Source organism: Streptomyces sp. NPDC060064 (assembly GCF_042736455.1).
Taxonomy (GTDB): domain Bacteria; phylum Actinomycetota; class Actinomycetes; order Streptomycetales; family Streptomycetaceae; genus Streptomyces.
Window position 1 is genome coordinate 157,829 of sequence record NZ_JBHWWF010000007.1, and the last position, 104,566, is coordinate 262,394.

Consider the following 104,566-nt stretch of genomic DNA (forward strand, 5'->3'; position numbering starts at 1 on the left):
CTCCCGTCGCCGTCTCGCCGGGTGCCTGCGGGGGGGGGGCGGGCCCGCCCGGCCCCGCGCCCGCCCCCCCCACCACGGGGTAAGGGCCGTAGTGGTTGATGCAACTGACCGACCGGACAGTCCATGCAACAATGCTCCGGCAGCCGCTACCCGTCGGTAACGTAGCCGCCCGCCCCCGCCATGCCCTGCCCTGCCCAGCCGTCCGCGAAGGCACACCGCGATGTCGTACTACCCTCCGCCGCCCTCATATCCCGAGCAGCCAGGACAACCTCACCACTCCTGGCAGGCGCCGCCCCCGCCCCCCGTGCCGCCGGCCGATCCCCGCCGCGAGATACGCGCGCTGAGCGCCGCGTACCAGCGCCTGCGCCGTGTGGCGAGCCTGACCGCCCTCGGGTACTTCGTGCTGTTCCTCCTGCTCTCCGCATATCTGCCGGGGCTGATGACCACCAAGATCACCGGTGGTCTCACCATCGCCCTCATGCTCGGCCTGATCCAGCTGCCGGTGACCCTCATAGCCGTCGCCGCGTACGAGAAGTCCGCGCGCCGCCGGGTCGACCCGCTCGCCGAAGCCGTACGTCTCCAGGCCGACCCGACCACCGAGGGAGCACGCCGATGAGCGGATTCGGCTCCGAGGCCCAGACCATGTCCTTCGTCGCGTTCATCGCGGTGACCACAGTGACCCTGCTGCTGTGCGTGATGACCGGGCCCGACCGCGAAGACCTGGACGAGTTCTACACCGGCTTCCGCTCCCTGACCCCCATGCAGAGCGGACTCGCCATCGCCGGCGACTACATATCCGCCGCGAGCGTGCTGGGCACCATCGGCGTCATCTCGCTGGTCGGCCAGGACGGACTTGTCCTCGCCCTCAGCACCGCGCTCTCCCTGGTGCTGCTGATGTTCCTGCTGGCCGAGCCCCTGCGTAACGCGGGCCGGTTCACCATGGGCGACGTACTCACCCGCCGCGCCCCGAGTCCCGCCGTCCGCATCACCGCATGCCTCGTCACGCTCACCGCACTCTTCCCGTTGCTGATCTTCCAGTTGGCGGGCGCCGGCGATCTGCTGGCCTTCGTCCTCGGCATGGACTCTGCCGGATTCAAGACCGTCTCCATCGTGATTCTCGGCCTGCTGATGATCATCTACGCGGCCATCGGCGGTATGAAGGGCACCGCCTTCATCCAGATCGTCAAGACCGTGGTGCTGTTCGCCGCGGCCATCGCGATCGCCTCGCTCATCCTGCACCGCTTCGACTTCAGCATCCCCTCGCTGCTGGACGCCGCGGCACGCGGAAGCGGTGCGGGCGATGCCTATCTCACACCAGCGCTTCAGTTCGGCGGCGACGGACTCGACATGATCAGTGCCCAGCTGACCGTCGTCCTCGGCGCGGCGTGCCTGCCGCACATCACGATGCGTATGTTCAGCTCCCGCAGCGCACCCGCCGTGCGGCGCTCCATGTCCTGGGCCGTCTCCACCGTGGTCATCATGTGTGTGCTCAGTGCCGTGATCGGCTTCGGAGCCGCCGCGATCGTCGGCCGCCAGCAGATCACGGCCGCCGATCCGCAGGGCAAGACCTCGATCCTGCTGGTCAGTCAGGCGATCATGGGCACCGAGGTGTCCACCTTCGAGACCCTGCTGTTCACCGCGATGGCCACCGCGATCTTCCTGACGCTGCTGGCCTCCGTCGCCGGCATCACGCTCGCCTGTGCCAACACGCTGGCCCACGACCTCATCACACACGGTCTGCGAGGCAAGCAGGTACTGCGCGACAGCACCGAGATGACGATCGCCCGCACGACTGCCGCGGCAGTCGGTCTTGCCGCGATCTTCTTCGCGGCCGGGTCCCGGCACGTGAATCTGCAGGCGATGGTCACCCTTTCCTTCTGCATCGGCGCCTCGGCGGTCGCACCCGCCCTCGTCTACAGCCTCTTCTGGCGGCAGTACAACCGCACCGGGCTACTGAGCACCCTCATAGGCGGCGCGCTGAGCGTCCTGATTCTCATCACCGGCACCACGCTCGTCTCCGGGTCCCCCCAAGCCATCTTCCCGGACGACGACTTCACCTGGTTCCCGTACACCACCACGGGCCTCGTCTCCATCCCTGTCGGATTCCTCGCCGGCTGGCTCGGCACCGTGCTCACCCGCAACAGAACGAGGGTCGGCGGCCTGCCGGAGTACGACTACGACGCGGTCGAGGCTTCCATCCTGGCCGACGCCGCACCGCCCCGTGGATGATCACTGGTGACCGCGCGACAGCGTCGCGCGCCCAAGAATCGGAGTCGTACCCATGGCACGCACTTTCACCGTTTCGGACAGCATCGTCATCGACGCCGACCCGTCGACGATCTATGCCCAGGTCAGCAACCCTGCGCTGATGGGCCGCTGGAGTCCCGAGAACCGCGGCGCGGCGGTGCGCGACGGCCGTGAGCAGGCGTACGTGGGCATGGTCTTCGACGGTTACAACAAGCGAGGAGCCCTTCGCTGGACGACGCGGTGCACGGTGACCGCGGCGGATCCGGGTGAGCGGTTCGCCTTCCGGGTGCACGCCATAGGCAAGCGCCGGCCGGTGATGCCCGGCCGGATCGCCACCTGGGAGTACCGCTTCGAGGCGTTCGACGGCGGGACCCGGGTGACCGAGACCTGGACCGACGACCGGCGGTCCTGGCCCGACTTCCTGGCCCACGCGTTCGACAAGGCCGCGACCCGCGGGCATACGTTCGCCGACTTCCAGCGCCGGAACATCCGGACCACGTTGCGCAATCTCAAGACGGCGATGGAGCCGACGGCCGCCTGACCGACGTCTGCGCCCTCGTCCGGCAAGGGCGAGGGCTCGACCTCAGCCGGTGGAAAGCCCGGCCGCGGAGCTCGCCAGCGCGTCCAGCACCGGTCGGATCAGCGGGTGCAGCTCCGCTCCGCGGCGTACGGCGGCGAACACCCGGCGGGTCGCGGCCGGGCCCGCCACCGGTCGTACGACCGTGTCCTTGAGCTCCATCCCGCGCAGCGCCGATCGCGGCACCAGCGCCACGCCTGCGCCGGCTCCGGCCAGCGCGACAACGGCGCGGAAGTCGTCCGAGGAGTGCACCAGACGGGGCTGGAATCCGGCGAGTTCGCAGGCGAGCAGCACCATGTCGTGGCAGGGATTGCCGGGGTACGGACCGATCCAGTCGCTGTCCGCGAGCTCGGCGAGCTCCACCCGCTCGCCCGCGCCGAGAGGGTGGTCGGCGCGCAGGACGGCGTCGAAAGGCTCCGCATACAGCGGTACGCGTGCCAGCCGCCGATCGCCCTCGCCGGGTGCGCCCCGATACTCGACCGCGACGGCCAGATCCGCCTCGCCGTCGAGCACCAGCGGCAGGCTCTCGTCGCCCTCGGCGTCCCGTACCCGTACCCGGATGTCCGGATGGTCCGCGGCGAGGCGCCCTATGGCCGGGGCGACGACCTCGGCGATGCCCGTGGCGAACGCGGCGACGGTGACCTCACCGGCCGCGCCGCCCGCGTAGGCCGCGAGCTCCGCCTCGGCCCGCTCCAGCTGCGCGAGCACGGCATGGGTGTGGGCCAGCAGGATCTCTCCCGCGGCCGTCAGCCGTACGCCCTTGCCGCTGCGGATCAGCAGGGCATGGCCGGTCTCCTGCTCGAGCGCGTTGAGCTGCTGGGAGACGGCCGAGGGGGTGAGGTACAGCGCGGAAGCCGCGGCGGTCACCGTTCGGTGGTCCGCCACGGCCCGCAGGATACGCAGCCGCCGGGGGTCGATCACCCCGCCATTTTGCCAGCCTCGGTCAGCCCTTCAGCGCCTGGCGTGCGTCGATGAATGCGGCGACGGCCCGCTCCACGTCCTCGGTGGAGTGCGCGGCGGAGAGCTGGACCCGGATCCGGGCCTGACCCATCGGGACGACGGGGTAGGAGAAGCCGATGACGTACACGCCGCGCTCCAGCAGGAGTTCGGCCATCCGGCCGGCCTCTGCGGCGTCGCCGATCATGACGGGGGCGATGGCGTGGTCCCCGGGCAGGATGTCGAAGCCCGCCTCGGTCATCTTCGTACGGAAGAGGGCCGTGTTCGCGTTCAGCCGCTCGCGCAGATCACCGGCGGACTCCAGCAGGTCGAGGACCTTGAGGGAGGCGGCGGCGATCACCGGGGCGAGGGAGTTGGAGAAGAGGTACGGGCGGGAGCGCTGGCGCAGCAGGGCGACGATCTCGGCGCGGGCGGCGACATAGCCGCCGGAGGCGCCGCCGAGCGCCTTGCCGAGGGTGCCGGTGATGATGTCGACGCGGTCCATGACGCCGTGCAGCTCGGGGGTGCCGCGGCCGCCGGGGCCGACGAAGCCGACGGCGTGCGAGTCGTCGACCATGACCATGGCGTCGTAGCGGTCGGCGAGGTCGCAGATCTCGGCGAGCGGAGCCACATAGCCGTCCATGGAGAAGACACCGTCGGTGACGATGAGGCGGCGGCGGGCGTCCTGAGTCTGCTTGAGCTGCTGCTCCAGGTCGGCGAGGTCTCGGTTGGCGTAGCGGTGGCGGCGGGCCTTGGACAGCCGGATGCCGTCGATGATGCTGGCGTGGTTGAGGGCGTCGGAGATCACCGCGTCCTCGGGGCCGAGGACGGTCTCGAAGACACCGCCGTTGGCGTCGAAGCAGGAGGAGTAGAGGATCGTGTCCTCCTGGCCGAGGAACGCCGACAGGCGCGCCTCGAGCTCCTTGTGGACGTCCTGGGTGCCGCAGATGAAGCGGACGGAGGCCATGCCGTAGCCCCAGCGGTCCAGCGCTTCCTTGGCGGCGGCGACGACCTCGGGGTGGTCGGCGAGGCCGAGGTAGTTGTTGGCGCAGAAGTTGAGTACGTCACCGGAAGCGACGGACACGGAGGCGCTCTGCGGCGTGCCGATGACGCGCTCGGGCTTGTAGAGACCGGCGGCGCGGATCTCGTCGAGGGTGGTACGGAGATCGTCGCGGACGGACGCGTACATGGTGGGGCTCCTTACGAAAAAGCTCGGACGAGAGGCTCAGACGGTCCAGTCGAGGATGATCTTGCCGCTGCGGGCGGTGGCAGCCTCGTCGAAGGCTGCGTCGAAGTCCTGGTAGCCGTAACTGCCGGTGATCACCGGGCTGAGGTCGAGTCCGCTCTCGAGCAGCACGGTCATCGCGTACCAGGTCTCGAACATCTCACGGCCGTAGATCCCCTTGATCGTGATCATCGAGGTGACGATCTTCGACCAGTCGACGGCGAACTCCTGCGCGGGCAGGCCCAGCATGGCGATACGTCCGCCGTGGGTCATGTTGTCGACCATGTCCCGCATGGCTTCCGGGCGGCCGGACATCTCCAGGCCGATGTCGAAGCCCTCCTTGAGTCCGAGCTGCCGCTGTGCCTCGGCGATATCGCTCTGGGCGACGTTCAGCGCGAGGGTGGCACCGGCCTTGCGGGCCAGCTGGAGCCGGGACTCGCTCACATCGGTGATCACGACATTGCGCGCGCCGGCATGCCGGGCGACGGCGGCGGCCATGATCCCGATCGGTCCCGCGCCGGTGATCAGTACGTCCTCGCCGACCAGCGGGAAGGAGAGCGCGGTGTGCACGGCGTTCCCGAACGGGTCGAAGATCGCGGCGATGTCCAGGTCGACCGTCGTCCGGTGCACCCACACATTGGAGGCGGGCAGCGCGACGTACTCGGCGAAGGCGCCGTCGCGGCCGACGCCGAGGCCGATGGTGCTACGGCAGAGATGGCGGCGGCCGGCGAGACAGTTGCGGCACTTGCCGCACACCAGATGCCCCTCGCCGCTCACCACGTCGCCGACCGCGATGTCCTCGACGTCCGCGCCGACACGGGCGACTTCGCCCACGAACTCGTGGCCGAGAACGCGGGGCGTGGTGACGGCCTGCTGGGCCCAGCCGTCCCAGGACCTGATGTGCAGGTCGGTGCCGCAGATCCCGGTGCGCAGCACCTTGATCAGCACATCGCCTGCGCCGGTCTCCGGCTCCGGCACGTCCATGAGCCACAGCCCGGGCTCGGCATGCTGCTTGACAAGTGCCTTCATCGGGGCGGCTCCAGGCATCGTGGTGGGGCTGACCGGAGGCAGTGCCGACGGCACCGGTCAGTGGACCTGCACCAATGTGCCCAGCTGTGACTGCAGAGTCCATCGAGGATTTCTTAAGCGGGCCAACAGCAGAGCTTCATGCAGGTCGGCCGGGTGAGAGCAACACGGTGTACGGCGAACGGGGACCGCACAGTGCAAGGCTTCCCGGAACTCCGGCTCCGCCCATTGGATCAGCTCCGGGTCTCGGTCGCACCTCATCGGGCGGCCGGCACGTGCTGCTCAGCCGTGCCGGCAGCGGTTACTCGCGCGGGGATCTGCTCCCCGCCTGGTCCTGACCTGCGGCCCCTGGCCTTGGCCTGGCCCCGGGAATTCGGCGGCACGCTTCCACGCGTATCGAAATGCTTGCGAACGGACCTGCGGTTCGCGATGCTCAAGCTCGTTCACCAACGGAAGGACAGGAACAACTTGGTGAAGAGGACCACGGCGGTGGCTTCGGTCGCCGTTGGCGCAGTCGCTGCCGGCTGCTGAAGACCGGGGCGGCATCCGTCCGGGCGGCCCTGGGGCTGCCGGGCGACGAGCGTGGCGTTCTGCCGGTTTCCGCGGAGTGCTGATCGGGGGCCGCGGCACGGCGGATCGCCGCTGATCCGGCGGGGCCTCTCGCACATCCGGGTGCTGCCATCGGGCATCCCGCGAGAGGCCCCGCCAGGTGCATTCGGGCGGGGCGAAACCGAGCTCCTTGCGGAACGGTCGGGCACATTGCCGCCGAGGATCTTGCGGATGGTGTCCTCGGGCAGACCGCGCCGGTGCAGTGCCTCGGTGCGACGTGCGTCAGTCGATTCCGCGGGCGCTCCGGGCATGGTCTGCCGTGCCGCCCGGCTGACGTGCAACGCGCGCGTCGAGGAGGTCGGGAAGGTGAGCCCTGGACGTTCCGCTCCTGTGCTCGGCCAGGGTTTTGAGCTGCTCACGCAGCTTCTGGTTCTCGGTGTACAGATCGGCGAGTGCCCTGACCTTCGTACGCACCACCCATGGATCGACGGGCTTGACCAGGAAGTCGGAGACGCCGAGGTTGTAGGCACGGGCGGCCAGTTCGTCGTCCCTGCCCAGTCCGGTCATCAGCACGACGGGCAGATTCCTGGTGTGATCCAGTCGTTTGAGATAGGAGAGCACTTCCAGGCCGTCCATCCGCGGCATGACGACGTCGAGGATGACCACTGCGATGCCGCCGCGCAGGACGTTCTTCAGCGCTTCGTCCCCACTGTGTGCCCGTACCACCGGACGCCCCACAGGGCGTAACAGGCTCTCTATCGCGAAGAGGTTGTCCTCGCGGTCGTCCACCACAAGGATCTTCAAGACACAGCCCGCATCCCTAGACCTCCCTCGTCAGGCGGCCACATCAGCGTACGCCGCACGTGCGGCGAGGGCGGCCCCGTCCGTGTCCTTCGGCTCCCGCGGGGCTTCGGGGGTAGAGGCAGTATGAAGCCTCGGGCAGTGCGAAGCACCCGGCGTGGACGGGCTCTTGTTGTCCGGCGCTCCCGAACCGGGCTCTCTGGCGCCGTCAGGCCACGGTGCTCGCCTTCCTGAACAGCAGGCGCGTCAACAGACCGCCACGGTAAGGATTCCGGCGCACCGGCAGTAGTCGCCCGCCCCTCGGGACGGTCCCGGAGACCGTCCGGGGCTCGGCCCTGGGGACAGGGCGTGGCGCGGGGCGGACCTCTCGCGCCTCCCGAAGCGCCTCGGCCAGGCTCACCCGATGCCAGAGAATCTCATCCGGATGGTCCGCCAGGAGCAGCCGCTCCACTACTTCGCGCCCGGCGGGCGAATCCAGGCGCCCGGGGGCGAGTTCGGGCCGGAGCACGCGCAGATGTGAGCGTTCGTAGGGATCGGTCGCCACCTCGGACACCGCGACCGGGTCGAGCACGGAGGCGATCGCCGCCGCGCGCTCCCACGGATCCGCAGTCCTGCGCAGCAGCAGCCCAAGACTCCGCCCCCGCCAGTTGCGTGCGCGCCGGTCCTCACCCGCGTCCAGTACGGCTCGAAGCGCCGGCGGGGTTCTGCCGCTGAGGAGGCCGGGATGGGCGAGGGCGAACTGGCAGACCTCTTCGGCCAGATAGAGCCAGACGACCGCGCGATAGCGGTTCAGATAGAACCGGACCGGGGTGAAGTGGCCAGTGCGGGCGAGCCGGGCGAAGCGCGCCGGGCTGATCGAGATGAGCCGTGCGCCTTCCACCGTGCCGACGGTCCGCACCCGCTCCCGCAGGGTGCCCGGGAATCCTTCCTTCCCGCGCAGCCGGTCGATCTCCTGCTGCTCGACCCTCGGCGGACCGCCGCTCTCGCCGGCTGTGGTGCGAATGTGCCCGAGCTGGACCGCGAGATCGAACTCGCCCCGCTTAAGATCCAGTTCCTGAGAGGCCCGGCCCAGCGCCAGACTGCGCGTTGCTGCTTGCTTCACCGTCATGACGGTCTCCCCCGTGAGGTGTGAATACTCTCGGTGACGACCGTAGCCCGAACCAAGCACATTCCGCCCGGCCTGTGGATAACTGCGGACCGGGCGCCGCCGAGCAGGGTTCCTCCAGGTCAGCGGGGGTCGCCACCTGGCTGCCTGGCGGCAACGCCCAGATGCTCGCCGACCCGGTTGACCATCAGCGTCATCTCGTACGCGACCAGGCCGACGTCGGCGTCGGCGGAGCTGAGTACACACAGGCAACTTCCGTCGCCCGCCGCGGTGACGAAGAGCAGCGCTTCGTCGAACTCGACCATGGTCTGGCGTGCCTTGCCGGCCCGGAAGTGGCGTCCGGAACCCCGGGCGAGGGAGTGCAGACCGGAGGAGACCGCGGCGAGGTGTTCCGCGTCTTCCCGCGCCAGTCCCGTGCTCGCCCCCGTCACCAGGCCGTCGTTGGACAGCACGAGTGCGTGCCGTATGTGTTCGATCCTGTTGGTCAGGTCGTCCAGCAGCCAGTCAAGTCCCTTGTCCAACGCCATGTTGGTCCTCCCCGCTCATACGTTCCCCGTGCCCCGTTGTTGTCCGTAAGCCTTTCGTACGAGGGGCGGCACGGCAAGGTGCGGCTAGCCGACCGAATCCAGCAGCCGGGCCGTATGCATCCGCCCCGCGTACTCGACGAGTCGTACGAGCACCTCCTTTCCCGAGTCCCGGTCGCGCGCATCGCACAGCACGACAGGAGTCCCTCGTTCCAGGTCGAGAGCGCGTGAGACTTCGTGCGCGCCGTACGTGCGTGCGCCGGCGAAGCAGTTGACCGCGACGACGAAGGGAATCCGGCGGTGTTCGAAGTAATCGACAGCGGGGAAGCAGTCCACGAGGCGCCGGGTGTCGGCGAGGACGACTGCTCCCAGCGCCCCCTGGGAAAGCTCGTCCCACAGGAACCAGAAACGGTCCTGCCCCGGAGTCCCGAACAGGTAGAGGGACAGACCCGAGCGAATGGTGATGCGTCCAAAATCCATGGCGACGGTCGTGGTGGTCTTCTTGTCGACTCCCCCGGTGTCGTCGACCGTGCTGCCCGCCTGGCTCAGCTGTTCCTCCGTACGCAGAGGCCGTATCTCACTGACCGAGCCGACCAGAGTGGTCTTGCCGACGCCGAAGCCACCGGCGACGAGTATTTTCAGCGCGAGGTCGGTCGACTCCCCGCCAGTATTTTCAGAGCTCTCGGAAGCCATGTCATTTCTCTCAAGAGTGAGCCCAAGATATCCGGCCCGCCTATGAAACTGGCAGGTCAGAACGGTCTTTGAGGTCTCGGTCAGCTGATTCTCGGCGTTGGTCCATGCCAGTACGCAGACAGCATGGCAAGCGCGGCCCTGTCCCGAGGGAAGGGATCGCTATTAGAGCGTTGTGACTGATACGGGTCCAGTCGATGCCCGAACCAGCGCGCAATTCGATCCTGTCCCGGCGGGGCACGGGTGGATATTCGCTGGCGGGCGCGGGCGCCGCTGGTGAGGATCGGGGCATGCCCACATTCCTGGTGACCGATCGTCTGGCGCTTCGCCCGTTCAGCGAGGCCGATGTGGACCATCTGCTCGACCTCGACAACGATCCTGAGGTCATGCGTTTCATCAACGGAGGCCGGCCGACGACGCGGGAAGCGGTCCGTGCCGAGTCCCTGCCCCGCTTTCTCCGTCACTATCCGTGTATCGACAACCGCGCGTTCTGGGCGGCCGAGGAGCGGACCACGAAGGAGTTTCTGGGCTGGTTCGTCTTCCGGCCGCTGGACGACCACAGCAGTGCGGTGGTCGAACTGGGCTACCGGCTCGGCAGGGCCGCATGGGGCCGCGGCCATGCCACGGAAGGCTCGCGCGCGCTGATCCATAAGGGCTTCTCCGAACTCGGCGTGGAACGGGTGGTCGCGAACACGATGACGGCCAACGCCCGTTCGCGCCGCGTGATGGAGAAGGCGGGTCTCACCTACGTCCGGACCTTCTTCGAGGAGTGGCCCGACATCATCGAAGGCTCCGAGCTCGGCGATGTCGAGTACGAGCTGACCAGGGCCGACTGGCAGCTGAGCACGAGGTCTTGAGCGGCTCGAGGCTGGATCGGCTTCATGGGGTCAGCGGGTTCGGCGGCGGGGGCGCCCTACAGAGCCCGCAGGCCTGCGATCACCTCCCTGAGGACCTTCTCGTCGGGCAGCTGCGTCGGCGGCACGGGACGGCTGACCCTGATATAGCCCGCTTCGAGCAGATCACCGAGGAGAACGCGTACGACACCGACCGGGAGGTCCGCGTCGGCAGCGAGTTCCGCGACGGACTGCGTCTCGCAGCGGCAGAGGGTGAGCAGCGCGCGGTGTTCGGGCCCGAGGAGGGACTCCTCCGCCGAGCCGGGGGCATCGGCGGCGATGTCGACGAGGGCGATCAGGTCGAACCGTACGTTGCTGGGACCCGGCTTGGTCCGCCCGCCGGTCATCGCGTACGGGCGGACGAGCGGGCCTGCGTCGGCGTCGTACCACTGACTGCCACACATATCGGCCATGTCGGTCACGTCGTTCACGCCGTCACATCGCGGTGATGCGCGGCGGGGTGCGCAGATGCTCGCCGACGCGTTTGACGAGGCGGGCCATCTCATAGGCGATCAGGCCGATGTCGGCGACGACAGAGGTGAGCACGGCGAGGCAGGAGCCGTCTCCCGCGGCCGCCACGAAGAGGAAGCCGTCGTCCATCTCGACCATCGTCTGGCGTACGCCGCCGGCGTGGAAATGTCGCCCCGCGCCCTTGGCCAGGCTGTGGAATCCGGAGGCGACGGCGGCCAGGTGCTCGGCATCCTCGCGGGTCAGCGCCGTCGACGCGCCGACCGGCAGGCCGTCGTTGGACAGCACGACCGCGTGGCGGACTTCGCCGACTCGCAGTACGAGGTCGTCCAGCAGCCAGTCGAGGTCGCCGAGAGTTTGGCGGGCTGGGGCTGACTCGTGCTCGGTCATGCTTCGTCTCCTTCGCTGCCGGGGGCGGCCGTGCCGGGGGCGGCGCCGCCGCCCCGGGTCCAGCCGTTGCGGTACGCCGTCATGCGGTCCCGTACCTGTTCGGGGGTGCGTTCCGGGCTGTTGTCGGCGCCCGCGAGATCAACCGGCTCCTCGGCCTTGGGCTCCTCGCGCAGTTGCGGGACGAGGTGCGCCTGCCTGACCCTGCGCGGCAGTTCGCCGTCCGCGGTCTGCGGCGGGGCGCCGCGCAGGCGCAGCGCGGTGACGCCGGGCGGGACGGGGGTCACGGTCTGCGCTTCGAGCACCGGTCGTGGCACCGGTCGTGGCACCGGGGCCGGGACTGGTGCGCCGTTGGTGCGCGGGGCGGGCTCGGTCGGCGCGGCCGCGGGTTTCCCGTCGCCGGGGCCCGGGTCGCCGCGGGTGCCCGGCGGGGCCGGGAGGGCGCTCTGCAGCAGCGAGGTCGGCAGCAGCACCACCGCGGTGGTGCCGCCGTACGGCGAGGTGCGCAGCTGGACCTTGATCTCGCGGCGGAAGGCGAGCCGGCTGACGACGAAGAGGCCGAGCCGGTCACTGTCGAAGAGGTCGAGTGCTTCGGACTCCGCCAGTCTGCGGTTGGCCTCGGCGAGAACGTCCTTGCCCATGCCGAGGCCGCGGTCCTCGACCTCGAGGGCGTAGCCGTTGCCGACGGGCTCACCGCTGATGCGCACCTTGGTGTGCGGCGGGGAGAACTGTGCGGCGTTCTCGACGAGTTCGGCCAGCAGATGGGTGACGTCGGCGACGGCGGTTCCGGCAATGGCGGTCTCGGGCAGTTGCCGCACCTCCACGCGCGCGTAGTCCTCGATTTCTGAGACGGCGGCCCGTACGACGCTGGTCAACGGGACGGGCGTGCGCCAGGCTCGCCCCGGCGCCGCGCCGGACAGGATGATCAGGCTTTCGGCGTGCCGCCGCATACGGGTGGTGAGATGGTCGAGGCGGAAGAGGTCGCCGAGTTCGTTCGGATCGTCGGCGCGGCGCTCCATGGTGTCGAGCAGGGTGAGCTGGCGGTGGACCAGGATCTGGCTGCGGCGCGCGAGGTTGACGAAGACTCCCGAGATGCTGCCGGCGAGTTCGGCGCGTTCGACGGCGGCGCTCAGCGCGGCCCGGTGGACGGTTCCGAGTGCCTCGCCGACCTGGCCGATCTCGTCCTCGGCGGGGCGTCCCGGCGGGGCTTCGGCCTGGATGTCGATCTCCTCGCCGGTGCGCAGCCGGCGCATGGCGTGGGGCAGTTTGTGCCGGGCGATCTCGAGTGCGGTGTTACGCAGGCTGATCAGTTCTACGACGAGGGCACGGCCGATGCGTACGGAGATGACCAAGGAGGCGACGACGGCGGCGAGTCCGAGGAGCACGGCAGCTCCGGCCGGGGTGAGGATTCCGTTCGCCACCGGGTCGGACCGGTCTGCTGCAGCGCGGCGGGCGTCCGTCTCGATGGCGCGCAGCCCGTCACCGACGGCCGCATGGGCCTTGTCCCAGGCTTCGGCCGGGACGACATGTGCCGCCTTGTGGCCTGCGGGCGCGGCGAGCACCTTGTCCTCGGCCGCCTGAAGCTGCCGGTAGGGGCTCTGCTGAGTGAGTTCTCGCCAGGCGGCGCGCTCGGGGCCGCGCAGATCGGTGACGGCCGATTCGGCGAGGCTCCGGCGGGTCCAGACGGCTCCGGTGAACAGCCGCTGACGCTCCACACCGAGGGACTTGGTGAGCTGCGCGGACGTGAGCAGAGCGTCCTCCCGGGCGAACATCTCGCCGGCCCGGGCGAACTCCAGGAGGACGCGGGCGTCGGAGCCGGGCCCGGTGTCCTGGATGCCGGTGAGTGCGCCGGAGACGCTGAAAGCGGCGGTGACGGCGGCGGTGTACTGCTCGTAGGTCGCGCTCCAGGTGGCCTTGCGGTCGAGGACGGCGGTGCGCAGGGTGCGCACTTTCTCGGCGCGGGTGACAAATTGGTCGAGGCGTCCCGCGACGGCGGCCGGCATGTCGCCGCCGGCGGCGACCGTGTGCTCGCCGTCGAGGAACAGCCCCTTCATGGCGTCGTCGGTGCGCCGGGCCTCCTGCTGGAGTGCGGCCGCACGCTCGTCGGACGGTGCCGCCACCTGGCGTACCGCTGCGCGCCGTTCGGCTTGCAGAGCCGCGACGGCGGCGGCGACGGGTTCGCGGACCTGGGTGTCGACGCGCTGCAGCTGGCGCAGTCGCGACACGTCCTGGGCGGTGGTGACGGTGGCGAATCCCCAGAGCGCGAGCAGCGAGACGACGGGCACCATCAGCAGAGAGATGATCTTCGCGCGTACGGTTCCGGGGCGCAGCAGCCATCGACCGCCGGTGTCGGCCGGGGGCGGGGGTGCGTCGGTCCGTAGCACCTGTCCGGTGTGTTCGACGGCGGGCGGCCCGGCATGTGCGCGTCGTCCGCGGGCTGCCGCCGCGGATGCGGGCGGCAGTGGGGGCGGGGGCGTGTTGGTGTCGGCGCCCGAAGTCCTGCGGGGTGTGCGCATGGCCTCCTCGTTCCGGGTACGGGGCTGGGGGGTGCGGCGGCAGCCGGGCCGGCTAGGCGGTGGCGGTCGTGGTGGTGGTCGGGGGACCGTTGGTGCTTGAGGGTTCGGCCGCAGGGGCGGGGGCGGATGCGGGGGCGGATGCGGGGTCGGTGGCGGGGTCGGTGGCGGGGTCGGATGTGGTCGGCCGCCCGGCCGAGGTATAGGCGGCGTGCTCGCGTGCTGTCGGGGAGAGCGCGACGAAGGCGGCGGTGACGAAGAGGTACGACCCGAGGCCGACGGCGAGGGGGAAGATGAACTGCATCGCCGCGGCCCCGGGCAGTTCGCCACCGGAAGGGGCGACCCGCACGCTGACCGCGAGCATTCCGGTGTAGTGCATGCTGCTGACCGCCGCTCCCATGACGAGCGAGGCGACGGCGACCGCGACCGGTGACTTGATGTTGAGCGCCGCCCACAGGGCCGCGGTCGCGGCGACCACGGCGATGACGACGGAGAGCGCGACGAGCAGCGGGTCGTAGTGGACCGAGCCGTGCAGCCGCAGGGCGGCCATGCCCAGGTAGTGCATGCTGGCCACGCCGAGCCCCGTGGTGAGCCCGCCGATCAGCAGTGCTGTGACGCGGTCACGCCCGAAACCGACGCAGAAGACGCCGGCGCCGACGACGAGCATGGCGACGAGCAGGCTGAGGATGGTCAGCGGCACGTTGTAGTGGATGTCGGTGCCGGTGACGGCGAAACCGAGCATCGCGACGAAGTGCATCGTCCAGATACCGGTGCCGATCGCGGACGCGGCTGTGATGAGCCAGTTGCGGCGGGAGCGGCCGCTCGTGCCGAGCGCGCGCACGGTGCAGCGCAGCCCGAGGGCGGCGCCGATGACGGCCATCGCGTACGACAGCACGGGGGTCAGCAAACCGAATGCGGCGTGGTCCAGGTGTCCCATGGCTCATGGACGCTAGACCCGGAGGGGGCGCGCGCTGGGGGCGCGTTTCGAAAGCTGATGGAATATGACAGAGAGATGTTTCTGAACGATCGTGCCGCGCTCGAACATGTGCACCGCCGGTCGCCCAGGCGCTGAGGGATCATGTCCTCATGGCCGACGACCACACACATGTGCAGGAGTTCTTCAGCGCCCGCGCCGCCGACTGGGACGCGCACTTCCCCGACGACGGTCCGGCTTACACCGCCGCCGTCGCCGAGCTGGGGCTGTGTCCCGGCGACGCCGTGCTCGACGCAGGCTGCGGCACCGGCCGCGCCCTGGCTCCCCTGCGGTCCGCCGTGGGAGCGCAGGGCACAGTGCTCGGGGCCGATCTGACACCCGCGATGCTGGAGGCAGCGGTACGCGCGGGGCGCCGGAGCAGCGGACTGCTGCTGCTCGCCGATGTGGCCCGGCTGCCGCTGCGCGACGAGTCGCTCGACGCCGTGTTTGCTGCGGGCCTCATCGCCCACCTTCCACAACCGGACGTGAATCTGCGGGAGTTGGCGCGGGTCGTGCGACCGGGCGGCAGGCTCGCACTGTTCCACCCCATCGGCAGGGCGGCCCTCGCTGCCCGCCAGGGCCGGCAGATCACCGAGGATGATCTGCGCGCCGAGCCCAGTCTCCGTCCGCTGCTGGCCGGTTCGGGCTGGCGGATGACCTCGTACGTGGACGAGGACGCCCGCTTCCTGGCCCTGGCGGTCCGTCAGGACTGAACCGTCAGAGCTGAACCGTCAGGACTGAGCCGTCAGGACTGAGCCGTCAGGACTGAGCCGTCGGCTACCGCTCGTACGAACGCCGCCGGATTGTCGAACATGACGTTGTGACCGGCGTCCGGGACGGTCAGCACTCGTACTCCACAGGCCACCAGCTCTTCGTGACCAGGGAGTTCACCGCTGCGCGCGCCCTGCAGGTATGTGCGGTCCACCGGCAGCTCCATGAGCATGCGGCGCATCATGGGGCGCGTACCGCTCATCAGTCCTGCCGCACTGCGGTACAGGCCGAGCGGGTCCGCCAGGCGCATGGTCGCCGACCAGACAGGACCGACCCGCTCGAGTACGCGCGCGAAGCCGCCACCGTGGACGAACTCCTCCTCGCTGTATGTGGCGATTCCGCTGCTGCCCGCCGTCACCGGCGGGTTCGGGTCGAGGTCGCCCTCCGTGACCACCAGCCGAGCCACCAGATCCGGGCGACGGTACGCGAGCACGATGGCGACAGCACCGCCCATGCTGTGCCCGACGAGCTCCGCGCCGCGCACACCTGCCGCGTCGAGTGCGGCGGCGAGCGCGGCCGCGTGGTCCTCCAGCGTGTAGCCGAAGTCCGCGGGCCGGTCGCTGAGACCGTGTCCGGGCAGATCGACGAAGAGCGAGCGGCGGCCGGCCAGTGCCGGGTGGGCGGCGATATGCGTGTAGTACGCCGACGAAGCCGCGCCGAGCCCGTGCACAAATACCCTCGGCGGCCCCTCGCCCGCCGCCTCCGTCCAGCGAATGAGGCTGCCCTGCGCGTCGAATCGGGCCTGTCGCACTGTCGATCTCCCCTGCTCGTCGATGCCGTGCTCTCCGTCTGTTCCGCGTGCAGCATACCTCGGTGTCGATGTATTGCGCTATCGATGTACACCGCTCTTGCGGCAGAATGCAGGCATGCTCGAACTCGCCATCCTCGGTTTTCTCTGTGACGCCCCGCTCCACGGCTATGAACTGCGCAAACGCATCACCGCACTGACCGGGCATGTGCGGCCGGTCGCCGAGAGCACGCTGTATCCCGCGATCAAACGGCTCGAGAAGTCAGGTCTGCTCGCGCGCGAGACCCAGCCCGGATCGGTCGCCGCGCCCCGCCATGTCCTGAGCCTCACCGCCGACGGGCGGCGTGAGCTGCGGCGTCGGCTCGCAGAGCCCGCGCAGAGCGAAATCACCGACGAGAACCGGTGGTTCACCCTGCTCGCATTCCTGCGGCATCTCGAGGACACCGAGGCGCAGGCGACGGTACTGCGGCGGCGGCTGGCGTTTCTGGAGGAGCCGGCCAGCTTCTTCTACGAGGGTGAACGTCCCCTGCGTGCGGAGGAGTTGGACGATCCCTTCCGCCGCGGCATACTCACGATCGCCCGCGCCACCAGTGAGGCGGAGCTGAAGTGGTTGCGGACCACGATCCGCTCCCTTGCCCAGGGGCGCTGACGCCGGGCGCGCAGCACACGCCGTTCCCCTTTCGGTCGCCGCAGGTCCAACTTCGCGCAGGGATGCAAGACTTGAAAGATCGGCGGCAGCCGCCGCCCTGGAGGAAGGTGGTCCGGGTGTTCAGCAGACTCCGCAGGCTCCGCAAGTTCCTCGCGTACCGCCCGGACGAAGCACCGGTCGCACGACCTCCGGTGCGGCAGCACAACATATTCGAGGCCGCGGCAGTCTATGTGTCCGGGTGCGCGGACGACGATCAGGAGCAGATCGACGAGGCGGTGACCTGGGTGTCCCCGGAGGCGCTCTCCTTCGGCGTCAGCGAACTGGCCTGCCGCGCGGTCATCGCCCTCGCCCGCGAGCGGGACGAGTCTCCGCAGACCGTGGCGCGTAGTCTCCTCGGCCTGCCCGCCGCCTGACATCGGAACCGGACAGGTCGTAGCGGGCGAGGCCTCAGCCGGGCTCAGCCCCGTACGCTCGGCATGGGCGAGCCGTTCCTTGACCTCGCGCAGGGTCCGCGGCCGGTAGCCGGGGCCGCAGCAGCGGCCCTGCCGGAAGCACAGGCCCGCGCCGAGCACGGCCGACAGCGCACGCCGGCCCGCTACGTCCCGGCGGCGCGGCGCGGCGAGAGCGGAGCCCGCGTTCAGCAACGGGCCGCCGCACCGCGGGCAGAGATCGGTGTGGCCTTGAGGTAGTCGGGTGCCTTCTTGAAGGAAGCCCGGCAGGGCAGGCAGATGAAGTGGGACGTGGATCCGGCCATGGGGCGATGCTGGGACCCCGGTGCGGAACAGGCCGAACCATTTTCGTGCCGTGGACTCTCGACGTCCGGGTTACCCACTGGTTAAGGTGCGCCGACGAACGATCGGATGGGGAGGGTGCTGTGGCCGGGACGGACGATGCCGTCGACGAGGACGCGCTCTATGTGCTGACCGCGGTGCTGCTGACGCCGGCGCAGTTCCCGAGCGTGCTCGGCGACGACTTCCCGGCGGCGTGCGCGGTGCTGGGGCTCGAGCCGTACGCCGAGGGGTACGGGCTCGTGCTCGGCCAGGACTGCGAGGGCGCCCGGTGGACGGTCGTGGTCGACGATGTGTCGCTCGTCGCGGTCGCGATCGCCTCCTGGGACTGCGGCATGGAGTACGACCTGTCGCCCGGCGAACGCACGGTGGTCGCCGCGCTGCCCGGCTGGCCGCTGGCTGTCGCGGTCGCCGCGCCGGGCGTGCCCGCGCCGCACGATCCGGCGCCCGAGGAAGGCGACCGGCCGCCACTGGCGCCGCCCGACACCGACTCCTGGGGGCCGGCGCAGCGGCGGCTCGGGGCGGACGAGATCGCGCTCCAGTGGGCGGAGTGGCGGCAACAGATCGGCGACGACGAAGCGTTCGGCAGACAGCACACCTCGGACGTGTCGGACACATCGGACACCTCGAAGACGTCTGACGCTCCCGCGACCGAGCCGAAGGAGACCCATGAGGGTGTGCGGCGGGCGCTGAAGGAAGCCCACGCCTATGTGGAATCGGCCCCGCCGGCCGGGCGGGTCCGCTCCAGCTTCGCCCCGGGCGGGGCGCGGACGCTGCGCGCCGACGGCCCTGGCTGGTCCATGGTCGCCAGGACCGACGACATCGCGTTCGTTCTGCTGGACGAGGAGCCGCGCGAGGTGCTGCCGGTGGGCCGCGGACCCCAGCTGCCGGGACTGCTGGAGTCGCTCGACAAGATCGCCGTACGCCCGGCCTGAGCCCCGGCGATCAGGATCAGGGATCAGCGATCAGCGAAGGAACGCGAGCCCCTTCCCCGTCTATGTGAGCGTCATACTCACAGCAGCTCGATCGAGCGGGCAGTCGATTTACTTGTCTACGGGGAGGACGCGGCGTGCCGGACAGTGCAGTGGAGCGACAGGACGGGCTGGTCGAATGCCGAGCGATCGGCAGGGTGGTCGGCGGCCGCAGCGCGGTGGAGGACGACGACTGGGGGCTGCAGAGCGCGGTGATCCGGCTCGACAGCGCGCAGTTCGGGCCCGAAGCGCTGTTCGGTCTCGAGGCGTTCTCACATCTGGAGGTCGTGTACCACTTCGACCGGGTCGCTCCGGGGAAGATCCAGACGGGCGCCCGTCATCCGCGGGGCAATACGGACTGGCCGCTGGTGGGGATCTTCGCGCAGCGCGGGAAGAACCGGCCCAACCGGCTGGGGGTTTCGCGCTGCCGGCTGGTGAAGGTCGACGGTCTGGAGGTCTCTGTGACGGGGCTGGACGCGGTGGACGGCACGCCGGTCCTCGATATCAAGCCGTATATGGCGGAGTTCGGCCCGATCGGCGAGACGATGCAGCCGCAGTGGTCGGTGGAGCTGATGCGCGACTACTACTGACAGGCCGCACGAGCTGATGGAGACAGCGCGCCGCCCGCGGATGTACCAGTCGATCGAGCTCTAGACCCGTTCGAGCGGCCGGTGCGGTCCGTCGGGCAGCTCGACGGCTATCGTGTCTCCGGGCTTGACCACTCCGCCCGCCCTGACGATGCTCATGATCCCGGCCTTGTGCACGATGTCACCCGCTTCGTCGCGGCCGACGACCTGCTTGAGCAGGCCGTCCTGGAAGGTGTCGATCTGCAGACACGGATTGCGCAGGCCGGTGACCTCCACAACCGCTTCCTCGCCGAGCCGCAGCACCGTGCCGGTGGGCAGCGCGAGAAGATCGATGCCGCTGGTGGTGATGTTCTCGCCGAGGTCACCGGGGCCGACCTCGAAACCGGCCGCCCGCACCTCCTCGAAGAGCTCCTGGTGGATGAGGTGGACCTGGCGCAGATTCGGCTGAGTGGGGTCCTGCGCGATCCGGAAGCGATGCTTGACCGTCACCCCCGCGTGGACGTCCCCCTCCACCCCCAGCCCGGCCAGCAACGTGATGCTGTCGCGGTTCGGCTTGGTGAAGGAGTACTCGCCGTTGCTGCTGACCTTCGTGACTTCTGCGCTCATCGAGCGAAGCCCCCCTCTTCCGTGCCGGTGATCGTTTCCGACCCTATACCGGCACGGTGAGGGAGCCTCGGGTCAGCGTCCGATCTCCTTGCGGGAGATACGGCGGAGCCTGCGGCGCTGGCTGGGGTCGAGCGTCAGATACGCCACCGCGGGCACACCCAGCACCACCAGCAGCGACAGCCAGAATCCGATCAACGGCCACAGGAGCAGGCCTACGGCCACTCCCCCTATCACGATCTTTGTACGTGTCGACATCTCGACGCCTCCTTCGCGGCCGTGGCCGCTCCTGCCGTGAGAACGCGCGCACACGCTCCACGGTTCCACTATGCGTCGGCGCGCAGCGGTTCGCCGACCTCATGCATGTGAGTCAGTGCCTGCCGGTACGAGTCGATGAGACCGGTCTCGGTGTACGCGACGCCGAGCGAGCGGCAGTGGGCGCGCACCAGCGGCTGGGCGAGCCGCAGGTGGGGGCGGGGCATGCTCGGGAAGAGGTGGTGCTCGATCTGGTAGTTCAGGCCGCCGAGGAACCAGTCCGTCACCGGCCCGCCACGGATGTTGCGGGAGGTGAGGACCTGGCGGCGCAGATGGCCCCAGCGCTGATCACTCTCCTCGTCGGGCATCTCCATCCCCTTGTGGTTCGGCGCGAAAGCCATGCCGAGATGGAGGCCGAGCAGCATCTGGTGGATGAGCGCGAAGACGACGGCGTGGCCCAGGGACATGGTGGTCAGCAGCAAGGTGACATACGCGGCGGCATGGGCGAGAAGCAGCAGGCCCTCGACGGCGCGCTCGCGGATGGTCTGGCGGGCGCCCGCCTCCTTGGACAGGACGGCCCGGAATCCGTAGACCTTGAGGGCGATGCCTTCGAGGGTGGTGAGCGGGAAGAACAGCCAGGCCTGGTGGCGGGTGAGCCGGCCTCGGAATCCGGCGCGGCCCTTGGCCTGCTTCTGCGTGAAAACCAGGATGTCGGCCGCGACATCCGGGTCCTTCTCGATGTGGTTGGGGTTGGCGTGGTGCCGGTTGTGCTTGTCGTTCCACCATTCCTGGCTCATGCCGAGGAGCAGATTGGCGTGGAGGAACTGGATGATCCGGCTCTTGCGGCGGTCGCCGGTGATCTGGGCGTGTCCGGCGTCATGGCCGAAGAAGGCGGTACGGGCGGACAGGACGCCCAGCAGCGGCGCGAGCAGCAGCACCCACCAGGAGCCACCGAGCAGGGCCATGCCGGCGATCACGGCGGTGAGGCCGAGGAGATTCACCGTGATGCCGCGGACGTACCAGCCGGTGCGGCGCTCCAGGAGAGCCTGCTCCTTGACGGTCCGCAGGAGCGGCGCGAATTCGCTCCCGGCGCTGCGACCCGCGCCGGCGCCGGAGGTGGACGGCGCGGATGCGGGGGCCACAAGGGTGGCGGTGGCCTCGGGCATGACGGTCTCCGGTCTGTTGGGCCGTGAGCTGGCTGCGCTCACTGTGCTGGCCTGAGAAAACGTACGGACCAGTGCCCCTTGACGACCATGGCGCCACCACCCGGACACAGTTGGGGCCAGCCTGTGGCGAGAGGTGGTGCTGGCTGCACCACGGCTCCGCATGTGTGAGCCAGGTCACCGTCTTGTCGCATCCGTCCCCGGCTCCGAGTGGAGTACTCTCGGCGGCTCCGGTCCGCAGTAGTCAAATTTGAGGAATGCGTCATCGCTGTGCACAGGCTCCCCGCGGCAACGCTCTCTCCGACCACCGAACCCGAAGAACCCGAACCCGAACGCGACCTCGACCTCGACCTCGACGAACTCATCCGCTGCTGTGCGGTCTTCGTGCCCGGGAACCCGGCCCGCGCCGGCCGCATCGCCTTCTGGCGTCCCGACGGCGACGGACTCCCGGCCGCGCCCGGTCCCGTCGAGCCGCTCACCGTGGTCGCGGACGACGCCCGCCCGCATGCCGTATCCGCGCTGCTGCTGCCCGTACGGGTCGCGCTGCCGGTCCTGACCAGGGCCCGCGCCTCGGCGAACGCCTCGCCGGCGACGGCCTTCTGGGGCGCGGCGACCATCCTCGCCCTCCAACTCGCCGCACGGGGGCTGCTGTTGCCGGGGCTCACCGCCACCGATCACGACGCCTGGCGGCTCGGGCCGCTGACGCCCCAGGACCTGGAGCGGGTCCGTACGCTCGCGGCCTCGATGCCGCCCGCCGCGCACTGCGTGCCGCTGGACGAGGCAGCCGATCCCCTGCTGCTGCCGGAGCCGGAGCGACTGCTGCGCGCGTTCCTCGACGCGGTCGCTGACGGTCTGCCGCGCACGCCGGCGGCCGCGATCGCGGCAGGCGGTCCGGCCTTCGCGGCGCACGAGCCGCAGCACCTCCCCGACCAGCGTGCCTGGGCGGCGGACGTCGCCGCGGGCCATGACGCGGGTGTACGGCTCTCCCTGCGCATCGAGCTGCCGGGTCTTGCGCAGGCGGACGCGGAGGGCGCGGGACCCGGCTTCCGTGCCGTCCTGCAGATGCACCGCGTCAGCGATCCGACGCTCGTCGCCGACGCCGCCGAGGTATGGGCCGGGGCAGCCCGCCCGGATGCGGCGTTCGGGCCGCGCGCCCGGATGGACGCCCTGCTCGCGCTGCGTCGCGCCGCCCGCGCCTGGACGCCGCTCACTCCCCTGCTCCATGCCGCCGTGCCGGACGCGATCGAGCTCGCCGACGAGGAGGTCACCGAACTGCTCGGCGAGGCGGCCACGGCGCTGGCGGCGACCGGCGTCCAGGTGCACTGGCCGAAGGAGATGGCGCGCAAGCTCACCGCACGCGCCGTGATCGGCCCGCCCGATGAGCCCGGACCGGGACAGGAGGACAGACCAGGACAGGAGGACGGAAAGGCTCCGCAGAAGGACGATTCCGGGCTGCCGTCCTTTCTGTCCGCGGACGCGCTACTTGCCTTCAACTGGTGGTTCGCGCTGGGCGATCAGCAGCTCACCCGGGCGGAACTGGACCGGCTCGCCGAAGCGAACCGCCCCGTCGTCCGCCTGCGCGACCAGTGGGTGCTCATCGATCCGGAGCAGGCCCGGCGCGCCCGCGAGAGCCAGGACCGCAAGCTGGCTCCGGTCGACGCGCTCGGCGCCGTACTGACCGGCACGACCGAGGTCGACGGCCGCCGCATCGACGTACAGGCGTCCGGATGGCTGGCGCGGCTGCGCGACCGGCTCGCCGATCCCGAGGGCGGACAGCAGGAGATCGGACAGCCCGCGGCGCTCGCCGCGACCCTGCGCGACTACCAGCTGCGCGGCCTCAACTGGCTGAACCGTATGACCTCGCTCGGCCTCGGCGGCTGTCTCGCCGACGACATGGGACTCGGCAAGACGATCACGCTCATCTCGCTGCATCTGCACCGGCAGACCGACACATCGGCAGCGGGCCCCACGCTCGTCGTCTGCCCGACGTCCCTGATGGGCAACTGGCAGCGCGAGATCGAGAGATTCGCGCCCGGCACACCCGTACGCCGCTTCCACGGCGCCTCGCGCGGTCTCGACGCCCTGGCGGACGGGGAGTTCGTGCTCACCACATACGGCACGATGCGGCTGGACGCCGAGAAACTCGGCCAGGTGTCCTGGGGCATGGTCGTCGCCGACGAGGCGCAGCATGTCAAGAATCCGTACTCCGCCACCGCCAGGCAACTGCGCACCATCGGTGCGAAGGCACGCGTCGCGCTCAGCGGCACGCCGGTGGAGAACAACCTGTCCGAGCTGTGGGCGATCCTCGACTGGACGACGCCTGGGCTGCTCGGGAAGCTCGGCACCTTCCGCACGCGCTATGCGCAGGCGGTGGAGGGCGGCAGCGATCCGGCCGCGGCCCGGCGACTGGCCGCGCTGGTACGGCCGTTCCTGCTGCGCCGGCGCAAGTCCGACCCGGGTATCGCGCCCGAGCTTCCACCCAAGACCGAGACCGACCGGGCCGTGTCACTGACCAAGGAACAGACCGGTCTGTACGAGGCGGTCGTACGGGAGACCCTCGCCGCGATCTCGGAGGCCGGTGGCATGGAACGGCGCGGTCTGGTGGTGAAGCTGCTCACCGCGCTCAAGCAGATCTGCAACCACCCGGCGCAGTATTTGAAGGAGCAGAGCCTCAAGGAGGCGCCGCCGCGGATCGCCGGCCGCTCCGGCAAGGTGGAGCTGTTGGACGAACTCCTCGACACCATCCTGGCCGAGGACGCGAGCGTGCTGGTTTTCACCCAGTACGTGCAGATGGCGCGGCTGCTCGAGCAGCATCTGGCGGCACGCGGCGTACGCACGCAGTTCCTGCACGGAGGCACGCCGATCGCCGAGCGCGAGGCGATGGTGAACCGCTTCCAGGACGGTGAAGTGCCCGTCTTCCTGCTGTCGTTGAAGGCAGCGGGCACCGGGCTGAACCTCACCCGGGCCGAACATGTCGTGCACTACGACCGCTGGTGGAACCCCGCCGTCGAGGCGCAGGCCACCGACCGTGCCCACCGCATCGGTCAGCACCGTCCCGTGCAGGTCCACCGGCTGATCGCGGAGGGCACCATCGAGGACCGGATCGCCGACATGCTGGCGCGCAAGCGGGAGTTGGCGGACGCGGTCCTCGGCTCCGGGGAGGCCGCCCTGACGGAACTGACCGACGCCGAGCTGGCGGATCTGGTGGAGCTGCGAGGGGGCGGCCGATGAGCGGCAGGGACGAGATGGAGCGCACGTTCGACGCGCTGCCGCCGGCGCACGGCCAGGGTTTCGCACAGACCTGGTGGGGCCGGGCGTGGCTCAAAGCACTGGAGGACACGGCGCTCGACGGCGCGCAGCTGAAGAAGGGCCGCAGGCACGCGCGTGAGGGTGCGGTCGGTGCGGTGTCGGTACGTCCCGGGCGGATCACCGCCGTCGTACGGGACCGGGACGGCACCGCGCAGCGCAGCGATGTGCTGCTGCAGGAGCTGAGCGAGGAGGAGTGGGACCGCTTCCTGAACATGGCGGTCGACCGGGCGGGGCATATCGCCGCGCTGCTCGACCGGGAGATGCCGCCGCATCTGGTGGAGGACGCGGCGGCCGCCGGCGTCGAACTGCTTCCCGGCATCGGCGACCTGGAGCCCGAGTGCAGCTGTGAGGCATGGGACCACTGCCCGCACACGGCGGCCCTCTGCTACCAGCTGGCGCGGCTCCTTGACCAGGATCCGTTCGTGCTGCTGCTGATGCGGGGGCGCGGGGAGCGTCGTCTCCTCGACGAGCTACAGATACGGAGTGTGGCGCGGGCGGCCGGGGCGGAGCCGGAGCAGGAGGCCGACCAGGCACGGGCGCCCGAGGGTGTGCGGGCCGACGAGGCATTCGCGGCGCGGGACATCCTGCCGCCGCTGCCGGCTCCTCCGCCGCTGCCCGACGAGCCCGGGCAGCCGCCCACGCTGGACACGGAGACCGCTCCGGCGTCCGGTATCGAGGCCTCGGCGCTGGAGTTCCTGGCCTCGGATGCGGCGGCGCGGGCGCACCGGCTGCTGTCGGAGGCTCTCTCACCCGGTCATGAACAGCAGCCGTTGAAAGTGGAGTTGACACTGGATCAGGACGCGGTACGACTGTCCGCCGCTGCGCCGGGACCGGCGGTCGCGGGACGTCTCGCCGCGGGCACCGACCGGCAGCGTGCCGAGCTGGACCTGGCCGTGCGCGCCTGGCGGTACGGCGGTGCGGCCGCCCTCTCGGTGCTCGAGGAGGAGTGGACGCCGGAGGCGGAGGTGCTGGCACGGGCGCGGACACAGCTCTCCGACGCCTGGGAGGAGGCGGAACGGCCGCAGTTGCGGGCGGGCGGCTCGGGCCGCTGGACGGTGGTGGGGGCGGAGGCGCAGTTGCGCGTGGGCCGTGACGGCCGCTGGTGGCCGTACCGCAAGGAGCGCGGCCGCTGGGCCCCGGCCGGTCCCGCGGACCACGATCCGGCGGCGGCGCTGGCGGAGGTGCTGGGCGAGACGGGCTGAACGAGCCGTGTCGCACGCGTGTTGACAGTGCGCCAGGCGGTGTTCATCCGGCCGTCTCATCGCGTTCGGGAGGAGCGCCCAGCCTGGCCACTGTCACATGATCTGTTGGCCAGGAGGCCCGATGTCCCCGCACGCGCGCCAGCAGCGCACCGTTCGCCGTTCCTTCGCCATGGGGCTGCCGATCGCTCTGCTCGCGGCGATCGCCGTGGCGGGCACCGCCACGGGCGTGCCGGGTCATGACGGCAGCGAGCAGCGGGCTCCGCGCGTGGTGGCGACAGCGACTCTCGGGGACATCCCGCTGGGGCGGTTCAGCAACGCACTGCTGCCCGGCACGGTCGCCGACGACCGCGGCGTCGACCTCGGCGGGATCGGCAGCGACCTCTACCCGGCAGGCCGCAAGGGCGAGTTCTGGACGGTGACCGACCGCGGGCCCAACGGCCAGATCAAGGTGGACGGCAAGAAGCGCCGCACCTTCCCCGTCCCCGGGTTCGATCCGGCGATCGTGAAGGTGCGGGTGTCCGGGGACCAGGTGCAGGTGATCACGGCGATCCCGGTCACCACGCCGTCCGGCAAGCCGGTCACCGGGCTGTCGAACCAGGCCTCGCGCGACGAGGCCCCGTACACGTACGACGCGAAGACCCCGCTCTCGTACGACCCCAATGGCCTCGACACCGAGGGCATCGTGCGTGCCGCGGACGGCAGCTTCTGGCTCGCCGACGAGTACGGCCCGTCCCTCGTGCATGTCTCCGCCCGCGGCAGGGTTCTGGCGCGGTACGTGCCCGAGGGGCTGAAGCTGATGGGCGCCGGCTATCCGGTCGTGGAGGCTCTGCCCGGCATTCTGCTCCGGCGCAAGACCAACCGCGGCTTCGAGGGACTGACCCAACTCCCGGGCGGGGACCTGGTGCTGGCGGTGCAGAGCCCGCTGTCCGTGCCGGACGCGCATGCGGGCGAAGCGGCGCGCAACGCGCGGCTGCTGCGATTCTCGCCGAGGAAGCGCGCGGTGACGGCGGAGTACGCCTACCGCTTCGACGCGGTGGACGTGGTCGACCCGAGCGAGGACGACACCTCGGAGCTCAAGATCTCCTCGGTGGTGGCGATCGGCCGCGACAGCCTCCTTGTGCAGGAGCGCACCGACAAGACGTCCCGGCTGCACCGGGTCACCCTGCCACGCGGAGGCGGCATCCTGGGCGGTGCGTGGGACAACTCGGCGACCTCCCCGTCGTACGAGCAGCTCGAGGACCCCTCGGCGGCGGGCGTGCCCGTGCTCCGCAAGCGCCTGGTCGTCGACTTCGGCAAGGTCGCGGGCGTGCCCGGCAAGGTCGAGGGCATCGCGCTGGTGGGCCGCGACACGCTCGCGCTCATCAACGACAACGATTTCGGGATGACCGACGGGCCCGAGGCCTTCGACGCGCGGGGGCGCCTGGTGGACAGTGGCATCGAGACGACGGTGACGTACGTCCGGCTGCCGCGGCCGCTGCGCGGCTGACCACCTGCCCGGCATCGACCATCAACTGCCGTTCATATCAACGGCGGTTGATGCGGCCATTCTCCGTCAACTGGGGCCACGGCCCGTACCTCGCGAGGTTACTTTCCACAGCAGTACGGCGATGGCGCCCGCGGCCGCCGTCGCCGCTTCCCTTCCTGGCGGGCGCTTGGACCTGGTGCAGTGGCCGGCCCGCGGCTACGGGCTGTCCCGGCCCGACGCGTACCAGCTGATCACACAGGCGGGCGAGGCTCCGGCCGCCCATGCCCGCGACACCAACTACCCCTGTGTCACCGAGATCCACAAAGAGTGGCTGCCGGCGGGAGATCCTCATGGCGGCCTCCACCGTCATCTGCGGGAGGTCGCCGCCTTACTGCCCCGCCATTGAAACCCCCCACCAGGAGAGTCCCGTGAACCGCAGAGGACTGCTCCGGGGCGCCGCCGCCGCGGCCGCCACCGGTGTACTGCTGCCCGCCGCCCGCGCACATGCCGCAGCCAGGGCCGACACCGACTATCCGCCGGCCCGCTGGGCACCGGCCTCGACCGCCAACTGCACAGCGTCCGACCGACCTTCGGAGTATCCCGTCGAGTATGTGGTCATCCATGTCACCCAGTTGGGTTTCACCGACACCCTCAGGGTCTTCCAGAACCCGGCGAAGCGGGTCTCCGCGCACTATGTGGTCCGCTCCGCGGACGGCTGTGTCGCGCAGTGTGTAGGGGAGAGCGACGTCGCCTGGCACGCCGGCAACTGGGACTACAACACCCGCAGCGTCGGCATCGAGCACGAGGGCTGGGTGGACCGGCCGAAGTACTTCACGCGAGCGATGTACGAGCAGTCGGCGGTGCTCACCGCCTCGGTCTGCGATCGCCACGGGATCCCCAAGGACCGGGCGCACATCATCGGCCACTGCGAGGTGCCGGGCGCCACGCACACCGATCCCGGTCCGCTGTGGGACTGGGCGCGCTACATCCAGCTGGTCAACTACGTCTGATGCGGGGACGCTTGTCGGTCCTCGCGGATGGGGTCACGATGGGCGCGGGAGGCCGAGTTGAGCGACGCATGGGTGGCCCTGGAGTCCGGCGCAGATCCGACGGAGCGGCTCGCCGCGCTCAGCCGGGCGTACGACGCGTATCTGACGGCGGGCCGGGTCGAGCGGCCGGTGCGTTCCGTGGTGGCCGAGTCCTGGCGGCGTTCGGCCCGCGCGCATGTCAGCCCGGAGGGTACGGCCGGAGTCGAGCTGGACGCCGACGATCTGGGGGCGTACCGCGAGAGCCATCCGCTGGCGCGGGTGATGCCGCTGGTCCGGGAGCTGATGGGCGCGTACGCGAGGGACGGCGAACATCTGGTCGCGGTCTGCGACGCGCAGGGCCGGCTGCTGTGGGTCGAAGGGCCTTCGGCCACCCGCCGGATGGCGGGCCGGATGAACTTCGTGCCGGGCGCCCGCTGGGCCGAGGCGGTCGCCGGGACGAACGCCCCGGGCACGTCGATCACGGTGGACCGGCCCGTCCAGGTCTTCGCCGCCGAGCACTTCCGACGGCCGGTGCAGGCCTGGACGTGTGCCGCGGCCCCCATCCACGACCCGGCCACCGGGCGGGTGCTGGGCGCGGTGGACATCACCGGCGGCGACCGGCTGGCGCATCCGCACAGTCTGGCGTTCGTCGGGGCCGTGGCGCGGGCCGCCGAGTCGCAGCTTGCGCTGCTTGCCCCGCCGCCCGCGGCCGACCGTATGCGGCTTTCGGCACTGGGACGGGACGAGGCACTGCTGGTGGCGGGCGGGCGCAAGGTGCGGCTGAGCCGCCGGCACAGCGAGATCCTGGTGGTGCTGGCCCGGCGCCCGGAAGGTATCGGCGGCGACGAGCTGCTGGTGGAGCTGTACGAGGACGAGTCGGTCACCCCGGTCACGCTGCGGGCCGAGCTCTCCCGGCTGCGCGGCCTGCTGGGTCCTGAGCTGCTGCGCTCGCGCCCGTACCGGCTGGCCGTGCCGGTCGACGCGGACTTCGGCACTGTGGCGCGCCGGCTGGCCTCGGGGGCGGTGACCGGGGCGCTGAGCGCCTACGCGGGTCCCCTCCTGCCCGCCTCGCAGGCTCCCGCGGTGGCACGGCTGCGGCGCCGTCTGGAGGACCAGCTGCGGGCGGCACTGATCGCCCGCGGCGATCCGGGGCTGCTGGCGGACTGGGCGTACAGCCCGTGGGGTGAGAATGACCTCGCGGTATGGCGGGCGCTTGCCTCCGTACTGCCGGTACGGCAGCGTCCGTCAGCGCTCGCGCGCGTACAAGAACTCGACGGCTGGCAGGGCTCCTGACCGTTGCCTCACGGCACAACCCGGCCGACTTTCGAACACACGGACAGTGACCATTCCGTTCCCCCCTTTCACCACCGGATGAAGGCTTCGACATTTCACCACCGGATGACGGCTCCCGCACTGCGATCACGGTCCGATCTCCTTAGTGTCATGTGGTGGAGCAGTGTCATGTGGTGGAGCGCCACAGGGCATGACCCGGCCGGGCCCCTGTCCGGCGCCCGTCCATCCGAACCGGAGGGAGCCCCCCATGCCGGAGCTGTTCATCGGCGGTAAGTGGACCACCGCGGTCGACGGGCAGGTTCGTGACATCCGCTGCCCCGCGGACGGCACCCTCGTCGCGACCGTCGACGAGGCGGGGCCGAAAGACGCCGCGGCGGCGATCGCCGCGGCCCGTGACGCCTTCGACCGCGGACCGTGGCCCGGCACTCCGGCCGCGGAGCGCGGCCGGCTGCTGCTGCGCGTCGCCGATCTCCTGCAACGCGACAAGGACGCACTCGCCCGCGCCGAATCCCTGGACACCGGGAAGCGGCTCGTGGAGAGCGAGTACGACATGGACGACATCACGAACTGCTTCCGCTACTTCGGCAATCTGACGGCCGCGGGCGGCACCGACCGGATTGTCGAGACCGGCAACCCCGAAGCGGACAGCAGAGTGGTGCACGAACCGGTCGGCGTGTGCGCACTGATCACTCCATGGAACTACCCGCTGCTGCAGACCTCCTGGAAGGTCGCCCCGGCGCTCGGCGCGGGCAACACCTTCGTGCTCAAGCCCAGCGAGCTGACCCCGCACACCGCCATCATCCTGATGCGGTTGCTGGCCGAGGCCGGGCTGCCGGACGGGGTCGCCAACCTGGTTCTGGGCGCGGGGCCCGCCGTGGGCGCGCCACTCAGTGAGGATCCGCGGGTCGACCTGGTGTCGTTCACCGGCGGTCTTGTCACCGGCCGCCGCATCATGGCGGCCGCCGCCCCCACCGTGAAGAAGATCGCGCTGGAACTGGGCGGCAAGAACCCGAACATCGTCTTCGCCGACGCCGACTTCGACGCGGCGGTCGACTACGCCCTGATGGCGGTTTTCCTGCACTCCGGCCAGGTCTGCTCGGCCGGGGCGCGACTGCTGGTCGAGGACGAGCTGCACGACAGGTTCGTCGACACGGTGGTCGCCAAGGCCCAGGAGATCCGGCTCGGTGGCCCGTTCGACGAGAACGCCCGCACCGGGCCGCTGATCTCCGCCGAGCACCGCAAGAAGGTCGAGGCGTATGTCGCGGCAGGACTGGCCGAGGGCGCGGTGCTGCGCTGCGGCGGGGCGCGGCCCAAGGATCCCGCGCTGCGGGACGGCTACTACTATCTGCCGACCGTGCTGGACGAGTGCGCGCCGGGCATGTCCGTGGTGCGCGAGGAGTCGTTCGGCCCGGTACTCACCGTCGAACGGTTCCGCGACGAGGAGGAGGCGGTCGCGCTCGCCAACGACACGGTCTACGGGCTGGCCGGAGCGGTCTGGTCGCAGGACGTCGACCGGTCGCACCGGGTGGCCTCGCGGTTGCGCGCCGGAACCGTATGGATCAACGACTTCCATCCGTATGTGCCCCAGGCGGAGTGGGGCGGTATGAAGCAGTCCGGTGTCGGCCGCGAACTGGGTCCGACGGGACTGGCCGAATACCGGGAGGCGAAGCACGTCTGGCGCAACCTCGCGCCGCGTCCGCAGAGGTGGTTCGAATGAGTACGGAGTCCGGCGGCGGGCCGGACCCTGTCGGCCCGGCCGGCGCCGCCAGGACGCAGAGCCAGCACGATGACGACGCGCTCGGCGAGCTCGGCTACCGCCCGGAGCTGAAGCGCACCCTCGGCAACTTCCACACCTTCGCCGCCGGGATCAGCTACATCTCCATCCTGACCGGCACCTTCCAGCTGTTCTACTTCGGTGTCGCCTTCGGCGGCCCCGCGTACTGGTGGTCCTGGCCGATGGTCTTCGTCGGCCAGCTGATGGTGGCCCTGTGCTTCTGCGAGCTCGCCGCCCGCTACCCGGTGGCCGGGTCCGTCTACAACTGGGCCAAGAGCATGGGCGGTCCGCACATCGGCTGGCTCGGTGGCTGGATGATGATGACGGCCACCATGGTGACGCTCTCCGCGGTGGTCCTCGCCTACCAGATCACACTGCCGCGCATCGACGACTGGTTCCAGTTCGTGGGTGACGGCAGCGGCAAGACCGACGCGGCCGCCAACGCCGTTCTCCTCGGCACGGTGCTCATCCTCTTCTCCACCCTGGTGAACGCCTTCGGCGTCAAACTCATGGCGACCATCAACTCGGCGGGCGTGTTCATCGAGCTGATCGCCGCCGTCGCCCTGATCATCCTTCTCGCGGCACACATCACCCGTGGCCCCAGCACCGTCCTGACCGAGACCTACGGACTCGGCAGCGGCCAGCCCCTCGGTTACTTCGGCGCGTTCCTGACCGCCTCGCTGGCCTCCGCGTATGTGATGTACGGCTTCGACACGGCGTCGTCGCTCGGCGAGGAGTCGCACGATCCGAGCCGCAACGCGCCCCGCGCCATCCTGCGGGCCCTCATCGCGTCCTTCATCATCGGCGGGCTGATCCTGCTCTTCGCCCTGATGGCCGTGCCGAACCTGTTCGCGAAGCAGCTCTCCACGGAAGGTCTGCAGTACGTCGTGCTGGTGACGCTCGGCTCCACGATCGGCGAGATCGTGCTGTGGTGCGTGGTCGTCGCGATCACGGTCTGCACACTTGCCGTGCAGGCCGCGGGCATCCGGCTGATGTTCGCGATGGCCCGGGACAACAACCTGCCGGCGGGTTCGATGCTCGCGCGGGTCAGCCCACGCTTCAAGACACCGGTGGTGCCCGCCGTGGTGATCGGTGTGGTGGGTGTTTTCATCCTGGTCATCAACATCAACCAGCCACAGATCTTCTCGGTGATCACCAGCATCGCCATCATCATGATCTACGTGGCCTATCTGCTGGTCACCACCCCGATGCTGATCCGGCGTCTGCGCGGCAAGTGGCAGCCCGTCGAAGGCAAGTTCTCACTCGGCAAGCTCGGGCTGCCCGTCAACATCCTCGCGGTGCTGTGGGGCGCGGCCATGTCGCTCAACCTCGCCTGGCCGCGCGCCGAGGTCTACAACGCGACCGGACCGCAGCACTGGTATCTGCGCTGGGGCGCGTTCCTCTTCGTCGGCGTGGTCGCCCTCGGCGGCTTCGCCTACTACTGGTTCGTCCAGCGGCACCGTACGGGCGTGCTCGCCGAGCACCGCGCCGTGCTCGCGGACGAACCGCCGACCGCCGCCAACTCCTGACTCCTGACTCCCCCGATCCTGGAGACTCCCTCGGTCCTTGTGTCCCACCGATCCTGGAGATGCGATGCCTGCAGACAGCCCCCTCCACGAGTTCGACTATGTGGTGGTCGGCGGCGGCACGGCCGGCGCTGTCATCGCCGCGCGACTGACCGAGGACCCGGACGTCAGCGTCTGTGTACTGGAGGCCGGTCCGTCGGACGTCGGCGACGACAGCATCCTCCGGCTCGACCGGTGGATGGCTCTGCTGGACTCCTGTTACGACTGGGACTACCCGGTGGAGCCGCAGGAGAACGGCAACAGCTTTCTGCGGCACGCCCGCGCCAAGGTGCTCGGTGGCTGCTCCTCGCACAACTCCTGCATCGCCTTCTGGGCGCCGGCCGAGGACCTCGACGAGTGGGGTTCGATGGGCTGTACGGGCTGGAGCGCCAAGGACTGCTTCCCGCTCTACCAGCGCCTGGAGACCAACGACGCACCCGGGGAGCACCACGGCCGCTCGGGCCCGGTCATCATCCGTACCGTCCCGCCGAACGACCCGTGCGGAACGGCACTGCTGGCCGCCTGCGCGGCTGCGGACATCCCCACGACCCCGTTCAACACCGGCGTCACGGTGATGCGCGGCGCACACTGGTTCCAGATCAACTGCCGTCCCGACGGCGTCCGTTCGTCCGCGTCGGTGTCATATCTGCACCCCGTCCTCGGTAAGCGGCCGAACCTGGAGGTGCGTACCGATGTGCAGGCCAAGCGGCTGGTGTTCAACGGGGATCGGCGCTGCACCGGCGTGGAGTATCTGGAGCCCGACACGATTCACAGCGGCGCCGTCACGGCGCGCCGCGAAGTGATCGTCTCCTGCGGGGCCATCGACTCGCCGAAGCTGCTGATGCTCTCGGGTATCGGACCGGCGGACCATCTGTGGGACTGCGGAGTTGACGTGCGGGTGGACTCGCCCGGCGTCGGCTCGCGTCTGCAGGACCATCCGGAGGGCGTGATCATGTGGGAGGCGAAGCAGCCCATGGTCACCTCCTCCACGCAGTGGTGGGAGATCGGCATCCTCGCGGACACCGAACCAGGCCTGGACCGCCCGGACCTGATGTTCCACTACGGTTCGGTGCCGTTCGACCTGAACACCTACCGGCGCGGATACCCGACGTCCGACAACGCCTTCTGTCTCACCCCGAACGTCACCCGGGCCCGGTCCATGGGTACGGTGCGGCTGCGCACCCGCGACTTCCGGGACAAGCCGAAGGTCGACCCGCGGTACTTCACGCACGAGCACGACATCCGGGTCATGACATACGGTCTGCGGCTCGCCCGTCAGATCGTCTCGAAGGCGCCGATGGCGGAGTGGGCGGGCACCGAGCTCGCTCCGGGCCCTGCGCTGCAGTCCGACGAGGAGCTGTTCAGCTATATCCGCGAGACGCACAACACCGTCTACCACCCGGCGGGGACTGTGCGGATGGGCGCGGCGGACGACGCCGACTCGCCGCTCGATCCGCAACTGCGGGTCAAGGGCGTCAGCGGGCTGCGGGTGGCCGACGCGTCCGTGATGCCGTTCCTGCCCACGGTCAATCCGTGCATCACCACGATGATGATCGGCGAGAAGTGCGCCGACATGATCAAGGCGACCTGACACCAGACTGACCCGTCGGTCCGAGCCCTCCGTCCGAACCCTGGGTCTGATCCTCGGTCCGGTCCTCGGTCCGGTCCTCGGTCCGGTCCTTCGGTCCGATCCGCAACCTGCTTGCAACGTACGGGCTCCTAGCCTCGCGGCGAGCGCCGTCCAAAGGCGGGCGGCACCCTCACCGGGAGGCCATGGAGATGACCCGATACGCAGCGCCGGGCAGCGACGGCGCGATCGTCTCGTACCAGTCCCGCTACGACCACTGGATCGGCGGCGAGTACGTCCCACCGGCCGGCGGCCAGTACTTCGAGAACCCGAGCCCGGTCAACGGCCGTCCCTTCACCGAGGTCGCCCGCGGCACCGCCGAGGACGTCGAACGCGCCCTCGACGCGGCGCACGCGGCAGCGCCCGGCTGGGGCCGCACCTCGGCGGGCGACCGCGCCACGATCCTGCTGCGGATCGCCGACCGGATGGAGTCCCATCTGGAGGAGCTGGCGGTCGCCGAGAGCTGGGAGAACGGCAAACCGGTACGGGAGACCCTGGCCGCGGACATCCCGCTCGCCATCGACCACTTCCGCTACTTCGCGGGGGCTCTGCGCGCCCAGGAGGGCTCGCTGAGCGAGGTCGACGACGACACCATCGCGTACCACTTCCATGAGCCGCTCGGCGTCGTGGGACAGATCATTCCGTGGAACTTCCCGATCCTGATGGCGACCTGGAAGTTGGCGCCCGCGCTGGCGGCGGGCAACGCGGTGGTACTGAAGCCGGCCGAGCAGACCCCGGCCTCCATCCACTTCTGGCTGAGCCTGGTCGCCGATCTACTGCCGCCGGGCGTCCTCAATATCGTCAACGGCTTCGGCGTGGAAGCCGGCAAGCCGCTCGCCTCCAGCCCGCGCGTCGCGAAGATCGCGTTCACCGGCGAGACCACGACGGGGCGGCTGATCATGCAGTACGCCTCCGAGAACATCAAGCCGGTCACGCTGGAACTCGGCGGCAAGTCGCCGAACATCTTCTTCGACGACGTATGGGCGGCGGACGACGACTTCCGCGACAAGGCGCTCGAGGGCTTCACCATGTTCGCCCTCAACCAGGGCGAGGTGTGCACGTGTCCGTCGCGTGCGCTGATCCAGCGCGGGCACTACAGCGAATTCCTGGAGGCGGGCATCGCCCGCACCGAGAAGATCGTGCCCGGCCACCCGCTGGACACCGACACGATGATCGGCGCTCAGGCCTCCAACGACCAGCTCCAGAAGATCCTTTCGTATCTGGACATCGGTCAGCAGGAAGGCGCGAAGATCCTGACGGGTGGTCAACGCATCGAGTACGACGGCGAGTTGGCGGGCGGTTACTACGTGCAGCCGACGATCTTCGAGGGTGACAACCGTATGCGGGTCTTCCAGGAGGAGATCTTCGGCCCGGTTGTCGCTGTCACGTCCTTCTCGGACTTCGACGACGCGATCAAAACGGCGAACGACACGCTGTACGGGCTCGGCGCGGGGGTGTGGACCCGGGACATCAACACCGCCTACCGGGCGGGGCGCGCCATCCAGGCGGGCCGGGTCTGGACGAACTGCTACCACGCCTATCCGGCGCACGCGGCGTTCGGCGGCTACAAGCAGTCGGGGATCGGCCGCGAGAACCACAGGATGATGCTGGACCACTACCAGCAGACGAAGAACCTTCTCGTGTCGTACTCCCCGAAGAAGCTGGGGTTCTTCTAGACACCGAGGAAGGGCGCCTGAACAGGTGTTTTACCTGTCAGGCGCCCTTCGTGGCGCGCATCTGAGCCGTGGGACGAAATGCGAAGTAACTCCCGATGTCCCCCACCGCTATGCCACCTCTGACCAGCTGTTCCGGGGCATTTCCCGGCCAAGGCCCGGCTCATCTGTCCTGCGCGCTGCCGTCCTGCCCCTCTCACCGCCGCATCGACTCCTCTATCAAGTTGTTGGCATGGTTCCGTGCCTCGGCCAGGAACTTGGCGTAGTAGCGGAAGAGGACCTGGATGCTCTGTCCGGCCCGGCGCGCACACTCCGCGGGGTCGACACCCGAGGCAAGTCAGAACGAGATTCCTGCGTGGCGCAGGTCGTAAGGACGTTTCGTCCCCAGCAGCTGCGCGCGGCGTGCGAGGCCGCCTCCACCTGATCGGGGGGCGGGTCCACGGCCCGTATGCCATGGGGCAGCCGGGAACGGACGGAGATCCGGCCGCGTCCGGGGCGTCGTCACATGCGCGATTTCGGGCGGGATGAGTCCGCCCGCAGGAACGGCAGGGTGAGGTCCACGAACGCCTGCGGGTCCGCCTCGTGGATCAGATGCCCCACGGGTACCACGGAGAGCCGGCCGCGAGGAATACGGGAGGCCAGCTCGGCCACCCCGTCCTGCGCCACGTGGCTCTGCGGCCCGCCGGCCACGACGAGGGTCTCGGCGGTGACCTCGTCGAGCCAGCCGAGCCACGCCGGATCAGGAGTATCGATCTGCGCTTTGACGGCCACGACCATCTCCCAGTCGAAATTCAGCTCGCCCTCCGGCCGGGTCAGAGAGGTGCGCTCCCGGGGCCGGGGCAGCGGAACGTCCTCCAGTACGAGCCGGTCCACGCGCTGCGGATGCTCCTGGGCGAGCAAGTAGGCGACTATCCCGCCCATGGAGTGGCCGATCAGATCCACCGTCGCCAGTCCGAGCGCGTCCAGGGAGCCGAGGACGTCGTCCCGCATGAGCTCCAGCGAGTAGGCCCCCGGCCAGTCGCTCCGGCCGTGTCCTCGGAGGTTGAGGGCATGGACCCGCCAGTCGCGGGCGAAGGCGGGCGTCACGGTGTCCCAGTCCGTTGAATCCTTGCCGAGCGCGTGCAGCAGGACCAGCGGCCGAGCCTCCGGCGGACCGGAGACCTGACAGGCCAGCCGGATCCCTCCGACGTGCAGGGTGTGGTGATCGACCATGTCCGCACGCTATCCAGGGATCGCCCGGAGAGAAACGGCGTTCACTGACGGCCGAACCACCGCGGGGGGCGGTTCGGCCGTCGGACGACGGCGCCTGATGGTGCGTCAGCGACCGGTCCGGACGCCCGGTTCAGGCCCGGCCCGGGCACCGGCTCATGCGGCGTTCGTGTCGTTCGTGAGCGCCTCGGCCGTGATGCGGCGGACCGGTCCGCCGGGGAAGGCGAAGTCGTACGACAGTGCCTGGACCGCCTGCCGCACCACCTCGATCATGGACTGGTGATCGTCGCAGGTGCCCCAGATGACATCGAGCGGATACGTCATGACGCCGCCCGGAATGGCCGTGCCCGGCTTGGCGTAGTTCCGGTACCCGACGACCCCGGGGATCCGGCGGACCTCGGTGGGCCCGTGGATGCGCTCCAGCCGGCACGCCTGTGTCGGAGCCATCGTGTTGAACTGGAAGTGCACCTGCCCACCGAAGTCGAGCGGGCGCGTGCCCGGCTGCTCGCCGAGCGCCAGCAGCCCGCCGAGGCGTACCAGGTCGACCCCGAACGCGCTCCGCGTCGTGAGATTCATGTGGCCGGTCAGCCGGCCGTTGATCTCGATGATGCGGGGGCCGGCCTCCGTCAGCTTGAGCTCGGTGTGGGTGAGGCCGTACGTCACGCCGAGCGCCTGGAGCGCACGGGAGGTGAGGTCCAGGATCGCTCGCTCCTCGTCCTCCGGCACGTGGGCAGGCCAGAACCTGCCCGGCTCCCGGAACGGCTCCATGAGCGGGAACTTGCCCGTGACGGCCAGGTGGTCGACGCCCTGCTCGGTGCACACGCTCTCCACCGACACGTAGTCGCCGTACGGCAGACTCGGCCTGCCCCGCAGCAGCTCCTCGACCGTGAACTCGGTGGAGCCCGTCTCGTTCTCTCCCGAGAAGAGCAGGGCCAGCACCTCCGTCGCCTCGGCGTCCGTCGTCACCGCATAGGTGTCACGGCTGCCCCCGCCCTGGACGGGCTTGATGATAGCGGGCAGGGAGACCATCGCCAGCGCGGCCGGCCACTCCTCCGGCGAGCGCAGCGGATGGGAGCGGACTTCGTCGACGCCCCGGGTCCGCAGGATCCGGCGCTGGCGCACCTTATCCGTCAGGACATGGGCCACGTCCGGGGAGTGCGAGGGGAGTCCCAGTGCATCCGCAAGCTCAGCCGTCTTGCGGATCATGCGCTCGCTGTAGGTGAGCACCGCGTCCGGTGCCGCCTTCCGCACGAGGTCGATGTCCTCCTGCGACGAGCCCGTCAGCGCGACGACATCGCCCAGGCTCTCCATGACCGGGCGCAGCAGGCGGTTGTGGGCGGTGTCGGGTACGAGGAACACCACACGCCCGAGGTCCCCAAGTCCCACACCGATCTCTCCCGCCGATGCCGCGCCGTCGTCGTACACGACGGCCAGCGTTTGTTCGCCGGGGCTCATGTCACGTCCTGCGAGGCGGCGTTGGCCAGGGCGGACTCGAAGTGCCGTGCGTACTGCCCGACGCTTCGTACCTCCAGCAGCGCGGGGTCGTAGGCGACGACGACGCGGCTGCCCGCCTCGGTGCCGTCGACCTCGAAGTCGACGCGGAAGGGGAAGCTGGGCTTTCCCCGCACCCACCAGGAGCGGGTCTCCACACCGACCGCGGCCGGAAGGTCCTGGTAGACGTGGAAGTCCATGAAGTTGAACACGGTGTCGAACGGAGCTCGCTCCAGCCGGCTCTCGATCTGGGCCAGCGGGAAGGCGCGGTAGGGACCCGCCTCGCGCTCCAGGTCGAATGCCTGTCGTGCCATCTCCGCCCAGGACTCGTCCAGGGACGCGAAACGCAACGGGACGGTGTTGAGGTACAGCCCGACCATCAGGTCCGACCCCGCCTGCTCCGGCCGGGTGTTGACGACGACACCGGTCACCAAGTCCTCTTGGCGCCCGGTCCACTCCGACAGCGCCCGGACATGGGCCGCGAGAGCGACCGACTTCAGCGAGGTACGGGCCGTACGGGCCGTAACCCGCAGACCGCGCAGAACCTCGTCGCTCAGCGGGAACTCGGCCTTCGCCACGGCGTTGGCCGCACCGCTGAACTGTCCCCGCTCGAACAACAACGGAGGGGTGTCCGCCTGCTGGTGCCAGAAGTCAGCGGCCTCCGCCGAGGCGAGCAACTCGCGCTCGGCGACGATGAAGTCGCGTTCCCCCGCGGCCGGCAGTTCGGGCAACCGGGCCTCTTCGCCCTTGAGGCCGGCGGCGTACAGCTCCAGAAGGTCCACGATCAGCCGACCGTAGCTCCAGCCGTCGATCACGGCGTGGTGGGTGGCCACCGCGACGTGGAAGGAGTCTGGTTGGGCCACCACATGACAGCGGAACAGCGGGGCGCGGCTCCAGTCCATGGGCAGCTGGAGGCCGTGCTCGTTCCACGCGCCGACCAGCTCCCGCGCCTTGGCCGGATCGGACTCCGGCAACTGCTCGATCGTCAGGGGCAGTTCGATGCCCGACCACTGCAGCTGAACGGACTCGGAGAAGGTGCCCAGGTCGAAGGAGGTGCGCAACGCCTCGTGGCGCTCGCACAGCCGGCCGAGGGCCGAGCGGAAGACGGCCTCGTCGAACGCGGCGACCGTCTCCCAGCCGATCACCGAGTGGTAGAGCTCGGGGTCGCCGCTGGTCTCACAGAGGTAGATGATGCCGACCTGCAGGGCGGAGGCGGGCAGGGCCGTCTCCACACCTGCCGGCACCAGGGCCAGATCGCCCGCGGCGAGGAGACTCTCGCCGCCCGCCGGGCCGGGAGCGGGCTGCGCAGTGCCGGGCAGGGGCTGGACCGCCGACGAGGACAGGTGCTCGGCGAGTTCGCGCACCGTGGGGTAGTAGAGCAGGTCCTTCAGGGTCATGGCGATGCCCTGCTGTTGCGCGGACGCCACGACCCGCAGGGCGATGAGCGAGTCGCCGCCGAGCGCGTAGAAATCGTCGTCGGGTCCGACGTCCTGCCCGGACAGGTGCTCGCTGAGGATGGCCGTCAGGGTCGCGGGCAGGTCGGTCGTCGCAGCTGCCGCCGGGACGTCGGCGTCGGTGTGCTGCATGGTGCTGGTCCTCTCGTTCATGCGCTCAGTGCCGTTTCCGTTCGACCGCCGAGTGCCGCTTCCGGGCTGCGCGGTGTGGCGCGTACGGGAAGGCTGGTGAGACCGGCGACGAAGTTCGACGCGAGGTGGCGCGGTTCGCCGGCCAGGGTGATGTCCTCGGTGGTGCGGAGAACTTCCTCGAAGAAGATGCGCAGGGTGATGCGTGCCACCGTGGCGCCCAGGCAGTAGTGCGCCCCGTACCCGAACGCGATGTGCCGGTTCTCCTGGCGCGTCACATCGAAGCGGTACGGGTCCGCGAAGACGTCCGCGTCGCGGTTGGCGGAGCCGACCCAGACGGCCACCGCGTCGCCGCGGGGCACGACGCCGCCGCTGAGTTCGACGTCCTCCACCGCGTAGCGCAGGAAGCTGCTCGCCGGGGAGGTCCAGCGCAGGCCCTCCTCGACGAGCGCCGGGACGAGGGCGGGGTTCTCGCGGACGGCCCGGAACTGATCGGGCCGTTCCAGCAGGGCAAGCACCGTACCGGCCACTGTGTGCGGGGTGGTCGCGTTCGCCCCGAGCAGCAGGCTATAGCAGTTGACGACGACTTCCTCAGGGGTGAGTTCGCCGTCGCGCATCGTCATCAGCACACCGATCGCGTCGTCGCCCTCGGCGCCCTTCCGGGCCTCGTACTGCTCGGAGAAGTACTTGAAGAGCTGGTGGTGGGCGATGGCGAGGGTGGCGTGCCCGTTGCGGATCACGAAGAACGGGTCGTCCGGCGCGGCGGCCATGCCCGTCCACTGCACAAGGTCGTCCCAGTGCGGCTCCGGGAGGTCCATCAACGTGCCGGACACGGCCATGGGCAGCATGGTGGCTCGCTGCGCCAGATCCCACTCACCGCCGTCGAGCGACGGGGCGAGCAGGGTACGCACGGCTTCCCGGATACGGTCCTCGCTCCTCGCCAGTCCACGGCCGGTGAACAGCTTGTTCAGCGGCCGGCGGAGTTCACCGTGGCGGGGAGGGTCGGTGGCGACCAGCATCTTGCCGGAGGCCGCCTCGGCGTGGCCGAGCTGGTTCAGCAGACTGCCGCGCTCGGAGGTGAACTCCCGGTGGCTGCCCAGCACGCGGCACGCGTCGTGGTACCGGGTCACCGACCAGAAGGAACGACCGTCCGGCAGCTCCTGGCGGTGGAGCGGTGCGCGCTCGCGCATGACCGCCCAGACCGTGTGCGGATCGTGACCTGCGTGGAAGTCCGAGTCGAAAAGGTTGACTTGGGACAGGTCGACGGCCGCCATGCCGGCGGCGGTGACTTCCGGGATTCTCATGGTGTGACCCCCGCCTTCTCGACGGACCGGGCCAGACCCGCCGGAGAGGGGTCGAGGTAGAAGTCGATCGGCGAGATCTCGACCCCGAACTCCCGGTGCAGTTCGGCGATGATGGCCACGGCCATCAGTGAGTGACCGCCCAGCTCGAAGAAGTCGTCGTCGGCGCCGATCCCGTCGAACCCGAGATGGTCCGACCACATGCCGGCAACCGCGGTCTCCAGGCGTCCCTCGGGGGCCCGGTGATCGGCGTTGACCTCCGGCCGTTCAGCCGTGTCCCTGCGCTCGAGCGCCGCCCTGTCCACCTTGCCGTTCGCGGTGAGGGGCAGTTCGTCCACCGTACGCACCAGGGAGGGCACGGCGTAGCTGGGCAGGATATCGGTGAGCCGCCTGCGCATTTCCAGAGCGGAGGGCTTGGCGCCCTCGCCGCCCACGACGTAGGCGATCAGACGCCGGTCGCCCGACTGCCGGCGCTGGGCGACGACCTCGGCCCGGCCCACACCGGGGAGGGCGGTCAGCGCGGCAACCACCTCGCCGGCCTCGATGCGAAAGCCGCGGATCTTCACCTGGCCGTCGCCGCGGCCGATGAACTCCAGGCTCCCGTCGGCCTGCCGGCGCACCAGGTCGCCCGTGCGGTACATGCGCTCGCCGGGGACGTCGGCGTAGGGATTGGCGACGAAGCGCTCCGCGGTGATGCCGGGCCTGTCGAGGTAGCCGTGGGCCAGACCTTCTCCGGTGGCGTAGAGCTCGCCCGGCTCTCCGTCCGGGACGGGCCGGAGACGGTCGTCGAGTACCAGCACACCCGTGCCCGAGATGGGCCGGCCGATGGGTACGGTCGCGCTGTCCACCGGCTCCCGCACGGTGTGGGTCGTGGTGAAGGTGGTGTTCTCCGTCGGGCCGTAGCCGTTGGTCACCGCAGTGTGGGGGATCGCGGCCACGGCACGGTTGACGTGCGCGACCGACAGGGCGTCACCGCCCGCGAGCAGGTGACGCAGGTGGGGCAGGTCCGTCAGGCCCTGGTCCACGGCCCGGTGGAACAGGCCGGCGGTGAGCCACATGACGCTGATCCGCTCATCGCGTACGAAGCGCAGCAGTTCGGCCAGGGAGAGGTCGCCGGACGGGGCGACGGCCAGGGTGGCGCCGTTGAGCAGCGCGCCCCAGATCTCCAGCGTTGAGGCGTCGAACGCGACGGGCGCGAAGTGCAGGAACGTGTCGGTGCTGTCCATGCTGATGAAGTCGGCGCCGACGACGAGCCGCAGCACGGCGCGGTGAGGCACGCATACACCCTTGGGCGTACCGGTCGACCCCGAGGTGTACGCGACGTACGCGGTGCGGTCGGAGCCGGAGCCCGAACCCGAGTCCAGGGTCGGCCGGGCGGGCGGCCGTTCACGTGCCGCGCCCTGTTCCTCACCGGGCACGATGACCGTGCAGCCGTCGCCATCGAAGCCGGTCGCGGAGCCCTTGTCTGCGAGCACCACCCGTACGGAGGCGTCCCGCAGGATGAGGTCACGTCGCGCCTCGGGCTGCTTGGAGTCCAGCCCGAGGTAGGCGGCCCCCGCTTTGAGGACGGCAAGCATCATGACGATGCTCTGGGCGGAACGCTCGGCGCACAGCGCCACGACGTCGCCGGGGAGCACCCCGGACTCGGCCAGCAGGTGGGCCAACCGGTCGGCCTGCGCGTCGAGTTCGGAGTAGGTCAGCTGGCCGTCGTCACCGTGCACGGCGATGCGGTCGGGGTATGCGGCTGCCCGGCGGGCGAAGAGGGCATCGATCGTGTCCGTCATGACAGATTTCCTTCGTGGGCCGCGGCCGTCAGTGCGGGCGGCGGATCCTGGGGGAGCGCCAGCGAGTGCAGCGTCCGCAGCAGTTCGGGAGGCCCGGACAGGAACGCGTAGTGGGCACCGGGTAGTTCGGTGTACGTGACGCGCTCGGAGTACGCGCTCCAGCCGTGCATCTGGGACGGCTCGATCTCCGGGTCCTCGCTCCAGTGCAGAACGGTGATGCCCGACGGGACGGTTACCGCCTGCGGCCGGTGATAAGCGCGGTTGGCGTCGAGATCCCGGTGCAGCACGCTCAGGGTCAGCTCGATCAGCATCGGGTGCGGCGCACCGCCCCGGGCGACCACGAGTTGGCTCAGCTCCTCCGACAGTTCCGCGTCCGTCATATGGAGGAACCGGTCGTTGGGGCAGTCGTGGGGCGCGACCTGAGCCGAGACGACGACCTCGACCGGTGTGGGCAAACCCTGGCGGGCCAGGCGCAGAGCCGTCTCGAACGCGGGCAGCGATCCGGCGCAGTGCCCGAAGAACACCGAGGGCCGGTCGAGGTAGGGAAGCAGGTCCTCGGCCAGAACCTCGGCCAGCTCCTCGTACGTCCCGAAGTGGTCGTCGCGGATGCGGTTCTCCCGCGACGGCAGCTGAACGGGGCAGACCTCCACGTCGCCGATCATGCGGGGCCACTGGTTGAACATCGAGGCGCCGACGCCGGAGTACGGGAAGCAGAAGATACGGGCCGCCGCCTCCTGCGAGGGGCGTCGCAGCAGCGACCGGGGGAACTTGGCGGGGGCGGGGGCGGGAGCAGTCATGCCGCCACCTCCGAGGCCGCGGTGCCGGCCGTCCGGTCGGGCTCCGTCTTCTCGGTCACGCTGCGTACGGAACGGAGCAGGAGTACGGTCGGTCCCGCCAGCATGATCAGTGCAGCGGCGCCGAAGAGGGCCGTGTCGACCCCCACCATGTCCGCCGCGGGGCCTGCGCCCGCCATGCCGAGGGGAACCAGCGCGAAGGATCCGAGCGACTCGTAGGACATGACGCGCGAAAGAGCCTCCGGCGGCACGTGCTTCTGCAGCGCCGTGTCCAGGGTCACCTCGTAGACGTCGATGCACACGCCGGCGAGGAACGTGGCCGCGGCGATGGCCGCGAGCGGTGCCTCCGCCGCCATCAGCAGGACCGAGAGGGGGAATCCCATGGTCAGCAGGGCTGCTGCCTGCGCAGGGCGGCGCGGCCTGACCTTCATGGCGACCACACTGCCGACGACGAACCCTGCCGCCTGCGCGACCAGGACCGTGCTCCACGCGGAGGCTCCGCCGAGGGACTCGTCGGCCACCACCGGACCGAGGACGTAGAAGCTGCCGGCCAGCAGCACGTTCACGAAGGCGAGCTGGGAGACCATCACCCACACCCACTGATTCGCCGTGAACTCCTTCCAGCCGTCACGGATCTGCTGGATCAGCGACGGGCCCTTGGCGGGCACCACCGCGTTGGTCATCCTTACGGCGAGCAGCAGCAGCGCCGACAGCAGGAAGGTCCCGGCGGGCACGAGCATGGTGTTGTCCGCGCCCATGGTGGAGACCAGCACACCGCCCAGGGCGGCACCGAGGATGCTTCCGCCGCGCATGGACAGCTTCAGCAGGGCGTTGGCGGACTGAAGGGCGTCGCCGGACACCAACTGGGGCATGGCCGAACGTGACGCCGGCTCGAAGATGGCCGTTGCCGCACCGCTGAGCGCGGCGAACCCGGCGAGCATCCACGGCGTCGCATGCCCCGTGATGACGAGGGCGGCCGCGGCGCCCTGGGTGAGTCCCGCGCCCACGTCGGCGGAGATCATGACGCGGAGTTTTGGCCACCGGTCCGCGAACGCGCCGCCCAGCAGGACGAACGTCACCTGGCTGAGCAGCCTCGCAGCCAGCACCACGCCCAGCATCGACGGAGATCCGCCGGGCAGGTGCAGCACCGTGAAAGCGAGGGCGATCGGCGCGACGGCGTTGCCGAGGAGTGAGACGGACCGGGCGCTGAAGAGTGCCAGTACCGAGCGATCCTTGAGGATTGCGAAATCGCCCATCATGCGCCGCGGTTCCCTTCACCGGCAGGGGAAGAGGCCAGGGCCGTAGCCACCGGCCGCAGGTCGGTCCAGTGGGTCTCGACGTAGGCCAGGCAGGCATCCCGGGAGCCGGCCGGGTGCACCACGGTCCAGCCGGCCGGCACCTCGGCGAACACGGGCCAGAGCGAGTGCTGGCCCTGACCGTTGAGCAGGACCTGGAACTGGCCCTCCGGGTCGTCGAAAGGATTGGTCATCGTGCGTCCCCCTGCGTACGGCTGCGGTCGGCAGCGTGGATGTCGGCCAGTGCTGCGGCCAGGATCGGCCCCATCTGCGCCAGCGACCCGGGCTGGTTCATTGCGGTGTGAGTGGAATCGACGGCGTGCCAGCGCACGGCGCCGCTGACGTACTGCTCCCAGACGTCGGGCATCGGCGCGCCCTCGTTGCGGCCCTCGGTGGCCAGGAAGAACAGCAGATCGCCGTCGAACCGGCCGGGCACATGGTCCTTGACGATGTGCCGGTTGTGGGACATGGCGGTGAGCAGCGCCACCAGCTGGTACTCGTTGAGACTCGCCAGGGCACCGGTGTCCTGCTTCAGGACCTCGAGTACGCCGGAGATCTCCTTGGATCCCGCCTGCGGCACCACCCCCGGCCGGGAGGGGTCCAGCAGCGCGGCGACCATGTTCTGTTCGTCGACGCGGTAGTGGTCGGGCACGCCCGGATAGCAGTCCAGCATGGCCAGCAGGCCGATCTCCGCGCCGTCCGCCTGGAGCTGGGTGGCCATGTCGAAGGCGACGATGCCGCCGAAGGACCAGCCCAGCAGGTGGTACGGGCCCTCAGGCTGGATGCGGCGGATCTCGGCGACATAGGCCGTCGCCATCTCCTCGACGGTGGCCGGCATGTCGTCCGGGTGCAGCAGTCCCCGGGCCTGGATGCCGTAGAACGGCATGCCAGGCGGGACGTACTTCATGAAGCTCGAGTAGCTCCAGGCCAGGCCGCCTCCGGGGTGGATGCAGAACAGCGGCGGCAGGTCCCCTCCGGTGCGCAGCGGCAGGACGACCTCCAGCGCGCCCGCTCCGCTGTCCACGCCCGCACGCTCGGCGAGACCAGCCACGGTGGGGGCCTCGAAGAAGCTGCGCATGGAGAGTTCGAGCCCCAGCATGGTCCGCACGCGGGAGATGAGCCGGGCGGCGAGCAGCGAGTGACCGCCGAGCTGGAAGAAGTCGTCGTCGATGCCCACATGCGGCACGCCGAGCACTTCGGCGAACAGGCCGCACATCACTTCCTCGCGCGGATTCCGGGGGGCCCGGGAGCCGGCGGTGCCGGCGAGGGACGGCTCAGGCAGCAGACCGCGATTCAGCTTTCCGTTGCCGCGCAGCGGCAGCGTCTCCATCTCCACATACGCGGCCGGAATCATGTAGTCCGGCAGTCGGCCGCTCAGGTGGTCCCTGAGCTCGCCGGGTCCGGGCACGGGTCCGTCACCGGCCGGTACGACGTAGGCCGCGAGACGGGGGTCGCCCGGATGGTCCTCGCGCACGATCACGGCCGCGCGCGACACCGCCGGATGCTCCGCCAGGACTTCCTCGATCTCGCCGAGTTCGATTCTGAAGCCGCGGAGCTTGACCTGACCGTCGGCACGGCCGATGAAGTCGAGTGAACCGTCCCGGAGCCGGCGCGCCAGGTCGCCGCTGCGGTACATGCGCTCACCCGGTGCGCCGAAGGGATCGGCCACGAAGCGGGCCGAGGTGAGCCCGGCGCGCCCCAGATACCCGCGGCCGACGCCGACACCCGCCAGGTAGACCTCGCCAGTGACCCCCGGCGGGACCGGGTTGAGATGCTCGTCGAGCACGTACACCCGGGTGCCCGACAGGGGCCGCCCGACGGGAATACGGGTCCGCAGGTCCTCCGGGCGTACGGCGTGGACGCACGACAGCATCGTGTTCTCCGTGGGGCCGTACTGGTTCATGACCTCGCAGCCCCAGGACTCCAGCAGCGCTCCGGCCTCGGGGGCGCGCAGGGCCTCGCCGCCGGTGGCGACGAGCCGCAGGCAGGAGAAGACGACCGGATCCGCCCCCTCGGCGAGTACGGCCTCGAGGAGCGACGGCACGATGAACAGGATGACCGAGGGCCGTACGGTACGGACTTCACCGATGACGGTCCGCGGGTCCCGCGCGCCTTCCGGCGGCAGCAGCGCGACCGCGGCGCCGACGGACAGCGGGGCGAAGAGCTCACGCACCGAGGGGTCAAAACCCAGCGCCGTGATCTGCAGGCTGATGTCCCCGGGGGTGAGCCGGAAGCGGTCGACGACGTCGTGCAGCCTGCTCACCACACCACGGTGCTCGATCATCACGCTCTTGGGCGTGCCGGTGGAGCCGGAGGTGTAGATGATGTACGCGAGGCCGGACGCACAGGCCACGGACACGGGCCGCGCCGTCGCTGCCGTACGCAGCCGCTCGTCGCTGTCCACGCGCAGCACACGCGCGTTTGCCGGCAGGTCGAAGCCGCCGGACAGGTCCGTCTCCGTCAGCAGGACCGAGGCACCGCTGTCGGCGAACATGAAGGAACGGCGTTCCGCGGGGTGTTCGGGGTCCAACGGCACGTAGGCGGCTCCCGCCTTCCAGATGCCGAGGATGGCCGCGACGGCCTCCGGGCCGCGGGAGAGACAGAGGGCGACCCGGCTCTCGGCCGAGACGCCGAGCTCGCTGAGCCGGTGGGCGAACTGGTTGGCCCGCTCGTCGAGTTCACGGTAGGTCCAGCGGGTGTTCCGCTGGATCAGGGCCACGGCGTCCGGGGTCAGGCCGGCCTGCCGCTCGACCATCGCCGCGGTATCGGGCAATGCGGCCGGGGCTTGTGCGGTGTCGTTCCACTCCGCGAGCAGCCGCCGCTCATCGCCGGAGAGGATGTCGGCCTCGCTGAGCCGACTGCCGGGCTCCGCGCATGCGGCCCGCAACAGCCTGACCAGTCGGCCGACCATCGCCTCGGCCGTCGCGCGGTCGAAGAGGGCGGTGCTGAACTCCAGGCCGCCACCGATGCCGAGCACGTTCCCGTCGAGGTCGCGCCGCTCGTTGAACTTGAACGACAGATCGAACTTGGCCGTGCCACCGGACACGGGACAGGCGTCCACCGAGAGCCCGGGCAGACCGAAGTCGTCGGGCATGCTGTTCTGCGAGGCGACCATGACCTGGAACAGCGGGTGACGCGCCGCGGAACGCGTCGGGTTGAGGGCTTCCACCAGCCGCTCGAACGGCAGGTCCTCGTTGTCGAAGGCGGCCAGACTCACGGCGCGTACGCGCTGCAGCAGCTCGACGAAGCTCGGGTCACCGGAGGTGTCCGCGCGCAGCACCAGGCTGTTGACGAAGAAGCCGACCAGGTTGCTCAGGGCGTCGTCGGTCCGGCCGGCGACAGCGGTGCCGATCGGTAGGTCCGTGCCGGCTCCCAGGCGGGTGAGCAGCCCGGCCACAGCGGCCTGGAGGACCATGTTGACGGTCGTGCCCGTCGTCCGCGCCAGCTGCGAGATTGCGCGGTGCAGATCCTCGTCCAGGTCGATGCCGACCAGGTCGCCCGAGAAGTCCGCGGCAGTGGGGCGGGGCCGGTCGAAGGGCAGGTCGAGCTCTTCCGGGGAGTCCCGCAACGCCTCGGTCCAGAAGCCGAGTTGCCGGTAGAGGCGCGCGTCCGGAGCGTCCTCGTCGCCCAGAAGTTCCTGCTGCCACCCCGCGTAGTCGGCGTACTGGACGGGCAGCGGCTCCCAGTCCGGCGCCCGTCCGCTCAGCCGCGCCGTGTAGGCACGCGCCAGGTCACGTACGAGAGGCTCGAGCGACCAGCCGTCGCCCGCGATGTGGTGCAGGACGAGGAGAAGCACGCTCTTCTCCTCGTCCTGCACGAACAGTTCCGCGCGCAGGGGAAGATCGGCGGCCAGGTCGAACGCCGCCCGTGCCGCGCCCGTCACCTGGGCGTCGAGGCGGTCGGGGGTGGTGTGCGAGACGGACAGCGGCGTGCCGAGCGCGTCGGGCGGAAGGATGTGCTGGTACGGCGTGCCGTCCTGTTCCGGGTAGACGGTCCGCAGCACTTCGTGCCGCAGGACGACATCCCGCAGGGCCGCGCCGAGGGCGTCCGCGTCCACACGGCCCGTCAGATGCAGGGCGTGCGGAATGTGGTATGCGGGGGAGCCTGCGTGGACCTGCTGCAGGAACCACAGCCGCTGCTGGGCGTACGACAGAGGGCTCCGGCCGTCGCGCGGGCGCGGGAGCGGTCGCAGCGCCGGGCGGCTGGAGTCCGCCGCGCCTGCGGCCGCGAGCGCCGCGGGGGTGCGGGCTTCGAAGAGATCCTTGACCGCGACCTCGAGGCCGACCGATGCGCGGATGCGGTTGACCAGGCGGATCGCCATCAGGGAGTGGCCGCCCAGGGCGAAGAAGTCGTCGTCGGAGTTCACCGAGGGACGGTTGAGGACCTGTGCGAACAGCTCGCAGAGCAGCTCTTCGCGCAGCGACCGCGGGGCCGCTCCGTCCGCCGGCCTGCTTCCGCGGACGTTCCTGGACTCGGGCAGCGCCCGGTCCGGGTCCGGCAGCGCCGCCCGGTCCAGCTTGCCGTTGACCGTCATCGGCAGTTCGTCCATCGCCACGAACGCCACGGGCACCATGTAGGCGGGCAGCAGTTCGGACAGCCGGCTGCGCAGCAGGGGCTCGTCCGGTGCGACTCCGTGGGTGTCTGCGTGTGCGTGTCCGTGCGCAGGGACCACATAGCCGACGAGTTCCCGTTCGCCGTCCACGTCCCTGACGGCGACGGTCGCCTGTCCGACAGCCGGAAGTGAGGTCAACGCGGTCTCGACGTCGCCGAGTTCGATCCGGAAGCCCCGGATCTTGACCTGCTCGTCGCGCCGCCCGCGGTACTCCAGGTCGCCGCCCGGCAGGCGCCGCGCCAAGTCGCCCGAACGGTAGCCGCGCACCGTGCGGCCGGCCGGGCCGGTGACGTCGACGAAGCGTTCCGCGGTCAGCTCGGGCCGGGCGAGGTATCCCAGGGCCACGCCGGGGCCGGTGACCACGACCTCCCCGGTCTCCCCGTCGGGCACGGGACCGAGGTCTTCGCTCAGGAGAAGGATGTCGAGATCGGGAAGGGGAACGCCGATGAGGCTGCCTTCCCGGCCGAGATCGTCCTGTGTGACCCGCCGGTGAGTGGCGTGCACTGTGATTTCGGTGATGCCGTACATGTTGACGAGTTCGGGGTCGGAATCTCCGTACTTCCCGAACCAGGGTGCCAGGTCGGAGAATTTGAGGGCCTCTCCGCCGAAGACCACGTATCGGAGGGGAAGTCTGTCCTCGCTCCGCGATTCCTCGGCGATCAACTGGGCGAATGCCGTGGGTGTCTGGCTCAGCATCGTCACCCGCTCGTCACGGAGTAACGCACGGAATCTCTGCGGGTCCTTCGCCACTTCACCCGGGACGATCACCACAGTTCCACCGTGGAGCAGAGCGCCCCATATTTCCCACACGGAGAAGTCGAACGCGAAGGAGTGGAACATGGACCAGACGTCGTCCGGTCCGAAACCGAAGAGCGGGTCGGTGGTAGTGAACAGCCGCACAACGTTGTCGTGCGTGACCTGAACGCCTTTGGGGCGCCCGGTCGTTCCGGAGGTGAAGATGATGTACGCGCGGGTGGACGGGGCGACCACGGGCGGCTGGTAGGGCTTGAGAACGTGGCTCCGCTCGTCGTCCACGGACAGGACCGCATGTCCGCCCGGAACCGTGCTCACCAGGGCGTCCGAGGTCAGGATGAGTGCGGGCGCCGCATCCTCGAGGATCACCTCGAGCCTCGCGCTCGGGGACTCCGGGTCCAGCGGGACGTAGCAGGAACCCGTTTTGAGAACCGCGAGTGCCGCGATCACCATCTCCGGAGATCGCTGGAGGAGAATGGCGATCGGCCGGTCGGGGAGAGACGTGTGCGCCTGAATAGCCGCCGCCAACTCGTCGGAGCGGCGGTCGAGATCCTCATAGGTGAGGCCCTGCTTACTGAATTTCACGGCGAGGCGTTGAGGAAAGCGCTCGACGGACGACGCAAAGGCGTCGAGAAGCGTATTGCGTGCAGGATCGACGACAGAATCGCCTAGCATTATTTGAATTCCCCCGAATCTGGACGCCGAATGATACTGCCCCGGTTCAAACGGTTTCCCGCGCCCGGCAGTTCGGCGTAAGTGCATCCCCCTGAGTAGTGGTCAAGCTATCCAGCGGAGTTGGCCTGAGCAAGGCGATGTGGTCCAGATCACTAGGCATTTGGATGGCTGGATTCATGGCGTCGATGGCTGCCGGGAGTGAAGTCCGCTTGCAACTCCGGAGGTGATGGCATAGAGGCCTTCCGGGGGAGGTGTTTCTATGTGTGCGGATTGGGACGGAACTCCTGCGCATGCCGTGCCGGCGTACGGCGATGCGGTGGTTACCGCCGGGTCGCGGAAGGCGGCGCACGGAAATCGCCTGTGAAGAAGTTGTGCCCGAACCTCCGGCTGGTCCGGCTCGATGGGTTCGTTTCCGGCCAGTGTCACGACCCGTTGCACGCGGTAACGAAGCGATCGGTTCGCGGTGAAGACCGTTCGAAGAGGGCCTCGACGTCACCTTCGACGGCATCCACACACGCCGGTGATGTCCGAACACGTAGGCGCCTGCTCCGGCCGGATTTCGTAGCGGCGCAGGGACGCCAGAGCTGCTGGCACCTCCTGCCACCCGATGGCCCCGGACATATTCATGAGCAACACCGCCTCGCTTCCGGCCGGCGCATCATGCTTAACGCGAGCGGTGAAGTCAACAGCCGGACCGTCGTCCCGATTCCAGGTGCACTAGGAGCGGCAGACGCGCGAAACTTCGTCAATGATCTCCGCCGCCGAACGGTAGTAGGCACGGCCTGAAACCGCAGCCTCCGATGCCCCCTGAAGGACGAGGGGCGACTCCCCGGGCACACCCCTCAGATCGATCTCAATGCCATGCCGTGCGTAGGACTCCAGGGACAGCGGAAACCGGTGCGCAGCCACCACAGCGGCGGAGGCCGTCTGGGGAGACCGTTCCACCTTCTGTCCGTGGACCCGCCCCACCATCCGCACCACCGTGGTGGCACGCTCTGGCCCCAGGCCCGTCACGTGCCGGATTCTGTCCTCGTGTTCCTGCTTCAGTTGACAAGACGGGCACGCTCGGTCTCAGGTGTCGTATGGGGGATGCAACCCCGGCTGTGCCCGCGGCCCGGGTCGGCGCCGGAAGCGTCTGCTCTGTGCGGGACAGCGCAACACGGGCGCTACACGACCACTCGCCACACCTATCCCGTGGGTGGCGTACACCGTCGGACCGCTCACGGATCAAGATCCGGACCATTCCCGGACCAACGACCCCAACACTTCCCCGAAATGCCAATGTTTCCCCTGGTCAGCGACATGCAAGACCTGTACCGCCAGCAGACGAAGAACCTTTTGGTGAGCTACTCGCCGAAGAAGCTCGGCTTCTTCTAGGGCCAAGCAGAGGGCGCCTGAACTGGGCTGCTGCCCGTCAGGCGCCCTCTGCGCCATCCGATTACAGAGCAGCCCTGATTGCGTCGACTATCCCAACTCCTCCCACCGGTCTCCCACTCCTGACCAGCAGTTGCGGACCAGTCGCGGACCAGATCCGGCACTCAGCCCTGGGGAACTTGGCGTAGTGCCGGAAGAGGACTTCAATGCTCTGCCCGGCTCGGCGTGCGCATTCGGCCGGGGCTCCACGTCAGAGTGCAGCCAGAAGGAGATCCCGGCGTGCCGAAGGTCGTAAGACCTCGTGGGCCGGCCGTTCGGCGCCACGCCGAACCGGTCGATGTGTGATCTCAGCGTGCTCACGAAGGAGGGCGGGCGGCACGGGCTGCGTGGCCTTGGCAGCGCGTCGTTTTGGGGAGTGCACCTCATAGACCTCACCGCGGTCGGTCCACTCCTTGCCGGAGGTTACGACCCCGCCCCGTCAGGTTGAGCATGCCTCACCCGGCCTCCGGGAGTCCCCCAGCCGCTGTAGGACGTTCAGTATGCGGCTATGCCTTCCCGCGGCGGTACCACGATCAGAGGGCAGGTCGCCTGATGGAGGAGCACGTGGCTCACCGAGCCGAGCAGCATGCCGCGAAAGCCGCCGAGCCCGCGGGACCCGACCACCAGGCACCGCGCATTTGCGGCCGTGTGGGCCAAGGCCCGCGCCGGGTGGCCATACCTCACCCGATAGTCAACCTCAACCTCCGGGTACTTCTCCCGCCAGCCCGCTGTCGCTTCCGACAGCTCGGTCCTGGAGCGATTCTCGACATCGGCCCGCTCGCCGCCTACCGCCCGCTCGCGATGCAGGTAGCGCACCATGACCGCCCGCAGTCGAGCCCCGGACACCGCGGCCTCTTCGAAGGCGAACGCCATGGCATCGCGGGAATTGGCGGATCCGTCGACCCCAACGACGACCAGGGGCGGCTCGCCGACGGCGTGCTCGGGTTCGCGGGCCACCACTACCGGGCACCCGGCATGGGCGGTGAGGGTGACCCCAAGGGGGGAGACGGTGAACAGCTGCTCCGCCACGTTCAGCCGCTTCGCACCCACCACCAACAGAGCGGCATCCGCACCCTGTTCCACCAGCACCCGGGCTCGCGGACCGTCAGCGGAACACGCCTCGACCTCCAAGCCCGGATGGCGTGCGTGGACGAACTCGACAGCCTCACGCAACACCGCCTCTCCGCCGGCTCGGAAATGGGCGCTCCAGGTGCGCTCCGGGTGGGGGACGTGGGGGGCGGGGTCTGCTCCCGGCGGCCATTCCAGCGCGTGTACCAGCCGCAGCGGCAGTTGCCGCAGCGCGGCTTCGTCCGAGGCCCAGGCAAGGCCGGTTCTGCTTGCGTCGGATTGGCTGACTCCGGCGACTACGGGCATACGCCCGTGGGCATGGGGGGCGGGGGCCGTAGGCATCTTGGCTCTCTCCTTCACTGTGACAGCGCCGACATACCGGCCCCATCAGCCTCGCCGCACCGCCCGCCACACGCGAGGGCCATCAGGTGCCCGCCGGGGGACCACTGGTCCCGCTTGAGGCGCACCCCAGATGTCGCAGCCGTGCCCAGCCCCCGGACGTTACTTGGTGGGACCGCCATTCCCCCACCAGCCGACAGATCGAACGACAGCCGGACACCCCGGGAGCGGGCCCGGCGAACCGACGGGCCGCCATATCGTCGGGCCTTTCCCCGGCCTCAGCAAGCCAAAGGTGAGCATGCGGACGTGTCGCAGGAAGAGTTCACGTTTCGCTCGTGACGCATCTCCGCCTCGGCCTTCACCTACCTGCCCGTGTTCGATGCCGGACTGCAGGATGACATCAGTGCCCAGGTGACTCAGGCGCACGGCGACATGTTGCTGCCGTGGCGGCAGAAGTTCCACCCGGTGGACGTGGTCGAGAAGCCGGTCCCGGGTTCTGCTACGCGGCAGCTGTCGGCGGCCGCCGGGGGCGCCGATCTTGTAGTGGTCGGCCGGTCGCATCCGGCGCGGTCCGCCGGGGCCCGCACATCGACCATGTCGCCCATGCCGTCATCGAACACGCCGCGTCGCCCGTCGCCGTGGTGGCCCACGACTGGCCGGCCGCGGCCCAACCCCGAACCGCCCTGGACGGACCCGTCCAGGGCGGTTGCGGTGTAGCGGGGCGGCGTGGTCCCATGCGCGCGGTGTCAGGGGTGCGGTACGACCGCGACCGCACCGGGCGCGTGGTGGAGAACAGCATGGGTAACTGAGCCAAGACGGCGCAGGCCCGTGTCGTGTGTGCGGCGTCCGACGACCACAAGGCTCGCGCGGCCGCTGTTGGACAGCAGAACCTCCGAGGCTGCGCCGATCTCGACATGCTCGATGACATCCACATCGGGGTACTTCTGGCGCCAGGGCCCCAGGGCGTCGGCCAGGATCTCCTTGTGCAGCGGCTCCAAGCCACCCGCCTGATCGGCCAGCCACATCGATCCCGGACTCCAGGACAGGACCGACGGGATGCTCCAGGCGCGTACAGCTCGAAGCGTCGCTCCGCGTTCGGCGGCAGCCGCGAAGGCGAACTCGAGGACTGGCCCGCCGGCTTCCTCTGCTTCCTGGACGCCGACGACGACCTCGTCGAAGCGCTGTTGCACTGTGGTCTGCCTCGGCCCGCGCACCATGACGACCGGCCCGGTCGCCTGGCGCAGCACCTGCAGAGACACAGAACCGACCAGATAGCCGGTCAGCGCGCCGTAGCCGCGAGAGCCCAGCACCAGCATCTCGGCCCGCGCGGCTTCGGCGACGAGCGTCGGTACGGGGTCATCGACCAGCAGCTCGGTAGTGACGTTCAGGTCCGGGTACACCTTGGCCACGCGGGCTTCCGCCTCGTTCAACACGTTGCGCACCCACCGCTCCTCCATAGCACGGTCCCCGATGTACACCGTGTCGGTGCCGCGCCACACCCAGGCGTGCACCAGGCGCAGGTCCATCCCCCGGCGCGCCGCCTCGTGCGCCGCCCAGTCCGCGGCGGCGAGGGCGTGGTCTGTTCCGTCCAGTCCAACGGTGATGGTGCCAGGCATGGTCGCCTCCCGGTGGTGCCGCCGCGGTCAGTATTCGCAACGGACTTGCCGACTTCGTGAGGTAGACGATTACAGAGGAGGGACCGGCGGCGCCTGGGCCGATCGTCCCTGGCCCGGGTCTTCTCGGCCCTGTTCCACCCTGTACCGACCACCGCCGAGCCGGGAACGATCCCTGCACCGCGCTCGGGCCCCTACGCAGTCGGGGCTACGACCGGCGTCTCCCCTCGTCGGGCGAACGTCGGCCGCACGTGGGGGGAGCGCCACCAGCTCGCGGGCGATGGCCTTCGCCCAGGAGCGGATCCGCTCATCGGCGCCTCGATATTGCCGCGAACCACAGGGACCAGTCTCCGCGGTCAGCGCCGGAACGGGACAGCCTGTCAGCCGTACGGCCTCGACCCGCAGTCGGGGACACCAGCAGGTGATCGCGGCGGCGTGACACCCGGGCAGCGCCTCGGGCGATACGGCCAGAGCTCCGCAAGGTCGGCCCTGGACCGCGGGGAAACTGGACGCCCCGCAACGGCAGCCGGCAAAGAGCAGCTTCCCGAGCCGTCCAGTCCGCGGTCCCAGCGCTGCATGACGACCCGTCAACTCCAACAACCACACTGCGCGCCATGACGGTCCACCTTCCGTCGGCCGGAGAGCAGAGCCTCCACCCGATTCCACCTTCGGTCGCAAGCGTGCCCCTCGGGAGGGGCCTTTCGGACCGCAGAGCGGGCCTCGCGACCCCTGCCCCCTTTGCTCGGCGCGGGTGAAGCTGCTGCCAGGAACACGACAGACCAAGCAGGAGGTACTACTCATGGCCCGTGCCGTGATCGTCGGGATCGACGGCTCTCCCGAGAGCCTGACTGCCGCGCGCTGGGCAGCCACAGAGTCCGCGCTCCGCACCGTTCCGCTCCATCTCGTGCACGCCTGGGAATGGTCTCCCGCCCCCTCGGCTTCCGTCCCGACCAGTGAGACTCAGCGTCATTGGGCCGGTCGCATCCTCCGTACAGCCGTGGAACAGCTCCGTAGCAGCCACCCTGGGCTTCGGCCGACCCACGAGCAGATATCGGACTCGCCCGTCGCCGCGCTCCTGGCAGCAGCCGAGAACGCCGAGGTGCTCGTCCTCGGCTCCCGCGGCCTGAGTGGAATGGCCGGATTCGTGACCGGCTCCGTAGCACTCAGAGTGGTCGCCCATGCTCCGCGGCCGGTCGTACTCGTACGATCCGAGAGGCATACCGGGGCACACTCATCTCCCGACGTACTCCGGCCGACCGGCGCTCCCCACAGCTCCGACGTTGTGGCCGGCATCGACCTCACCCATTCCTGCGACGAGGTGATCGAATTCGCCTTCGAAGCGGCCCTCGTACGCGGCGTGGGCCTGCACGTCGTACACGGCTACACCTTGCCGTCCTCGTACGCGATCGCCGCCGGTGGGGGCACGCTCATCGACGATTCCGGGCTGGTCAGGGAACGTGAATACGCGCTGAACACGGTCCTGGAGCCGTGGCGCGACAAGAGCCCTGAGGTTGCCGTCCGTGCCAGCAGCGTTTCGGGGCAGGCCGTCGCCCACCTGGTCGAAGCGGCTGCCGATGCGCCGATGCTGGTCATCGGCCGACGCGAGCGAACATCCCCCCTCGGAATGCATCTGGGGTCTGTGGCTCACGGCGTGATTCATCACGCAGCCTGCCCGGTGGCCGTCGTGCCCCACGCCTGAGACCAAGCCTCGGTCCAGGTGACCGCCCGTCGGGTGGGGCTCCCGTCGCGAGATACGCGGGGGCCCATACGGCCCTGGCGCGGTCCCATGGCGACGGGCTAAGGATGGAACCACAGGGCAAGGTGCTCGTGACAGTGTGGAGGACAAGCTATGACCGAGGACCTGGAAACGTCACCGCGGAAGCCGATTCGCGTATTCCTGCTCGACGACCACGAGGTCGTGCGGCGCGGGGTGAGCGACCTGCTCGACGCGGAGCCCGATATCGAAGTCGTCGGTGAGGCGGGGACAACAGAACAGGCTCTTGCCAGAGGGCCGGCGCTGCGTCCTGACGTCGCCGTGCTGGATGTGCGGCTGCCGGACGGCGACGGGATCACGGTCTGCCGAGAACTGCGGTCGAGGATGCCGGACCTGGCATGTCTGATGCTGACCTCTTTCGACGACGACGACGCACTCCTCGACGCGATCATGGCGGGGGCCGCAGGCTATGTGCTGAAGGAGATCAAAGGGTCTGCCCTGGTTGCCGCGGTCCGCACCGTCTCCTCCGGCCAGTCAATGCTCGACCCAGCGACCACGACCCGTCTGATGAGTAGCCTCCGCGGCGACTCTCCGCAGAACACCGAAGCAGGCGCACTGTCCGGGCTCTCCACCCGCCAACGGGAGATCCTCGATCTCATCGGAGAGGGACTGACCAACTCCCAGATCGGGAAACGGCTTTACCTCGCGGAGAAGACGGTGAAGAACAACGTTTCCCGCCTGCTCGCCAAGCTGGGCGTCGAGCGGCGCATCCAGGCTGCGGTCATGGTCACGCAGGCCGCTCCGCAGGCCCCCGTTCGGCGGGACCGCTGAAGCGGAGGAAGGCACTCGTCAGTCCGGGAGAGAGAGCCTTCATCCAGGGACGCCCGGTACCTGCCACGTCGGGCGCGTGCCGCCGTGCGGGGAGGTGTCGACGGTCCATCGGGCGCCGAGCCCGGCCCACGACGGGCGGAGACTGAGCGCTCACGGGGTACCGTGCACTACTTCGCGCCGCGCTGTCCGAGGCGGGGTCACTCGTCGGCCGAAAGGGGAACGCTCCAGTCCACGACACTGCCAGTGGGCTGATTGGGCGCAAGGACCAGAGCTCCTCCGAGTTCCTCGGCACGGGTGTGTAGGTTGGCCAGGCCGCTGCGGTGGGCGCGCGCGGGGGCAGTACCGCGGCCGTTGTCGGTCACCCGCAGCGTAAGGTGCGCCGAGGTTACCTGGGCGGTGATCTCCACCTCGGTGGCGTCGGCGTGCCGGGCGGCGTTTGCGAGGGCTTCGCGGAGCACTGCAAGAAGGTGGTCTGCCATGGCTTGTGGGACCAGGGTGTCCAGCAGCCCGGTCATGCGCAGCGCAGGTGCGAATCCCAACGCCTCGGATGCCCGGTTCGATTCGGCCACCAGGCGGGAGCGCAGCCCGGTGTCCTCGGGGCGACCGCGCTGTTGCAATCCGTAAATGGTGGAGCGGATGACCTTGATGGTGTCGTCGAGGTCATCCACCACTCGTGCAATGCGCTCGGCGACCTGCGGTCGGTCGGCGACCTGGGCGAGGGTGGACTGCAGGCTCAGACCGCTGGCGAACAGGCGCTGAATGGCCAGGTCGTGGAGATCGCGGGCGATACGGTCACGGTCGGTCAGAACGAGGAGGCGTTCGGCGTCGTGCCGATGTCCGGCGATCTCCAGGGCAAGAGCGGCATGGTTGGCGAATCCGGCGATCATGGCCACGGCCGCGTCGGAGAACGCGGGACGGCCGCAGTGGCGGGCGACTTGCAGGACACCGCGCACATGCTCGGGCGTACCGAGGGGGACCAGGAAGACCGGTCCCAGGGTCGTGGAAGCGGTGCCCCGTTCGGCGCGGGGGTCGGCGTTCCAGTCCTGGGTGGTGATCGTCTCGCCTGAGCTGTAGACCTTCCCGGCCAAGGTGGTGTGCGACAACACCAGTCCAAGGGCACGATTCGCGTCCGTTCCGGCGGCTGCCTCGATCACCAGATTGCCGGTGCGAGGAACGGGCACGGCGAGGGTGACCACGTCGGCGTCGGCCATCTCGAGGACGGTGGCGGTGAAGTTCCGCAGTACCTCGGCGGGTTCAATGCCGGACAGCAGGGCACGGGTCAGTTCACCGCTGGCCATCAGCCAGCGTTCCCGACGCTGGACGGCGTCGTACAGCCGAGCATTGTCGATTGCCACCCCGGCTGCCACGGCCAGCGTGACCAGCACCGCTTCGTCATCGGCGCCGAACTCGGCCCCGCCCCGCTTCTCGGTCAGGTACAAGTTGCCGAACACCTTCTCACGCACCCGGACGGGGGCACCGAGGAAGGTCCGCATCGGTGGATGGCCGGCCGGGAAGCCGGAGGCTTCGGGCTGCTCGCCCAGATCGACCAGCCGCAGCGAGTGCGGTTCACGGATCAGGAGCCCCAGGATGCCCCGGCCCTGCGGATAGGGCCCGATCTGCTCGATGGTCTCGTCGCCCATGCCGACCGTGATGAACTGACTGAGCCCATTCTCGTCACCAATCACGCCCAGGGCCCCGTACCGAGCATCAACCAGGTCGGCTGCGGACTGCACTATCTGCTGCAGTACAACACCAAGGTCCAAGTCGCTGCCGACGGCAAGAACCGCCTCCAGCAGCGGATCTACGCGATCCCGGGGCGAGCGCGCAAGGACTGCCTGCGACTGCGGGTCGTTCAGCAGCTCGTCCAGCCGCAGCTGCGATGCCGCCGCCCCGGTATCCCCCTCGGCATCCGTGTCCTCGCCCACTTCGGCTCCCTAAGACCGCCGGCACATTGCCTTTGGCTCCTCCAGCCTGCCCCGGACGGATCGGTCTGCACGCATCCACGCGTTCCAAAAAGAACCCGCGTTCACGAAGCCGTCCAGCATGCTGCGGGGCACGAACCCATCACACCTGCGACGCTCGATGACGCCCACCACGATCTGGATGATGCTGCCGGGGATACCGGCGAAGAGGCCATCGAGTCGCTCTGACAGGGCCGTTGGGCCCCTTGGCGAGGCCGTTCGGCCCTCGCCACTGAACCCGAATACGGCACAGGCTGAGATGGCGGGCACCACGCCCATGAGCCCTCACCCACTGAAGTGATGGCGCATGGCGACTGCCGAGGATCAACACAATAGGGCAGGAGTTCGTGTCCATGATCGTCATGCTGTACGGGCGGCAAGCGGCCCGGTGCGCGCCTTGGTAAGCGGATCTTCTACCGCTGGCGGCCGACGCCAATTGCCGAGCCACGGGGCGCGGTAGGCCACAGGCGTCTCCTGCGTCGTCGTGCTGCCCGGTTCAGCACTGCTTTCCGCCCTGACCACCGACCCCGCCCCGTTGGGAGATGAGCCGAGCACATCGGGCCCAACGGCCGCCTGCCCGTACCGACCGACCGTGCCGAAATCTCCTCTCGGCACCTGCAGAGGAGCACGAAATGCCCGACATTCACCCGGGATCGGCCAACTACCTCGATGAAGCAGAGCTGGCGGCGTTGGACGCGCATTGGAGGGCCGCGAACTACCTGGCCGTTGGCCAGATCTACCTGATGGCCAATCCTCTGCTCCGTGAGCCATTGAAGCCGGAGCACATCAAGCCTCGGCTGCTGGGCCACTGGGGCACCTCGCCCGGTCTGAATCTCGTCTACACCCACCTCAACCGGGTGGCCCGGGACCATGGGAAGGACACCATCTGTGTCTGGGGCCCCGGCCATGGAGGACCGGCCGTCCTGGCCAACTCCTGGCTGGAGGGCACGTATTCCGAGACGTACCCGGACGTGCGCCGGGACGCGGAGGGTATGGCGCGCCTGTTCCGTCAGTTCTCCTTCCCCGGCGGGGTGCCCAGCCATGTGGCCCCGGAGACTCCGGGATCGATCCACGAGGGGGGTGAGCTGGGGTATTCGCTCTCCCATGCCTACGGCGCCGCCCTGGACAACCCCGGTCTGCTGGTCGCCTGCGTCATCGGCGACGGGGAGGCGGAGACCGGGCCGCTGGCCGCGTCCTGGCACTCCAACAAGTTCCTCGACCCGGTCCACGACGGAGCGGTCCTGCCGGTCCTGCACTTGAACGGGTACAAAATCGCCAACCCGACCGTGCTTGCGCGCCTGCCCAGGGACGAACTCGACGACTTTCTTCGTGGCCTGGGCCATGACCCGCTGCATGTCGAAGGTGATGATGCACTTCAGGTGCACAGCGCCATGGCCCGCGCCATGGACACCGCACTCGATCGCATCAGCGCCATCCAGCACGGCGCCCGCGAAGAAGGCGTCACCGAACGCATGCGCTGGCCGATGATCCTGCTGCGCACGCCCAAGGGATGGACCGGGCCGACCGAGGTCGACGGCGTACAGGTGGAAGGCACATGGCGCGCGCACCAGGTGCCGCTGTCCTCCGTACGCGAAAACCCGGACCACCTCAGGCAGTTGGAGGAGTGGCTGCACTCCTACCGGCCCGCGGAACTCTTCGACGATCGCGGCCGCCCGCGCGAGCGGGTGCTGGAGTGTGTGCCCGCCGGCCCTCGCCGTCTCGGGGCCAGCGTGCACGCCAACGGCGGCCTGCTCGTACAGGATCTGCCGATCCCGCCGCTGGAACGTTACGCCGTTCCGGTCGACAAGCCCGGTACGACCCTGCATGAGCCCACCCGGGTCCTGGGCGACCTGTTGGAGGGGGTCATGGAGAACACCGCCGAGCGTCGGGACTTCCGTCTGATGGGGCCGGACGAGACGGCCTCGAATCGTCTGCAGGCCGTGTACGGAGCGACGGGCAAGGCATGGCAGGCGCGGACCCTGGAGGTCGACGAACACCTGGACCGCCACGGCCGGGTGATGGAGATCCTCTCCGAACACACCTGCCAGGGCTGGCTGGAGGGCTATCTCCTCACCGGCCGCCACGGGCTGTTCTCCTGCTACGAGGCGTTCGTCCACATCGTCGACTCCATGGTCAACCAGCACATCAAGTGGCTGCGCACCTCAAGGCGCCTGCCCTGGCGCCGCCCCATCGCCTCACTGAACTACCTGCTCACCTCGCACGTATGGCGGCAGGACAGCAACGGCTTCTCCCACCAGGACCCCGGCTTCATCGACCACGTCCTCAACAAGTCACCCGAGGTCGTGCGGGTGTACCTGCCACCGGACGCCAACACCCTGCTGTCGGTGGCCGATCATGTGCTGCGCTCCCGCGACTACGTCAATGTCGTCGTCGCCGGAAAGCAGCCCTGCTTCGACTGGCTGACCCTCGAGCAGGCTCGCGGACACTGTGCCCGCGGTGCCGGAATCTGGGACTGGGCAGGCGCAGAGAATGAGAGCGGGGAACCCGATGTCGTCCTCGGCTGCGCTGGCGACGTCCCCACTCTGGAAATCCTGGCAGCCGCACAGTTGCTCCGCCGGCACCTGCCCCACCTGGCCGTACGCGTCGTCAACGTCGTGGACCTGGCTCGGCTGCTCCCCAAGGAGGAGCACCCGCACGGCATGCCGGACGCGGAGTTCGACGCGCTGTTCACCTCCGACAAGCCCGTCATCTTCGCGTACCACGGATACCCGTGGCTGATCCACCGCCTGGCCTACCGGCGCACCGGGCACGCCAACCTGCATGTGCGCGGCTACAAGGAGGAAGGCACCACCACCACGCCCTTCGACATGGTCGTGCGCAACGACCTCGACCGGTACCGGCTCGTCATGGATGTCATCGACCGCGTCCCCGGGCTGGCGGTACGCGCCGCCACAGTTCGACAGGAGATGGCAGACGTTCGTCTGCGCCACCACGCCTGGATTCGTGAGCACGGCACCGACCTGCCCGAAGTCAGCGAATGGAACTGGAACAGCTGAGCGCCCCGGCGTTGCTCCGTGATGTCGGAGACAGGACACGGATGCACCCCAGCTCCAACTGACGCGGTCAATGCCCCCACTGACGGCCAACCCACCCAGCGCCCACTGAGCCAGGCCCGTAAGACATGAGCACCTTGAAGCAACCGGAGTCACCATGCCCCTTACGTCCGCACCCCTTTCGGGGGCCGCCCGGGCGACAGGTCTCAGTCAGGAGCAGGCATCCCAGCTGCTGGCGGAGTGCGGTCCCAACGAGCTCAGCGAACAGCGCAGGATATCGCTTCGGTCCCGAATCTTCGCTCAGCTTCGTGACCCGCTGATCATCGTGCTGCTGGCGGCCGTGGCACTGACCGTGGCGACCGGGGACTACGCCGACGCAGTCGTCATATGTGTGGTCGTGCTCTTCAACACCACCGTCGGGGTGGTGCAGGAGGTGCGCGCCGACAATGCGGTCGCTGCCCTCTCCGCCATGACGGCGCCTGCCGCACGAGTACTGCGCGGCGGGACGGAACAGGAGGTGAACTCGTCAGCCGTCGTCCCGGGCGACGTACTGGTACTCGGTGAAGGCGACATCGTCCCCGCTGACGCCGCGCTCACGCAGGCCGCTGCCCTTCTGATCGACGAGTCGGCGCTGACCGGCGAATCCGTACCTGTCGACAAGGACGTCCACGGAACGGATCCGCACACGGGACAACTACAGGCGGGAACCGTCGTACTGCGTGGCCGCGCTGTCGCCACCGTCACCGCCACCGGGCCGCGCCGTGCCCTCGGCATGATCGCCGCCTCGCTGCACCCCCGACAGCGACAGACCCCGCTCCAAAAGCGCCTGGCCGGGCTCGGCCGGGTACTGGCCCTGGTCACTGTAGGGCTGTGCCTCCTCGTGCTCGTCCTGGGACTGGTGCGCGGTCAGTCCTTGGAGACGATGGCGGTAACGGCCATCAGCCTCGTCGTGGCAGCCGTCCCGGAGTCACTGCCGGCCGTCGTCACCCTCGGCCTGGCGCTGGGCGCGCGGCGGATGGCCGCTCGCAACGCCGTGGTTCGCCGCCTGTCCGCAGTGGAGACCATGGGATCGGTCACCGTACTGGCCACGGACAAGACAGGCACCCTCACCGAAGGCCGCATGGTCGTCGAACGAGTATGGACCGCCGCCCATGGCACGGTGACCCTGACGGGCGCGGGATACGAACCCGTTGGTGAAATTCTCACGACCGGCCGACATCCAGAACCGCCACCAGGGATGCCGTTCGAGAAGTGCTCATCGCAGCGGCGTTGTGCAACGACGCGTCGCTGATTCCGCCCGGGGAAGCAGACGCGCAATGGACCCCGCTCGGTGATCCAACCGAGGCCGCCCTGCTGACCGCCGCCGCCAAAGTGGGCTGCACACCCGACGAGTTGGTGCGAACTCATCCCCGCGTCGATGAGGTGCCGTTCGACAGCCTCCGCAAACGTATGACCACCATCCACCGCACACCCTCGGGAACGATCGAGATCTACCTCAAGGGCGCACCTGAAATGGTGCTGGACGCCGCGCTTCTGAACGAAAGTCCCGCGTCACTGGTGCATGCGCGTAAGGAGGCCGCCGCCCTGTCCGCCGAGGGCTACCGCGTCCTGGCCATAGCGTCAGGTTCGTCCACCTGTATTCCTGTCCCGACCGAGGAGTCGGAAAGCGGCTTGCGGCTGCTGGGACTGACTGCCATCAGCGACCCGCCCAAAGAAGCAGCCACTGCGACCGTGCAAGCCTGCCGCCGTGCCGGGATCACCCCGGTTCTCATCACTGGAGACCACCCAGCAACTGCCCGTGCGATCGCGGAAAGGGTTGGTATCCTCACGCGAGCTGACGCCACCATGCCGAGCCGCGTGGCCACCGGCAAAGAGCTGGCCGCCGGACAGATCCCGGACCCCACCCGGGTCAGAGTTTTCGCTCGTACCACGCCTCAACAGAAACTGGACATCATCCAGGCGTGGCGCGCCCGCGGAGAGGTCACCGCGATGACCGGCGATGGCGTCAACGACGGCCCCGCCCTGCGGCAGGCCGACATCGGCGTGGCGATGGGCCGCCGGGGAACCGAAGTTGCCCGCCAAGCTGCCGATCTGGTCCTCGCCGACGATGAACTGACCTCGGTGATCTCGGCCGTGGAAGAGGGCCGCCGTGTCTACGCCAACATCCGCCGGTTCCTGGTCTATGCGCTGGCCGGCGGTGCCGCGGAAATCCTCGTTATGCTCATTGGCCCGATGCTCGGACTCGCATTGCCTCTGCGAGCAGGTCAGATTCTGTGGATCAACCTGCTCACTCATGGTCTGACAGGGGTCGCCATGGGCGCCGAACCGGTCTCACCCCACGCCATGCGACGCGCGCCGCGCCCGCCGCAGCAGCACGTACTCGGCGACGGGCTCTGGCAGCGGGTACTGCGGCTGTCGATCCTGGTCACGGCAGCCAGCCTCGCTGCCAGCCTCTGGGTCCGGCACTCCGGCGGCCCGTGGCAGACCGTCCTGTTCATCGCCCTGCTGGCCGCCCAGCTCGGCGTCGCTCTGGGGCTGCGGGAGCGACTGTTCACGCGCCAAAATCTGTTTCTGCCCGCAGCTGTGCTGACTGCGGCGGGACTGGGCGCTGCCGCACTCTACGTACCCTTCCTGGCAGACCTGTTGGACACCTCATCGCCATCGTGGACCGGTATCGCACTCGCCGCGGCTGCCGGCCTCATCAGCTTCGGCGCAGCGCGCACCGAGAGCTGGTTGGCGAGGACTGCCGACCAGACACCTGCCGCACCGTGAGACAGAACGCCGGTGGACGTCCCGGGTCTCGTGTACTTCGCCGCTGGACCGACGTGGCCCGCTTCTTCGCCCTTCCCCTTGGCGGCGTCCGGGTGGGTGGGTGGGTTGAGCGTGTCCGGAGAACCGTCCGCGGCAAGTGAGCTTCAACGGGCTTGTGCAGCGGGTTGGTGAATCCCATCCACCAGAGCGCCTTCAGCGCTGCCGGCGTGGGTCACCGGGCACGACGAGGGCCACGTCCAGGTTGCCGACGGCGGATACCTTCCCCAATCCGCCCATGACTCCGTCCGCATCCCGCCAGCCGTTGCTGCCCATGCCATGGCTGCCTACACCCGCGTCGGCGATACCGTGGGCCACGACGCGCGCCCATGTCACCGCGCCGAGCACCACGGCGCCCATCCCGACGTCATGGTCCTCGACTGCCGCCCGCACGCCCTGACCGCCGCACGCCTGTCCGCGTCTTGCGCGGGGCCTGAACTGCACCATTGCACCCGGCGGACCGAGCGATCAGAGCGTGGAGCGTGCGTCCCGGGCTGAGGCATGGGCGGGTCCCGTCGATCGCCATGTCCAGCAGTCGATCCGCCTCGTCCTTGTCGGCGTTGGAGTCCGCTGTAGAGCCAGACACGGATCATCGCCCGCCTCACCACGGCCCGCCCAACCTTTGGCCTCATCCATCCGGGCGGTGGTGGCGGCGGCACGCAGCAGATCACCGGCCTACGGATGGGCCACCGCTCGCTGAGCCGGCACGGTTCCGGAGACCGACTTACCTCGCATGGACGAACCGCCTATAGCGGCTGGAGTCGACAGCCCGGACACTGAGGGTGAGCGGACGACTATTTTCGGTCAGAGGTGCGATTCGTGGCGCCATGTACGAGATCGGCCGAGGCCTGCCGGGCGAGGGCTGCGCGGATCTTCTTGCCGCGAAGCCTTAGCGTGTGTCATTCATCCGGAAGTTGCCCCGATATGGCGGAAGATTTTCCGATCCGGCGGTGATATCGCCAGAGAAACGACCGAAAGTGTTCATTGTGTTTTGACGTTGATCGGCCTGACGGTGAAGGTCTGATTCATGTCCCCCTCACCTCCCGTCGCATCCAGCGGTCTGCTGCGCATGCGCGACTTCCGTCTCCTGCTCGCCGGCGCCGCGGCCGGTCAAGTCGGCGCCCAGGTCACTCTGGTCGCGCTCCCGCTGGTGGCGGTTCTCGTGCTGAAGGCACCCGCGTTTCAGGTGGGACTGCTCACGGCTGCCGAGACCGCCGCGTTCCTCCTGATAGGGCTGCCTGCGGGCGCCTGGGTCGACCGGATGCGGAAACTCCCGCTGATGATCCGGTCCGATGCGGTGCGCGCCCTGGCCATGGCGAGCGTCCCGCTGGCCGCAGTCGCTGACGTACTGACGATGGCGCAGCTGTACGTCGTCGCTCTGGTCACCGGAGCGGCAACCGTCTTCTTCGACGTGGCCCATCAGAGCTACCTGCCCGAACTGCTGCCCAAGGAGCGGTTGATGGCGGGCAACGGGGCATTGGAGACGGTCCGCTCATCGGCCCACGTCGCCGGCCCGGCGATCGGCGGCGGACTCGTACAAGTACTCGGGGCCCATCTGGCGATCGTGGCCGACGCGATCGGCTACGCCGTGTCGGCGCTTTTCCTGCTGGCTATGAAGCGGCCGCCCCAGAGCCCGCCCGAGCCTGTTCCGGGCGCGTCCCTGCGCAAGGACATCGGGGAAGGCCTCCGGTTCGTCCTCGGCCACCCTTTGCTGCGGGTCATCGCCGCAACGACCGGCCTCGGCAACTTCTTCACCGCGATGCTGATGGCCACTCAGTCCATCTTCCTGGTACGGGTGATCGGCCTGCAGCCGGTCGCCATCGGTCTGATGCTCTCCGCGTCCGCCGTGGGCGGACTCGTCGGTGCACTGAGCGCCGCCACGCTCGCCGGCCGCCTCGGGCAGGCCCGCATCATCTGGCTCTCCGCGCTGGCAACCGGGCCGTTCGCACTGTTGTGGCCGCTGTCCGGACGGGGAGCCACCGCCGCCCTGTTCGCCATCGGCTCCGGCGTGGTCTCCTTCGGCGCTGTTGTCTACAACGTCGCCCAGGTCAGTTTCCGTCAGACGCTCTGCCCGCCCCGACTGCTCGGCCGGATGAACGCCACACTGCGCTTCCTTGTGTGGGGCACCCTGCCGCTCGGCGCGGTCGTGGGCGGCGCCGTCGCAGGCGCCTTCGATCCGCGCGCCGCACTCTGGGCCTGCGCGATCGGCTTCCTCTTCGTACCGCTGCCGTTGCTGCTCTCCCCCCTGCGCCGCATGCGCGATCTGCCGGCCGCTCCGGACGACACGCAAGACCCGCAAGACCCGGCCAAGCGCGACACCGGCGGCCACTCCGAGCCCGTCGCCGTCGGCTGACTCGAAGCCCCCGTTCCAGCTCCGGCCTGCCTGCCGGTCATTTCTTGCTGCCGTCCCGCCCGAATGGCATGTCGCGGGGTCCGACGCGCGGCCACGACAGACACGACAGAGAGGACGACGTGCACCTCAGCATCACGGGCCAGTACCTGGCTCGCTACCAACGCATCGCCGCCGCCAACAGGGAATCCGATCTGCTGCCAGTCACCGGAGCTCAGCGGCGCTTCGTCCTGGTGCGTTCCCTGGACCCCGCCGGACGGCCGGACATCGTCCCGATGTTCTTCGCCTTCGGCCGCGGCACCGTGGATTTGGTACGGCTGCGAGCGGCCGCGAACCATCTGGCCGCCCGGCACCCGGTGCTGCGCGCCCACCCGGAGGTGCTCCGCGGCACCCCCGCGCTTCGCCTGGCGGAGCCGGACGTACCGGTGGAGCGCCTCGTTCGCGCGCCCGGCGAGGACGCGGCCACCACCATGCGTCGAGCCCTGAGCGCCTGGACTGTGCAGGGCTCGCCGCTGCGGCTCTACCTGGCCGAGGACGGACCGGATGCCGAGGAAGAGGTGCTCGCGGTCGTACTGGACCACACGGCCTGCGACGGCCAGTCGCTGGCGCGCATCGTCGAGGAGCTGAGCAGTGCCTACCGCCACGGGACCGGCCCCGGAGAACTCGCGCCCGGCGACGCGGCCGCGGAACTGGCCGCCTACCGGGAAGCGGTTCAGATGCAGCTCGAGGCCGAGCAGCGCGCGGGGTCGGCCGCCGCGCTGGAGTACTGGGGCGGGCGACTGCGCGACGTGCGCGAACGCGCTGCGCTGCCCGTGCCGCAGGCTCTCGCCCCCGGCACGCTGCCCACCGGCGCGGCCGAACTGCGGCTGCCCGCTCCGGCCTCCGGCGTATCGTTCCCCGCTCTGCTTGACGCCTGTCGGGCAACGGCCCGCGTCCTGTACGGAGCCGGTCATGTGTCACCGATCGGGTACCCGTGGGGCGGCCGCCCGGCCGCCGCGGCGCCGGTGGTCGGCTGCTTCCTCAACACCGTCGTCTTCCCCGCCGGGACCGATGACGCCCCCGACGGCCCGAGCGGCGACGACCCCTTCGGCACGGCGACGACGGCCACCGACTGGTGGGGCGACCTCGACCGGGCGGACACCCCCTTCGACGAAGTCGTGCACGCCGCCCGGTCGGCCGGGTCCCTGTGGTCGGGCCGCCTGGACGGCCTGCTGACCGTCGACGACGCCCGTCGCCGTCCACCGCTGAGCCTGGGCGGAGTGGCGGGCCGCGAGGTCCACATCGACGGCCGGCACGTACGCGCCCCGTTCGCCGTGTCCGTCACCCACGGGCCAGAACTCCACATCCGCATGGTGTGGGACCGCCACGTGCACGACGACCACACGGCCGAGGACGGGTTCGGCGCCTTCTGCGCGACCCTGCCCGCACCGCAGCGAGCCGACGTCACCGTCGGCTGAACGCCGCAGTCGTACACGGAAACGACACAGCGCCGAACCGCACACGGCCGGCGCACCGCACATCCCTCAAGCCACACAGCCACAGAACCACCCCGAAGCCACCGAGCACAGCACGGCAGGACCGCGCGATCCGCGGACCGGCCTGCGAACCCCGGGTGGGGAGCACAACCGTGCCCCGACCCGCATCCGAAGAACCCGACCCGACAACCTCAGGGATCGCCCATGCTTCCCCTCTCCTCGTCGCAGGAGATCGTCTGGCTGCACGAACAAGTGCAGCCCGGCAGCCGCGCCTACAATTTCACCGCCTCACTCGACCTGTGGGGGACGCTGGACACCGAGGCCCTGCGCCGCGGACTCACCGCCGCCCTCGACCGTCACCCCGGACTCCGCCTGGAACTCGTGGCTGTCCCCGGCGCGATGCCCGCCCAGCGGGCCGCTGACGCCTGTGCGCCCCGCCTGCGCAGCGTGGATCTGACCGGGGAGGCCGACCCGGAGGCCGCGTTCGCCAAACTGCTGCGCACCGAGGCCGAGACCCCGCTCGACACGTACGAGGCGCCGCTGCTGCGCTGGACGCTGGCGCGGCTCGCCGACGACCAGCACCGGCTCATCCACGTCGAGCACCACCTGATCCACGACGGGCACTCCTTCGCGATCCTGCTGGGCGATGTCTTCACCGTCTACCGCGCCCATGTCCTCGGTGAGCCGGTCGCTCTGCCCCCCGCGACCTCGTACGCGGACCATGTACGTGCCCAGGCCGACGCCCGGGCCGACGACGTACGAACCGCGGCCCGGCAGGCGAGCCTTGAGTACTGGGCCGACGAACTGCGCGGCGCCTCCTACGACATGCCGTTGCCCGGCCTGACCCGGCCCGGCGCCCGGCGCAGGCACCACGGCGGACAGCTGCGGCAGTCGATCGGCGCGGATCTGACCCAGCGGCTGCGCACCCACACCCGCGAGCGCGGCCTGACCCCGTTCTCCACACTGCTCGGGCTCTTCGCGGAACTCCTGCGCCGGCACAGCGGCCGCTCCCAGATGGTCGTCGGCACCGCCGTCGGCAACCGCCCGCGGGGATTCGAGGACGCCGTGGGCATGTTCGTCAACACGATCCCACTGCGGCTTCGCCTGGACCCGAAAGCCCCGGCCGAGGACACCATGGACGAGGTGACCGACACCCTCATCCGCGCTCTGCCGCATCAGGACGTGCCGGTCCAGGAGTTGACCCGCGCACTGGCCCTGCACACCTCCGGCGCGGACAACCCCCTGTTCAGCGTGATGTTCAGCGCGCACGATGCGGCACTGCCCGAGATCGAGGTGCCAGGCCTGGACATCACCTTGTTCGAAGGGTTCAACACCGGCACCACCCGATTCGACCTCGATGTCGTCCTGCTGCCCGACGACCGGCGTGGAGTGAGCCCCCGGCACGGGGCGCCCGGTATGACGCTGGTCTGGGACTACGACGCCGATCTCTTCGGCGAGGACGTGGCGAAGCTGCTCGCCGAACGCTTCCTGGATCTGCTGCGCGCCTACCTGGACGCTCCCGCCACCGTGCTCGCCGACCTCGCCCTTCCGGCGACGGCCGGCGATCCAGCACCCGAACCGCACGCGGCCGCGCAGGGCCGGGACGCGCTCGACCCGGCCGCCGCCCACGACGCCTCGCTGCCCGCGCTGCTGATCGGGGCCCGCCGGCTCACCTACGGCGACCTCAACCGGCAGGTCACCTCCCTCGCGCAGCGGATGCGGGACGCCGGTGTGACGGCCGGTCAGCCGGTCGCCGCCGTACTGCCGCGCGGCGCCGACTCGGTGGTGACGCTGCTGGCCTGTCTGCGGACCGGAGCCGTGTACTGCCCGCTCTCACCGTCCGACCCGGTCTCCCGTCTGGAGCTGCTGCTCGAGCGGCTCGGCCCGGCGCTGGTGCTCACCTCCGCCGACGCGGGGGCGACGCTGCCCGCACACCTGCCGACGGCGCGTATCGACGCCGCCTCCTTCCCCGCCGCGCGACCGGCCGATGTGGTGGCCGGTGCGGCGTACATCATCCACACCTCGGGTTCCACCGGCATACCCAAGCCCGTCGCGGTGGGCCGGGCGGCCCTGGAAAACCATCTGACCGGCGCGGCCGACCGGTTCGGCCTGGCCGCCGGTGACCGGGTGCTGCTGTTCGCCCAGCCCTCGTTCGACGTGGCGCTGGAAGAGGTCCTTCCCTCGCTGTACGCCGGCGCCTGCCTCGTCGTACCGGAGCGGGAAGTGCCCACCGGAGCAGAACTCGCCGAGCTGCTGGCCGCCGCCCGGGTCACTGTCGCCAACCTCCCGACCAGTTACTTCCTCGCCACCCGCGAGGAGTTGCGGCCGGTGCTGCGCGAGCGCCGCTGGGCGCCGAGGCTGCTGGTGCTCGGCGGCGAGCGCATCCCGGCGGACGCGATGCGCGCGTTCCTCGCCGACACCGACGCCGCCGTGTTCAACGTCTACGGAGTGACCGAAGCGGCGATCAGCTCGACCGTGTACGAGATCACCCGCGAGAACCTCGCGGACGGGGCGGAAATCCCCTTGGGCACCGAGCTGCCCGGCGAGCGGATCCACGTCCTGGACGCGGCGCTGCGTCCACTGCCGCACGGTGCGGTCGGTGAACTGGCCATCGCCGGCGCCGGTCTGGCCGAGGGGTACATCGGCAACCCGGAGGCCACCGCGGCACGATTCGTACGGATCGAAGCACTGAACGGCGAGCGGGTCTATCTCACCGGCGACCTCGGCTACCGGGATCGCGAGGGGCTGTTGCACTTCTTGGGGCGCCGCGACAACCAGATCAAACTGCGGGGCTACCGCATCGAGCTGGAGGAGGTGGAGGCCGCGGCATCGGCCGTGCTCGGCGGACGTTCCTGTGCCGTCGTACTGGACCGGGAAGCGCCCGGCGGACCGCGCCTGGTCGGCTTCCTGGAGAACTCCGACGAACAGCAGCCGTGGGACGAGCAGGCGATGCACCTCGAACTGAGCCGACGTCTGCCGAGTGCCCTCGTACCCGGCCGATGGGCGCGGCTGGATGCCATGCCGACCCTGCCCGGGGGCAAGCCGAACCGAGTGGCTCTGGCCCGTCTGGCCGCCGAACTCGAGCCCACCGCACCGGCCGAGGAGAGCGCCACGGCCGCAACCGACCCCGCGGCATTCACCGATCCCTCTCTGGCGCTGCTCGCCGAGGGCTGGCGCGAGGTGCTTGGCCACAGCCGGTTCACCGATGCGTCCCACTTCTTCCGGACCGGCGGGCACTCGCTGCTCGCCGCGCAGCTGGCGGCCTGGCTGGAACCCCGCATCGGCGCACGGCCGCCGCTGCGGCTGCTCTTCCAGAACCCGGTCCTTTCCGACCAGGCGCGCGCCCTTGGCGCGCTCTCCGCGCCGACCGTTTCTGCCCACACCGCTACGACCACGCCGACGGAGTCGTGATGACCGAGATGCTGAGTGACACGCCGCCGGGGGCCATGCCGATGACCGGGCGTTCTGCCGAGCCGATGGCCGAGCGGACCTCCGAGCTGATGAACGACCGTCAGGCCCACCTGCCGAGCGTCGTACACGGCGCCCCCCTTTCCCAAGCCACCGCCGCCGGAGTGCTCTCCCGCTACGAGGAATGGGTACGCCGCAGTCCCGAGGCCCCCGCCGTGGTCGACGGGACCCGTACCTGGAGCTACCGGCAGCTGGACGAGGCGGCCGACGACGTCCTTCGCGCCCTGAGCGACCGGGTCCGCCCGGGCGACCTGGTCGGCGTCTGTCTCGACCGCTCGGCGGCGCTGGCCGTGACCGCGATCGCCCTCGCCCGGATCGGCGCGGTCTATCTCCCGCTGGGCCCCCGCCCCGGTGGGCGCCGCATCGACGCGGTCACCGAGGACGTCGCCGTGGTCTGTCTGATCGGGGACCCCACCGTGCTGCCCGCCCGCCATCAGGCCGCCGAACAGATCGCGCTGCCGCTGCCGGGAGAGGGGACGAACGCCGCCCCGCAGGCCGTCGCGGCCTTCGCCCCTCCCGCTGCGAGTGCGCGCCCGGCTCCGCAGGAAGCCTTCTACGCCGTGCTGACCTCCGGCTCCACCGGGCGGCCGAAGGCCGTCGCCGTCGCGGAACCCGCCCTGGCCGCACTGCTGGACTGGTACCGCACCGAGACCGGCCTGGCGCCCGGAGACCGGCAGTCACTGCTGATCGGCGTCGCGTTCGACCCGCATGTGATGGAGCTGTGGGCCGGTCTGACGTCCGGCGCGGCTCTGGTTCCCGCTCCGGACGCTGTTCGCTGGGACCCGGCCGAACTCACCGCATGGTGGCGCGACGCCGCCGTGACAGTGTGCGTCGTGGCCACTCCGATGGCCGAACCGGTGCTGGAACGGACCTGGCCCCAGGACCTGAAGCTGCGTCACCTCGTTGTCGGCGGCGACCGGATGCGCCGACGGCCCGGTGCGGATGTGACCGCCACGGTGCACAATGCGTACGGGCCGGCCGAGGCCACCGTCGTCACCACCACCCACGCCATGCGCGCCACGGACCACGACGCGGGCGACGAGACAGCGCCGTCGATCGGAACTCCGATCCCGGGCGCCACGGTCGTCGTCACCGCAGCGGACGGCCGTGTCGCCGCCCGCGGTGAAGCCGGCGAACTGTGCATCGGCGGAACGTGCCTGGCGCTCGGCTATCTGGACCCGGAGCTGACGGAACGGCGATTCACCGCCCCGCCCCCGGGAGTCGACGCGGGGCGGACAGACCGCGTGTACCGCACCGGGGACCGGGTGCGGATGCTGGACGACGGCAGACTGGAGTTCCTCGGCCGTCTCGACGATCAGGTGAAGATCAGCGGAGTACGGATCGAACCGGCCGAGGTGGAGGCCGCGCTCGAACAGAACCCGTCGGTGCGCAGCGCGGTTGTCACCGCGCCCCGTTCCGCCGACGGCAGCGCCCGCCTGGTGGCGTACGTCCTCGCACCCGACGGAGCGAGTGCTGAAGAGCTGCTGTCCGCGGTACGAGCCTGGCTGCCCGAGCAGGCCGTGCCCTCGGCCGTGCGGATCCTGGACGCCTTCCCACTCGACGCCAACGGCAAGGTCGACCGTGCCCACCTGCTGAAGCTGACTGCGGCCCCCACGCATCCGATCGCCACCGACAGCGCCACTGCCGACAACGGCGATTCGCACGACGGCGCGACGGAGAGCGAGCGACTGGTCCTGCGGGTGGTGCGCGACCTGCTGGACAGCCCCCGTACCGAACTGGGCGACAACTTCACCGAGGCCGGCGGAACCTCGCTCGTCGCCTCGCGCCTGCTGACCGCGATCGAGCAGGAGACCGGAGTACGGCTGCGCGCACCGGAGTTGCTCCGTCAGCCCGACCTTCGGGCAGTCGCGGCCGTACTCGACAAGCGCCGCGCCGCCGCGGCGGTGGCCTGAGATGGCGACCGTCCTGGCGAACACCCCCGACCACAGGAAGGAAAGCCCCGTGCCGGCTGACCGCACACCGTCCGCGTACGCCTCCGGCCTGCCCGCCCTGGTGGCGCGGCACGCCGAGCAGACCCCGCAGGCCCTGGCCGTGATGGACGGCGACACCACACTGACGTACGCGCAGCTGGTCACCTCCGCCCGCGCTCTGGCCGCACACCTGCACGACCATGGCGTCCGCCCAGGCGACCGGGTGGCGCTGCTGGTGCCGCGATCGGCCCGCACGCTCGTCGCGCAGCTCGCGTTGTGGTGGGCAGGCGCTGCGTGCGTGCCGCTCGATCCGGCACACCCGCGTCCGCGTACCGAAGCCATGCTCGCCACCGCCGGGGCGACACTGACGGTCGGAGACAGCAAGCTGCTCGAATCCGCGGCCCCCACGGGCGCCACCCTGGCGCTGCCCGACGATCCACTGCTGACCGGCGCCGAGCTGCCCGCGGTGGAGCCCGGCCCGAACGCGACGGCGCTCGTCCTGTTCACCTCGGGGTCCACCGGCCTTCCCAAGGGCGTGACGGTCACCCACGGCGGTATCGCCCAACTGGTCACCGCTCCGCAGTACGCCACCGTCACCGCCCGCGACCGGGTGCTGTTCCACTCGCCGACCACCTTCGACGCCTCGACCTTCGAGGTGTGGTCGGCCCTCGCCAACGGAGCCGCCGTGGTGGTGTGCACCGTCGAGCGGCCCTCCTTCGAGGATCTGGCCCAGCAGGTGGAGCGGCACGGCGTGACCGTGGCGTTCTTCACCACGGCGCTGTTCCACCAGCTGGCTGCCCGCCGCTCCCGGGTGTTCTCGGTGCTCCGCACGGTGGTGGTGGGAGGCGAGGCGATGGCCGCCCAGCATGCCCGCGCGGTGCTGCGCGCGTTTCCCTGGCTGGAGTTGGTCAATGGCTACGGGCCGACGGAGACGACGACGTTCGCGACGGCGCACAGGGTCACCGATGCGGACTGCGACGGCCCGGTGCCGATCGGCCGCCCGGTCGCCGGTGCCGTCACACACGTCCTGGACGGGACCGGGCAGCCGGTCGCGCCGGGCGAACACGGTGAACTGTGGATCGGCGGCAGCCGTCTGGCAGGCGGATACGCGGGACGGCCGGAGCTGACCGCCGAACGCTTCGTGGACCATGCGTCGCTGGGCCGCCTGTACCGCTCCGGCGACCTGGTCTCGGGGCGCCCGGACGGAGTTCTGGACTTCCACGGCCGCGTCGACGACCAGGTCAAGGTCCGCGGATTCCGCATCGAGCCGGGCGAGGTCGAGCACATCCTGCGCGAGCAGGCGGAGGTGGACGACGCCGCTGTGACCGTGCGCCGGCCCGCAGCGGACGACGCCCGCCTGGCCGCCTTCGTCGTAGCCGCTCCCGGCCCGGTACCTCGTGCCGAGACGCTGAGGGCGCGGCTCGCCGAACAGCTGCCCGCCCATCTGGTCCCCGACGAGCTGACCCTCGTGGAGCGGCTGCCCCTGACGGTCTCCGGCAAGGTGGACCGGCGCGCGCTCACCGCTCTTCACGGCACCGCCGACGCCGAAGGCGCCACCCAGGCGCTGACCCCGATCCAGCAGGCTGTCGCCGAGGTGTGGAGCCGCAGCCTGGGCTGCGAAGTGAACAGGCCGGACGCCGACTTCCTCGCCTACGGCGGCCACTCCCTGCTCGCTCTGGTCGTCACGGACGACCTGCGCGAGGAGCTCGGAGTGGAGCTGTCCCTGCCCGACTTCTTCGCCGCCCCCACGGTGGCCGGACAGGCCGCCCTCGTCGAGCGCGCCCTGCTGGCCAACCACAGCGATCTCCACCTCGACGCGCCGGAGGACACCGATGGCCACTGACAGCACCCCCGGCTCCGTCACACTGCAGGAGGAACTGCTGCGCAGGGCCCGGGCCCGCGCCGGCACCCGCCCGGCCGCCCCGGTCCCCACAGCCGTCCACGCCCAGGGGCCTGCCCCGCTCTCCCACGCCCAGCGCCGGATGTGGCTGATGGACCGCCTCGGCCAGGGAGGCTCCCTCTACAGCGTGCCCTTCGCCACCCGGCTGCACGGGCCGCTCGACGTGGACGCCTTCACCGTCGCACTCACCGCGCTCGTACGACGCCACGCCGTCTTGCGCACCCGTTACGGTCAGCGCGGCGACGAGCCGTACCAGGAGACGCTCCCCGCGCCCGGCACGATCGCCGTGCCGGTGGTGGAGGTCGACGGCGACGGCGCGCAGGCGCTCGCCGAGGAGGCGCGCCGTCCGTTCGACCTGGCTGCGGGTCCCCTGCCGCGCGCCCTGGTGCTGCGGCACGGCCCCCAGGACCACACCGTGCTGCTGACCTTCCACCACATCACCATCGACGGCGGGTCGCTGGAGACCGTCGCCGACGAACTGACCCAGCTGTACGCAGCCGCCGTGGACGGACGCCCTCACGAACAGCCGGAGCCGCCGCAGTACCCGGACTACGCGCGTCGAGAGCACGCGGCGGCCGGCCGCCTCGATGCGGGACTGGGGCACTGGACGCGCCGGCTCGCCGGAGCGGTACCACTGCGGCTGCCCCGGCCCGCGCACCCTTCCGCCGGCCTGGGCACGCGGCCGGCCGTCGCCCGCACCACGAAGCTGGACGCCTCGGTGCTGCCTGCACTGCGAGAGCTGGGCAGGCAGCACCGGGCCACCCTCTTCACGGTGTCCCTCGCCGCCGCCTTCGCCGCGCTGCAGCGGTTCACCGGCGAGGACGACCTGGTCATCGGCTGCGCCGGCACCCACCGCGAGGGGGCGGCCATGCGCGGTCTCGTCGGACTGTGCGTCAATACCCTTCCGATACGTGTGAACCTGTCCGGCAACCCGGAGTTCGGGATCCTTGTGGACCGGGTGCGGGACGCGTTGCTGGAGGCCCAGGAGCACCGGGACGTTCCCTTCGACCTGATCCTGGAGCGGCTCGGCGCCGCCGCGCGGGACGCCGACGGCACGCCGCTGGTGCGGGTCACCGCGGACGTGCTGCGGGAGCCCACGGCGCTCCCGCTGCCCGGCACGGTCGCCGAGCCCGTCGAAGTCGGCCTCGGTGAAGCCAAGTTCGACCTGTCGTTCGGCCTCATGGACATCGACGAGCCCGCCTGCCTGGTCCAGTACGGTCAGGCAGCGCTGGCGACGGAGGCGGGAGACCAGCTGGCAGACGCCTTCGCCGACCTGCTGGCCGCAGTCGCCGTCGACCCGGAACTGACACTGTCACGGCTGCCCGGCCGACCGTGGGCGGTCCCGGCCGACGACGACTGCCATCCTGCCGAGACCCGGCTTCGGACTCATCCGCAGGTGAGCGATGCGGCCGTGCCGCAGCCGACGACCGGACCGCTCATCGCCTATGCCGTCCTGCGGGAGACCGGGGGCCCCTCGCCCGCCGAGTTACGAGCCCATCTCCGGTCCGTCCTCGCCCGGGAACTCGTCCCGGCCGCGGTGACGCTGCTGGACGCGATGCCGCGGAGCGCCGACGGCGCACTGGATGCCGCCCGGCTGCCCGGCGCGGCATCAGCCTCCGCCCTGAACGGGGACCGTGCGCACGCGGTGACGGCGGCGTTCACCGCTTTGCTGGGCCGGACCCCGGCGCCGGACGACGACTTCTTTGTCCTTGGTGGCCATTCACTGATCGCCGTGCAGCTTGCGGAGCGCTTGCGCACCGGGCTCAGGCTGCCGCTGACCGGTCTCGATGTGATGCAGAACCGGACACCGCGCGCACTCGCCGCGCTGCTCGACGCGCGTGAGACGGAACGCGCGGCGGCGGCCTCGACGGCTCCGCCGGTGTCACGTACCCGGCGGGCACGCAAGGGCACCGTGCTGGTGACCGGCGGCACGGGCGGCGTGGGAGCGTTCCTCCTGCGCGAACTCGTCGCCCAGGGGAGGCCGGTGCTCGCGCTGGCCCGTCCCGAGTCGGCGCATCTGGTGGCCGGGGACGGTGTGGACGTCGTCGAGGGTGATCTGACCGACCTGGACGGCCTGCGCGCCGCCGTGGAGAGTGCGGACGCGGTGATCCACGCCGCCTGCACCTTCACCCGTCCCGAGGTGGACGTGGCGGCGATGGAAGCGATGGTCGACGCCTGGCACAGCGGCCCGTTCGTCTTCGTCAGCAGCGTGGACGCCTATGGACGTCCCACGGAGCCGTGGGTGGCCGAGGAGTCGGCTTCCCAACAGCCGTTGAGCGCGTACGGACAGGCGAAGCTCGACTGCGAACAGATGCTGATGCGGGCAGCCGGCACCGGGGGCCGGGGCGGGGCCAGCGTCGTGCGCTCGCCCATCGTGTGGGGTCCGCATGACCGGCTGCGCGATCAGTTGCGCTGGGGCGCGACCGGGTTGCTCTATCAGGCTGCCCTCGCCGGAGAGCCGATCACGCTCCCACGGCCCGGCACAGCCGGGCGCGACTGGTACGGCGCCCCGTGGGTCCACGCCGCTGCCCTGGCCCGTGCTGTGACCGCCTGCCTGGACACGCCCGTCCACGGCGTGGCCAACGCCCTGAGCGGTCACGTCGCGTGGCAGGACCTCGCCGCCGAGCTGCGTACGCTCCTCGCCGGCGACAGTGAGATCCAGCTCGCCGAGCGGGTGCATCCGGACCTCGACCACCCCTGGCAGTACCGCGCGGACCGGCTGGCCACCGCACTGCGCGAACAGCCCGGGGAGGACTGGCAGTCCGTACTAGCTGCGATGGTCGACACCTCCCAGGCCTGAGCGCCCGGGATAGCGGGCCACGCGATCAGCCCCCGGCGCGAGCCGGGGGCTGATCGCGTCCGTGCCAGGCGCACAGGGCACGGACCGGCAGGTATGCCTCCGCAGGGTCCACGAATGCACGGCGGCACAGCGATTCCTGGCCGGAACGTGCAATCGACGCCAGCGGCTCGCTTGTCCCTGCGCCCCTTCGGGCGCAGGTTTGACGCTGCCGCTCGCCAGCAAGGTCGTCAAAGAGCAGCCACTGGGCGGCACCGACGACGAATGGATCGTCATCGAGCCCGTCCACCGCGCCGTCGAACTCGCCGAAGACCTGCATGACGACCGACAGGACAGCGCCCTGCTCTTCGGAAGGTTCGCCTTCACCGTCCGTTACAAGTGGACCGCAACTGGATCAACTCCCCTGCGGGACACCGTCTCGGGCTGGCTGCCATCCCGGAGGGGCAGGTCAATCTGAGGCGGCTGCGTCGCACACTGGCCCTGGAAATGGCCTACCGACCGGGCGGCGTGCTGGCCTCCAAATACACCTAAGGCACATCGCAGTGGCCACGACAGAAGGGTACGCCTCCCGCCCCGGCGGGGCTCAGGCCGAGTTGCTGGCCGAGGTCAACAGGACGAAAGCGACCGGAACCTCGACTTGATCCTGGAAGAGTTCCGCAACTACCAGCAGGGCATCCTCCCGGCCGGCCCTGGTGCCCGGAACCTGACCGAGTTCTTCGCCAGCATCGACGAGAAGCTCGACCCGGCAACAGCAACGGCGACGGCACCCAAGACGCAGCGCAGTGACCGTGACGTCCTCAACCTGCTGACCAAACGCGCCAAGGTCCTTCACCTCGGGCCCGCGAACTACTGCTGGTTCACCGACCCGTCCCGGGCACTCTGCCTCAAGCTGGCCGGCACCCCGACAGCCGACCGTCCCCTGATCGGGATGTGTGACTCCGCCCGTTGCCCGCAGGCCACCCATCACCCCTGCCACCGGCCTGTCTGGGCCGAGCACGCCGACCGCACCGCGTTCTACGGCACCCGCCCCTACACTCACCTCCGCGTCGAGTTCGAACGACACCTGAACGCCATGCGCGAGGCCGGCGAGACAGGAGACCATCCGGCGCCGCGAAGCCGCCGCCGCCGCCGCAACAACTCGGGTCAGCCGCCTGCCGCCGCCCCGAACCACCGCCATCGGGACATGCAGTTGATACCGCAAGCCCGACAGGGTGCTCGCTCTCGCATGCTGAAAGTAGACCTCACCAGCGATCAGACCGGGTCCTCGTCAGTCAGCGAAGGCATCGCGCGTGGACGCAGGACCATGAGCGAGCCTTCCAAGGTCGCCACCATGGCAAAGGGGAACCGGTCGACCTCAAGACAGAGCGCAACGTCATCAGGATGGACTCCTTGGCGCACCCCGTCCGCCAGTTCGGCGGCGGCGCGCGACTCGGCAGCGCGGCGGAGGAACTCAGCAGCATCCGTCCCAGCCTCGGTGGCTCTCCGAGCGATGTATTGAGCACACGCCAGATCTTCATCGGCCTGCCCATCGTCGCCAGTGACCACGAACGTGACACTGTCACTCTTGCGCGTCCGCAAGAGCTGAGCCGTTGCCTCCGCCACCACGAAGCTGGCACACAGCACCAGCGGCGCCTCCTTGACCGCAAGGGCGCCGACTGTCCCTGCCGTGGTTTTCTGCACAACGGTCCGTCCGCCAAGGTCAATAGACCGCAGCAGGCCCGGCGAGTTGACCATGTCGAACCCGGGCGCGGGCGGACCGTCTTTGAGCGCCACCCAATCCGGATGGGAAGCCCTGAGCGCCAGGGCTTCGTCCAGCGACTCAGCAAGAACGATCTTTTCCGCCCCCTGGGCAAAGGCCCATGCAGCCACAGTGAAAGCACGCATGACGTCGACTACGACCGCCACGGACGGGGCTTCGACCAGATCAGCGATGCCAAGGAAACGAGTGTCCATTCCGGTCATGATCGCGCATGCCCGACCAGAGGCACCCGGAGAGTGATACGCGTCACATCGACGGTCTCGGAATGCAACACCACCGGCTGCCTGCGTCGCGAAAGTGGTCCGCAACGACACGCCTGCTCAATCGCCACACGGGGTCACCCGCACACGGCCTCCGCGGACACAAGGGATTCCATGGCCATGGCGACGATGGCGCGGCTGATGCGCGGCCGGTACGAACAGGCCGCCCGGCAGGTCCGCGACACCGATGACGATGCCGCCCTGGCGAGCTACCTGCGGACCCAGGAGCCGCTGCTGATTCTGCGCGATCTGCTCGGCCATTCCAGCTCACTGACCACGGAAGCGTACCTCCACCGTCTGGTCGTGCTCCGCCTGTTCACGTCCCTGTACCGGCGGGTCGGCAAGGAGTACGGCCCTGCTGGATGAGGAGGCCGAGCTGGAGCTCGAGACTGAGTTCGACGACGAACCGGCGGTGGTCCGATGCCGGCCAACGTCACGCTTGACCCGCTGGGCGTGCACTGCATCTTCAGTGACGGGTCGTACGGCTCGCACCAGCCATACAGCGAGGCCGAATGGGCCCGGCTCATCCGTACCTGCAGCAACGAGGTCGATAGTTCCGATCCCCGGCGCCACCGACCTCCTGGACTTCTTCGCGTTTGTGGATCCAGGAAGTGCTCGGCTTTGCGCTCGTAGCGCCTGTGCAGGCGGCGGCAGCCATTGAGCCAGGACATGGTGCGCTCGACCACCCAGCGGTGGCGGCCCGTCAAGGGCCTCCACGTCTGGATAGGCGTCCTCGGTCTGGAGCGTATCGCTTTGTCGGTCGGCGAACAGGGCCCACGGCCCACGCGGGACAACATCGCCGTCCTGGCCCTCGGCCGTCCATGTCGGCTCCGCAGCCCGCCCTTGACCGTCGGGCGGCAGCCTAGCTGTTCTGTCCACGGAGGTTGGTGACGAAGGCGTCCCCAACCTCACAGGGCAATACACCTAGCGCTTCGAGTCCGGCGTCCAGTCCTGGACGAGGAGCCCGAGCAGCACCTCGTCCAGGAACTCGCCCATCACCCAGGCCGAGGAGCGCAGCACGCCCTCGCGGACGAAGCCGTTGCGCTCGGCGGAGCGCAGCATCGCGGCGTTGTCCGACAGCGTCTCGATCTGCAGCCGCTGCAGGCCGCGCACGACGAAACCGTAGTGGCACAGCACCGCGACCACGTCGGTGCCGTATCCCTTGCCGCGGGAGGACGGCAGCAGCCCCAGCCCGATGTGCGCGGACCGGTTGTGGTTGTCGATGCTCCACAGCGACGCGGTGCCGACCAGCGTGTCGTCGTCCAGCTCTACCACGGAGAACGGGACGTGCCGCTGTTCCTTGTCGTCCACCACGAGCGGCGAGTCCTTCGAGCCGGGCGTGATCGGCCGCCACGGCCGGCCTTCGGCCCGCGAGGAGTTGACCACGTCGTCGTAGAGCTCGGCCTGCAGGATCGGGATGTCGTCCTCGTGCCGGGCCCTGAGCCCGACCTTGCTGCCCTTTAGCATGCAAGCTTCCTATCCGACCGGGCCGGCCGGCGGCAAACCAATAAAAGATCGCCTCAGTTGGTGTAGAGGCGGTAGCAGACGAGGGCGCTGGCGGGCGGAGCTGGTCCGTCCGCTCCAGCACGGTCGCGCCGAGGGCTGACCGCCATGCACGGTGACCTCCAGCTTGGAGGGGGCTGGTTGTCAGGGGTCGAGTTCGGCCGTGAGGGCACCGCGTAGGAGGTGGCGGGCGCGTTCCAGGGTGAGGGTGCCGCTGAGCCAGCGTTTGCTGAGTCCTTCGACGAGGGCGGTGAGCCGGTCGGCGGCGTCGTCGGGATTGATGTCGGGTGCGGCGTGGCCGGTCTGCTGGGCGCGGTGGATGAGGTCGCTGGCGTAGTCGTTCCAGCTGTCGGTGGTGGTGCGGAGTTGTTCGCGCAGTTCGGGCTGGAAGACGGCGGTGGAGCGGAGTTCTCCCCAGGCGGTGCTGTTCTCGATGACGGCTGGATTGTCCTGGAGCTCGAGGAGGAGCATTTCTTCCAGGTGGCCGCGGGGGTCGGCGTGGGGGTCGGCGGTGGGGTGGGTGTAGTGCTCGGCGCGGGTGTTGATGAACTCCAGGGTGCGGGCGAGGAGCCCGGCCCGGTCGCGGAAGTGGTAGTAGATCAGTGAGGTCGACACGCCGGCTTCCTCAGCGAGCTCTTCGACTCGCAGGCCCCTGATGCCGCGCTGGGCGATGACGCGGGCGGCTGCTTCCAGGATGGCGGTACGGCGGGCAGACACGGCTGCGGTCTCCTCCGGGTGTTCATGGGTGGTGACGTCTGCAATGCTAGCCTCATTCCTGACTGAAATTTCAGTCAGGATCGACAAGATGGAGTCGTGTCATGAGGAGACCGAACCGCCGAAGCGTGCTGCGGGGCAGCGTGACGGCCGCACTGGCCGGCGCGGGTCTGACGGCCTGCGCCGCGGAACGGGAGAAGAAGCCGACAGGCGGCCGGCCGACCGGGACCGGCGAGAAGAGGACGCCCGGCCAGCAGCACACCGAGCTGTTCATGCCTGCGGAGATACAGGAACACGTCCGGACCTTCATGTCGTGGCCGGCACTGGACTCGGTCTGGGAGGACATGGCGAAAGACGTCCAGGGCGACATCGCGGGCATCGCCCGGGCCCTGGCCGAATTCGAGCCGGTGGTCATGCTGGCCGCCAAGGAAGAGATCAAGACTGCCCGCCGGGCCTGCGGATCCGGCGTCGAGGTGATCGAGACGGCCACAGACGATTTGTGGATACGCGACAGCGGCCCCACCTTCATCGAAGGCCCCAAAGGCGTTCAGGGCATCGACCTGCACTTCAACGGCTGGGGCGGCAAGCAGGAGCACGAGCGTGACGCGCAGGTCGCTCGCGCCGTCCTGGAGTACGCCGGGGTGCCCCGCATCGATGCGCCCCTGGTGGGGGAAGGCGGCTCACTGGAGGTCGATGGACACGGCATCCTCCTGGTCACCGAGAGCTCCCTGGTCAACCCCAACCGCAACGCCGACCTGAGCCGCGACGAGATCGAGAACTCCCTCAAACACCTGGTCGGAGCCGACAAGGTGATCTGGCTCAAGGGCGTCAAGGGCCAGGACATCACCGACTACCACGTCGACTCCCTGGCCCGCTTCGGCGAGGACGGCGTCGTCCTGCTCAGCCGCGCCTGGGACGGCGACGGACCCGACGTGTGGACCCGCGCCTACGACCAGGCCCGCGGTGTCCTGGAGAAATCGACCGACGCCCGCGGCAAGAAGTTCGAGATCATCGACCTTCCCGAGCCCGACCCCGCCAAACTCGGCCGCCGCGGCGAGGCGTTCCTCGGCTCCTACGCCAACTACTACATCGCCAACGACGCCGTCCTCATGCCCCGCTTCGGCGACCGGAAGGCCGACAACCAGGCCGCCGCTCTCATCAGCGACCTCTACCCCGACCGCGAGGTCGTCCAGCTGGAGATCCACACCATCGCCGAAGGCGGCGGCGGCATCCACTGCGCCACCCAACAACAACCCACGGCTTGAAACTGCCGTTCAACACGCGCGCCGACGGCGTGAGGTCCGCATCCGACGTCAGTCGGAGTTCTGCGGAGCGAGCTGCTCGGCGATGTGCGCTTCGAGCGCGGCGATGCGCTTGTCGGCGAACCGTGCCTTGCCCCTGGCCGCACTGAGGCGCTTGTTGAGGCGTTCGTTCTCGTTCGTCAACGACCAGGTGAAGGCCACACATCTCTCCGATACGGAAACCGCCGTCGCTCAGTTCAGTCGCCATCCAGTGTCGGTTTCCGCGCCTGGGCGGTACGGCGGGCTGCTCGCCGCCCAGTGCCTCCTGAACCAGGGCGACACGAGGGGGCCTGACGATCACACCGCCGTGGCCCCCTCGCTGTCCCAGATCCATCTCACCGCTGCTGACTTTGCAGGCGTGGTGTCGTGCGGAACTGACAAGTGACGTGCGCCGCACGGCAATGGGCCTCGTCAGATGAGAACGACAGCGTCCCCGGAACTCACCGGGCCGGGCGCCACCACTATGGCCAGGGCATCCAGCCGGGCGTGATGTGCCTTCGCAATTGCTCGCAGTACCAGCGAGGAATGAGGCAGATCCTGCTGGGCCTCATTGGTCATGACACACCGCTCGCTGGAGCGCACGAACTCCACGCGCAGGGCACCGCCGATCCACGCTTTGCACCCGAACCACTCGTCCTCGACGAACGGACGGGTACCCGGTGGTGTCCGCACCAGGAGATTCGGCCGGAAGCGCCGCTCGTCAACCGGCACATCGGGTACGGCCGCGCGCACCCAGTCGAGGGTGGCTGTGGTCAGGATGCTGAGAGGAAGCTGGTCGAAGTGGGAGATGGCTTCCTCGCGGGCCAGTTCGACGTCGTGTCGGCCAAGATATCGGCGAAGGTAGGCAGTCGGCTCCGCAACGGTCACGCCGTCCGGATCCAGCAGTTCGGGCTGCTCCGTTCCGTCCGGGTAGCGGGAACGCAACTGCAGCAGGCCGGGCATGCGGCGGAATCGTCGGGTGTTCTTCCCCGAGCCGAACTTGCCCTTGCCGTCGCGCACCGCAAAGAGGCGGTCGCCGACGAGACCACGGGTGTCAACGTCCGCTCGCTGCAACTGTTCACCTCCCGTCGACTTGATCGGATACCGCCAGATGCACTCGACCGTTCCTATGGTGCACGTCATTCAGCGTACGTTACAAGAGTTCCCCTGCCCGATTCCGGGCAGAAAATGGGAAGTTGACGGCTCCGGCATTACAGTGGCCACTCATGATCACTGCCTCCGCACTGGGGTCCTTCGCACTGATCGTGGGACTCCTCACGCTCATACCCGGCCTCGACACCGCCCTCATACTGCGCACCGCTGCACTGGGTCACCGCAGGCGCGCCTGGGGCGTCGTCCTCGGCATCCAGACCGGAACCCTCGTCTGGGGTGTGCTCAGTTCGCTCGGCATCACCGCTGTACTGACCGCCTCCCACCTCGCCTACGCGATACTCCGATGGGCAGGGGCCGCGTATCTGGTGTGGATGGGATGCCGGATCCTGGCATCGACCCTGCGCCGACGGGCTCGGGCGGATCTGGCTCAGGCCGACGCTGCGCACGAGCCGGATACTGACGGCGGCTTCGGGAGCGGCTGGCGCCGGGGCACCCTGACGAACCTGCTCAACCCCAAGGTGGGCGCCTTCTACATGGCTGTCCTACCCCAATTCATTCCGACCGGCGCCCCGCACCTGACGACCGGCACCCTGCTGGCCGGCGTGCACATCCTGCTCGCCTCGCTCTGGTCGGGCGTACTGATCGCATTCGCCCGGGTGCTCCGTGGCAGCCTTCGGCGCCCCTCAGCACGCCGGATCCTCGACCGGATCAGCGGCACGGTCATAGCCGGCTTCGGCGTCCACCTCGCCCTCGGCGACTGAACGTACGTGGTCGGACTGCAGCCCAGCAGCGCGGCATCCCAGCCTGGGAGTAGTAGCTCGGCCGGCTTGTCGCAGGCGGTGAACTCCAGCACCGCCGCGGTGCGGGCGAGTTTGGCCCACACGTCCTCCTGGAAGGGCAACTACTCGCCGGTACCGCAGCAGGCACGGGCCATTGAGCAGCGGGATACCGATTGAGTGCGCCAGTGATGACCGTGACACTCACCGCGCAAGAAACGCAATGCTCGATAGGCCCAGGGGAGTTCCTCCTGGGCGACGGTACCGCCGTACGCGGCGCGCCGCCGCTTCCCGAGGAGGTTGTCCGTCCACAGCGGACGACAAAGGGCAAAGAGAGTACCCACTCTCCTTGCCACTCTTAACTTATAGCGCACCGGGGGGCTTGCGGCAAGACCCCGGTCGTGCCGCAGAATCTCCGGCCGAGGCCAGAATCTACGGAAACGAGAGTCACGAAATGCGCGTGTTGTTGTCGACGTACGGGTCGCGCGGGGACGTCGAACCGCTGGTGGGACTCGCGGTGCGGTTGCGGGAACTCGGCGCGGAGGTGCGGGTGTGCGCGCCGCCGGACGAGGAGTTCGCGAAGCTGCTGGCCGGTGTCGGCGTGGAGCTGGTGCCGTTCGGCCAGTCGGTGCGCGCGCTGGTGACCGGGGCGACGCCGCCGTCGGCGGCGGACGTGCCCCGGATCGCGGCCGCGCTGGTCGCCGAGCACTTCGACACGGTCGGCGCGGCGGCCGAGGGTTGTGATGCGCTGGTGGCGACCGGCCTGCTGCCGGCCGGCATGCGGTCGGTGGCCGAGAAGCTGGGCATCCACTACCTGTACGCGTGCTTCCAGCCGGTCACCCTGCCGTCGCCGCACTACCGGCCGTCGCAGCGGCCGGGCGAGCCGTTCCCACCGGACGAGACCGACAACCGGGTGCTGTGGGACCTGGACGCCCGGAACGTGAACGCGCTGTACGGCGAGGCCCTCAACAGGCACCGGGCGTCGATCGGCCTGCCACCGGTGGACAACGTCCGCGACCACGTCTTCACCGACCAGCCATGGCTGGCGGCAGACCCGACCCTTGGGCCGTGGCAGGAGCCGGCGGACCTCGACGTCGTGCAGACCGGCGCGTGGATCCTGCCGGACGAACGCCCGCTACCGGCCGAGCTGGTGGCGTTCCTGGACGCCGGCGCACCACCGGTGTACGTGGGCTTCGGCAGCATGCCCATGCGCGCCTCGAAGGACATCGCCCGGGTGGCCATCGAGGCGGTCCGCGCGCAGGGCCGCCGCGCACTCGTCTCCCGCGGCTGGGCGGACCTGGCCCTGATCGACGACCAGGACGACTGCTTCGTCGTCGGCGAGGCCAACCAGCAGGCACTGTTCGGCCGGGTGGCCGCCGTCGTGCACCACGGCGGCGCGGGCACCACGACGACGGCCACCCGGGCCGGCGCGCCCCAGGTGGTGGTACCCCAGATCGTGGACCAGCCGTACTGGGCCGGCCGGGTGGCCGAGTTGGGCATCGGCGCGGCACACGACGGTCCGACTCCGACCTTCGAGTCCCTGTCAGCCGCGCTCAAAACTGCCCTGACCCCCGAGACCCGCGCACGAGCGATCGCCGTGGCCGCCACGATCCGCACCGACGGGGCGACGGTGGCCGCGAAGCTGCTGCTCGACGCGGTCAGCCGAGAAAGGCCGCCCGTGTCCGCGTGAACCACGCGGGATCGTCGAGCCAGGACCCGGAACACGAGAACCTGCACACCCTGGCGACCTGAACCGACAACGGCAACGCGGTCCACCTCAGGCGGAGCGTTGCTCGTCATGGCCACCAGGTTCGTGACGCCGGTCCGGACGCCTTGCTGCACGCAATGGTCGCAAGTGACCTCAGATCGGAGCCAATGACGTGAACCCCCTGACCACCAGGGCGTTTGACCTTCCCTACCACCTCTCTCCCAAGGCCGACCCGACGCTGATCGCCGGCGATGAGCAGCACTTCGCGGCCATCGCGGAGTGCCTCGAGCACTCGATCGCCGAACTGTCCGACCGCCTCGATGCCGAGCTCAAGGCGCCCGGCGGCGTTGGCCGGCAGGCGATGGACCGGGATGCGGAGATCCACCGGCTGACCGCTCGCCTGCGCGCGCTGCGTCGCTTCGGTCTGGACCTGTGCCTCGGACACATGGTCGGCGCGGACGACCCCGAGCCCGTGTACGTCGGACGACTTGGCCTTACGGACAGCGCGGGTCGTCGGCTGGTGGTCGACTGGCGCTCCCCCGCGGCCGAGCCGTTCTTCGGAGCCACCCACGGCAACCCGATGGGTCTGGCAAGCCGCCGCAGGTACCGCTGGACCCGCGGCCGGATCAGCGACTACTGGGACGAGGTGTTCACCTCGGACGGGTTTGTCGGGCACGCCGCGCTCGACGACCAGTCCGCCTTCATCGCCAGCCTGGGCAGCAACCGGTCGCCACGCATGCGAGACGTGCTCGGCACCATCCAGGCCGACCAGGACGCCATCATCCGGGCGGGGTCCCGCGGCGCTCTCGTCGTCGACGGCGGTCCGGGTACGGGGAAGACCGTCGTCGCTCTGCACCGCTCCGCCTACCTCCTCTACTCCGACCCTCGCCTCGGTCACCGCCGGGGCGGCGTGCTGTTCGTCGGCCCGCACCGGCCCTACCTGGCCTATGTCGCCGACGTCCTCCCCAGCCTCGGAGAGGAGGGCGTGCAGACCTGCACCCTGCGGGACCTCGTCACCGAGGGTGCCGGAGCAGCGATCGAGGCCGACCCGAACGTGGCCCTCCTGAAGTCGTCCGCGGACCTGGTGAAGGCGATCGAGCCGGCCGTCAGGTTCTACGAGGAACCGCCCACCAAGGGAATGACGGTCACGACCCACTGGTCCGACATCTGGTTGAGCGCCGACGATTGGGCCGTGGCGTTCGAAGCAGCACCCGGTACTCCGCACAACGAGGCGCGCGACCAGATCTGGGAGGAGCTGCTCACGATCCTGGTGGACAAGCACGACGGTGATGTCTCGGCCGACCTGCTCCGCAAGTCGCTGGGGCAGAACAGGGAGCTGCGCACCACCTTCGACCGCGCGTGGCCGCTGATCGAAGCGGCCGACCTCGTAGGAGACCTGTGGTCGGTACCCGCCTACCTGCGAAAGTGCGCTCCCTGGCTCAGCCCCGATGACGTACGGCAGCTGCAGCGCGAGGACGCCCAGGCCTGGACGGTGTCCGACCTGCCGCTCCTGGATGCGGCTCGGCAGCGGCTCGGCGACCCGGAGGCGTCAGTACGCAAGCGTCGGCACGAGGCCTCCGTCACCGCCGAACGCGCGCGCCGGGCCGACGTCATCGACAGCCTGCTGCAGAACATCCTGATCGACGAGAGCGAAGGCGCGGTGGGGATGCTGCACGGACGGGACCTGCAGGACACCCTGGTCGACGAGACCGCACAGCCCGGCACCGAACCGGACCTGCTCGCCGGCCCGTTCGCGCACATCGTCGTGGACGAGGCCCAGGAACTGACCGACGCGGAGTGGCAGATGCTGCTGCTCCGGTGCCCGTCCCGGAGCTTCACTATCGTCGGGGACCGCGCCCAGGCCAGGCACGGGTTCACGGAGTCGTGGCAGGAACGGCTCGAGCGGATCGGGCTCGACCGGATCAACCTGGCCTCCCTGAGCATCAACTACCGGACGCCGGAAGAAATCATGGCGGAAGCCGAGCCGGTCATCCGGGCCGTGCTCCCGGACGCCAACGTGCCGACCTCCATCCGCAGCAGCGCCGTCCCCGTCGTCCACGGATCTGCTTCGGATCTGAGCTCGATCCTCGACACCTGGCTCGCCGCGCATGCCGACGGGATCGCCTGCGTCATCGGCGATCCCACATTCCGGACGACGTCCCGCGTCCGGTCGCTGACCCCGGAGCTGTCGAAGGGGCTCGAGTTCGACCTGGTCGTCCTCATCGACCCAGAGGCGTTCGGCATGGGCATCGAAGGAGCGGTCGACCGCTACGTCGCGATGACCCGAGCGACCCAGCAACTCGTCATCCTCACGAGCTCCTGACGTCGGCCGGACGAACGCCCCCTCCTGGCCGAGTTGGTGGCGTTCCTGGACGCCGGCACACCACCGGTGTACGTGGGCTTCGGCAGCATGCCCATGCGCGCCTCGAAGGACATCGCCCGGGTGGCCGTCAAGGCGGTCCGCGCGCAGGGCCGCCGCGCACTCGTCTCCCGCGGCTGGGCGGACCTGGCCCTGATCGACGACCAGGACGACTGCTTCGTCGTCGGCGAGGCCAACCAGCAGGCACTGTTCGGCCGGGTGGCCGCCTCGCCGCCGTGGGTGCCAGCGGTGCCCCAGAACAACCCGGTCGGCGCGTTCCTCGACGAGGAGACCGGCGACATCGTCGTCCGCGGGCACGCGATGGGCGCGACCCGGAAGTTCGCAACGTGCAGGCCAACGCCCAGGTCGTCCTGGTGATCGACGACACCGTGTCAACGGTGCGACCGCCACAGGCGAGGTGTGCCGGCGTCGACCGCTTCCACGTTGTTGGGTCGTCAACCCGGTCGCGGACCAGATCCGGCACTCAGTCCTGGAGGACCGTGCCTTCGCCATGCCGGTTTCGAAGGCCCTGCTGCCACGTTTTCGGGACAGGGTCCGGGTCCGGCTCGGGTGAGTTGGACCCCACGTGCGGTGTCGCGTGAGGCGCTGCCCGGGGGATAACCGTAGTGAGCACCGCCCCGGACGAGGATCCGCCAGGCCTCCTCCTGCGCCGAACAGTCGGGGAACACCCCATGTCCACGGCCCTTCCGACGGCGCGGACCACTGCCTGGTCCAGCATTCGCCGAATGCTTTCGGCTTCTTCGTCAGCCCCCACCGAAAATTCCCCTGCCCTTGGACCTTCAGTCCGTCGTTCGTTTCGATCCCAAGGAGTTCAAAGACTCTCTTCGCGAAGTGGAGCTGCCGAAGGTCGCCGATCGGGATGGCGAGGTTCAGGTCGCCCCGGAACCGGGGCGACGGTGCCGGAGGCATCCAGGTCGACACCAGCTGCATTGCGCACCGCTCACCAGGAGTCACGTCTCGGCCGATGCGGCGGCCCCGCACGACCGGGTCAGCAAGCGGGGCCATGACTACCATCGCGTCATCGAGGAGCTTCGTCCGACCAAGCCCGAGACCTGGGTGATGCGGACGCCGCGACGGCACGCGTCACCGACCGGCGCGGGCGCACCCGTGCACGGGGCTTCCCGGCCCGGACCCGGCCGCCCACTCGGTTGGCAGGCGAGCAGATTCCGGAACCGGGTCGCGTTGAGCACGGCGTACATCGCGCAGTGGCCGCGTCGAAGCTCTGCGGTGCGGGTCGACAGCGGGCAGTCGGCGAGTCACGCGACAGACCGGCGAGGCAACCAACAAACCGGGTACGCCTCGCGGCACGATCCGGCGAGGATCCATTCGTGGCCGACCGCCCCGCTTCCGTCAGCCTTGGGCGATCGTCTCCAGTAGTTCCTCGTTGTAGAACTCGTCGATGGTGCAGACCCCGGACAGCGTGGCGAAGTAGCGGTCCACCAGTTTCTGGTTGGTGGATATGGCTCGGAGGAGGGACACCCGTTCCTCCGGGACCCTGAGTTCGGCCACGTTCAAAGTGCCGCGATAGAACTCCACAAACTTCTCCTGCAGGTCCCGCGCGTAGCGGTGGCATGCCGCCGCGAGCGCCGTCGGGTCGTGCAGGTCCTCACCGATGTGATCGGTGAGCATCTGCGCTTGCAGGAAAGCGTCGGTGATCCCCCGCGCGGCAATCGAGTCCTTGTGGTGGGCAGCGTCGCCGACCAGGGCCCAGCCCGGTCCGGACGGCTGCCGCATGAAGTTGAGCTGTTCACCCGTGCCGTAGAGCCGTTCGACCTGGCGGGCGGAGGACATCCGCTCGCTCAGTTCTGGAGCCGTGGTGCGGATCGCGTCCAGGTAGGCGGACTGGGCGTCGGTGCGCACCTGTTGGAACTCCGACTGAGGGAAGTACGTCATTACGAGCGTGCGCCCGTCATTGGTCGGAACGACGCCGATCCATCGGCCGGGTCGTTCGTACAGCTCGAAATGCGCGGGCAGACCCTCCCAGTAGCTGTAGTACGTACAGGTCATGGGCGGATTCTCGATGATTTTCGGCGCCTCGACGAGCCGCGCGACCACCGACCGCATACCGTCCGCGCCGACGACCAGATGCGCGCGCTCGGTGAACTCATCTCCGTCGGCCGTCTTGTACTTCACACCGGCGACCCTGTCGCCCTCGCGGAGCAGTCCAGTGACCGTGCATCCCTCGCGGAACTCGGCGCCGGCTGCGACCGCGGCGTCGGCAAGAATCGGGTCGAGCACGAATCGCCTGGGCGCGTACGTCGTGCTGTACCCGTCTTCCGGCAGCAGAGAGCCCTCCAGCCGAACACCCGAGGTCTCGTAACTGACGCGATCGATGGGCGTGCAGTTGGTGTCTCGTATCTTCTCCAACAGGCCCCAGCGGCCGAGCAACGCGACCCCCGGTTGGTGGAGGTAATGGGAGGAGAGCTTGTCCTGCGGAAAATGCGCCTTCTCCAATAGCAGGACGCGGTATCCGGCACGGGCCATAAGCATTGCCGTCGGCGCCCCCGCACAGCGCGCTCCCACCACGATCACGTCGTACACGACGCCTCCATCATCCTCGGACCGAAAAAGTGAACACCCTCACCGGGGAATTCCGTCGTTTGCTGCTTTGTCACGCGCTTAAGCGGCTTCAGCGTTCTCGTCACCAACTTCTTCACCGGCGTTGTCCAACTCCCAGCCTCGGAAGGAGAAGAATACGATCAAGACAGCCCCGCAGACGATCGCCCAGTCGGCGAGGTTCATAACGCTGAAACCACGGACGGAGATGAAGTCGACAACCGCACCCTGCAAGTCGCCGGGAGAGCGGAAGAGACGGTCCGTCAGGTTACCGAGTGCACCGCCCAGCAGAAGACCCAACGCAATCGCCCATGGGACGCTGTAGAGCCTACGTGCCAGACGGACGATCACCAGGGCGACGGTCAGGGCGATGACGGTGAACAGGATGGTCGTCGCCCCACCGATACCGAACGCCGCGCCGGAATTGCGCATCACGCGCAGTTCAAGCCAGGTACCCATCACCCCAACAGGGGGGTGATTCTCCAACTCCGAGACCACAGCCAGCTTGCTGCACAGGTCGAGCAAATAAGCGAAGCCCGCTACCGCCAGAAGGAGTGGAATACGTCGTTTACCCCTAACCCCCTCTCCTCGGCCGTCAATGCGGACCCCCACGGCCCGCCCGAAATTCTTCACGTTCAGTCACCTCTAAGTCTGTTGTCCAGTCGTGTCCCGGCTCGCCTCAGGCGCCACTGGCCGCAGCAGGCCTCCGCCGACGGCGGCTGTGGAGCCACCTCCACAGCCGCCTCGAGTGTCCTCGGAGGCCCGAGGGCGCCGGACTGCGTCCGGTCAAACGGTCAGTTTCCTTCCATGGCCTCCACCAAGGACCGAGGACGCATGTCGACCCAGTGCTCGTCCACATAGTCCACACACGCTTGGCGACTGTCCTTCCCGTGAACCACGGACCAGCCGCCCGGGATGCTGATGGCCGCCGGCCACAGAGAGAACTGGCCTTCGCCGTTCACCAACACGAAGAACTCCGCGCTGTCGTCATCGAACGAGTTGTCCATAGCAATATCTCCTTCTCGTCACGCTTCGCGTGAATCCAGCAGCTTTCGCGCGACAACCGGACCGATCTCATCGACCGGGCCATGCTTCATCATGTCGTCGTGCGCGCAGTCGACGTCGTACACGTCGATCGTTCCGTCCACGTGGCGCGCCCACTGGTCCTCCCGCGCCAACGGTGCGGAATCCCCGCCGTTGGCGACAAAAAGAGTGAGATCCCCTGCGTACGACCCCAGGGAAACGTCAGTCGAGAGGCGCGCGAAGTTGTTCATCACCGCGGCCACCCTGGCCATTTCGAAGCCTTCCAACATGTGCAGAACACTGTCGTACCCATCGGGCGCGTCCTGTGCGGGTGCGACGGGATACGCATCCTCCGCGGAATCAGCCTGACCGTAACCGTAGTACTCGGTGAGCATGCGGACGATTTCGGACTCGTCCACCGCTTCGTCCGCATCACCCACAGGTACGGGCTCGGGCGAGGCGTCGAGCACGGCGAGGAAAGCGACCTTTTCTCCGTCTCGTTGGAGTTCTGTTGCAATCATGTGCGCGAGAACACCACCGAACGACCAGCCCAGAAGGTGGTAAGGACCACTTTGCTGGATTGTGCGTATCTGCTCGACGTAATCATGGGCGATCTCAGTCAGGCTCTTGGGGAGTTCCTTGTCCGGCCCGGTCAGCGCCCGTGCCTGGAGGGCATAGACGGGGCGGTCCGCGTTCACGTGCCTGAGCAGTCCGGAGTAGACCCAGCCAACTCCTGAGCCCGGGTGGACACAGAACAGCGGCGGCACTTCGCCGGTTGCGCGCAGCGGGAGAAGGACGTCGAGCGACTCGCCTCCGACAGAACCACCCAGGCCGGCTGCCAAAGCGGACACCGTCGGTGCGGCGAACAGGTCCCGGATCCCCAGCTCCACGCCAAGAACCGTGCGGACGCGGCTGACCAGGCGTGTTGCCAGGAGTGAGTGCCCACCCATGATGAAGAAGTCGTCATCAATGCCGACCGCGGGCAGCCCCAGCACCTCCGCGAACAGCCCCGCCAGCAACTCCTCCCGCACCGACCGGGGACCGCGCGCCGCTGCGCCGCTGAGGAACTCAGGTGCCGGCAGTGCCTTGCGGTCGAGCTTGCCGTTGGCCGTCACCGGCAGGGCATCCAGCACCACCACCGCCGACGGCACCATGTAATCCGGCAGGAACTGCCCGGCAAAGGCACGCAACTCACCGGGAAGACCCGAGTGATCGGGTGCTTCGGGAGTCGGGGTGATGTAGGCCACCAGGTGCGTTCCGCCCGGGCCGTCCGCACGGGGAACCACGGCGACCTGGCCGACAGAGGCGTGCTTGGCCAGGACCGCGTCGATCTCTCCGGGTTCGATACGGAACCCGCGGATCTTGACCTGGTCGTCCACGCGTCCCACGAAGACGAGCTGGCCGTCCTCGTTCCAGCGTACGAGGTCACCGGTCCGGTACATCCGCTCGCCCTGGGCACTGAAAGGGTCGGCGACGAACCGCGAAGCGGTCAGCCCGGGCCGGCCCAGATAGCCGCGCGCCAACTGAGCGCCCGCCACGTACAGCTCACCGACCACACCCGCCGGCACCACACGCAACGCACCATCCAACACATAGACCCGCGTATTCCACACCGGGGCCCCGATAGGAACCGGCCCGGTGGGATGAGCCGGAAGGGCGGTGGAAGCGGTGACGTCGACGGTGGCTTCGGTGGGACCGTAGAGGTTGTGCAGACTCGCGTCGAGGGTGGCGCCAAAGCGTGCCACGAGATCTGGTGGCAACGCTTCGCCGCTGGTGATGACCAGACGGATGCTCTCGCACCGCGCGGCACTGGCTTCGTCGATGAACACCCGCAGCATCGACGGGACGAAGTGCAGAACGGTGACGGAGGTGGCGATGATGAGTTCAGCCAGATACTCCGGATCCTTGTGCCCGTCGGGTCGGGCGACGACGAGCGTGGCGCCGACGGTCAAGGACCAGAAGAACTCCCAGACGGAGACGTCGAACGTCGCCGGAGTCTTCTGGAGTACACGGTCATGCTCGGCGAGCGTGTACTCACTCTGCATCCACAGCAAGCGGTTCACCAAGGAGGCGTGTTCGATGGTGGCGCCCTTGGGGGTGCCGGTGGAGCCGGATGTGTAGATGACGTACGCCGGGTGCTGGGGAAGAAGGGGACGGATTCGGTCAGTGTCGGTGATGGTGGTGGCCGGGAACTTGTCCAGGTCACCAACGACGGGAAGGAAGGCGGGCGTTGTGGTGTCCGGGAGGGCGGCGAGGGTGTCCGCGTCGGTCAGGATGCCGGCAGGCCGCGCGTCACTCAGCATGTGGGCGATCCGCGCCTGCGGGTAGGCAGGGTCGACCGGCAGATAGGCCGCACCCGACTTCAGCACAGCCAGCAGCGCCACGATGAGCTGCTCGGAACGCGGCAGAGCAACTGCCACCAGGTCCTCCGGACCGACACCCCTCCCGATCAGATAACGCGCCAAGCGGTTGGAACGTGCGTCGAGCTCGGCGTAAGAAATCTCCCGTCCTTCGAAGACGACCGCCACGTTCTGCGGAGTCCGCGCCACCTGCTCGGCGAACAGGCCGGGCAGCGACCCACCCGGCAGCTGCAGCTCCGTCGCATTGCGCTCCTCCAGCAGACCAGCCCGCTCCGCCGGCGAAACCACCTCGATACGCGTCACGGACGTTTCCGGGTCAGCCGTGACCGCCGCCAGTACCTGCAACAGGCCCTGGACCATGCGCTCGGCAGTTGCAGCATCGAACAGATCAACCGCATAGGACAGGTCAGCCGACATCCCCGTCCGGCCGTCGCTGTCCTCGCTGAAGGAGAAGTGCAGGTCGAACTTGGCTGTATCCACGTCTGTCAGGACTGTGCTGATGTCCAGCCCGGGCAGTTGGAGGTCAGGTTCGGTGTTGTTCTGCAGATCCAGCATCACCTGGAACAGCGGGTGATGGTTGGTGGAACGGGTCGGGTTGAGTGCTTCCACCACGGCCTCGAAGGGCACGTCCTGGTTCTCGTAGGCCGCGAGATCCGCTTCCCGAACCCGTTCCAGCACCTCACGGAAAGAGGGACTGTCGGAGAGGTCGGTGCGCAGGACGAGAGTGTTGACGAAGAAACCGACCAGATCATTGAGCGTGTCATCAGTCCGGCCCGCGACGGGAGTACCCAGGGGAATATCGTCCCCCGCACCGAATCCCTGCAACGTCACCGCCAAAGCCGCTTGCAACACCATGAATTCGGTGACGCCGTATTCGGCGGCAAGGTCTGTGACGGCCCGGTGCAAGTCCTCCTCGACACGGAAAGGTATGACGGCACCCCGGTGGGAGGCTTCGGCCGGACGCGGCCGGTCCCACGGGAGAGCCAGTTCGGTAGGCGTGCCGGCGAGCGCCTGACGCCAGAACTCCGTCTGCCGACTCAGCACACTCTCCGCGTCATCGGCGGAGCCCAGGAACTCACGCTGCCACAGCGTGTAATCCACATACTGGACCGGCAGTTCCTCCCATTCCGGCGCCCGTCCGGCGCAGCGCTCCGCATACGCCTGAGACAGGTCACGGGCCAACGGCGCCACAGACCATCCATCGCCCGCGATGTGATGAACCACAATCACAAGGACCGACTCGATATCCGACACCACACCCAGCGCCACGCGCGCAGGCATGTCCACCGAGACATCGAAACCGCGCGTTGCGACACCACGCACCCACTCACCGACATCACCACGGACCTGCTCCCCCGTCAGAACGTCGTCTGCGGCCTGGAGCACGACCTGGGTGGGCTCCCCGTCACGCTCGGAGAACACCGTCCGCAGCGATTCATGCCGTGCCAGAACGTCACCCCACGCGGCGCGCAGCGCATCACCGTCCAGCACACCCGACAACCGCAGCGCCAGGGGCAAGTTGTAGGTCGAGGAACGCCCCTCCCACTGGTTGAGGAACCACAGCCGTCGCTGCGCGAACGACACCGGGACGATCTCCGGCCGCACCTGCCGCGACACCGCAGGACGCACCACACCCGACACCTCGTCCAGCCGCACGGCCAGAGCCGACACCGTCGGCGCGGCGAACAGATCCCGGATCCCCAGCTCCACGCCAAGGACCGAGCGGACCCGGCTGATCAGGCGTGTTGCCAGGAGTGAGTGCCCGCCCATGGCGAAGAAGTCGTCGTCGATGCCGACGGCGGGCAGTTGCAGTACCTCCGCGAACAGTCCAGCCAGCAACTCCTCCCGCACCGACCGCGGACCACGCGCCACCGCGCCGCCGGGGAACTCAGGTGCCGGCAGTGCCCTGCGGTCGAGCTTGCCGTTGGCCGTCACCGGCAGGGCATCCAGCACCACCACCGCCGACGGCACCATGTACTCCGGCAGGAACTGCCCAGCAAAACCACGCAGTTCTCCAGGAAGTCCCGAGCGGTCGGGAACATCCGCAGCAGCGGTGACGTAAGCCACCAAGTGCGTCCCGCCGGGGCCGTCCTCACGGGGAACCACGGCGACCTGCCCGACAGAGGCGTGCTTGGCCAGGACCGCGTCGATCTCTCCAGGTTCGATACGGAACCCGCGGATCTTGACCTGGTCGTCCACGCGTCCTACAAAGACGAGCTGGCCGTCCTCGTTCCAGCGTACGAGGTCACCGGTCCGGTACATCCGCTCGCCGGACGCACCGAAGGGGTCCGCCACGAACCGCGAAGCGGTCAGCCCGGGCCGGCCCAGATAGCCGCGCGCCAACTGAGCGCCCGCCACGTACAGCTCACCGACCACACCCGCCGGCACCACACGCAACGCACCGTCCAGCACATACACCCGCGTGTTGGCCACAGGCCGCCCGATCGGCGCGTCCGTCGGCCACTGGGACTCGGATGCCGGCAGAGAGAAGGCGGTCACAACGTGCGTCTCGGCCGGACCGTAGTGGTTGTGCAGTCGTCGTGGTGTTTCACGGAAGAACCCACGCACCGGCTCGTTGAGCTGCAAGCGCTCGCCGGCCTGCATGACGTGAACCAGCGCGGAGAGATCGCGGCCGTACTCGGCTGCTGCCGAACTCACAGCCTCCACCATCAGGTTCGGGGCAAGCAGTTCATCGACCTCGTTTTTCTCCAGCCACTTGGCGAACTCCCGCGCATCCCTACGGGTTTCCTCGTCAGGGATGCACAGCGCCTTGCCCGACAGGAGGGCAGTCAGGATCTCCTGCACCGACACGTCGAAGCTGATGCCGGTGAACTGGGCGGTACGGCCGCCGTCGGCATGGTGGTGCTCCGCGTTGTGCCACTGGAGGAGGTTCACGAGTGCGGCAGCCGGCATCGTGATGCCCTTGGGGGTGCCGGTGGAGCCGGATGTGTAGATGACGTACGCCGGGTGCCGGGGAAGAAGGGGGCGGCATCGGTCGGTGTCGGTGATGGTGGTGGCCGGGAACTTGTCCAGGTCACTGGTGGTGGGCAGGAGCGCGGGCGTTGTGGTGTCCGGGAGGGCGGCGAGGGTGTCCGCGTCGGTCAGGATGCCGGCGGGCCGCGCGTCACTCAGCATGTGGGCGATCCGCGCCTGCGGGTAGGCAGGGTCGACCGGCAGATAGGCCGCACCCGACTTCAGGACAGCCAGCAGCGCCACGATGAGCTGCTCGGAACGCGGCAGAGCAACTGCCACCAAGTCCTCCGGACCGACACCCCTCCCGATCAGATAACGCGCCAGACGGTTGGAGCGAGCGTCGAGCTCGGCGTAGGAGGACTCCCGTCCTTCGAAGACGACCGCCACGTTCTGCGGAGTCCGCGCCACCTGCTCGGCGAACAGGCCGGGCAGCGACCCACCCGGCAGCTGCCGCTCCGTCGCATTGCGCTCCTCCAGCAGACCGGCCCGCTCCGCCGGCGAAACCACCTCGATACGCGTCACGGACGTTTCCGGGTCAGCCGTGACCGCCGCCAGTACCTGCAACAGCCCCTGGACCATGCGCTCGGCAGTTGCGGCATCGAACAGATCAACCGCGTAGTAGAGGTCACCAGCCAGCCATCCGCCCTGGTCACCGTCGCGTTCCGTCAGCGAGAACTGCAGGTCGAACTTTGCGACGTCGAGCTGGAAGGCTTCTTCCCTTATCTCCAGCCCCTCCAGTCGGAGGTCGGCCTCGGCATTGTTCTGCAGGTCCACCATGACCTGGAACAGCGGGTGGTGGTTGGTGGAGCGGGTCGGGTTCAGCGCCTCCACGACAACTTCGAAGGGCACGTCCTGGTTCTCGTAGGCCGCGAGATCCGCTTCCCGAACCCGTTCCAGCACCTCACGGAAAGAGGGACTGTCAGAGAGGTCGGTGCGCAGGACGAGAGTGTTGACGAAGAAACCGACCAGATCACTGAGCGTGTCATCGGTCCGGCCCGCGACGGGAGTGCCCAGGGGAATATCGTCCCCCGCGCCGAATCCCTGCAGGGTCACAGCGACGGCGGCCTGGAGGACCATGAATTCGGTGGCACCGTATTCGGCGGCAAGGTCTGTGACGGCCCGGTGCAGGTCTTCCTCGACACGGAAGGGTATGACGGCGCCCCGGTGGGAGGCTTCGGCCGGACGCGGCCGGTCCCAGGGCAGGGCCAGTTCCGTGGGTGTACCCGCGAGCGCCTGACGCCAGAACTCCGTCTGCCGACTCAGCACACTCTCCGCGTCGCCGGCGGAGCCCAGGAACTCACGCTGCCACAGCGTGTAATCCACATACTGGACCGGCAGCTCTTCCCATTCCGGCGTCCGTCCGGCGCAGCGCTCCGCATACGCCTGAGACAGGTCACGGGCCAGCGGCGCCACAGACCATCCGTCGCCCGCGATGTGGTGAACCACGATCACAAGGACCGACTCGGTTTCCGACACCACACCCAGCGCCACGCGGACGGGCTGGTCCACCGAGACGTCGAAGCCGCGCGCTACGACACCGTGGATCCAGTCGCCTGCATCGCCATGCACCGTTTCTTCCGTCAGTACATTCTCTGCGGACTCTGCGATCGGGAGTACGACCTGGGTGGGCTCCCCGTCACGCTCGGAGAACACCGTCCGCAGCGATTCATGCCGTGCCAGAACGTCACCCCACGCGGCGCGCAGCGCATCACCGTCCAGCACACCCGACAACCGCAGGGCCAGGGGCATGTTGTAGGTCGCGGAACGCCCCTCCCAGCGGTTGAGGAACCACAGCCGTCGCTGCGCGAACGACACCGGGACGATCTCCGGCCGCACCTGCCGCGACACCGCCGGACGCACCACACCCGACACCTCGTCCAGCCGCGCCGCCAGGGCGGAGACGCTCGGAGCGGCGAACAGATCCCGGATGGCCAGCTCCACGCCAAGGACCGAGCGGACCCGGCTGACCAGACGAGTCGCCAGGAGTGAGTGCCCGCCCATGGCGAAGAAGTCGTCGTCGATGCCGACGGCGGGCAGTTTCAGCACCTCCGCGAACAGCCCCGCCAGCAACTCCTCCCGCACCGACCGCGGACCACGCGCCACCGCGCCACCGGGGAACTCAGGTGCCGGCAGTGCCCTGCGGTCGAGCTTGCCGTTGGCCGTCACCGGCAGGGCATCCAGCACCACCACCACCGACGGCACCATGTACTCCGGCAGGAACTGACCGGCAAAACCACGCAACTCACCGGCAAGACCCGAGCGGTCGGGCACCTCCACAGCCGGTGTCACGTAAGCCACCAAGTGCGTCCCGCCCGGACCGTCCGCACGGGCGATCGCAGCGATCTGGCCGACCGAGGCGTGCCTGGCCAGGACCGCTTCGACCTCTCCCAGTTCGATACGGAACCCGCGGATCTTGACCTGGTCATCAGCACGCCCCACGAAGACGAGCTGGCCGTCCTCGTTCCAGCGTACGAGGTCACCGGTCCGGTACATCCGCTCGCCGGACGCACCGAAGGGGTCCGCCACGAACCGCGAAGCGGTCAAACCGGGCCGGCCCAGATACCCGCGCGCCAACTGCGCACCCGCCACGTACAGCTCACCGACCACACCCGCCGGCACCACACGCAACGCACCATCCAACACATACACCCGCGTGTTGGCCACAGGCCGCCCGATCGGCGGTGTCTTGTCAGCGGCTGGGGGGAGGCAGTGCATCAGGGTGACGGCGACGGCGGCCTCGGTGGGACCGTAGCCGTTCCAGAACTGCCGGTCAGCCGTAGCCCACTCGTCGACCAGGCGCCCGGCCGGTGCTTCACCGCCCACGGACACCAGCCTCAGCGCGGGGAGTTGGGCGGGTTCCAGGAGCGGCATGACAGCGGGGGGAAGTTCGGCGACGGTCACTTCCTCTTCGCGCAGAAGCCGCTGGAGCAGAAGCGCGTCGGTGCGCTGCTCGTCGCCGGCCAGGACCAGCGTGGCACCGGAGGTCAGGGCGGTGAAGATCTCGAACACCGACACGTCGAAGGTGACCGCGGCGAAGCCGAGCAGACGTGTGCCTTCGTCGATGCCATAAGCCGGGCTGATGGCGGCAACGAAGTTGCCGACTGCCCGGTGCTCGACGGTGGTGCCCTTGGGGGTTCCCGTGGAGCCGGACGTGTAGATCGTGTAGGCCGGGTGGCTGAGGTGAAGGGGACGGATTCGGTCAGTGTCGGTGATGGTGGTGGCCGGAAGCATGTCCAGGTCACCAACGGCGGGAAGGAACGGGGGCGTTGTGGTGTCCGGAAGGGCGGCGAGGGTGTCCGCGTCGGTCAGGATCCCGGCAGGCCGCGCGTCACTCAGCATGTGGGCGATCCGCGCCTGCGGGTAGGCAGGGTCGACCGGCAGATAGGCCGCACCCGACTTCAGCACAGCCAGCAGCGCCACGATGAGCTGCTCGGAACGCGGCAGAGCAACCGCCACCAGGTCCTCCGGACCGACACCCCTCCCGATCAGATAACGCGCCAGACGGTTGGAACGTGCGTCGAGCTCGGCGTAAGAAATCTCCCGTCCTTCGAAGACGACCGCCACGTTCTGCGGAGTCCGCGCCACCTGCTCGGCGAA

76 protein-coding genes and 4 pseudogenes are annotated in these 104,566 nt (G+C 69.4%); 40 read left to right on the forward strand and 40 right to left on the reverse strand.

What is annotated here, in order from left to right:
- Positions 1-220 precede the first annotated feature (220 nt).
- From ACFWDI_RS11770 to ACFWDI_RS11780, 3 genes are read left to right on the forward strand one after another with little or no spacing between them, the layout of a single operon-like run.
- A complete protein-coding gene (locus ACFWDI_RS11770; protein ID WP_327327636.1) occupies positions 221-616 on the forward strand; it encodes a DUF485 domain-containing protein in 396 nt (131 codons plus the stop codon).
- Positions 613-2,229, forward strand: coding sequence for a cation acetate symporter (locus ACFWDI_RS11775; RefSeq protein WP_385303149.1), 1,617 nt, complete (start codon positions 613-615; stop codon positions 2,227-2,229). The genes ACFWDI_RS11770 and ACFWDI_RS11775 overlap by 4 nt, the downstream gene beginning before the upstream one ends.
- Before the next feature lie 52 nt (positions 2,230-2,281).
- The gene (locus ACFWDI_RS11780; protein ID WP_385303150.1) at positions 2,282-2,788 is read left to right on the forward strand and encodes an SRPBCC family protein; all 507 of its coding nucleotides are present in this window, start codon (positions 2,282-2,284) and stop codon (positions 2,786-2,788) included.
- A 42-nt stretch (positions 2,789-2,830) separates the two neighbouring features.
- Here the strand turns inward: ACFWDI_RS11780 and ACFWDI_RS11785 are convergent, their stop codons facing one another.
- The 7 genes from ACFWDI_RS11785 to ACFWDI_RS11815 all read right to left on the reverse strand — a co-directional run bounded on the left by ACFWDI_RS11785 (position 2,831) and on the right by ACFWDI_RS11815 (position 9,683).
- Entirely contained in the window at positions 2,831-3,745 is a 915-nt protein-coding gene (locus ACFWDI_RS11785; protein WP_385303152.1) for a LysR substrate-binding domain-containing protein, read from the reverse strand.
- 22 nt (positions 3,746-3,767) lie between these two features.
- Positions 3,768-4,949 (reverse strand): glycine C-acetyltransferase, encoded by a 1,182-nt coding sequence (locus tag ACFWDI_RS11790; protein ID WP_385303154.1) that lies wholly within the window; start codon positions 4,947-4,949, stop codon positions 3,768-3,770.
- A 36-nt stretch (positions 4,950-4,985) separates the two neighbouring features.
- Positions 4,986-6,014 (reverse strand): L-threonine 3-dehydrogenase, encoded by a 1,029-nt coding sequence (gene tdh / locus ACFWDI_RS11795; protein WP_385303156.1) that lies wholly within the window; start codon positions 6,012-6,014, stop codon positions 4,986-4,988.
- A gap of 828 nt (positions 6,015-6,842) precedes the next feature.
- Positions 6,843-7,364, reverse strand: a complete 522-nt coding sequence (locus tag ACFWDI_RS11800) for a response regulator (RefSeq protein ID WP_362683858.1) — start codon at positions 7,362-7,364, stop codon at positions 6,843-6,845.
- Positions 7,365-7,569: 205 nt separating this feature from the next.
- Positions 7,570-8,469 (reverse strand): DUF6397 family protein, encoded by a 900-nt coding sequence (locus ACFWDI_RS11805; protein WP_385303158.1) that lies wholly within the window; start codon positions 8,467-8,469, stop codon positions 7,570-7,572.
- Positions 8,470-8,588: 119 nt separating this feature from the next.
- Positions 8,589-8,993, reverse strand: a complete 405-nt coding sequence (locus tag ACFWDI_RS11810) for a roadblock/LC7 domain-containing protein (RefSeq protein ID WP_362683852.1) — start codon at positions 8,991-8,993, stop codon at positions 8,589-8,591.
- 84 nt (positions 8,994-9,077) lie between these two features.
- Complete coding sequence (locus ACFWDI_RS11815; RefSeq protein WP_385303159.1) at positions 9,078-9,683, reverse strand: ATP/GTP-binding protein; 606 nt, start codon at positions 9,681-9,683, stop codon at positions 9,078-9,080.
- A gap of 287 nt (positions 9,684-9,970) precedes the next feature.
- Here ACFWDI_RS11815 and ACFWDI_RS11820 point away from each other — a divergent pair, with 287 nt between their 5' ends.
- Positions 9,971-10,537, forward strand: a complete 567-nt coding sequence (locus tag ACFWDI_RS11820; RefSeq protein WP_385303160.1) for a GNAT family N-acetyltransferase — start codon at positions 9,971-9,973, stop codon at positions 10,535-10,537.
- Positions 10,538-10,593: 56 nt separating this feature from the next.
- On the opposite strand, the gene ACFWDI_RS11825 is transcribed toward ACFWDI_RS11820, so the two are convergent.
- From ACFWDI_RS11825 to ACFWDI_RS11840, 4 genes are read right to left on the reverse strand one after another with little or no spacing between them, the layout of a single operon-like run.
- Positions 10,594-10,986: a DUF742 domain-containing protein gene (locus ACFWDI_RS11825; protein WP_385303277.1), complete on the reverse strand. Its 393-nt coding sequence runs from the start codon at positions 10,984-10,986 to the stop codon at positions 10,594-10,596.
- A 22-nt stretch (positions 10,987-11,008) separates the two neighbouring features.
- Positions 11,009-11,431, reverse strand: a complete 423-nt coding sequence (locus tag ACFWDI_RS11830) for a roadblock/LC7 domain-containing protein (protein WP_385303162.1) — start codon at positions 11,429-11,431, stop codon at positions 11,009-11,011.
- Entirely contained in the window at positions 11,428-13,944 is a 2,517-nt protein-coding gene (locus ACFWDI_RS11835) for a nitrate- and nitrite sensing domain-containing protein (protein WP_385303163.1), read from the reverse strand. The genes ACFWDI_RS11830 and ACFWDI_RS11835 overlap by 4 nt, the downstream gene beginning before the upstream one ends.
- A gap of 52 nt (positions 13,945-13,996) precedes the next feature.
- Complete coding sequence (locus ACFWDI_RS11840) at positions 13,997-14,878, reverse strand: MHYT domain-containing protein (protein ID WP_385303164.1); 882 nt, start codon at positions 14,876-14,878, stop codon at positions 13,997-13,999.
- A gap of 149 nt (positions 14,879-15,027) precedes the next feature.
- Here ACFWDI_RS11840 and ACFWDI_RS11845 point away from each other — a divergent pair, with 149 nt between their 5' ends.
- Entirely contained in the window at positions 15,028-15,627 is a 600-nt protein-coding gene (locus tag ACFWDI_RS11845; RefSeq protein ID WP_385303165.1) for a class I SAM-dependent methyltransferase, read from the forward strand.
- 32 nt (positions 15,628-15,659) lie between these two features.
- On the opposite strand, the gene ACFWDI_RS11850 is transcribed toward ACFWDI_RS11845, so the two are convergent.
- Entirely contained in the window at positions 15,660-16,436 is a 777-nt protein-coding gene (locus ACFWDI_RS11850; RefSeq protein ID WP_385303166.1) for an alpha/beta fold hydrolase, read from the reverse strand.
- Between the two features lie 115 nt (positions 16,437-16,551).
- Here ACFWDI_RS11850 and ACFWDI_RS11855 point away from each other — a divergent pair, with 115 nt between their 5' ends.
- The 5 genes from ACFWDI_RS11855 (at position 16,552) to ACFWDI_RS11875 (ending at position 19,431) form a co-directional block, all read left to right on the forward strand.
- On the forward strand, positions 16,552-17,082 hold the full coding sequence (locus ACFWDI_RS11855; RefSeq protein ID WP_385303167.1) for a PadR family transcriptional regulator: 531 nt from the start codon (positions 16,552-16,554) through the stop codon (positions 17,080-17,082).
- Between the two features lie 116 nt (positions 17,083-17,198).
- Positions 17,199-17,495, forward strand: a complete 297-nt coding sequence (locus tag ACFWDI_RS11860; protein ID WP_385303168.1) for a hypothetical protein — start codon at positions 17,199-17,201, stop codon at positions 17,493-17,495.
- Positions 17,496-17,558: 63 nt separating this feature from the next.
- Positions 17,559-17,771: a hypothetical protein gene (locus ACFWDI_RS11865; RefSeq protein ID WP_385303170.1), complete on the forward strand. Its 213-nt coding sequence runs from the start codon at positions 17,559-17,561 to the stop codon at positions 17,769-17,771.
- Positions 17,772-17,956: 185 nt separating this feature from the next.
- Positions 17,957-18,805 (forward strand): hypothetical protein, encoded by an 849-nt coding sequence (locus tag ACFWDI_RS11870; protein ID WP_385303171.1) that lies wholly within the window; start codon positions 17,957-17,959, stop codon positions 18,803-18,805.
- A gap of 134 nt (positions 18,806-18,939) precedes the next feature.
- Positions 18,940-19,431 carry an SAM-dependent methyltransferase gene (locus ACFWDI_RS11875; protein WP_385303172.1) on the forward strand — a complete coding sequence of 164 codons (492 nt, stop codon included), beginning with the start codon at positions 18,940-18,942 and terminating at the stop codon, positions 19,429-19,431.
- 60 nt (positions 19,432-19,491) lie between these two features.
- On the opposite strand, the gene ACFWDI_RS11880 is transcribed toward ACFWDI_RS11875, so the two are convergent.
- From ACFWDI_RS11880 to ACFWDI_RS11890, 3 genes are all read right to left on the reverse strand, one after another.
- Complete coding sequence (locus tag ACFWDI_RS11880) at positions 19,492-20,034, reverse strand: MOSC domain-containing protein (RefSeq protein WP_385303174.1); 543 nt, start codon at positions 20,032-20,034, stop codon at positions 19,492-19,494.
- Positions 20,035-20,106: 72 nt separating this feature from the next.
- Complete coding sequence (locus tag ACFWDI_RS11885) at positions 20,107-20,289, reverse strand: hypothetical protein (protein ID WP_108154099.1); 183 nt, start codon at positions 20,287-20,289, stop codon at positions 20,107-20,109.
- A gap of 68 nt (positions 20,290-20,357) precedes the next feature.
- A complete protein-coding gene (locus ACFWDI_RS11890) occupies positions 20,358-21,452 on the reverse strand; it encodes a fatty acid desaturase family protein (RefSeq protein WP_385303176.1) in 1,095 nt (364 codons plus the stop codon).
- A 267-nt stretch (positions 21,453-21,719) separates the two neighbouring features.
- On the opposite strand from ACFWDI_RS11890, the gene ACFWDI_RS11895 reads away from it, so the two are divergent.
- The 10 genes from ACFWDI_RS11895 (at position 21,720) to ACFWDI_RS11940 (ending at position 36,388) form a co-directional block, all read left to right on the forward strand.
- Positions 21,720-24,680 (forward strand): DEAD/DEAH box helicase, encoded by a 2,961-nt coding sequence (locus ACFWDI_RS11895; protein ID WP_385303178.1) that lies wholly within the window; start codon positions 21,720-21,722, stop codon positions 24,678-24,680.
- The gene (locus ACFWDI_RS11900; protein WP_385303180.1) at positions 24,677-25,960 is read left to right on the forward strand and encodes an SWF or SNF family helicase; all 1,284 of its coding nucleotides are present in this window, start codon (positions 24,677-24,679) and stop codon (positions 25,958-25,960) included. The genes ACFWDI_RS11895 and ACFWDI_RS11900 overlap by 4 nt, the downstream gene beginning before the upstream one ends.
- A gap of 121 nt (positions 25,961-26,081) precedes the next feature.
- Positions 26,082-27,446, forward strand: a complete 1,365-nt coding sequence (locus tag ACFWDI_RS11905; protein ID WP_385303183.1) for an esterase-like activity of phytase family protein — start codon at positions 26,082-26,084, stop codon at positions 27,444-27,446.
- A 121-nt stretch (positions 27,447-27,567) separates the two neighbouring features.
- Complete coding sequence (locus tag ACFWDI_RS11910; RefSeq protein ID WP_385303185.1) at positions 27,568-27,831, forward strand: hypothetical protein; 264 nt, start codon at positions 27,568-27,570, stop codon at positions 27,829-27,831.
- Positions 27,832-27,853: 22 nt separating this feature from the next.
- Positions 27,854-28,435 (forward strand): N-acetylmuramoyl-L-alanine amidase, encoded by a 582-nt coding sequence (locus ACFWDI_RS11915; RefSeq protein ID WP_385303186.1) that lies wholly within the window; start codon positions 27,854-27,856, stop codon positions 28,433-28,435.
- 57 nt (positions 28,436-28,492) lie between these two features.
- Positions 28,493-29,746 (forward strand): GAF domain-containing protein, encoded by a 1,254-nt coding sequence (locus ACFWDI_RS11920; RefSeq protein ID WP_385303188.1) that lies wholly within the window; start codon positions 28,493-28,495, stop codon positions 29,744-29,746.
- Positions 29,747-29,993: 247 nt separating this feature from the next.
- On the forward strand, positions 29,994-31,463 hold the full coding sequence (locus tag ACFWDI_RS11925) for an aldehyde dehydrogenase family protein (protein WP_385303190.1): 1,470 nt from the start codon (positions 29,994-29,996) through the stop codon (positions 31,461-31,463).
- Positions 31,460-33,049, forward strand: coding sequence for an APC family permease (locus ACFWDI_RS11930; RefSeq protein WP_385303191.1), 1,590 nt, complete (start codon positions 31,460-31,462; stop codon positions 33,047-33,049). Before ACFWDI_RS11925 ends, ACFWDI_RS11930 begins: the two co-directional genes overlap by 4 nt.
- Positions 33,050-33,113: 64 nt before the next feature.
- Positions 33,114-34,676 carry a GMC family oxidoreductase gene (locus ACFWDI_RS11935; protein WP_385303192.1) on the forward strand — a complete coding sequence of 521 codons (1,563 nt, stop codon included), beginning with the start codon at positions 33,114-33,116 and terminating at the stop codon, positions 34,674-34,676.
- A 188-nt stretch (positions 34,677-34,864) separates the two neighbouring features.
- Complete coding sequence (locus ACFWDI_RS11940) at positions 34,865-36,388, forward strand: aldehyde dehydrogenase family protein (protein WP_385303279.1); 1,524 nt, start codon at positions 34,865-34,867, stop codon at positions 36,386-36,388.
- Between the two features lie 498 nt (positions 36,389-36,886).
- Here ACFWDI_RS11940 and ACFWDI_RS11945 read toward each other — a convergent pair whose 3' ends face one another.
- The 11 genes from ACFWDI_RS11945 to ACFWDI_RS11995 form a co-directional block, all read right to left on the reverse strand.
- The gene (locus tag ACFWDI_RS11945) at positions 36,887-37,597 is read right to left on the reverse strand and encodes an alpha/beta fold hydrolase (protein WP_385303194.1); all 711 of its coding nucleotides are present in this window, start codon (positions 37,595-37,597) and stop codon (positions 36,887-36,889) included.
- Between the two features lie 153 nt (positions 37,598-37,750).
- Positions 37,751-39,049, reverse strand: coding sequence for an acetyl-CoA carboxylase biotin carboxylase subunit family protein (locus tag ACFWDI_RS11950; protein ID WP_385303195.1), 1,299 nt, complete (start codon positions 39,047-39,049; stop codon positions 37,751-37,753).
- Positions 39,046-40,692 carry a condensation domain-containing protein gene (locus ACFWDI_RS11955; RefSeq protein WP_385303196.1) on the reverse strand — a complete coding sequence of 549 codons (1,647 nt, stop codon included), beginning with the start codon at positions 40,690-40,692 and terminating at the stop codon, positions 39,046-39,048. The genes ACFWDI_RS11950 and ACFWDI_RS11955 overlap by 4 nt, the downstream gene beginning before the upstream one ends.
- Entirely contained in the window at positions 40,689-41,972 is a 1,284-nt protein-coding gene (locus ACFWDI_RS11960; protein WP_385303197.1) for a cytochrome P450, read from the reverse strand. Before ACFWDI_RS11960 ends, ACFWDI_RS11955 begins: the two co-directional genes overlap by 4 nt.
- Positions 41,969-43,753 carry an amino acid adenylation domain-containing protein gene (locus ACFWDI_RS11965; RefSeq protein WP_385303198.1) on the reverse strand — a complete coding sequence of 595 codons (1,785 nt, stop codon included), beginning with the start codon at positions 43,751-43,753 and terminating at the stop codon, positions 41,969-41,971. The genes ACFWDI_RS11960 and ACFWDI_RS11965 overlap by 4 nt, the downstream gene beginning before the upstream one ends.
- Positions 43,750-44,550, reverse strand: a complete 801-nt coding sequence (locus tag ACFWDI_RS11970) for a thioesterase II family protein (protein ID WP_385303199.1) — start codon at positions 44,548-44,550, stop codon at positions 43,750-43,752. Before ACFWDI_RS11970 ends, ACFWDI_RS11965 begins: the two co-directional genes overlap by 4 nt.
- The gene (locus tag ACFWDI_RS11975) at positions 44,547-45,803 is read right to left on the reverse strand and encodes an MFS transporter (RefSeq protein WP_385303201.1); all 1,257 of its coding nucleotides are present in this window, start codon (positions 45,801-45,803) and stop codon (positions 44,547-44,549) included. The genes ACFWDI_RS11970 and ACFWDI_RS11975 overlap by 4 nt, the downstream gene beginning before the upstream one ends.
- Complete coding sequence (locus tag ACFWDI_RS11980; RefSeq protein WP_385303202.1) at positions 45,803-46,036, reverse strand: MbtH family protein; 234 nt, start codon at positions 46,034-46,036, stop codon at positions 45,803-45,805. Before ACFWDI_RS11980 ends, ACFWDI_RS11975 begins: the two co-directional genes overlap by 1 nt.
- Positions 46,033-51,969 carry an amino acid adenylation domain-containing protein gene (locus ACFWDI_RS11985; protein ID WP_385303204.1) on the reverse strand — a complete coding sequence of 1,979 codons (5,937 nt, stop codon included), beginning with the start codon at positions 51,967-51,969 and terminating at the stop codon, positions 46,033-46,035. The genes ACFWDI_RS11980 and ACFWDI_RS11985 overlap by 4 nt, the downstream gene beginning before the upstream one ends.
- 1,821 nt (positions 51,970-53,790) lie before the next feature.
- Positions 53,791-54,669 (reverse strand): universal stress protein, encoded by an 879-nt coding sequence (locus ACFWDI_RS11990; RefSeq protein ID WP_385303205.1) that lies wholly within the window; start codon positions 54,667-54,669, stop codon positions 53,791-53,793.
- Between the two features lie 779 nt (positions 54,670-55,448).
- Entirely contained in the window at positions 55,449-56,318 is an 870-nt protein-coding gene (locus ACFWDI_RS11995) for a universal stress protein (RefSeq protein ID WP_385303206.1), read from the reverse strand.
- 796 nt (positions 56,319-57,114) lie between these two features.
- On the opposite strand from ACFWDI_RS11995, the pseudogene ACFWDI_RS12000 reads away from it, so the two are divergent.
- The 3 genes and pseudogenes from ACFWDI_RS12000 to ACFWDI_RS12010 form a co-directional block, all read left to right on the forward strand.
- A pseudogene (locus tag ACFWDI_RS12000) lies at positions 57,115-57,510 on the forward strand (universal stress protein); the annotation flags it as partial.
- An 87-nt stretch (positions 57,511-57,597) separates the two neighbouring features.
- Complete coding sequence (locus ACFWDI_RS12005) at positions 57,598-58,014, forward strand: universal stress protein (RefSeq protein WP_385303281.1); 417 nt, start codon at positions 57,598-57,600, stop codon at positions 58,012-58,014.
- A 150-nt stretch (positions 58,015-58,164) separates the two neighbouring features.
- Positions 58,165-58,860: a response regulator gene (locus ACFWDI_RS12010; RefSeq protein WP_385303208.1), complete on the forward strand. Its 696-nt coding sequence runs from the start codon at positions 58,165-58,167 to the stop codon at positions 58,858-58,860.
- A 197-nt stretch (positions 58,861-59,057) separates the two neighbouring features.
- Here ACFWDI_RS12010 and ACFWDI_RS12015 read toward each other — a convergent pair whose 3' ends face one another.
- On the reverse strand, positions 59,058-59,375 hold the full coding sequence (locus ACFWDI_RS12015) for an ATP-binding protein (protein WP_351451531.1): 318 nt from the start codon (positions 59,373-59,375) through the stop codon (positions 59,058-59,060).
- Here ACFWDI_RS12015 and ACFWDI_RS12020 point away from each other — a divergent pair.
- Entirely contained in the window at positions 59,272-59,484 is a 213-nt protein-coding gene (locus ACFWDI_RS12020; protein WP_351451533.1) for a CGNR zinc finger domain-containing protein, read from the forward strand. The two genes, ACFWDI_RS12015 and ACFWDI_RS12020, sit on opposite strands and share 104 nt — an antisense overlap.
- Here the strand turns inward: ACFWDI_RS12020 and ACFWDI_RS12025 are convergent.
- Positions 59,478-60,785, reverse strand: a pseudogene (locus ACFWDI_RS12025) (GAF domain-containing protein); the annotation flags it as partial. The gene ACFWDI_RS12020 and the pseudogene ACFWDI_RS12025 sit on opposite strands and share 7 nt — an antisense overlap.
- Positions 60,786-61,453: 668 nt before the next feature.
- Between ACFWDI_RS12025 and ACFWDI_RS12030 the strand changes: the two are divergent.
- The 3 genes from ACFWDI_RS12030 to ACFWDI_RS12040 all read left to right on the forward strand — a co-directional run bounded on the left by ACFWDI_RS12030 (position 61,454) and on the right by ACFWDI_RS12040 (position 66,607).
- On the forward strand, positions 61,454-63,838 hold the full coding sequence (locus tag ACFWDI_RS12030; RefSeq protein WP_385303210.1) for a phosphoketolase: 2,385 nt from the start codon (positions 61,454-61,456) through the stop codon (positions 63,836-63,838).
- Between the two features lie 154 nt (positions 63,839-63,992).
- Complete coding sequence (locus tag ACFWDI_RS12035; protein WP_385303212.1) at positions 63,993-65,126, forward strand: HAD-IC family P-type ATPase; 1,134 nt, start codon at positions 63,993-63,995, stop codon at positions 65,124-65,126.
- On the forward strand, positions 65,087-66,607 hold the full coding sequence (locus tag ACFWDI_RS12040; RefSeq protein ID WP_385303213.1) for a cation-translocating P-type ATPase: 1,521 nt from the start codon (positions 65,087-65,089) through the stop codon (positions 66,605-66,607). The genes ACFWDI_RS12035 and ACFWDI_RS12040 overlap by 40 nt, the downstream gene beginning before the upstream one ends.
- A 192-nt stretch (positions 66,608-66,799) precedes the next feature.
- Here ACFWDI_RS12040 and ACFWDI_RS12045 read toward each other — a convergent pair whose 3' ends face one another.
- Complete coding sequence (locus ACFWDI_RS12045; RefSeq protein ID WP_385303215.1) at positions 66,800-67,036, reverse strand: hypothetical protein; 237 nt, start codon at positions 67,034-67,036, stop codon at positions 66,800-66,802.
- Between the two features lie 634 nt (positions 67,037-67,670).
- On the opposite strand from ACFWDI_RS12045, the gene ACFWDI_RS12050 reads away from it, so the two are divergent.
- The 7 genes from ACFWDI_RS12050 (at position 67,671) to ACFWDI_RS12080 (ending at position 81,021) form a co-directional block, all read left to right on the forward strand.
- A complete protein-coding gene (locus ACFWDI_RS12050) occupies positions 67,671-68,996 on the forward strand; it encodes an MFS transporter (RefSeq protein WP_385303218.1) in 1,326 nt (441 codons plus the stop codon).
- 119 nt (positions 68,997-69,115) lie between these two features.
- Entirely contained in the window at positions 69,116-70,450 is a 1,335-nt protein-coding gene (locus ACFWDI_RS12055; RefSeq protein ID WP_385303220.1) for a condensation domain-containing protein, read from the forward strand.
- Between the two features lie 222 nt (positions 70,451-70,672).
- On the forward strand, positions 70,673-73,879 hold the full coding sequence (locus ACFWDI_RS12060; RefSeq protein ID WP_385303223.1) for an amino acid adenylation domain-containing protein: 3,207 nt from the start codon (positions 70,673-70,675) through the stop codon (positions 73,877-73,879).
- Positions 73,879-75,849, forward strand: a complete 1,971-nt coding sequence (locus ACFWDI_RS12065; RefSeq protein WP_385303226.1) for a non-ribosomal peptide synthetase — start codon at positions 73,879-73,881, stop codon at positions 75,847-75,849. Before ACFWDI_RS12060 ends, ACFWDI_RS12065 begins: the two co-directional genes overlap by 1 nt.
- Positions 75,850-75,898: 49 nt before the next feature.
- Positions 75,899-77,710: an amino acid adenylation domain-containing protein gene (locus ACFWDI_RS12070; RefSeq protein WP_385303228.1), complete on the forward strand. Its 1,812-nt coding sequence runs from the start codon at positions 75,899-75,901 to the stop codon at positions 77,708-77,710.
- The gene (locus tag ACFWDI_RS12075; RefSeq protein ID WP_385303230.1) at positions 77,700-80,567 is read left to right on the forward strand and encodes a condensation domain-containing protein; all 2,868 of its coding nucleotides are present in this window, start codon (positions 77,700-77,702) and stop codon (positions 80,565-80,567) included. The genes ACFWDI_RS12070 and ACFWDI_RS12075 overlap by 11 nt, the downstream gene beginning before the upstream one ends.
- Positions 80,568-80,766: 199 nt before the next feature.
- Positions 80,767-81,021: a hypothetical protein gene (locus ACFWDI_RS12080; protein WP_385303232.1), complete on the forward strand. Its 255-nt coding sequence runs from the start codon at positions 80,767-80,769 to the stop codon at positions 81,019-81,021.
- A gap of 126 nt (positions 81,022-81,147) precedes the next feature.
- Here ACFWDI_RS12080 and ACFWDI_RS12085 read toward each other — a convergent pair whose 3' ends face one another.
- The gene (locus ACFWDI_RS12085; RefSeq protein ID WP_385303233.1) at positions 81,148-81,765 is read right to left on the reverse strand and encodes a hypothetical protein; all 618 of its coding nucleotides are present in this window, start codon (positions 81,763-81,765) and stop codon (positions 81,148-81,150) included.
- Positions 81,766-81,815: 50 nt separating this feature from the next.
- Complete coding sequence (locus tag ACFWDI_RS12090) at positions 81,816-82,517, reverse strand: 2-phosphosulfolactate phosphatase (protein WP_385303234.1); 702 nt, start codon at positions 82,515-82,517, stop codon at positions 81,816-81,818.
- 180 nt (positions 82,518-82,697) lie between these two features.
- Here ACFWDI_RS12090 and ACFWDI_RS12095 point away from each other — a divergent pair, with 180 nt between their 5' ends.
- A complete protein-coding gene (locus ACFWDI_RS12095) occupies positions 82,698-82,949 on the forward strand; it encodes a hypothetical protein (RefSeq protein WP_385303237.1) in 252 nt (83 codons plus the stop codon).
- Between the two features lie 248 nt (positions 82,950-83,197).
- Here ACFWDI_RS12095 and ACFWDI_RS12100 read toward each other — a convergent pair.
- The 3 genes and pseudogenes from ACFWDI_RS12100 to ACFWDI_RS12110 form a co-directional block, all read right to left on the reverse strand.
- A pseudogene (locus ACFWDI_RS12100) lies at positions 83,198-83,419 on the reverse strand (transposase); the annotation flags it as partial.
- 88 nt (positions 83,420-83,507) lie between these two features.
- Positions 83,508-84,050 carry a GNAT family N-acetyltransferase gene (locus ACFWDI_RS12105; RefSeq protein ID WP_385303239.1) on the reverse strand — a complete coding sequence of 181 codons (543 nt, stop codon included), beginning with the start codon at positions 84,048-84,050 and terminating at the stop codon, positions 83,508-83,510.
- Between the two features lie 180 nt (positions 84,051-84,230).
- Positions 84,231-84,803: a TetR/AcrR family transcriptional regulator gene (locus tag ACFWDI_RS12110; protein WP_385303241.1), complete on the reverse strand. Its 573-nt coding sequence runs from the start codon at positions 84,801-84,803 to the stop codon at positions 84,231-84,233.
- A 101-nt stretch (positions 84,804-84,904) separates the two neighbouring features.
- Between ACFWDI_RS12110 and ACFWDI_RS12115 the strand changes: the two genes are divergently transcribed.
- Entirely contained in the window at positions 84,905-86,065 is a 1,161-nt protein-coding gene (locus ACFWDI_RS12115) for an agmatine/peptidylarginine deiminase (RefSeq protein ID WP_385303243.1), read from the forward strand.
- Positions 86,066-86,113: 48 nt separating this feature from the next.
- Here ACFWDI_RS12115 and ACFWDI_RS12120 read toward each other — a convergent pair whose 3' ends face one another.
- Complete coding sequence (locus ACFWDI_RS12120; protein ID WP_385303245.1) at positions 86,114-86,263, reverse strand: hypothetical protein; 150 nt, start codon at positions 86,261-86,263, stop codon at positions 86,114-86,116.
- A 249-nt stretch (positions 86,264-86,512) separates the two neighbouring features.
- The gene (locus tag ACFWDI_RS12125; RefSeq protein ID WP_385303247.1) at positions 86,513-87,223 is read right to left on the reverse strand and encodes an MOSC domain-containing protein; all 711 of its coding nucleotides are present in this window, start codon (positions 87,221-87,223) and stop codon (positions 86,513-86,515) included.
- An 83-nt stretch (positions 87,224-87,306) separates the two neighbouring features.
- On the opposite strand from ACFWDI_RS12125, the gene ACFWDI_RS12130 reads away from it, so the two are divergent.
- The 4 genes and pseudogenes from ACFWDI_RS12130 to ACFWDI_RS12145 form a co-directional block, all read left to right on the forward strand.
- Positions 87,307-87,954 carry a LysE family translocator gene (locus tag ACFWDI_RS12130; protein WP_385303248.1) on the forward strand — a complete coding sequence of 216 codons (648 nt, stop codon included), beginning with the start codon at positions 87,307-87,309 and terminating at the stop codon, positions 87,952-87,954.
- Between the two features lie 469 nt (positions 87,955-88,423).
- Complete coding sequence (locus ACFWDI_RS12135) at positions 88,424-89,659, forward strand: glycosyltransferase (RefSeq protein ID WP_385303250.1); 1,236 nt, start codon at positions 88,424-88,426, stop codon at positions 89,657-89,659.
- A 190-nt stretch (positions 89,660-89,849) separates the two neighbouring features.
- Positions 89,850-92,000, forward strand: a complete 2,151-nt coding sequence (gene helR / locus ACFWDI_RS12140) for an RNA polymerase recycling motor ATPase HelR (protein WP_385303251.1) — start codon at positions 89,850-89,852, stop codon at positions 91,998-92,000.
- A 6-nt stretch (positions 92,001-92,006) separates the two neighbouring features.
- Positions 92,007-92,264, forward strand: a pseudogene (locus ACFWDI_RS12145) (glycosyltransferase); the annotation flags it as partial.
- A gap of 1,143 nt (positions 92,265-93,407) precedes the next feature.
- Here the strand turns inward: ACFWDI_RS12145 and ACFWDI_RS12150 are convergent.
- The 4 genes from ACFWDI_RS12150 to ACFWDI_RS12165 all read right to left on the reverse strand — a co-directional run bounded on the left by ACFWDI_RS12150 (position 93,408) and on the right by ACFWDI_RS12165 (position 104,554).
- The gene (locus ACFWDI_RS12150) at positions 93,408-94,598 is read right to left on the reverse strand and encodes an NAD(P)/FAD-dependent oxidoreductase (protein ID WP_385303253.1); all 1,191 of its coding nucleotides are present in this window, start codon (positions 94,596-94,598) and stop codon (positions 93,408-93,410) included.
- A 78-nt stretch (positions 94,599-94,676) separates the two neighbouring features.
- A complete protein-coding gene (locus ACFWDI_RS12155; protein ID WP_385303255.1) occupies positions 94,677-95,246 on the reverse strand; it encodes a signal peptidase II in 570 nt (189 codons plus the stop codon).
- A gap of 161 nt (positions 95,247-95,407) precedes the next feature.
- Complete coding sequence (locus tag ACFWDI_RS12160; protein ID WP_385303258.1) at positions 95,408-95,620, reverse strand: MbtH family protein; 213 nt, start codon at positions 95,618-95,620, stop codon at positions 95,408-95,410.
- 18 nt (positions 95,621-95,638) lie between these two features.
- The gene (locus ACFWDI_RS12165; RefSeq protein ID WP_385303259.1) at positions 95,639-104,554 is read right to left on the reverse strand and encodes an amino acid adenylation domain-containing protein; all 8,916 of its coding nucleotides are present in this window, start codon (positions 104,552-104,554) and stop codon (positions 95,639-95,641) included.
- Positions 104,555-104,566: the final 12 nt, after the last annotated feature.

Excerpts from the sequence above, each read along its gene's own strand:
- ACFWDI_RS11770 (WP_327327636.1), top strand. The coding sequence starts at position 221 with ATGTCGTACTACCCTCCGCCGCCCTCATATCCCGAGCAGCCAGGACAA.
- ACFWDI_RS11775 (WP_385303149.1), top strand. The coding sequence starts at position 613 with ATGAGCGGATTCGGCTCCGAGGCCCAGACCATGTCCTTCGTCGCGTTC.
- ACFWDI_RS11780 (WP_385303150.1), top strand. The coding sequence starts at position 2,282 with ATGGCACGCACTTTCACCGTTTCGGACAGCATCGTCATCGACGCCGAC.
- ACFWDI_RS11790 (WP_385303154.1), bottom strand. The coding sequence starts at position 4,949 with ATGTACGCGTCCGTCCGCGACGATCTCCGTACCACCCTCGACGAGATC.
- tdh (WP_385303156.1), bottom strand. The coding sequence starts at position 6,014 with ATGAAGGCACTTGTCAAGCAGCATGCCGAGCCCGGGCTGTGGCTCATG.
- ACFWDI_RS11805 (WP_385303158.1), bottom strand. The coding sequence starts at position 8,469 with ATGACGGTGAAGCAAGCAGCAACGCGCAGTCTGGCGCTGGGCCGGGCC.
- ACFWDI_RS11810 (WP_362683852.1), bottom strand. The coding sequence starts at position 8,993 with ATGGCGTTGGACAAGGGACTTGACTGGCTGCTGGACGACCTGACCAAC.
- ACFWDI_RS11815 (WP_385303159.1), bottom strand. The coding sequence starts at position 9,683 with ATGGCTTCCGAGAGCTCTGAAAATACTGGCGGGGAGTCGACCGACCTC.
- ACFWDI_RS11820 (WP_385303160.1), top strand. The coding sequence starts at position 9,971 with ATGCCCACATTCCTGGTGACCGATCGTCTGGCGCTTCGCCCGTTCAGC.
- ACFWDI_RS11825 (WP_385303277.1), bottom strand. The coding sequence starts at position 10,986 with ATGGCCGATATGTGTGGCAGTCAGTGGTACGACGCCGACGCAGGCCCG.
- ACFWDI_RS11830 (WP_385303162.1), bottom strand. The coding sequence starts at position 11,431 with ATGACCGAGCACGAGTCAGCCCCAGCCCGCCAAACTCTCGGCGACCTC.
- ACFWDI_RS11835 (WP_385303163.1), bottom strand. The coding sequence starts at position 13,944 with ATGCGCACACCCCGCAGGACTTCGGGCGCCGACACCAACACGCCCCCG.
- ACFWDI_RS11840 (WP_385303164.1), bottom strand. The coding sequence starts at position 14,878 with ATGGGACACCTGGACCACGCCGCATTCGGTTTGCTGACCCCCGTGCTG.
- ACFWDI_RS11845 (WP_385303165.1), top strand. The coding sequence starts at position 15,028 with ATGGCCGACGACCACACACATGTGCAGGAGTTCTTCAGCGCCCGCGCC.
- ACFWDI_RS11855 (WP_385303167.1), top strand. The coding sequence starts at position 16,552 with ATGCTCGAACTCGCCATCCTCGGTTTTCTCTGTGACGCCCCGCTCCAC.
- ACFWDI_RS11865 (WP_385303170.1), top strand. The coding sequence starts at position 17,559 with ATGGGCGAGCCGTTCCTTGACCTCGCGCAGGGTCCGCGGCCGGTAGCC.
- ACFWDI_RS11880 (WP_385303174.1), bottom strand. The coding sequence starts at position 20,034 with ATGAGCGCAGAAGTCACGAAGGTCAGCAGCAACGGCGAGTACTCCTTC.
- ACFWDI_RS11885 (WP_108154099.1), bottom strand. The coding sequence starts at position 20,289 with ATGTCGACACGTACAAAGATCGTGATAGGGGGAGTGGCCGTAGGCCTG.
- ACFWDI_RS11890 (WP_385303176.1), bottom strand. The coding sequence starts at position 21,452 with ATGCCCGAGGCCACCGCCACCCTTGTGGCCCCCGCATCCGCGCCGTCC.
- ACFWDI_RS11900 (WP_385303180.1), top strand. The coding sequence starts at position 24,677 with ATGAGCGGCAGGGACGAGATGGAGCGCACGTTCGACGCGCTGCCGCCG.
- ACFWDI_RS11905 (WP_385303183.1), top strand. The coding sequence starts at position 26,082 with ATGTCCCCGCACGCGCGCCAGCAGCGCACCGTTCGCCGTTCCTTCGCC.
- ACFWDI_RS11910 (WP_385303185.1), top strand. The coding sequence starts at position 27,568 with ATGGCGCCCGCGGCCGCCGTCGCCGCTTCCCTTCCTGGCGGGCGCTTG.
- ACFWDI_RS11925 (WP_385303190.1), top strand. The coding sequence starts at position 29,994 with ATGCCGGAGCTGTTCATCGGCGGTAAGTGGACCACCGCGGTCGACGGG.
- ACFWDI_RS11930 (WP_385303191.1), top strand. The coding sequence starts at position 31,460 with ATGAGTACGGAGTCCGGCGGCGGGCCGGACCCTGTCGGCCCGGCCGGC.
- ACFWDI_RS11935 (WP_385303192.1), top strand. The coding sequence starts at position 33,114 with ATGCCTGCAGACAGCCCCCTCCACGAGTTCGACTATGTGGTGGTCGGC.
- ACFWDI_RS11940 (WP_385303279.1), top strand. The coding sequence starts at position 34,865 with ATGACCCGATACGCAGCGCCGGGCAGCGACGGCGCGATCGTCTCGTAC.
- ACFWDI_RS11945 (WP_385303194.1), bottom strand. The coding sequence starts at position 37,597 with ATGGTCGATCACCACACCCTGCACGTCGGAGGGATCCGGCTGGCCTGT.
- ACFWDI_RS11950 (WP_385303195.1), bottom strand. The coding sequence starts at position 39,049 with ATGAGCCCCGGCGAACAAACGCTGGCCGTCGTGTACGACGACGGCGCG.
- ACFWDI_RS11955 (WP_385303196.1), bottom strand. The coding sequence starts at position 40,692 with ATGAACGAGAGGACCAGCACCATGCAGCACACCGACGCCGACGTCCCG.
- ACFWDI_RS11960 (WP_385303197.1), bottom strand. The coding sequence starts at position 41,972 with ATGAGAATCCCGGAAGTCACCGCCGCCGGCATGGCGGCCGTCGACCTG.
- ACFWDI_RS11965 (WP_385303198.1), bottom strand. The coding sequence starts at position 43,753 with ATGACGGACACGATCGATGCCCTCTTCGCCCGCCGGGCAGCCGCATAC.
- ACFWDI_RS11970 (WP_385303199.1), bottom strand. The coding sequence starts at position 44,550 with ATGACTGCTCCCGCCCCCGCCCCCGCCAAGTTCCCCCGGTCGCTGCTG.
- ACFWDI_RS11975 (WP_385303201.1), bottom strand. The coding sequence starts at position 45,803 with ATGGGCGATTTCGCAATCCTCAAGGATCGCTCGGTACTGGCACTCTTC.
- ACFWDI_RS11980 (WP_385303202.1), bottom strand. The coding sequence starts at position 46,036 with ATGACCAATCCTTTCGACGACCCGGAGGGCCAGTTCCAGGTCCTGCTC.
- ACFWDI_RS11985 (WP_385303204.1), bottom strand. The coding sequence starts at position 51,969 with ATGCACTTACGCCGAACTGCCGGGCGCGGGAAACCGTTTGAACCGGGG.
- ACFWDI_RS11990 (WP_385303205.1), bottom strand. The coding sequence starts at position 54,669 with ATGCCCGTAGTCGCCGGAGTCAGCCAATCCGACGCAAGCAGAACCGGC.
- ACFWDI_RS11995 (WP_385303206.1), bottom strand. The coding sequence starts at position 56,318 with ATGCCTGGCACCATCACCGTTGGACTGGACGGAACAGACCACGCCCTC.
- ACFWDI_RS12010 (WP_385303208.1), top strand. The coding sequence starts at position 58,165 with ATGACCGAGGACCTGGAAACGTCACCGCGGAAGCCGATTCGCGTATTC.
- ACFWDI_RS12015 (WP_351451531.1), bottom strand. The coding sequence starts at position 59,375 with ATGACCGGGCTGCTGGACACCCTGGTCCCACAAGCCATGGCAGACCAC.
- ACFWDI_RS12030 (WP_385303210.1), top strand. The coding sequence starts at position 61,454 with ATGCCCGACATTCACCCGGGATCGGCCAACTACCTCGATGAAGCAGAG.
- ACFWDI_RS12035 (WP_385303212.1), top strand. The coding sequence starts at position 63,993 with ATGCCCCTTACGTCCGCACCCCTTTCGGGGGCCGCCCGGGCGACAGGT.
- ACFWDI_RS12050 (WP_385303218.1), top strand. The coding sequence starts at position 67,671 with ATGTCCCCCTCACCTCCCGTCGCATCCAGCGGTCTGCTGCGCATGCGC.
- ACFWDI_RS12060 (WP_385303223.1), top strand. The coding sequence starts at position 70,673 with ATGCTTCCCCTCTCCTCGTCGCAGGAGATCGTCTGGCTGCACGAACAA.
- ACFWDI_RS12065 (WP_385303226.1), top strand. The coding sequence starts at position 73,879 with ATGACCGAGATGCTGAGTGACACGCCGCCGGGGGCCATGCCGATGACC.
- ACFWDI_RS12075 (WP_385303230.1), top strand. The coding sequence starts at position 77,700 with ATGGCCACTGACAGCACCCCCGGCTCCGTCACACTGCAGGAGGAACTG.
- ACFWDI_RS12090 (WP_385303234.1), bottom strand. The coding sequence starts at position 82,517 with ATGGACACTCGTTTCCTTGGCATCGCTGATCTGGTCGAAGCCCCGTCC.
- ACFWDI_RS12095 (WP_385303237.1), top strand. The coding sequence starts at position 82,698 with ATGGCCATGGCGACGATGGCGCGGCTGATGCGCGGCCGGTACGAACAG.
- ACFWDI_RS12105 (WP_385303239.1), bottom strand. The coding sequence starts at position 84,050 with ATGCTAAAGGGCAGCAAGGTCGGGCTCAGGGCCCGGCACGAGGACGAC.
- ACFWDI_RS12115 (WP_385303243.1), top strand. The coding sequence starts at position 84,905 with ATGAGGAGACCGAACCGCCGAAGCGTGCTGCGGGGCAGCGTGACGGCC.
- ACFWDI_RS12125 (WP_385303247.1), bottom strand. The coding sequence starts at position 87,223 with ATGACGTGCACCATAGGAACGGTCGAGTGCATCTGGCGGTATCCGATC.
- ACFWDI_RS12130 (WP_385303248.1), top strand. The coding sequence starts at position 87,307 with ATGATCACTGCCTCCGCACTGGGGTCCTTCGCACTGATCGTGGGACTC.
- ACFWDI_RS12135 (WP_385303250.1), top strand. The coding sequence starts at position 88,424 with ATGCGCGTGTTGTTGTCGACGTACGGGTCGCGCGGGGACGTCGAACCG.
- ACFWDI_RS12160 (WP_385303258.1), bottom strand. The coding sequence starts at position 95,620 with ATGGACAACTCGTTCGATGACGACAGCGCGGAGTTCTTCGTGTTGGTG.